111 protein-coding genes and 1 tRNA gene (1 of these 112 running past the window's edge) are annotated in these 112,124 nt (G+C 65.8%); 55 read left to right on the forward strand and 57 right to left on the reverse strand.

All coding sequences use genetic code 11. The features are described 5' to 3' along the window. Window positions 1-104 precede the first annotated feature (104 nt). The 3 genes from E6C48_RS03335 to E6C48_RS03345 form a co-directional block, all read right to left on the reverse strand. Window positions 105-443, reverse strand: coding sequence for a DUF3800 domain-containing protein (locus tag E6C48_RS03335; RefSeq protein WP_168734435.1), 339 nt, complete (start codon window positions 441-443; stop codon window positions 105-107). 16 nt (window positions 444-459) lie between these two features. Beyond that, window positions 460-795, reverse strand: coding sequence for a hypothetical protein (locus E6C48_RS03340; protein WP_168734436.1), 336 nt, complete (start codon window positions 793-795; stop codon window positions 460-462). A 205-nt stretch (window positions 796-1,000) separates the two neighbouring features. Further along, window positions 1,001-1,330: a hypothetical protein gene (locus E6C48_RS03345; protein WP_136354030.1), complete on the reverse strand. Its 330-nt coding sequence runs from the start codon at window positions 1,328-1,330 to the stop codon at window positions 1,001-1,003. A gap of 243 nt (window positions 1,331-1,573) precedes the next feature. Between E6C48_RS03345 and E6C48_RS03350 the strand changes: the two genes are divergently transcribed. The 3 genes from E6C48_RS03350 to E6C48_RS03360 all read left to right on the forward strand — a co-directional run bounded on the left by E6C48_RS03350 (window position 1,574) and on the right by E6C48_RS03360 (window position 2,786). Further along, complete coding sequence (locus tag E6C48_RS03350) at window positions 1,574-1,873, forward strand: hypothetical protein (RefSeq protein ID WP_136354032.1); 300 nt, start codon at window positions 1,574-1,576, stop codon at window positions 1,871-1,873. A gap of 286 nt (window positions 1,874-2,159) precedes the next feature. After that, window positions 2,160-2,363 (forward strand): CsbD family protein, encoded by a 204-nt coding sequence (locus E6C48_RS03355; RefSeq protein ID WP_136354035.1) that lies wholly within the window; start codon window positions 2,160-2,162, stop codon window positions 2,361-2,363. A gap of 174 nt (window positions 2,364-2,537) precedes the next feature. Next, the gene (locus tag E6C48_RS03360; RefSeq protein WP_136354037.1) at window positions 2,538-2,786 is read left to right on the forward strand and encodes a DUF982 domain-containing protein; all 249 of its coding nucleotides are present in this window, start codon (window positions 2,538-2,540) and stop codon (window positions 2,784-2,786) included. 5 nt (window positions 2,787-2,791) lie between these two features. Here E6C48_RS03360 and E6C48_RS03365 read toward each other — a convergent pair whose 3' ends face one another. The 5 genes from E6C48_RS03365 to E6C48_RS03385 all read right to left on the reverse strand — a co-directional run bounded on the left by E6C48_RS03365 (window position 2,792) and on the right by E6C48_RS03385 (window position 6,086). After that, window positions 2,792-3,007 (reverse strand): hypothetical protein, encoded by a 216-nt coding sequence (locus tag E6C48_RS03365; RefSeq protein ID WP_136354039.1) that lies wholly within the window; start codon window positions 3,005-3,007, stop codon window positions 2,792-2,794. 215 nt (window positions 3,008-3,222) lie between these two features. Continuing rightward, entirely contained in the window at window positions 3,223-3,927 is a 705-nt protein-coding gene (locus E6C48_RS03370) for an SOS response-associated peptidase (RefSeq protein ID WP_136354041.1), read from the reverse strand. A gap of 9 nt (window positions 3,928-3,936) precedes the next feature. Beyond that, window positions 3,937-4,557: a hypothetical protein gene (locus E6C48_RS03375; RefSeq protein ID WP_136354043.1), complete on the reverse strand. Its 621-nt coding sequence runs from the start codon at window positions 4,555-4,557 to the stop codon at window positions 3,937-3,939. A gap of 12 nt (window positions 4,558-4,569) precedes the next feature. After that, a complete protein-coding gene (locus E6C48_RS03380; protein WP_230978657.1) occupies window positions 4,570-4,824 on the reverse strand; it encodes a hypothetical protein in 255 nt (84 codons plus the stop codon). Continuing rightward, the gene (locus E6C48_RS03385; RefSeq protein ID WP_136354045.1) at window positions 4,821-6,086 is read right to left on the reverse strand and encodes a Y-family DNA polymerase; all 1,266 of its coding nucleotides are present in this window, start codon (window positions 6,084-6,086) and stop codon (window positions 4,821-4,823) included. Before E6C48_RS03385 ends, E6C48_RS03380 begins: the two co-directional genes overlap by 4 nt. Window positions 6,087-6,424: 338 nt before the next feature. Here E6C48_RS03385 and E6C48_RS03390 point away from each other — a divergent pair, with 338 nt between their 5' ends. After that, complete coding sequence (locus E6C48_RS03390; RefSeq protein ID WP_136354047.1) at window positions 6,425-6,958, forward strand: hypothetical protein; 534 nt, start codon at window positions 6,425-6,427, stop codon at window positions 6,956-6,958. Between the two features lie 29 nt (window positions 6,959-6,987). Here E6C48_RS03390 and E6C48_RS03395 read toward each other — a convergent pair whose 3' ends face one another. From E6C48_RS03395 to E6C48_RS03410, 4 genes are all read right to left on the reverse strand, one after another. After that, a complete protein-coding gene (locus tag E6C48_RS03395; protein WP_168734437.1) occupies window positions 6,988-7,467 on the reverse strand; it encodes a DUF4411 family protein in 480 nt (159 codons plus the stop codon). A 9-nt stretch (window positions 7,468-7,476) separates the two neighbouring features. Further along, complete coding sequence (locus tag E6C48_RS03400; RefSeq protein ID WP_136354051.1) at window positions 7,477-8,724, reverse strand: XRE family transcriptional regulator; 1,248 nt, start codon at window positions 8,722-8,724, stop codon at window positions 7,477-7,479. A gap of 154 nt (window positions 8,725-8,878) precedes the next feature. Then, the gene (locus tag E6C48_RS03405) at window positions 8,879-9,571 is read right to left on the reverse strand and encodes a hypothetical protein (protein ID WP_136354054.1); all 693 of its coding nucleotides are present in this window, start codon (window positions 9,569-9,571) and stop codon (window positions 8,879-8,881) included. 190 nt (window positions 9,572-9,761) lie between these two features. After that, window positions 9,762-9,838, reverse strand: a tRNA-Arg gene (locus tag E6C48_RS03410). Window positions 9,839-10,128: 290 nt separating this feature from the next. Between E6C48_RS03410 and E6C48_RS03415 the strand changes: the two genes are divergently transcribed. Together E6C48_RS03415 and E6C48_RS03420 are read left to right on the forward strand one after the other, a co-directional pair. Beyond that, window positions 10,129-11,355, forward strand: a complete 1,227-nt coding sequence (locus tag E6C48_RS03415; protein ID WP_168734438.1) for a carboxylate--amine ligase — start codon at window positions 10,129-10,131, stop codon at window positions 11,353-11,355. 19 nt (window positions 11,356-11,374) lie between these two features. Then, complete coding sequence (locus tag E6C48_RS03420) at window positions 11,375-12,415, forward strand: polysaccharide deacetylase family protein (RefSeq protein WP_136354056.1); 1,041 nt, start codon at window positions 11,375-11,377, stop codon at window positions 12,413-12,415. A 4-nt stretch (window positions 12,416-12,419) separates the two neighbouring features. Here the strand turns inward: E6C48_RS03420 and E6C48_RS03425 are convergent, their stop codons facing one another. The 8 genes from E6C48_RS03425 to dnaK all read right to left on the reverse strand — a co-directional run bounded on the left by E6C48_RS03425 (window position 12,420) and on the right by dnaK (window position 20,678). After that, window positions 12,420-13,496: an acyltransferase family protein gene (locus E6C48_RS03425; protein WP_136354058.1), complete on the reverse strand. Its 1,077-nt coding sequence runs from the start codon at window positions 13,494-13,496 to the stop codon at window positions 12,420-12,422. A 169-nt stretch (window positions 13,497-13,665) separates the two neighbouring features. After that, entirely contained in the window at window positions 13,666-13,953 is a 288-nt protein-coding gene (locus E6C48_RS03430; RefSeq protein ID WP_136354060.1) for a DUF1330 domain-containing protein, read from the reverse strand. 32 nt (window positions 13,954-13,985) lie between these two features. Then, window positions 13,986-14,687, reverse strand: a complete 702-nt coding sequence (gene pyrF, locus E6C48_RS03435; protein WP_136354062.1) for an orotidine-5'-phosphate decarboxylase — start codon at window positions 14,685-14,687, stop codon at window positions 13,986-13,988. Next, the gene (locus E6C48_RS03440) at window positions 14,684-15,280 is read right to left on the reverse strand and encodes an NADPH-dependent FMN reductase (RefSeq protein WP_136354064.1); all 597 of its coding nucleotides are present in this window, start codon (window positions 15,278-15,280) and stop codon (window positions 14,684-14,686) included. Before E6C48_RS03440 ends, pyrF begins: the two co-directional genes overlap by 4 nt. Before the next feature lie 67 nt (window positions 15,281-15,347). Continuing rightward, window positions 15,348-15,956, reverse strand: a complete 609-nt coding sequence (pmtA, locus tag E6C48_RS03445; protein WP_136354066.1) for a phospholipid N-methyltransferase PmtA — start codon at window positions 15,954-15,956, stop codon at window positions 15,348-15,350. Window positions 15,957-16,123: 167 nt separating this feature from the next. Next, window positions 16,124-17,257 carry a molecular chaperone DnaJ gene (gene dnaJ / locus E6C48_RS03450; RefSeq protein ID WP_136354069.1) on the reverse strand — a complete coding sequence of 378 codons (1,134 nt, stop codon included), beginning with the start codon at window positions 17,255-17,257 and terminating at the stop codon, window positions 16,124-16,126. A gap of 174 nt (window positions 17,258-17,431) precedes the next feature. Then, the gene (locus E6C48_RS03455; protein ID WP_136354071.1) at window positions 17,432-18,526 is read right to left on the reverse strand and encodes an acyltransferase family protein; all 1,095 of its coding nucleotides are present in this window, start codon (window positions 18,524-18,526) and stop codon (window positions 17,432-17,434) included. Window positions 18,527-18,764: 238 nt separating this feature from the next. Then, window positions 18,765-20,678: a molecular chaperone DnaK gene (gene dnaK / locus E6C48_RS03460; protein ID WP_136354073.1), complete on the reverse strand. Its 1,914-nt coding sequence runs from the start codon at window positions 20,676-20,678 to the stop codon at window positions 18,765-18,767. 279 nt (window positions 20,679-20,957) lie between these two features. Between dnaK and E6C48_RS03465 the strand changes: the two genes are divergently transcribed. The 7 genes from E6C48_RS03465 (at window position 20,958) to E6C48_RS03495 (ending at window position 27,538) form a co-directional block, all read left to right on the forward strand. Continuing rightward, window positions 20,958-22,088: an NAD(P)/FAD-dependent oxidoreductase gene (locus tag E6C48_RS03465; protein ID WP_136354075.1), complete on the forward strand. Its 1,131-nt coding sequence runs from the start codon at window positions 20,958-20,960 to the stop codon at window positions 22,086-22,088. A gap of 149 nt (window positions 22,089-22,237) precedes the next feature. Further along, complete coding sequence (locus E6C48_RS03470) at window positions 22,238-23,509, forward strand: ABC transporter substrate-binding protein (protein WP_136354077.1); 1,272 nt, start codon at window positions 22,238-22,240, stop codon at window positions 23,507-23,509. Window positions 23,510-23,635: 126 nt separating this feature from the next. Then, window positions 23,636-24,508: a branched-chain amino acid ABC transporter permease gene (locus tag E6C48_RS03475; protein ID WP_136354079.1), complete on the forward strand. Its 873-nt coding sequence runs from the start codon at window positions 23,636-23,638 to the stop codon at window positions 24,506-24,508. Between the two features lies 1 nt (window position 24,509). Next, window positions 24,510-25,496: a branched-chain amino acid ABC transporter permease gene (locus E6C48_RS03480; RefSeq protein ID WP_136354081.1), complete on the forward strand. Its 987-nt coding sequence runs from the start codon at window positions 24,510-24,512 to the stop codon at window positions 25,494-25,496. Further along, the gene (locus E6C48_RS03485; RefSeq protein ID WP_136354083.1) at window positions 25,493-26,230 is read left to right on the forward strand and encodes an ABC transporter ATP-binding protein; all 738 of its coding nucleotides are present in this window, start codon (window positions 25,493-25,495) and stop codon (window positions 26,228-26,230) included. Before E6C48_RS03480 ends, E6C48_RS03485 begins: the two co-directional genes overlap by 4 nt. Continuing rightward, window positions 26,227-26,940 (forward strand): ABC transporter ATP-binding protein, encoded by a 714-nt coding sequence (locus E6C48_RS03490; RefSeq protein ID WP_136354086.1) that lies wholly within the window; start codon window positions 26,227-26,229, stop codon window positions 26,938-26,940. Before E6C48_RS03485 ends, E6C48_RS03490 begins: the two co-directional genes overlap by 4 nt. A 64-nt stretch (window positions 26,941-27,004) precedes the next feature. Further along, the gene (locus E6C48_RS03495; RefSeq protein ID WP_136354088.1) at window positions 27,005-27,538 is read left to right on the forward strand and encodes a peroxiredoxin family protein; all 534 of its coding nucleotides are present in this window, start codon (window positions 27,005-27,007) and stop codon (window positions 27,536-27,538) included. Between the two features lie 21 nt (window positions 27,539-27,559). On the opposite strand, the gene E6C48_RS03500 is transcribed toward E6C48_RS03495, so the two are convergent. Both E6C48_RS03500 and E6C48_RS03505 read right to left on the reverse strand, forming a co-directional pair. Continuing rightward, a complete protein-coding gene (locus E6C48_RS03500) occupies window positions 27,560-28,243 on the reverse strand; it encodes an MOSC domain-containing protein (RefSeq protein ID WP_136354090.1) in 684 nt (227 codons plus the stop codon). 80 nt (window positions 28,244-28,323) lie between these two features. Further along, window positions 28,324-28,761 carry an Lrp/AsnC family transcriptional regulator gene (locus E6C48_RS03505; RefSeq protein WP_168734439.1) on the reverse strand — a complete coding sequence of 146 codons (438 nt, stop codon included), beginning with the start codon at window positions 28,759-28,761 and terminating at the stop codon, window positions 28,324-28,326. A 138-nt stretch (window positions 28,762-28,899) separates the two neighbouring features. Between E6C48_RS03505 and E6C48_RS03510 the strand changes: the two genes are divergently transcribed. From E6C48_RS03510 to E6C48_RS03540, 7 genes are all read left to right on the forward strand, one after another. Beyond that, the gene (locus E6C48_RS03510) at window positions 28,900-31,953 is read left to right on the forward strand and encodes an aminotransferase class III-fold pyridoxal phosphate-dependent enzyme (RefSeq protein ID WP_136354094.1); all 3,054 of its coding nucleotides are present in this window, start codon (window positions 28,900-28,902) and stop codon (window positions 31,951-31,953) included. A gap of 125 nt (window positions 31,954-32,078) precedes the next feature. Further along, window positions 32,079-33,095 carry an amino acid ABC transporter substrate-binding protein gene (locus E6C48_RS03515; protein ID WP_136354096.1) on the forward strand — a complete coding sequence of 339 codons (1,017 nt, stop codon included), beginning with the start codon at window positions 32,079-32,081 and terminating at the stop codon, window positions 33,093-33,095. A 161-nt stretch (window positions 33,096-33,256) separates the two neighbouring features. Then, window positions 33,257-34,345 carry a LacI family DNA-binding transcriptional regulator gene (locus E6C48_RS03520; protein ID WP_136354098.1) on the forward strand — a complete coding sequence of 363 codons (1,089 nt, stop codon included), beginning with the start codon at window positions 33,257-33,259 and terminating at the stop codon, window positions 34,343-34,345. Window positions 34,346-34,361: 16 nt separating this feature from the next. Then, window positions 34,362-35,108, forward strand: a complete 747-nt coding sequence (locus tag E6C48_RS03525; RefSeq protein ID WP_136354100.1) for a transporter substrate-binding domain-containing protein — start codon at window positions 34,362-34,364, stop codon at window positions 35,106-35,108. Window positions 35,109-35,170: 62 nt separating this feature from the next. Beyond that, window positions 35,171-36,805 carry an amino acid ABC transporter permease gene (locus E6C48_RS03530; RefSeq protein WP_136354102.1) on the forward strand — a complete coding sequence of 545 codons (1,635 nt, stop codon included), beginning with the start codon at window positions 35,171-35,173 and terminating at the stop codon, window positions 36,803-36,805. After that, entirely contained in the window at window positions 36,786-38,198 is a 1,413-nt protein-coding gene (locus E6C48_RS03535) for a GH1 family beta-glucosidase (protein WP_136354104.1), read from the forward strand. Before E6C48_RS03530 ends, E6C48_RS03535 begins: the two co-directional genes overlap by 20 nt. Window positions 38,199-38,217: 19 nt before the next feature. Continuing rightward, window positions 38,218-38,886 carry an SDR family oxidoreductase gene (locus E6C48_RS03540; RefSeq protein ID WP_136354969.1) on the forward strand — a complete coding sequence of 223 codons (669 nt, stop codon included), beginning with the start codon at window positions 38,218-38,220 and terminating at the stop codon, window positions 38,884-38,886. A 6-nt stretch (window positions 38,887-38,892) separates the two neighbouring features. Here E6C48_RS03540 and E6C48_RS03545 read toward each other — a convergent pair whose 3' ends face one another. The 11 genes from E6C48_RS03545 to E6C48_RS03595 all read right to left on the reverse strand — a co-directional run bounded on the left by E6C48_RS03545 (window position 38,893) and on the right by E6C48_RS03595 (window position 50,781). Continuing rightward, on the reverse strand, window positions 38,893-39,567 hold the full coding sequence (locus E6C48_RS03545; protein ID WP_136354106.1) for an amino acid ABC transporter permease: 675 nt from the start codon (window positions 39,565-39,567) through the stop codon (window positions 38,893-38,895). A 202-nt stretch (window positions 39,568-39,769) separates the two neighbouring features. Next, the gene (locus E6C48_RS03550; protein WP_136354108.1) at window positions 39,770-40,564 is read right to left on the reverse strand and encodes an ABC transporter substrate-binding protein; all 795 of its coding nucleotides are present in this window, start codon (window positions 40,562-40,564) and stop codon (window positions 39,770-39,772) included. 65 nt (window positions 40,565-40,629) lie between these two features. Next, window positions 40,630-41,823: a pyridoxal phosphate-dependent aminotransferase gene (locus E6C48_RS03555; RefSeq protein WP_136354110.1), complete on the reverse strand. Its 1,194-nt coding sequence runs from the start codon at window positions 41,821-41,823 to the stop codon at window positions 40,630-40,632. A gap of 175 nt (window positions 41,824-41,998) precedes the next feature. Continuing rightward, entirely contained in the window at window positions 41,999-43,966 is a 1,968-nt protein-coding gene (locus tag E6C48_RS03560; RefSeq protein WP_136354112.1) for a 3-hydroxyacyl-CoA dehydrogenase NAD-binding domain-containing protein, read from the reverse strand. 4 nt (window positions 43,967-43,970) lie between these two features. Continuing rightward, window positions 43,971-44,366 (reverse strand): RidA family protein, encoded by a 396-nt coding sequence (locus E6C48_RS03565; protein ID WP_136354114.1) that lies wholly within the window; start codon window positions 44,364-44,366, stop codon window positions 43,971-43,973. A gap of 27 nt (window positions 44,367-44,393) precedes the next feature. Next, window positions 44,394-45,602 carry an acyl-CoA dehydrogenase family protein gene (locus E6C48_RS03570; RefSeq protein ID WP_136354116.1) on the reverse strand — a complete coding sequence of 403 codons (1,209 nt, stop codon included), beginning with the start codon at window positions 45,600-45,602 and terminating at the stop codon, window positions 44,394-44,396. Window positions 45,603-45,605: 3 nt separating this feature from the next. Then, window positions 45,606-46,448, reverse strand: coding sequence for an enoyl-CoA hydratase family protein (locus E6C48_RS03575; RefSeq protein WP_136354118.1), 843 nt, complete (start codon window positions 46,446-46,448; stop codon window positions 45,606-45,608). Window positions 46,449-46,499: 51 nt separating this feature from the next. Continuing rightward, complete coding sequence (locus tag E6C48_RS03580) at window positions 46,500-46,961, reverse strand: cupin domain-containing protein (protein ID WP_136354121.1); 462 nt, start codon at window positions 46,959-46,961, stop codon at window positions 46,500-46,502. 14 nt (window positions 46,962-46,975) lie between these two features. Next, complete coding sequence (locus E6C48_RS03585; RefSeq protein WP_136354123.1) at window positions 46,976-47,758, reverse strand: SDR family NAD(P)-dependent oxidoreductase; 783 nt, start codon at window positions 47,756-47,758, stop codon at window positions 46,976-46,978. Next, complete coding sequence (locus E6C48_RS03590) at window positions 47,755-50,091, reverse strand: bifunctional salicylyl-CoA 5-hydroxylase/oxidoreductase (RefSeq protein ID WP_136354126.1); 2,337 nt, start codon at window positions 50,089-50,091, stop codon at window positions 47,755-47,757. The genes E6C48_RS03585 and E6C48_RS03590 overlap by 4 nt, the downstream gene beginning before the upstream one ends. 156 nt (window positions 50,092-50,247) lie before the next feature. Further along, window positions 50,248-50,781 carry a MarR family winged helix-turn-helix transcriptional regulator gene (locus E6C48_RS03595; protein WP_230978660.1) on the reverse strand — a complete coding sequence of 178 codons (534 nt, stop codon included), beginning with the start codon at window positions 50,779-50,781 and terminating at the stop codon, window positions 50,248-50,250. A gap of 253 nt (window positions 50,782-51,034) precedes the next feature. Between E6C48_RS03595 and E6C48_RS03600 the strand changes: the two genes are divergently transcribed. From E6C48_RS03600 to E6C48_RS03620, 5 genes are all read left to right on the forward strand, one after another. After that, window positions 51,035-51,748, forward strand: a complete 714-nt coding sequence (locus tag E6C48_RS03600) for a GntR family transcriptional regulator (protein WP_168734440.1) — start codon at window positions 51,035-51,037, stop codon at window positions 51,746-51,748. Between the two features lies 1 nt (window position 51,749). Next, window positions 51,750-52,850 (forward strand): LLM class flavin-dependent oxidoreductase, encoded by a 1,101-nt coding sequence (locus tag E6C48_RS03605; protein WP_136354130.1) that lies wholly within the window; start codon window positions 51,750-51,752, stop codon window positions 52,848-52,850. A 1-nt stretch (window position 52,851) separates the two neighbouring features. Further along, window positions 52,852-53,805, forward strand: a complete 954-nt coding sequence (locus E6C48_RS03610) for a flavin reductase (RefSeq protein ID WP_136354132.1) — start codon at window positions 52,852-52,854, stop codon at window positions 53,803-53,805. Between the two features lie 182 nt (window positions 53,806-53,987). Further along, a complete protein-coding gene (locus E6C48_RS03615; protein ID WP_168734441.1) occupies window positions 53,988-54,710 on the forward strand; it encodes a GntR family transcriptional regulator in 723 nt (240 codons plus the stop codon). 23 nt (window positions 54,711-54,733) lie between these two features. Continuing rightward, window positions 54,734-55,498 (forward strand): HpcH/HpaI aldolase family protein, encoded by a 765-nt coding sequence (locus tag E6C48_RS03620; RefSeq protein ID WP_136354136.1) that lies wholly within the window; start codon window positions 54,734-54,736, stop codon window positions 55,496-55,498. Window positions 55,499-55,521: 23 nt separating this feature from the next. Here E6C48_RS03620 and E6C48_RS03625 read toward each other — a convergent pair whose 3' ends face one another. Genes E6C48_RS03625 through E6C48_RS03635 form a run of 3 tightly spaced genes read right to left on the reverse strand, consistent with a single transcriptional unit; the run spans window position 55,522 to window position 58,946 of the window. Further along, window positions 55,522-58,272 (reverse strand): sensor histidine kinase, encoded by a 2,751-nt coding sequence (locus E6C48_RS03625; RefSeq protein ID WP_136354138.1) that lies wholly within the window; start codon window positions 58,270-58,272, stop codon window positions 55,522-55,524. Next, window positions 58,269-58,469 carry a hypothetical protein gene (locus E6C48_RS03630; protein WP_206086432.1) on the reverse strand — a complete coding sequence of 67 codons (201 nt, stop codon included), beginning with the start codon at window positions 58,467-58,469 and terminating at the stop codon, window positions 58,269-58,271. Before E6C48_RS03630 ends, E6C48_RS03625 begins: the two co-directional genes overlap by 4 nt. A gap of 45 nt (window positions 58,470-58,514) precedes the next feature. After that, window positions 58,515-58,946, reverse strand: coding sequence for a response regulator transcription factor (locus E6C48_RS03635; RefSeq protein ID WP_136354142.1), 432 nt, complete (start codon window positions 58,944-58,946; stop codon window positions 58,515-58,517). Window positions 58,947-59,071: 125 nt separating this feature from the next. On the opposite strand from E6C48_RS03635, the gene E6C48_RS03640 reads away from it, so the two are divergent. The 6 genes from E6C48_RS03640 to E6C48_RS03665 all read left to right on the forward strand — a co-directional run bounded on the left by E6C48_RS03640 (window position 59,072) and on the right by E6C48_RS03665 (window position 65,348). After that, window positions 59,072-59,842: a response regulator transcription factor gene (locus E6C48_RS03640; protein ID WP_136354144.1), complete on the forward strand. Its 771-nt coding sequence runs from the start codon at window positions 59,072-59,074 to the stop codon at window positions 59,840-59,842. Beyond that, window positions 59,835-60,188 carry an Hpt domain-containing protein gene (locus E6C48_RS03645; RefSeq protein WP_168734442.1) on the forward strand — a complete coding sequence of 118 codons (354 nt, stop codon included), beginning with the start codon at window positions 59,835-59,837 and terminating at the stop codon, window positions 60,186-60,188. The genes E6C48_RS03640 and E6C48_RS03645 overlap by 8 nt, the downstream gene beginning before the upstream one ends. Window positions 60,189-60,396: 208 nt before the next feature. Continuing rightward, window positions 60,397-61,740 (forward strand): substrate-binding protein, encoded by a 1,344-nt coding sequence (locus tag E6C48_RS03650; protein ID WP_136354148.1) that lies wholly within the window; start codon window positions 60,397-60,399, stop codon window positions 61,738-61,740. 193 nt (window positions 61,741-61,933) lie between these two features. Continuing rightward, the gene (locus E6C48_RS03655; RefSeq protein ID WP_136354973.1) at window positions 61,934-62,809 is read left to right on the forward strand and encodes a branched-chain amino acid ABC transporter permease; all 876 of its coding nucleotides are present in this window, start codon (window positions 61,934-61,936) and stop codon (window positions 62,807-62,809) included. 11 nt (window positions 62,810-62,820) lie between these two features. Continuing rightward, window positions 62,821-64,653, forward strand: coding sequence for a branched-chain amino acid ABC transporter ATP-binding protein/permease (locus tag E6C48_RS03660; protein WP_136354150.1), 1,833 nt, complete (start codon window positions 62,821-62,823; stop codon window positions 64,651-64,653). Further along, window positions 64,650-65,348: an ABC transporter ATP-binding protein gene (locus tag E6C48_RS03665; protein ID WP_136354152.1), complete on the forward strand. Its 699-nt coding sequence runs from the start codon at window positions 64,650-64,652 to the stop codon at window positions 65,346-65,348. Before E6C48_RS03660 ends, E6C48_RS03665 begins: the two co-directional genes overlap by 4 nt. 27 nt (window positions 65,349-65,375) lie before the next feature. On the opposite strand, the gene E6C48_RS03670 is transcribed toward E6C48_RS03665, so the two are convergent. The 12 genes from E6C48_RS03670 to infC form a co-directional block, all read right to left on the reverse strand. Then, window positions 65,376-67,031: an FAD-binding dehydrogenase gene (locus tag E6C48_RS03670; protein ID WP_136354154.1), complete on the reverse strand. Its 1,656-nt coding sequence runs from the start codon at window positions 67,029-67,031 to the stop codon at window positions 65,376-65,378. Between the two features lie 31 nt (window positions 67,032-67,062). Then, window positions 67,063-68,064, reverse strand: a complete 1,002-nt coding sequence (locus E6C48_RS03675; protein WP_136354156.1) for a Gfo/Idh/MocA family protein — start codon at window positions 68,062-68,064, stop codon at window positions 67,063-67,065. 79 nt (window positions 68,065-68,143) lie between these two features. Then, the gene (locus E6C48_RS03680; protein WP_136354158.1) at window positions 68,144-68,719 is read right to left on the reverse strand and encodes a YceI family protein; all 576 of its coding nucleotides are present in this window, start codon (window positions 68,717-68,719) and stop codon (window positions 68,144-68,146) included. 70 nt (window positions 68,720-68,789) lie between these two features. Beyond that, a complete protein-coding gene (locus E6C48_RS03685) occupies window positions 68,790-69,371 on the reverse strand; it encodes a cytochrome b (RefSeq protein ID WP_136354160.1) in 582 nt (193 codons plus the stop codon). 196 nt (window positions 69,372-69,567) lie between these two features. Continuing rightward, entirely contained in the window at window positions 69,568-70,611 is a 1,044-nt protein-coding gene (locus E6C48_RS03690; RefSeq protein ID WP_136354162.1) for a Tim44 domain-containing protein, read from the reverse strand. Window positions 70,612-70,824: 213 nt separating this feature from the next. Then, a complete protein-coding gene (pheT, locus tag E6C48_RS03695) occupies window positions 70,825-73,236 on the reverse strand; it encodes a phenylalanine--tRNA ligase subunit beta (protein ID WP_136354164.1) in 2,412 nt (803 codons plus the stop codon). Continuing rightward, on the reverse strand, window positions 73,233-73,661 hold the full coding sequence (locus tag E6C48_RS03700) for a GFA family protein (protein WP_136354166.1): 429 nt from the start codon (window positions 73,659-73,661) through the stop codon (window positions 73,233-73,235). The genes pheT and E6C48_RS03700 overlap by 4 nt, the downstream gene beginning before the upstream one ends. A 36-nt stretch (window positions 73,662-73,697) precedes the next feature. Beyond that, on the reverse strand, window positions 73,698-74,780 hold the full coding sequence (pheS, locus tag E6C48_RS03705) for a phenylalanine--tRNA ligase subunit alpha (protein ID WP_136354168.1): 1,083 nt from the start codon (window positions 74,778-74,780) through the stop codon (window positions 73,698-73,700). Between the two features lie 212 nt (window positions 74,781-74,992). After that, window positions 74,993-75,394, reverse strand: a complete 402-nt coding sequence (gene rplT, locus E6C48_RS03710; protein ID WP_136354170.1) for a 50S ribosomal protein L20 — start codon at window positions 75,392-75,394, stop codon at window positions 74,993-74,995. 35 nt (window positions 75,395-75,429) lie between these two features. Then, entirely contained in the window at window positions 75,430-75,633 is a 204-nt protein-coding gene (gene rpmI / locus E6C48_RS03715; RefSeq protein WP_136354172.1) for a 50S ribosomal protein L35, read from the reverse strand. 189 nt (window positions 75,634-75,822) lie between these two features. Continuing rightward, entirely contained in the window at window positions 75,823-76,482 is a 660-nt protein-coding gene (locus E6C48_RS03720; RefSeq protein WP_407940942.1) for a methyltransferase family protein, read from the reverse strand. An 80-nt stretch (window positions 76,483-76,562) separates the two neighbouring features. Further along, entirely contained in the window at window positions 76,563-77,102 is a 540-nt protein-coding gene (infC, locus tag E6C48_RS03725; RefSeq protein WP_136354977.1) for a translation initiation factor IF-3, read from the reverse strand. Window positions 77,103-77,318: 216 nt separating this feature from the next. Here infC and E6C48_RS03730 point away from each other — a divergent pair, with 216 nt between their 5' ends. From E6C48_RS03730 to E6C48_RS03745, 4 genes are all read left to right on the forward strand, one after another. Continuing rightward, window positions 77,319-78,092: an alpha/beta hydrolase gene (locus E6C48_RS03730; RefSeq protein ID WP_136354174.1), complete on the forward strand. Its 774-nt coding sequence runs from the start codon at window positions 77,319-77,321 to the stop codon at window positions 78,090-78,092. A 1-nt stretch (window position 78,093) separates the two neighbouring features. Beyond that, window positions 78,094-79,236 carry a benzoate/H(+) symporter BenE family transporter gene (locus E6C48_RS03735; RefSeq protein WP_136354176.1) on the forward strand — a complete coding sequence of 381 codons (1,143 nt, stop codon included), beginning with the start codon at window positions 78,094-78,096 and terminating at the stop codon, window positions 79,234-79,236. Between the two features lie 116 nt (window positions 79,237-79,352). Further along, the gene (locus E6C48_RS03740; protein WP_136354178.1) at window positions 79,353-79,847 is read left to right on the forward strand and encodes a DUF2852 domain-containing protein; all 495 of its coding nucleotides are present in this window, start codon (window positions 79,353-79,355) and stop codon (window positions 79,845-79,847) included. Window positions 79,848-79,942: 95 nt separating this feature from the next. Then, a complete protein-coding gene (locus tag E6C48_RS03745) occupies window positions 79,943-80,701 on the forward strand; it encodes a M48 family metallopeptidase (protein ID WP_136354180.1) in 759 nt (252 codons plus the stop codon). A 155-nt stretch (window positions 80,702-80,856) separates the two neighbouring features. On the opposite strand, the gene E6C48_RS03750 is transcribed toward E6C48_RS03745, so the two are convergent. Continuing rightward, window positions 80,857-81,075, reverse strand: a complete 219-nt coding sequence (locus E6C48_RS03750; protein WP_136354182.1) for a hypothetical protein — start codon at window positions 81,073-81,075, stop codon at window positions 80,857-80,859. A 102-nt stretch (window positions 81,076-81,177) separates the two neighbouring features. Between E6C48_RS03750 and E6C48_RS03755 the strand changes: the two genes are divergently transcribed. From E6C48_RS03755 to E6C48_RS03775, 5 genes are all read left to right on the forward strand, one after another. Then, complete coding sequence (locus E6C48_RS03755) at window positions 81,178-81,852, forward strand: phosphoribosylanthranilate isomerase (protein ID WP_136354184.1); 675 nt, start codon at window positions 81,178-81,180, stop codon at window positions 81,850-81,852. Between the two features lie 85 nt (window positions 81,853-81,937). Further along, window positions 81,938-83,158: a tryptophan synthase subunit beta gene (gene trpB / locus E6C48_RS03760; protein WP_136354186.1), complete on the forward strand. Its 1,221-nt coding sequence runs from the start codon at window positions 81,938-81,940 to the stop codon at window positions 83,156-83,158. A gap of 29 nt (window positions 83,159-83,187) precedes the next feature. Further along, window positions 83,188-84,003: a tryptophan synthase subunit alpha gene (gene trpA, locus E6C48_RS03765; RefSeq protein ID WP_230978672.1), complete on the forward strand. Its 816-nt coding sequence runs from the start codon at window positions 83,188-83,190 to the stop codon at window positions 84,001-84,003. Between the two features lie 36 nt (window positions 84,004-84,039). Next, on the forward strand, window positions 84,040-84,966 hold the full coding sequence (gene accD / locus E6C48_RS03770; protein WP_136354190.1) for an acetyl-CoA carboxylase, carboxyltransferase subunit beta: 927 nt from the start codon (window positions 84,040-84,042) through the stop codon (window positions 84,964-84,966). 165 nt (window positions 84,967-85,131) lie between these two features. Continuing rightward, the gene (locus E6C48_RS03775; RefSeq protein WP_136354192.1) at window positions 85,132-86,463 is read left to right on the forward strand and encodes a bifunctional folylpolyglutamate synthase/dihydrofolate synthase; all 1,332 of its coding nucleotides are present in this window, start codon (window positions 85,132-85,134) and stop codon (window positions 86,461-86,463) included. Window positions 86,464-86,479: 16 nt separating this feature from the next. Here E6C48_RS03775 and E6C48_RS03780 read toward each other — a convergent pair whose 3' ends face one another. The 3 genes from E6C48_RS03780 to E6C48_RS03790 form a co-directional block, all read right to left on the reverse strand. Continuing rightward, window positions 86,480-87,247: a sulfite exporter TauE/SafE family protein gene (locus E6C48_RS03780; RefSeq protein WP_136354194.1), complete on the reverse strand. Its 768-nt coding sequence runs from the start codon at window positions 87,245-87,247 to the stop codon at window positions 86,480-86,482. 48 nt (window positions 87,248-87,295) lie between these two features. Then, entirely contained in the window at window positions 87,296-87,577 is a 282-nt protein-coding gene (locus tag E6C48_RS03785; protein ID WP_136354196.1) for a cupin domain-containing protein, read from the reverse strand. A gap of 140 nt (window positions 87,578-87,717) precedes the next feature. Further along, window positions 87,718-89,343 (reverse strand): phosphoenolpyruvate carboxykinase, encoded by a 1,626-nt coding sequence (locus E6C48_RS03790; protein WP_136354198.1) that lies wholly within the window; start codon window positions 89,341-89,343, stop codon window positions 87,718-87,720. A 348-nt stretch (window positions 89,344-89,691) separates the two neighbouring features. Here E6C48_RS03790 and E6C48_RS03795 point away from each other — a divergent pair, with 348 nt between their 5' ends. From E6C48_RS03795 to E6C48_RS03865, 15 genes are all read left to right on the forward strand, one after another. After that, on the forward strand, window positions 89,692-90,393 hold the full coding sequence (locus E6C48_RS03795) for a response regulator transcription factor (protein ID WP_136354200.1): 702 nt from the start codon (window positions 89,692-89,694) through the stop codon (window positions 90,391-90,393). An 80-nt stretch (window positions 90,394-90,473) separates the two neighbouring features. Next, window positions 90,474-92,252: a sensor histidine kinase gene (locus tag E6C48_RS03800; RefSeq protein ID WP_136354202.1), complete on the forward strand. Its 1,779-nt coding sequence runs from the start codon at window positions 90,474-90,476 to the stop codon at window positions 92,250-92,252. A 32-nt stretch (window positions 92,253-92,284) separates the two neighbouring features. Next, on the forward strand, window positions 92,285-92,734 hold the full coding sequence (locus E6C48_RS03805) for an HPr kinase/phosphorylase (RefSeq protein WP_136354204.1): 450 nt from the start codon (window positions 92,285-92,287) through the stop codon (window positions 92,732-92,734). A 163-nt stretch (window positions 92,735-92,897) separates the two neighbouring features. Next, a complete protein-coding gene (locus E6C48_RS03810) occupies window positions 92,898-93,299 on the forward strand; it encodes a PTS sugar transporter subunit IIA (RefSeq protein WP_136354206.1) in 402 nt (133 codons plus the stop codon). Further along, a complete protein-coding gene (locus tag E6C48_RS03815; protein WP_136354208.1) occupies window positions 93,296-93,586 on the forward strand; it encodes an HPr family phosphocarrier protein in 291 nt (96 codons plus the stop codon). Before E6C48_RS03810 ends, E6C48_RS03815 begins: the two co-directional genes overlap by 4 nt. 129 nt (window positions 93,587-93,715) lie before the next feature. Then, window positions 93,716-95,116 carry an adenosylhomocysteinase gene (gene ahcY, locus E6C48_RS03820; protein WP_136354210.1) on the forward strand — a complete coding sequence of 467 codons (1,401 nt, stop codon included), beginning with the start codon at window positions 93,716-93,718 and terminating at the stop codon, window positions 95,114-95,116. A gap of 292 nt (window positions 95,117-95,408) precedes the next feature. Beyond that, window positions 95,409-97,958 carry a sensor histidine kinase gene (locus tag E6C48_RS03825; protein WP_136354212.1) on the forward strand — a complete coding sequence of 850 codons (2,550 nt, stop codon included), beginning with the start codon at window positions 95,409-95,411 and terminating at the stop codon, window positions 97,956-97,958. A gap of 8 nt (window positions 97,959-97,966) precedes the next feature. Continuing rightward, window positions 97,967-99,475 carry a tRNA (adenosine(37)-N6)-threonylcarbamoyltransferase complex ATPase subunit type 1 TsaE gene (tsaE, locus tag E6C48_RS03830; RefSeq protein WP_136354214.1) on the forward strand — a complete coding sequence of 503 codons (1,509 nt, stop codon included), beginning with the start codon at window positions 97,967-97,969 and terminating at the stop codon, window positions 99,473-99,475. Between the two features lie 32 nt (window positions 99,476-99,507). Then, window positions 99,508-100,212 carry a nucleotidyltransferase family protein gene (locus tag E6C48_RS03835; RefSeq protein ID WP_136354978.1) on the forward strand — a complete coding sequence of 235 codons (705 nt, stop codon included), beginning with the start codon at window positions 99,508-99,510 and terminating at the stop codon, window positions 100,210-100,212. Further along, window positions 100,209-103,325, forward strand: a complete 3,117-nt coding sequence (addB, locus tag E6C48_RS03840; RefSeq protein WP_136354216.1) for a double-strand break repair protein AddB — start codon at window positions 100,209-100,211, stop codon at window positions 103,323-103,325. Before E6C48_RS03835 ends, addB begins: the two co-directional genes overlap by 4 nt. Next, on the forward strand, window positions 103,322-106,846 hold the full coding sequence (gene addA / locus E6C48_RS03845; RefSeq protein WP_136354218.1) for a double-strand break repair helicase AddA: 3,525 nt from the start codon (window positions 103,322-103,324) through the stop codon (window positions 106,844-106,846). The genes addB and addA overlap by 4 nt, the downstream gene beginning before the upstream one ends. A gap of 84 nt (window positions 106,847-106,930) precedes the next feature. Continuing rightward, the gene (gene trxA / locus E6C48_RS03850) at window positions 106,931-107,254 is read left to right on the forward strand and encodes a thioredoxin (RefSeq protein ID WP_136354220.1); all 324 of its coding nucleotides are present in this window, start codon (window positions 106,931-106,933) and stop codon (window positions 107,252-107,254) included. 79 nt (window positions 107,255-107,333) lie between these two features. After that, window positions 107,334-107,768, forward strand: a complete 435-nt coding sequence (gene arfB / locus E6C48_RS03855; RefSeq protein ID WP_136354223.1) for an alternative ribosome rescue aminoacyl-tRNA hydrolase ArfB — start codon at window positions 107,334-107,336, stop codon at window positions 107,766-107,768. Window positions 107,769-107,865: 97 nt separating this feature from the next. After that, window positions 107,866-108,333, forward strand: a complete 468-nt coding sequence (lysM, locus tag E6C48_RS03860) for a peptidoglycan-binding protein LysM (protein ID WP_136354225.1) — start codon at window positions 107,866-107,868, stop codon at window positions 108,331-108,333. A 96-nt stretch (window positions 108,334-108,429) separates the two neighbouring features. Further along, window positions 108,430-109,044 (forward strand): alpha-ketoglutarate-dependent dioxygenase AlkB family protein, encoded by a 615-nt coding sequence (locus tag E6C48_RS03865; RefSeq protein WP_136354227.1) that lies wholly within the window; start codon window positions 108,430-108,432, stop codon window positions 109,042-109,044. A gap of 15 nt (window positions 109,045-109,059) precedes the next feature. Here E6C48_RS03865 and coaA read toward each other — a convergent pair whose 3' ends face one another. From coaA to hisA, 5 genes are all read right to left on the reverse strand, one after another. Further along, window positions 109,060-110,019, reverse strand: a complete 960-nt coding sequence (gene coaA, locus E6C48_RS03870) for a type I pantothenate kinase (protein WP_136354229.1) — start codon at window positions 110,017-110,019, stop codon at window positions 109,060-109,062. Between the two features lie 31 nt (window positions 110,020-110,050). After that, on the reverse strand, window positions 110,051-110,371 hold the full coding sequence (locus E6C48_RS03875; RefSeq protein WP_136354231.1) for a phosphoribosyl-ATP diphosphatase: 321 nt from the start codon (window positions 110,369-110,371) through the stop codon (window positions 110,051-110,053). Between the two features lie 9 nt (window positions 110,372-110,380). Continuing rightward, window positions 110,381-111,175 (reverse strand): imidazole glycerol phosphate synthase subunit HisF, encoded by a 795-nt coding sequence (gene hisF / locus E6C48_RS03880; protein WP_168734443.1) that lies wholly within the window; start codon window positions 111,173-111,175, stop codon window positions 110,381-110,383. Between the two features lie 103 nt (window positions 111,176-111,278). Continuing rightward, entirely contained in the window at window positions 111,279-112,115 is an 837-nt protein-coding gene (locus E6C48_RS03885; RefSeq protein WP_136354236.1) for an arginase family protein, read from the reverse strand. Further along, on the reverse strand, window positions 112,112-112,124 hold the final stretch of the coding sequence (gene hisA / locus E6C48_RS03890; protein WP_136354238.1) for a 1-(5-phosphoribosyl)-5-[(5-phosphoribosylamino)methylideneamino]imidazole-4-carboxamide isomerase. The gene runs 734 nt beyond the window's last position; 13 of the gene's 747 nt are visible here — the last part of the coding sequence; the start codon falls outside the window, past its right edge; the stop codon is at window positions 112,112-112,114. Before hisA ends, E6C48_RS03885 begins: the two co-directional genes overlap by 4 nt.

A 112,124-nucleotide genomic window follows, 5' to 3' on the forward strand; every position in this document is an offset into this window, starting at 1 on the left:
CAGCACAGGCCGCAACGAGCAAGAAGGAGAAAGCCGCCCCTTGACCAAAACCTAAGACCCAAACCATACATGAAGGCGGGTCACTTCTCGGCGAAAATCCCGGGTCAGCTCTCAGCGGAAATCAACATGATCGCCGTAAGCTGGTTGAGAAAATCGCCTTTAAGGGCCTTGCTTTTCAGGAAGCCGAACGGCGGCAAATCCTTCCTGATTTCTCTTTCATGCAACACGCAAGTGTCGTGTCCGAACCAGCCAAGCTTGAACTCTTGCACCCGCGGGCAGATGATGTTCACATAATCGGCTTTCCGAAAAACGCAGAATGCCAGTACAAATACGGGGTATTCTGGATTGACAACTTCGAGGTTGTGGTCCCCGCTTTCGTCCACGAAAACGATGTAGTCGCCGTACTCAACACCCTGCACTTCGCTACCCGCTATCTCACTCACCCTTCGCCCGCCTTTCTCATTCGTTGTTGGCCGGCAGGCAATAGTAATTCGATTGAGGGTATTTCCGCTCATAAAGGTCGGCAAGGTCTTGGCAGAATTCAAGATCCCCCATGAGGCCGAACACAAGCGCCACTCGATCGGCCGCGCCAAAGAAATTGGTCTTCGTCAGCCAATAGTCGGGCGTCTCGCCGAGCTTCTTCTTTTTCACCAGATCGGTAAGCGTATCAAGCTGGTCTTGATAGGTGGCGTTGCCTGTCCAAGACCGGACGTCCCGCATCGGGTGCCCGAAAATGGCCCATGCGCCAGCGGCAACCAGAATTATCAGGCCAATGCCCGGCCCCTCATCCCTCACGCGAAACCCTCCCCAAAGCACTGCACCTTGGCGCCGGCCTAGCTGGCGCGTCAATATCGTTCCGCCGAGTACCGATGCCAAACTTGGTAATCACACCTGAAGGCGGTTTGCGGATCACGCGGCCGCCGCAGGGTTCGGGATCGAGGCAGGAATTCTTCGAGCGCGAGATTGCGCAGTAACGATCCGGCAGCGACAGCCGCAGAATTCAGCGTTTGCTGCGATAGTAGGGCCGAACGTTCACACCGTCGCTTCGCGTGTACCCGCTGACGTAGTGGGTGCGGGGCAGATTGGTGATCGTGCTGATCGCCCCATAACCAATCGCGGAGCCGCGATATCCGTCGGACTTCTCTTGACGTTTGGCTTCTTCGGCGAGGCGGCCCGCCTGCCCTTCCCAAAACAGGCCGCCATCGATCCGGTTGTTGACGCCATCACCGTAATAGATGATCGACGGCCATTTTTCTTTCGTTGTACCGTCGGCCAGGGCAGGCCCGGAAAGCGTGAAAATAGCCGTCGCGATTATTACCAGGATGCGCATGATCGATCTCCCCGCCTGGTTACGAAAGATAGCGGCACCGGGTCAGCGTCCGGTAAAGTCGGCCCGTAAAATTATAGCGATCGTCGAAAACGAGAACGCCGGCCGCAAGACGCTGTTGGCAGCCGCTGCCGGAGCCGCTGGGGCATCATATTATTCGATGACCCGCCGGCCTTCGCCGTAACACTGGTAGCAATTTATTGGTTCTGGAAACGAGGCTGAAACGCGGCCCTGCTATTCAAGGACATGGCGACGAACGACAAATACACGTCGAATTGGCGGGGCGCGCGTCGTTATCAGTTCGATGAAGAAGCGCGATTGAAGCGGGCAGCCATAGCGTCCGGCGCCCAACCTGCCCAGGTCGAAGTGTGGCCCATTGACACGAACCGGGACCGAGGCGTCATCGGGCTCGACATGGGGGGCAAGATCACCAGCGGCAAGACGAAGGACGCAGGCATGCTGTTCCTGTGGGCTATACCTGCAGCTCTCGGCGCCGTTCTTCTCGCTGTGGTCGCCTTCGCGATCACAGGCGATCTTGCTCAGTAGGGAACGAATCCCCGCGCCTGTAGTTTTGCCTCGCTCCTAAGCATCTCCCATTGGCAGCCTCGGAGCAAAGCCCGTCCGGAAATCACTGCCCCGGGCGGGCTTTTTCTCTTTGGGAACAAATCTTCGATCTGATGGTTGTTGGCTTGCTCCCGTGCCAGCCTCCCCTTCGCAGCATTGGAGCAAGGCTCGCCCTCCGGACACCTTGGGCGAGCCTTTTGTTTTGGAGAACCAAAACCGCCGTCCAACGTTGTCTCAGCAGGCGATCCCCGCCTTATGGAGAAAAACCATGGACTGGAACCGCGTCGAAGGAAACTGGAAGCAGATCAAGGGCAAAGTAAAAGAGCAGTGGGGCAAACTTACCGATGACGATCTTGACCAGATCGCCGGCAAGCGCGACCAGTTGGAGGGCAAGATTCAGGAGCGGTATGGCATCGAGAAGGACCGGGTGCGGTCCGATGTTGACGACTGGTATGGCCGCCAAAGCTGGTAGCGTTCTGCCACACATATACGCCCGGGCCGGCGAACCAGAGCGGGCTTTTCTTTTCTGGAACCAACCGCCGAATCGTTAGTTTCTTTTTCCTAGTCAGCCTCAGCTGGCAGTCCTGGGCAGGCCCGTCCGGTTCCGCGAGAGACCGGGCGGGCTCGTTCTGTGTGAGTAGGTGCCATGCGTGACGTTCCTTTCGAGAAGCCTCTGACCATAGAGACGGCCCGCGTCGGCCGCTACCTCACCATCACTCGCGTGGGCCAGGCCGCAGACTTCCTGATGAATCAGTGGCCCGGCAAGGAGGGCTCAAAGCACCGTAAGGCCCTTCGGGCGGTGCTGGACGTGCTCGAGCAGGGAAGGGATGCGTCGATCGCCCGCGCCGCGCTCATAGCCGCGGCGGAAGACGCCGACGTTTTCGTGCTGGAATAGATGGATCAGGCCGGGTCTTCCGCCGGATCGGGATCAAGATCATAGGCAAGGCGCTGCGCCACTATGATCACGTCTATGGCGCGATAAGCTTCACTTGCTGTCCATCCTGCATTTTCAGCGCGATCGACCAGGTCTCGGACAGCGAGGTCCAAGGCTTCCTGGCAGTCGATGTTACGGTCTGGGTAGCGGCCTTCGTGGCGGGGGCGCGGAATCTTGTCCATCCGCCTCAATGCGCGGCGGGACCTTTGGTTGCTGCAGATAGCGCTCGCCGTCGCCACGATGCTCGCCGCAGAACCAATGAACTATCTCATCCTTCCGGCGTTCGAAGTCCCATCCTGCCCATTTCGTGCAGCCATCATGATCGCAGCGATGTTCGTAAATCCCGCTCGGCGCCGTTGATAGGGCGACGCCTCAGGGAGCTTGATTGGTTCGTCGCTCACAGTGGGTTCTCGAATTCGATCGGCTCGATGAAGTGCGGCGCGTCATTGCGCTGCTTGTCCTTAACGGAGGCGTTCACGTCGCGGCACACGCGGTGGAACTGCAACTGGTCATCGATATCGTGCGACAGCACTTCCGGCAGGTCGCTGGTCGGCGTCTCGGGGTTAAGCCAAGCATCGTAGTAGGCCGGAGCGAGGATGACCGGTTGCCGGTCGTGTAACTCCTTCATGACCGCACCGGCCGGTTCCGTGATGATCGTGCAGCTCGTCACGTCGAGCTTGTCGTTGTGCGCCCACAGACCGGCGAACGAAAACGGCAGGTGGCCGGGCTGGAAGATGTGCCAGGGATCGCGGCCCTTGTCCGCGGGGCTGATCGTCCATTCGTAGAAGCCGTCGGCCGGGATCAGGCAGCGCTTCGACTTGAATGCGTCCTTGAACGCGCCCGACGTCGCCACAGTCTCGATCCGGGCGTTGAACATCGCCGCCTTCGGCATTTCCTTGGCCCACCACGGCACCAGCCACCAGCGACCCTCGCGAAGCTTGTGGTTGCCGTCGTCGTTCCAGGTGATGAAGTCCACCGTCTGCGTCGGCGCGATGTTATAGCGGGCCTCGGTATTGCGCCCGGAGCCTTCCGCGGGAGCCGTCAGCCGATAGAGCCGGTGGATTTCGGACCAGGACAGGTATCGGGTGTAGCGGCCGCACATGGCCCTAGCCTAGACATACGCCTCGGCCATGTCATCACCGGTCCAACACGACGGCACCCAGGCAATCAGGTCGAAATGCTCGTCGGTGTCCCATCGCACCCAATCGGGATTTTCACCGCTTTCCAGTTCTTCGGCGCTCCGCCAGCGCACATGCGCGAAATGACCGGCTCGATCCTTGCCTACAAACCATGATCCGTCCTGCGGAGCGGTAAAAGGCAACCCAGGCGCCGCGGCTGAACGGAACTCAACCTCGGGCGGGTTTTCCTTGCGGAAACGTTCCCGCGCGAGATGGCTGGCTTCGCTCTCGTCGTAGAAACCGGGCACCCGACGTCGGGAAAACTCCGCTTCGAAGGCCGTTCGATCCTTCTTCCAATACAGCTCGACGAGTGGATTAAGCCGCTCATGCACGACGTCCATCTCGTCAGCCGTAAGGCTTGCGGCGCCGCTCCTGCTCAATTTCAACGCGATACGATCCTCGGGCCGATCTTCGATCATCCGCCCAGCTTCGATCAGTTCGACCGCCATGCCGACGACCGGGGCGTAGGCGTCTTCAAGCTCGTCGTAGTCTTTTTCGTAGTCAAATTCTGTATTGTCGTCGTCGTTGGCGCCGCGATGCGTCCTTGTTGTCATCGTCGTCTCCTTTCAGGCCAGCCCGCCCACGAATGCACTGGTATCGCCTCTCGGTGCCATCGCGAGCCTGACGGCGCCGCGGCAACCGCGCGCCCGGCAGGCCGCCTCCTTCTCTACCTCATCGAGATATAGGAACTCGCGTTCCGGCGACGAGCAGATCGCCGCGCGCGTCAGATAGTGGACATGACCGCAGCTCTTGCAAGTCATCTCCAGCTTGTCGCGGGCGTCCAGGTCGCGCACCTGCACGTTCTCTTTCCAGGTGCTCACCAGAAGTCCTCCGCCGTCGGGATGCGCGTGTAGCTGATCTTGCCGCCCACATGGCCACCGGCGGGTGGCTTCCATGGGCCAAGGCTCATCACGGTGCGGCCATAGCGGGCGTTCAGGCCGTCGATCGCCGTCGACACGCTCTCCCATTTCTGCCGGGTGCGATCGTCGTTGATCAGCATGTCGAGCTGACGCTGGTCGGCGAGGCTGAGTTCGCACAGCGTCACGCCGACGCGGAAGACCTGCGTGCCGTTCGAATGCTTGCGGCGGACCCGTTCCCACAGCCGGGCGAGGCCGGCGAGCACGGCCTGGTCGTCGTTGACGATCGGCAGCTTCAGTTGGTCGCTCCATTCGCCGCCGCGCAGCGCCAGCCACAGCATCAGCCCGTTGCAGTAGTATCCGGCCCGCCGCAGCCGCCGCGCCGCCTTGATCAGAAGAAGGCGGCATATCTCATAGGCGGCAGGCAGTGTGCGACTCTCTGGCGGCAGCACGCGGCCATGACCGAACATGCCGCGTTCCGACGGCTGTGCCTGGATGTCGTAGCCGTGCAGGGCGTACCAGAGCCGCTCGCCGTTGACGTTGCCCCACAGCTTGCGCATGTGCTTCGGCTGCAGGGCGTAGAGATCGGCCATGCTGTAGACGCCGGCGCGCGCCAGGCGCTGTTCCATCCTGCCGCCGACACCGGGCACGTCCGACAACGGCAGCACGATCAGCGGCGCCGGCAGGTCTTCCGGGCGCCAGATCATCAGTCCGTCGCCGTATCGTTCCTCGGTGCGCTTCCCCGCCTTGCAGGCCATCTTGGCGAGCTGCCGGTTGGCGGCGAAGCCGATGGAGCAGGTGACGTATGGGCCGACATTGCGCGCGATGGTCGACTTCAACCGCACGCCGAGCCCGACAGGATCCTCTCGGCCGCTTTCGTCGAGCCAGCAGGTCAGTTCGTCGATGCTCTTCACGGCGTCGATCGGGATGACGCTCTCGATCTCGGCCAGCAGCGTGTTGTGGGCGCGGCGGTAGAGGTCCGGCTTCTGCGGGACCAGGACGATGTCGGGGCACCGTTCGCGCGCCTCGGACACGTTCATGACGTTCTTGACGCCGAACAGCTTCGCCTCCCGCGAGCAGGCGATGACGCAGGTTCGGTCGGTGCCTTCGAAGGGAACGACACCGACCGGCCGGCCCCGAAGGCGCCGATCGGCCTGCTGTTCGACGCTCGCGAAGAAGCCGTCGAAATCGAGGTAGAGCCGTTCGATCGTGTCAGGCTTCCGCAAGGCAAAGCTCCGCCGTCGCCCGGCAAAGCCGCGCCAACGGTTATTAATGCTGGATTTCGCACGCCACCGACCGGCTGGCGTGTTCTCAGAATGTTCTCATCCTGACAGTCTGTCAAGCGGAAAGGAATGTGTTCCTAGCCGAGAAAGAAGCGAAACCCGCCGGTGACGGCGTAGAACACCATGAAAGCGACTACGGCGGCGAGCAGGATCATTGAGGGGCGCATCAAAGCATCGCCAGCACGAGCGCACCGCCAATGCCGAAGCAGACCGCGAAGACGAGCAGAAAGACGAGCTTATCGAGCATTTGTTGACATACCTCGGAATGCTATCCCGTTGGAATGCTCGCTGGTTTGGAGTATCCATTCGGCATGGGGGCGTTAATCGATCACATCAAATCGGAATGGTCCGTCTTAAAAGGCGCGCCGATGGCCTTCATCATTGTGTTGGTCTTTGCCGTCTGTCTCGGCTTCACAGGCGGTATGATGTGGCGCGGACAAGAGGTGGCAAACGCCGAAAGCAAGGCAAGCGCTGTGGAAGCCGAGCTCCACTATTCGGATCGGCAATTGCAGGACATTAAGGAGCGCCTCAAACAAGCGCCACCGTCGTCAGTTGATATTATAGGCGGACAAAAAGGGCCGGACGCTCCAAAGGCGAAGCAGCTTAAAGACATATTTTCAGATAGTGGATGGCAGGTAGATACGGGCTCCCCGACGGAGGGCGACCTGCACAATCTCACTCTTCGCACCAAAGATGAAACGTCGGCATCGGCAGTTGCAGGCGCGTTGAAGAATGCGGGCGTGGATTTTAAAGCGATAAAGGCGCCCTCTGCTACGAACACCACGGACTTTGTTCTGGGTGCGAACGGGAGTTAGCTCGCGAAACGTAGTTCGGGAGGCAGCGGCTAAATGCGGAAATCGGCTTCCTCGTAAAAGCCAAACGCCGTGAGCCAGCGCACGCCCATAGTGTCGCAGACATTAGGCACTTTTCGGTTCTGACGCTGCTTGGCCGGGGCCGAGATTTCCTTTGTCACGATCGTCCGGCCGGGTGCCGCGAGGCCATAAGCAACAAGGAACGGATCGCGCCCGATCTTCGCCAGTTCTGTGTCGGTCAGATCGGGTGCGTAGCCGTTCTCGACCACTTTCCGGACCAACGCGACGTCGGCGGCTTCTTCAAGGCGGAGCGCGCTCTTTACGTCTTTGTCTTTCAGCCATTCCGATACGGCGTCCCGTCCGGCCGTGATCTCGTCGGCGATCTCATTGGGGATTTTCACGATCCCGGCATTACCCTTGTCGACCAACCAGTTCCAGAACTGGGGTATGCGTTTGATAGGATAGTAGTCGGCGTTGGCTCGGATCAAGGTGTTGGCGTCAAGCAAGTACATCAGGACAGATCACCGCCCCCTGGCCGGGCGTGCGCCGCCGAGCCCCGGAACGCCAGCCAGCAGTCCCTCTACGGAGCCGGGACGAACGCCGAAGACTTTGGCGGCCGTGGTATGAGTGACGGCATCCGCGCGCAGGTTCCGGCCGACAAAATTGATCAGCGCGTCGCCCAGCCGATGCCGGCGGACAACATAGAAGTTTGGGCCAGTGTCCTGGTCCTTTGCCTTTTCCTTGTCGCGCTGGCGATTCAAACGCCATTGTTCCGTGAGGATGTGGTGTGCTTCACGGTAGGCATTCGTATCCGCTTTGCCCGTCCGCCATAGCCGGTAAGCGGCCATCGTCGTGCTGACCTTCCAAACCTCTGCCAGCGCGCCGGCGAGCGTGAGCACTTCGTTTGCGGTGTGCACCGGCTGGATGTGCGTGAGGGCGTCCGTCGGCAGCAGAACTTCGCCGGCCACGTCGTTGCAGAAGCGCTCAACGCGGGCGGTGGGCGTATTCGGCGGAACGGTTGTCGGCGCACCGCTGACACCCGTGCTTCCGACGAACACATGCACTAGTTCGTGGATCAGGGTGAAGGACCAGGCAGCTTTTGCGTCCTGATCATTGATCACGATCAGGGGTGCAAGTCGATCCGCCACCGCGAAGCCACGGAAAACGGAAGGCGGGATGGCTGTACGGTAGTTGCCCAGGTCGCCCAACAGAATCACGAAAACCCCGAGTGCTTCGACGCGGCGCCGTAAGTCAGCAAATAGATCTCCGGGCTTGGAAGCGCGCTTCCTGATCCCGTTATCGTCGACCAGGCCGAGGGCGTTCCGGATGCGGTTCGCAGCAGCCGGGATGGGCACGGTGATTTCAAGAGAACCGACGAAGATGCGGGCTTCGGCGTCCTCGTCGTCCGCCATCATGTCTTGCAAGATCGCATGGCGCGCCCGCACATCGCGAACCAGCGCGTCCAGGCGCGCCGCCTCGTCGGGCGCAACCAGTTCGGCAGTCGTCCGGAAATCCTCTCCCCGATCGGCGCGCCGCGGCGGCTCGCTCATATAAAGGGAAAGGAGGGGGCGGTAGTAAGCGGCTGCCATTTTATTGAGCTGCGCCGGCGTGGGCGCGCGTTCGCCACGTTCGATCGCTTCCAACTTCTCGGCCGCCGTGGCTTTCTGGGTATCGGACAGACCTATCCTCTGCGCGGCGTCTTCGTAAGACAGCCCCGCTGTGGTGCGCGCCCATTCGAGGACGGCCGGATTGATGTCACTGACCAGCATATTAACCTACTTGCCGAACCCGCGTCGGTCAGAACGCATATGGGCCACGATAGTCACACTTTCGAGCAGAAGGGTGAACCCATTGTCAACAGGATCGCCAGTTCGTCACGCGGAACATCGCCAATGCGGCGCGGTAGCGCAGGCGGGGTAAATCCTAGCAACCGGAAAGATTGTCCCAACAGCTTGAATTCGGCATCGTCCGCCAATGACCTCTAACAAGCGTCCCGTCGGATCGCACGTAGCTGCCGACGGATGTCTGTTCAGGATTTACGCCGCCGCCAGCCGCTGCTGCCGCCCCGACGCCGAGCGCGAGAACAGCGACGATCGCCGCGGATTGTTTCCGCTCGATTTGCGCTTGACCTTCCGCTGCACCCTTGGCCGCAGCCGCAGCAAGAAGCCTTTCCATGTACTCGGGAACCTCTAGGTGCGTGCCGTCGCGTAGCGTCATTAACGGTTTGCCCTTCGCCCCAAAAGAATTCAGGCAGTCGGAAAATTGGGCGCCCAAGTTGCGCGCGAAAGCCGGCAATTCGTAAGCTCGCCGACGTGACCCCGTAGCGCGATATTCTGCGGTTGCCAGGCTGATCCCGCGGGTAAGCCCGTTTGCGTACCCCTTATCGCATACCGGGGCGAAGGCGGCGTAAGCTTGCTGCTCCTCACGCTCTAACGCCTTGCCGCTAAGACCCCGCGCGTCTTTGAGTTCAAAGAAGGTTCCAAGTCGCGCAGACGCGAGGTCATTGAACGCAGCGGTAGTTTTGGTTACCTGTTGTTCTGTTGCAGGGGTGGCGCACGCCGCTACTGTGATTGTCGCGCATAGAAGGCCGACAGCCGCAAAACGCTCTCTGTGCATCAAAAGCTCCCCCGGTCTGTAGATTGGCGGAAGTCAGCCAACCGGGCAAGCTGATTTGCCGGCGTTCGACCGCCCGCGCGAAGAGGCCTGTTGACCGCCTCAAAAATAGCGCTGTGTGGGATTAAACTGTGGGATATTCGCCGAAGGAAAGGCTACCCCTTCGTAACTATCTGTATTTTCTTGATTATTGTGGCGCACCCGACAGGATTCGAACCTGTGACCTCTGCCTTCGGAGGGCAGCGCTCTATCCAGCTGAGCTACGGGTGCTCCGGAAACTGCAACCCAGTCCCGGCACGGCCGGCGAACCGGTCGGCTCCGGCTTCTTAGCGGAAGGCAGGCCGCGCTTCAATGCGGAAATGGAATGCCATCGCCGGCGCCGGTCGTGATCTGGAGATCGGCCGTCCGGGCGACGATTTGACGGCTTTGACAAGCCTGCCGCGGCCGCCGCCGGAGCAGTTTGTTAACCGGCCGCGTCTAAGCTATGCCGCAACACTTCAATCGGCCTGCCAATGGCGCACTTTGCTCTCGACGATGAGTGCCGGTTGCCGGAGCCGACAATGTCCGACACCTCCCATCCCGGATTGGACGACTGCGGTGCCGGCAAGGCACCCGGCTCCAACGCGCCGGGCGTCGTCGTGCTCGGCGGCGCGCACGGCACGCTGGCGCTGGCGCGCAGCCTCGGCGGCAGGGGCATAAGGATACATCTCGTTTCCAACGACACGCCGTTGCCAGGCTGGTCGCGCCGTGTCGACGGCAGCAGCGAGTGGGGCGGACCGGATTCCGGCGGCGCCGCGGATTTCCTGCTCGACCTCGCCGCCACGCAAAATTTGCGCGGCGCGCTGCTGGTACCCGGCGGCGATGCCGAAGTGCGCTTCGTCTCGCAATCGATCGCCGCGCTGTCCGGCGCCTTCCAGGTCGTGCTGCCGCCGTGGGAGCGGCTCAAATGGGCATGCGAGAAACCTTTGCTCTATCGCCGTGCGGAGGAACTCGGCCTCGACGTCCCGAAAACCTACCGCTTCACCTCGCTCGACGAGGCCGCCGGTGCCGACATCCACTTTCCGGTGGTGCTGAAGCCCAACATGGGCGGCGGCGACAACCGCTTCGCGCGCGCCAAGGTGGTACGCGCCGACGATCACGACGCCTTCGTCTCGGCATACAGGGACGCCGTCGGCCAGGTCGGCCTCGACAACGTCGTCGTCCAGCAGCTCATTCCCGGCGGCGGCGAAAGCCAGTTCTCCTACGCCGCGCTGTGGTGGCAGGGGCGGCCGCTGGCCGAGTTCACGGCGCGCCGCGCCCGGCAATATCCGGTCGACTTCGGCTACACCTCCACCTTCGTCCAGGTGGCCGAGGCGCCCGAGGTGGAGGCAGTTGCCCGGCGGCTGCTCACCTCGATCGGCTATCACGGCCTGGTCGAGATCGAGTTCAAGCGCGACGGCCGCGACGGCACGTTCAAGCTTCTCGACGTCAACCCGCGGCCATGGTCCTGGTTCGGCCTGGCCGCCGCCGCCGGCATCGATCTCGGCGCCATGCTGTGGCAGAGCGCCAACGGCCTGCCGGTGGAGCAAGCGCGGGTGCGTACCGGCACTGCCTGGATGTATCTGGCGCGCGATATGGTGTCGGCTGCCACGCTGGTCGGCCGCGGCACGCTGAAGCCGATGGACTATCTGCGCTCCTTCGGCGCCGTGCGCGCCTGGGCGACATTTGCCGCAAGCGACCCCATGCCCGGGCTGATCGACCTGCCGCTCACCGGCTGGCGCGTGCTGACGCGCCGCATCCTGCGCTGACCGGCGAAAGGCTTGCCGCATGAGCGCCGCGAAACGCCTCCTCAAGCGCGCCGCCATCCGGTGGGGGCTGGAGGTCGTCGCGCTGAGCCGCGGCTGGCGTTTGTGGCCGGCGGCCGGCGGGCGTGGCGTCGTCTTCACCTTGCACCATGTGCGGCCGACCGCGCCCAAGGCGCACGATCCCAACGCCCTGCTTTCGGTGACGCCGGAGTTCCTCGACCTTGCTATCCGCGCCGCACTGGAATGCGGCCTGACGCCGGTGGCGCTGGAAGACCTGCCGGTCTTGCTCGCCGATCCGGCGGACCGGCGCCGCTTCGTCTGCTTCACACTCGACGACGGCTATCGCGACAATGCCGACCATGCCGCACCGGTGTTCCGCCGCCATGGCGTGCCCTACACGATCTTCATCACCAAGGGCTTCGTCGAGCGCACCCGCTCGCTGTGGTGGGAGACGGCGGAGGCATTGACCGAAGCCGCCGACCGGCTGGAGTTCGATTTCGGCGGCGGTGTCGAGACGTTGCCGATGGCGACGCCGGCTGAGAAGCAGGTCGCTTTCGATCGTGTCGGCGATTTCATCCAGAGTGGCGACGAAGATATCGCCGTCGCCCGGCTCGACGAGGCGGCAAGGGCGCATGGCATCGACCCGCTCGGCATCACGGACCGGTTGCTGATGGATGACGCCGAACTGGCGGCTTTGGCCGCTGCGGATCCGCTTGCCCGTTTCGGCGCGCATACGCTCACCCATGTCGCGCTGCGCCGCGTCGACGAGATGCGGCTGCGGGCCGAGATCGAAAGTTCGGTCGATGCCGTCGCGGCCTATGTCGGGCGCCGGCCAACGGCCTTCGCCTATCCCTATGGTTTCCCGGCGGCGGTCGGCGCGCGCGAATTCCGCGCGGCTGCGAATGCCGGCCTTGCCATCGCCGTGACGACGCAGCCCGGCGTGCTCGGCTCATGGAGCGTGCAGCAGGCTACGGCGGTGGGGCGCGTCTCGCTCAACGGTCTTTATCAGGAAAAGCGCTATGTGAAGGCGCTTCTCTCGGGTATTCCCTTTCGGTTCATGTAGGACCTCAGGCCGGCCGCCGGCGCGCCGCCACCGGCAGCTTCAGCCGACGCGACATGGCGACGATGGCACGGCGCGCCGGCGGCTCGACCAGCGTGGCGATCAGCCAGGCGGCGAACAAAAGGGCCGCGATCAGCAGGCCGACGACCAGCCAGCGGTTGCCCGGCGTGGCGAAGCGGGTGAACACGGCATAGCCGATGTGCTGGTGCAGCAGGTAGAGCGGATAGGTCAGCGCGCCAAGGCCGTAGGCCAGCGCAGGGCGGATCGGCAGCGCCGGCAAAAGCGCCGCGAGCGTGACGGCGCCTGTCGCCACGATGCCGGTAAGGCCGACGCCCCAGAAAGCGCGATGAACGCCGTATTGCTCGACCATGCGCGGCTCGACCACATAGGTCGAGGCCATCGCCCACAGGAGCGCCAGCGCCAGAAGGCCCGCCGCCTTCCCGTCGAAACGCTGGCGGGCATGGAAGAGGATGAGGCCGAAGGCGAAGAAGCCGGAATATTCGGTGATGAACAGTTTCGTCACCGCGCCGGAATGGAGAAAGAATTCGTTGCCGGCCGAAATCGCCAGCCAGACGAGCACGGCGATGCGCCAGCCGTTGCGGAACCAGCCGGCGGCGAGCAGCAGGAACACCCAGCCGTAGAAGATGATCTCGTAGGCGATGGTCCAGTAGGCACCGTCCATGAAGGGTTGGCCAGCCAGCCGCGAGATCATGATGAACTGCGCCAGCCATTGTGGCAGCGTCGGGTCCGGGATGCCGGGCACCGGCCATGCAAGCAGCACCAGCGCCGTCACGGTGGCTGAGACGACGAAGGTCGGCCACAGCCGCGCGAAACGCCCGACGGCGAAATCGAAGGCCGAACGGTCCTGCGCCGACAGTGCGATGACGTAGCCGGAGATGACGAAGAAGACCATCAGGCCGGTGTCGAACCATATCGCCACCGGCGCGAGTTCCGGAAAGCCGACGCCGCCGCCCTCGCCGGAAATCGCCATGCGGAAACCGTAGTGGAAGGCAAGCACGGTGAGCGCCGAGACGAGCCGCAGGAGGTCGAGGTTGTAAAGGCGCGGTGCGGTGGTGCGTTGCATGGACGGCGCTCGCTCGGGCTGCACATGCCGGCGAGGCCGGCAGGCTCGCTTGAGCAAACACCGATCCGCTTAAGATTCCTTGAGCGGCGGCGCGAAACTTGTCGGCACTATGGTGCTTCTTCCCGCAAGCCCGGATGGAAAACCGGGGCCCGCTTTTGCCGAAATTGCCCTAGGCGCCTTCGACCAGCACGATCTCGCCGTCGGCAACTTGCTGGCGGATGGCGGCGGCGCGCTGGTACTCCGGCGAATGGTAGCAGTCGTGCGCCACCTTCAGCGATTCGAACTCGATGATGACGTTGCGGCCGCGGCCGGGACCTTCCGCCTTCTCGTGCTCACCGCCGCGCGCGAGGAATTTGGCACCGTATTTGTCGAAGGCGATCTTGGAGGCGGCGACATAGTCCTTGTAGCGCTCCGCGTCGCGCACATCGACGCGGGCGATCCAGTATCCCTTCGGCATTCTCTTTCTCCTGCTGGTCGGCGCCCACCCGTTCAGGCCGAACGCATCTCGGTGAGAATAGCGTGCGCCGCCGCCCGCCTGTCAACCGCGCCGACGATCGGCCGTCCGACGACGAGGTGGCTGGAGCCGTTGCGGATCGCCTGTGCGGGGGTCACCACGCGCCGCTGGTCGCCGTGCGCGGCACCGGCCGGGCGGATGCCGGGCGTCACCACGGCCATGTCGGGTCCGACGATGCGGCGCACCGCCGCCGCCTCCTCGGCCGAGCAGACGATGCCGCCCATGCCGGCCGCCAGCGCCTGTTCGGCGCGGCGCAGCACCAGCGTGTGCGGATCGTATTCGTAGCCTGCGTCGATGACGTCGCGCTCGTCCATGGAGGTGAGCACGGTGACGGCAAGCAGCGTCAGCCCGCTGCCCTTGGCCGCCTCGACCGCCGCCTTCATCGCCTTGGGATAGGCATGGATGGTCAGCATCGTCATGCCCATCCTGACGATGTTCTCGACGCCTTTCGCCACCGTGTTGTCGATGTCGAGCAGCTTCATGTCGAGGAAGACCTTCTTGTCGTCGTCGCTCGCCAGTTCGCGGGCGAAATCGAGCCCGCCGGCAAAGGCGAGCTGATAGCCGATCTTGTAGAAGGAGACGGCGTCGCCGAGGTCGCGCACCACTGTCTCGGCCTCCTTGACCGAGGGCACGTCGAGCCCGACGATCAGGCGCTCGCGCATGGTGTCCGTATTCATGCCCCGATCCTCATCGAGGCTTGGCGCGCGGCTTGCGTCAGCGTGTGGCATAGGACCTCCATCGATTTCTGCAGTCGTCCGTCGCGGAAATTGCCGGCCTCGTCGAAGGCCGACGCGCCTTCCGGCACCGAGCATTCCGGCGACACCACCTCCATCTGGCAGCGTACCAGCACCGCGCGCAGGTGGTTCGCGGCGCGGATGCCGGCGAAATGGCCGGCGGAGGATGAGCACAGGCCCGCCGGTTTGCCTGCCAGCGGCCGCAGCACCCTGCCGTTGTCGTGGCGCGCCCGGCTCACCCAGTCGATCGTGTTTTTCAGCAGCGGCGGAATGGAGCCGTTGTATTCGGGCGAGGCGATCAGCACGGCGTCATGGGCGGCGATCTGGCGGGCGAGCTTCATGGCGTTGTCGGGAATGCCGTTCTCTTTCTCCAGGTCCTCGTCCATGATCGGCAGCGGGTAGTCGGCCAGCGACAGACGGGTGACTTCCGCGCCTTCCAATGCCAGCGCCTTCTGCGCCACGTCGGCGGTCCTGCCGCTGAACGCGCCGGTGCGGATCGAGCCGGCGAAGACGAGGATTTTGGGGATGACGGGCACGGCGGCTCCTCGGTTGCAGCCTCTATAGGCCAAGCCGCCGTCAAATCAAGCCGGTGCGGAGGCCGTCTCAACCATGCTTGCGCCGCCGGTAGATCCACAGCTGCGTCGGCGGGATGTTGCGGACGACGAAGTGGAAATGCTCGACCGTGTAGTCGCCGCGGCCGGGCGGGATCGGCGACAGCGGGCCATAGGTGAGCTGGACGATCGGCCGGCCGGCCGGAATGCGGTCGAGCAGGCTTTCGACATAGGCAACGCGTTGCGCCACCGGAAAATTGAGCAGCGGCACGCCGGACACGACCGAATCGAAGGTCTGGTCGCGATGGTCTCCGAGCGCCGCCGAAAGATTGAAGGCATCGCCCTCGATGACGTTGACGCCGGGATAGAGTCGGCGGAGATGGCGTACGAACTCGGGCGAATATTCCAGCGCGTAGAGGTTTTCCGGTTTCACGCCGCGCGCCAGGATGGCGCGGGTGATGACGCCGGTGCCCGGTCCGACCTCCAGCACCGGCAGGCCTGAGCCGGGATCGACGATCGATGCCATCTTGCGCGCGGTTATGGAGCTTGTCGGCACGATCGAGCCGACGGTCTTCGGCCTGTCGATCCAACCTTTGAAGAACTGCAATTCGTCGTCGAACTTCTCGGCCAGGGTTCGCTTCAAACTGTGGCTGCGTGCCATCAATGCCTCTCCTGATGCGCCCCTCGCGCTACTTAACAGCTAACCCAGCGTCAGCAAGGAGCGAAGCTAAAAAAGGTCGTGGACAAGATAGTTTTTGTCGTTTCGATATTTGGATGGCACATGTCTTAGCCATGAAGCAGCGGCCATGTTCGGAAGGCGGGCGGGCGTCAGTGCTCGCCGAATGACTCGAAGAAATCCTTCATGCGGCTGAAGAATCCACTCGATTGCGGTGAATTTTCCTTCGAGGAGAGCTGTTCGAATTCCTCCAGCAACTCGCGCTGGCGCCGCGTCAGGTTCTGGGGTGTCTCGACCGCGGTCTGGATATAGAGGTCGCCCATCTGCGGCTGGCGCAACACCGGCATGCCCTTGCCCTTGAGCCGGAACTGGCGGCCGTTCTGGGTGCCTTCCGGCACCTTCACGCGCGTCTGCGTGCCGTCCAGCGTCGCCACTTCGAAGGAGCCGCCGAGCGCGGCCGTCGTCATCGAGATCGGCACCTTGCAGTAAAGGTCGGCTCCGTCGCGCTGGAAGAATTCGTGCGGTTTGACGGCGAGGAAGATGTAGAGGTCGCCCGCAGGCCCGCCGCGCAGGCCCGCTTCGCCTTCGCCGGTCAGGCGGATGCGGGTGCCGTCCTCGATGCCGGCCGGGATGTTGACGGAAAGCGAACGCTCTTCGGTGACGCGGCCCTGGCCGGCGCATTTCGGGCAGGGGTCCTTGATGGTGGTGCCGCGCCCCTGGCATTGCGGGCAGGTGCGCTCGATGGAGAAGAAGCCTTGCGCGGCGCGCACCTTGCCGTGGCCGCCGCACATGGTGCAGGTGACGGGCTGGGTGCCGGGCTTGGCGCCGGAACCGGAACATTCGGTGCAGGAGACGGAGGCCGGGACGCGGATCTGTGCGGTCTTACCGGCGAAGGCTTCCTCCAGCGAGATTTCCATGTTGTAGCGCAGGTCGGCGCCGCGTTCGCGCCCGCCCGAGGTGCGGCGACGACCGCCGCCGCCCATCATCTCGCCGAAAATGTCCTCAAAGATGTCGGCGAAGCCGCCGGCCGCGAAACCGTGCGCGGCGCCGTTCATGCCGCCGTTCTCGAAGGCGGCGTGGCCGAAGCGGTCGTAAGCGGCACGCTTCTGCGGGTCCTTCAGGGTTTCGTAGGCCTCGTTGATTTCCTTGAACTTGTGCTCGCAGGCATGGTCGCCGGGATTGCGATCGGGATGGAACTGCATGGCGAGCTTTCGGAACGCTGCCTTGAGTTCCTTTTCGTCGGCGCCTTTCTGGACGCCGAGCGTTTCGTAGAAGTCAGCCTTCATGATTTCCCGTCGCTCTGTCTGTTCACGGCCCCGTTGTCGAGCTTGTCGGGTCGGGCCGCAATGGCGGTCCGACGTGGCCTCGATTTAGTAAGCCGGAAGCCGCAATGCCATAGTTTGCCGGGCAGTGCAGCGATTTTTTCGGTCGGGTGGCAATCGTACCGCGGTCGCTAGGGCTCAGGTGACGCGCGAAAACTTGCGGACGGGCGCGGCGAGGGCCATGAACAGGTCGTTCAGCCGCTTCGCTACTGGCGTCTCGAAGAAACGTGCAGACAGCACAGCCAGAACGAGCGTGACGGACAGCGGAGCCAACCAGAAGGCATAGAAGCTGATGAACCCGGTCGGCTCGACCAGCCGGCGCCAGACGATGCCCAACAGCAGCGAAGCGACAACCGGATGGATGAGATAGATGCTGAAGGAGGCATTGGCGAGCTGATCGAAAGGCTTCAAAAGCCGGGTCGCATCGGGATTGTTGCGTTCGGCGAGGGCCGCCAGGAAGATCGAGGCGGCGAGCAGGGCGAAGGCCGGATAGCCGCCAAGCCCGTTCCACATCAAAAGCAGAGTCATTGCGAAGAGCAGCCAGCCGGGACATGTGCTGGCCAGCCGCCAGCGGCTGTCCCGCACCAGCATCGCCACCAATGCGCCGATAGCGAAGTCGGCGAAAGCCCGGTAGGCGCCCCAGGTGTCGGCGACCATCCAATTGTCGAACGGCATGACGCCGGCGACGGTTGCCGTCTCCAGCGCCGCGCAGGAGACGAGGACAAGACCAGCCAACCCGGCGGTGCCGAAACGGCGATGGATCAGCACCGCCGCTGGTAGAGTGAGATAGCAGAACCACTCGGCCGACAGCGTCCAGCCGACATAGTTGAAGGTCAATGCGTCGGTGAAGCCCCAGCCCTGCACGAGCAGGATGTTGGCCGGCAGCGCCGACCAGTCGTAGCGGCCCGCCGCGCTCGAGCCGATCCAGCCGAGATGCACGGCGATGCCGACGATGACGAAATAGGCGAGCGTGGCGAAATAGAGCGGATAGAAGCGGGCGAGGCGGCGCACGATGAAGCGGGCGTAGGCGCCGCGCTCGGCCAGCAGCCTGTCGGCGTAACGTAGCATGATGAGGAAGCCCGAGATCATCATGAACATGTCGAGCAGCGGCATCAGCGCCCGCATGCGGTGCGCGGCGTCCAGCCCGCTCGCCGGGCCATAGACCAGATAATGAAAAATCATAACCAGCAGCGCCGCCAAGAGCCGCCAGAACCCCAGAATGCGAAAATACACGCGCCCCGCTCCTCCCTTAGCTGAGACCCAAGCCTAGCATCGGGGGAGCCGGGTTGTGCCAGAAACCAATCGTTAGGCTTAACGCCGGGGGAGAGAGGCCGGCAGTCCATCGCGGTCGGTCGGACCTCGGCCAAAACGGTCGATATTGCATCGAAGAACGTTTCCTTCATCGGCTCAACGGCATGAAAAAGCCCGGCACAGGGCCGGGCTTTTCCGATTTCAGCTGGTACCGATGGGATCAGGCAGACTTCTTCTTGTCGTCGTCGTCGAGTTCCTCGAAGTCGGCGTCGACGACGTCCGGATCCTTGGCGGCGTCCGCTGCCGCGTCGCTCTCGGCAGCTTCCTTCTGCGAGGCCTCGTACATCGCCTGGCCAAGCTTCATCGAGGCTTCCGCCAGCGCCTGGCTCTTGGCCTCGATTTCGGCCGCATCGTCGCCCTCGGCGGCCGTCTTCAGGGCTGCGATGGCATCGGAGATCGCCGTGCGCTCGGCCTCGGAGACCTTGTCGCCATAGTCCTTCAGCGACTTCTCGGCCGAATGGACGAGAGCCTCGGCCTGGTTGCGAGCCTCGACCAGCGCCTTGCGCTGCTTGTCGGCCTCGGCATTGGCCTCGGCGTCCTTGACCATCTTCTCGATGTCGGCGTCGGAGAGGCCGCCGGAGGCCTGGATGCGGATCTGCTGCTCCTTGCCGGTGCCCTTGTCCTTGGCCGAGACGTTGACGATGCCGTTGGCGTCGATGTCGAAGGTGACTTCGATCTGCGGTACGCCGCGCGGCGCCGGCGGCAGGCCGACGAGATCGAACTGGCCGAGCATCTTGTTGTCGGCCGCCATCTCGCGCTCGCCCTGGAAGACGCGGATAGTCACCGCGCTCTGCGAATCCTCGGCCGTCGAGAACACCTGGCTCTTCTTGGTCGGGATCGTCGTGTTGCGCTCGATGAGGCGCGTGAACACGCCACCCAGCGTCTCGATGCCGAGCGACAGCGGAGTGACGTCGAGCAGGAGCACGTCCTTGACGTCGCCCTGCAGCACGCCGGCCTGGATGGCCGCGCCCAGCGCCACCACCTCGTCGGGGTTGACGCCCTTGTGCGGCTCCTTGCCGAAGAACTGCTTGACGACTTCCTGGACCTTCGGCATGCGGGTCATGCCGCCGACCAGCACCACTTCGTCGATCTGGCCCGCCTGCAGGCCGGCATCCTTGAGCGCCGCCTTGCAGGGCGCGATGGTGCGCTGGACGAGGTCGTCCACCAGGCTCTCGAACTTGGCGCGGGTGAGCTTCATCGTCAGGTGCTTCGGCCCGGAAGCGTCAGCGGTGATGAAGGGCAGGTTGATTTCGGTCTGCGCCGAGGACGACAGCTCGATCTTGGCCTTTTCGGCGGCCTCCTTGAGGCGCTGCAGGGCCAGCTTGTCGTTCTTCAGGTCGATGCCCTGTTCCTTCTTGAACTCGGCCGCCAGATACTCGACCAGCCGCATGTCGAAGTCCTCGCCGCCGAGGAAGGTGTCGCCGTTGGTCGACTTCACCTCGAACACGCCGTCGCCGATCTCCAGCACGGAAATATCGAAGGTGCCGCCGCCGAGGTCGTAGACGGCGATGGTCTTGCCGTCCTTCTTGTCGAGGCCGTAGGCCAGCGCGGCAGCGGTCGGCTCGTTGATGATGCGCAGCACTTCCAGGCCGGCGATTTTGCCGGCATCCTTGGTGGCCTGGCGCTGGGCGTCGTTGAAATAGGCCGGGACGGTGATGACGGCCTTCTCGACCTTCTCGCCGAGATAGGCCTCAGCCGTCTCCTTCATCTTCTGCAGGATCATCGCCGAGATCTGGGAGGGCGACTGCTTCTTGCCGCCGGCTTCCACCCAGGCATCGCCGTTGTCGCCCTTGACGATGTGGTAGGGGACGAGACCCTTGTCCTTGTCGGTGACCGGATCGTCGAAGCGGCGACCGATCAGGCGCTTGACCGCGAAGACGGTGTTTTCGGGGTTGGTGACCGCCTGGCGCTTGGCCGGCTGGCCGACGAGTCGCTCACCGTCAGCGGTGAAGGCGACGATCGAAGGCGTGGTGCGCGCGCCTTCCGCATTCTCGATGACCTTGGCGTCCTTGCCGTCCATGACGGCGACGCAGGAATTGGTCGTTCCCAGATCGATGCCGATTACTTTTGCCATTTTGTCGTTCTCTCCTTCAAGCAGGCTTTCGTGGACCCTGTCAGGCGTTCCCGGGAAAGCCCCTGTTCACAAGAATTCCGCCGCAAGCCGCGGTCCGCGCAGCTTGGACGGTTGTGCGGCGTATATAAGAACAGGCCCCTTGCTGCGCAAGCATATGTGGAGGCATTTGCAGGGCTGCGCTGGCATTACCCGATCCGCCCGGTTGGTCGCTTCAACAGCGGTGCGTTTTCCCCCTAGGCTGGAGCCGAGAAGCCCCTTTCCAGCAATCCCGAGGCCATCATGTCTTCCACACGGATCATTGTCATAGGAGGTGGCGTGGCGGGCCTCACCGCCGCTCTTGCCTTGCAGGAATGGGCTTCGGTGACGGTGATCGAGCGCGAAAGCCAGCTCGGCTACCACGCTTCCGGTCGTTCGGCGGCGCTGTTTTCCGAATCCTACGGGAATGCGATGGTGCGGGCGCTGTCGCGGGCGAGCCGCGAGGCCCTGGAGGCGGGCGGCTATTTCGAGCACAAGCGTGCCGCGTTGCATTTCGGTGGGCCGGACGACGGCGAAGCCATCGACCGTTTCGCCCTGGAAGCGCAGGCTCTTTTGCCGACCATCCGGCGCCTCTCCGCCGCTGAGGTCGGAAAACTCGTTCCCGTCTTCAGTGACGGCATGACGTGCGGCGGGGTCTACGAGCCCGACGCGATGGACATCGACACCGGCAAGATCGTCCAGGAGAGCGCCTCGGCCTTCCGCGCGCTGGGCGGGCAGATCCGCACCGGCGAGGAGGTCGTGCGGATCGAGCCGGATGGCGAAGGCTTGCGCGTCGAGACGACCGCCGGCGTCTACGAGACCGACACGGTGGTGAACGCCGCCGGTGCCTGGGCGGATGTGGTCGCGGAACGGGCAGGGCTGACCGGCATCGGCCTGGCGCCGAAGCGGCGCACCGCCTTTATCTTCGACGCGCCGGGCCATGACGTGCGCAACTGGCCACTGGTGGTGGACATCCATGAACGCTTCTATTTCAAGCCGGATGCCGGCCGTCTCATCGGCTCGCTCGCCGACGAGACCGACTCGCCGCCCTGCGACGCGTATCCCGAGGACATCGACGTCGCCATCGCCGTCGACCGCATCGAGCGGGCGACGGGCCTGAGCATCGGCAGGCCGCAAAGCCCCTGGGCCGGGTTGCGGACCTTCGCCCCGGACCGCACTCCCGTCACCGGCGCCGATCCGCGCCTGCCCCGTTTCTTCTGGCTGGCCGGGCAGGGCGGTTATGGTTTCCAGGTCTCCTTTGCGCTGGCGCGGCTCGCCTCGGCGCTGCTTCGCGACGGTGCCGTTCCCGGCGACCTTGCAGCATTCGGTGTCGAGCGCGAGGCGTTGGCGCCCGACCGCTTCATCTCCGCGGAAGGTGGCAGGCAGGCCGGCTGAAGCGGCGGACAGCTTATTCCCTGCGCGCGCTTCGCTGACTGTTGCAGGCACCGGCGGACAAGACTGCTTGTCTGCACACCCTGCTTGTGATCGTATGTCAGACAAAAGTTTCGGATAAACCGCGACACCGCAAAGGGAGGATTTGCGCCATGGCCTCATTCAACCGTTCTTTTTCGCGCCGCCGGTTCTTGGGCGGCAGCGCGCTCGCCGTCACGGCCGGCGCGCTCGGCATGCCCTTCGTGCGAACGGCACGAGCGCAGGCGGCGACCTTCAAGGCCGGCGTCATCACCTCGCTGTCGGGCGAGAACATCCTTGGCGGCAACCTGACCAAGCAGGGCTACGACCTGTGGGCCGAGGCGATCAACGCCAAGGGTGGCGTCGAGGTCGCCGGCGAGAAGTTCAAGGTGGACATGTTCTACGGCGACGACCAATCCAATCCGGCGACCGGTGCCGACGCCGCCGAGCGGCTGATCGTCCAGAACGAGGTCGACGTGCTGTTCGGCCCCTATACAAGCGGCTCGACCATCGCGGTGCAGCCGATCTGCCAGAAATACCAGGTGCCGATGATCTCCGGCTCGGCGGAATCGCCGAACGTCTGGAAGGCGAAGCCCGAGTTCAACTTCGGCATCATCCCTTCCGTGGACACGACCTCCGGCCTGTCGCTGGGCGTGCTGGCCAAGACGTCCAACCCTGGAGCCAAGACTGTTGCGGTGATCAGCGTCAACGAGCCGTTTTCCAAGGAAACCGGCGAGGGCTTCCGTGACGGCGTCAAGGCGGCGGGGCTGGAACTGGTCGCGTATGAACTGGTGCCGCCGGAAGGCGACCTTACCCCGGTCATCTCCAAGATCGCCGCGCTGAAGCCCGATGTCGTCGCGGTCGGCGGGCATGAGGAAATCCTGATCAACGTGGTCAAGACCTCGAAGTCGCTGAACTACCGGCCGAAGGCGCTGATCATGCACTACGGCATCACCAACCCGGCCTTCGCCCAGGCGCTCGGCGCCGACGCGGACGGCGTCACGGGCGTGGTGGTCTGGCTCCCGACCGTGACCTACAAGGACGACGTCTTCGGCACCGCCAAGGAATTCTCCGAGATGGCGACGAAGAAGCTCGGCGGCGAACCCGACTATACGGCGGCCGGCTGCGCGGCCAGCGGCCTGGTGCTCGGCGATGCGTTGAAACGGCTCGGCAAGAAGCCGGCGCTGACGCCGGAGGACCGCGTCGCGCTGAAGGATGCCATTGCCGAAACCGATATCCAGACCTTCTACGGCCCGATCAAGTTCGAGAAGGACGGCCCGCATTATCACGACAACGTCCAGCCTGTGCCGGTGCTGGTACAGATCCAGGGCGGCAAGGTCGTCGCCGTGGGTCCGAAGGAGGCCGCGGCCGCCGACTACATCTATCCGCTGCCGGCCTGGAAATAGCATCTCCACGGCGGTGCGTGCGAGACCGCGCGCCGCCGGACCCTCGCGGATGCGGGCCGGCCGCACGGTCGCCGTGTCCAGACGGGAAGACCTTCCCGCCACCCACACGGACGGACGGCTCCTGCCTTGGATCTTTTCCTCCAGACCCTGCTGAACGGCCTGCTGATCGGCGGCGTCATCGCCACCTTCACCATCGCCTTCCAGCTCACCTTCGGCGTGCTGCACGTCATCGACTTCGCCGTCGGTGGCTGGGTCGTGCTGGGCGGCTATCTCGGCTACTACGTCACCGCCCTGTTGGGGTTGGACGGCTTCGTTGCCATCCCTCTGGCCTTCGTGCTGTTCGGCGCGCTCGGCTACCTGATCGGCCCGGTCCTCTACAACGTCCGCAACAGCCGCACCGCGCGGCCGGAACTGATGGCGCTGGCGCTCACTTTCGGCCTGTTCACGCTGCTGCGCGGCGGCATGCTGACGGCCTGGGGCTTCAACACCCGCAACGTCACGTCCATGCTCAGCGGCGAGAGCCTTGCGGTGGGCCCGGTTATCGTGCCGCTGATCCGCGTCGCGGCGGCGGTCTTCGCGGTGGCCATCGCCGGCGGCCTGTTCCTCTTCCTCTACCGCACCCGCTATGGGCTGGCGATCCGCGCCACTGCCGAGAACCGCCACAACGCAGCCCTCATGGGCGTCAACATCCGCCGTCTCAGCGCCAACGTCTACGGCCTCTATGCCGGCATCACCGCCATGGCCGGCGTGCTGATGGGCGCCATCTATTCCGTCAACCCCGAAGTCGGCCTGCGCTACACGCTGTTCGCCTTCTTCGTCGCCGTGCTGGCCGGGCTGGGTTCGGTCGGCGGCGCGGTGGTGGCCGCCCTTATGCTCGGCGTCATCGAGGCCTTCGTGTCGACCTATGTCGGCTCCAGCTATTCGCTGCTCGCCATCTTCGCCACGCTGTTCGTGGTCCTCCTGGCGTCCCCGAAGGGAATCTTGCGGAGGGGCCTCTGACATGGCCGCGCAACCCATGAAATCGCGCTGGCCCGGCCTCCTGCTGCTCGCCGTCATTCTCGTCGTGCTGGCGCTGATGCCGCTGCTGGTCAACAATTACTGGCTGCGCGTGGCCACCGGCGCGCTGATGTGGGCGGGGCTGGCCTGCTCGTGGAACATGCTGGGCGGCTATGCCGGCTACATCAATTTCGGCCACTCCGCCTTCTTCGGCCTCGGCGCCTATGTGACGGCCTTCCTGATGAACGACCCGTTCGGCCTGCCCTTCCTTGCCACCATTCCGGCCGGCATGATGGTGACGGCCGTGTTCGCCGTCATCATCGGCGCGCCGACGCTGCGCCTGCGCGGCGCCTATTTCGCCATCGCCACTTGGGCCTTCGCGGAAGTGCTGATCCAGTTCGCTTCGGCGATGGATTTCACCGGCGGCATCGGCGGCATCGGCCTGCCGCCCTATCTCAATGAGCGCTTCTTCTACTACGCGATGTTCGGTACAGCAGCACTCACCTATCTCGTCGCCTGGGCGCTCTTCGAGCGCTCGCGCTTCGGTCTGAAGGTCAAGGCGCTGCGCGATCACGAACCGGCCGCCGAGGCGATGGGCATCAACACGGCGCTGGTCAAGCTACAAACCTTCGTGCTCAGCGCCGTCACCGCCTCCGTCTTCGGCGCGATTTTCGCCTACTGGGTCACCTTCATCAATCCGAAGTCGGTGTTCGGCGGCGACATCACCGACCAGATGGTGGTGATGGTGCTGCTCGGCGGGCTGGGCACACTGTGGGGGCCGGCCATCGGCGGCGTGACGCTGTTCGTCGTCAACCGGCTGATATGGATGCACTGGGGCGACACCGCCTTCTACATCGCCATCCTCGGCGCCGCCATCGTCCTGGTGGTGTTGTTCCTGCCCAACGGCATCGCCGGCCTGTTTGTCCGGCGCAAGGCGAACGCGCTCGAAAAAGTGGCGGAAAAGCTCATTGGCGGGGGAGGAGAGCGATGACCGCCTCGGCACAGGCTTCCGCGGAGCCGATCCTGCTGGTGCGCGGACTCTACAAGCATTTCGGCGGCATCAAGGCCACCAACGGCGTCGACCTTGCGGTCGGCCGGCAGGAGATCGCCGGATTGATCGGCCCCAACGGTTGCGGCAAGTCGACTTTGTTCAGCCTCGTTTCCGGCACGGTGGCGCCCGACAAGGGCGAAATCCGCTTCGACGGCCGCGCCATTGCCGGCATGAGCGCGCATCGCATCGCCCGGCTGGGGCTTGCCCGCACCTTCCAGATTCCCGCCCTGTTCGACAATATGAGCGTGACGGAAAACCTGCTGGCAGCAGCAGCCGAAGGGCATTGGCCAGGCGCGCAGGAGCGCGCGGCCGCCACGCTTGCGCTGCTGGAACTGGGGCATGTCGCCGACAACCGCGCCTCCGATCTTTCCGGCGGGCAGCAGAAGCTGCTGGAATTTGGCCGCGCCGTCATGCGGCAGGCCTCGCTCATCCTGCTCGACGAGGTGACGGCCGGCGTGCATCCCAACATCCGCAAGATCATCTTGGAGGCCATCGCCAGCCTGCGCGAACGCGGCGTCTCCTTCCTCGTCATCGAGCACGACATGGAGATGGTGCGCAGCGTCTGCGACCGCATCATTGTCATGGATTCCGGCCGTGTCGTCACCAGCGGCGCCTTCGAGGACATCGTGCGGAACTCGGAAGTCATGCAGACCTATCTGGGGCGGCCGCAATGAGCAGGCTGGCCGCCGAAAACGTCGTCACCGGCTACGGCAAGCAGGAGATCGTCCACGGCGTCTCGCTGAGTGCAGAAGCGGGGCAGATCACCTGCATCTTCGGGCCGAATGGCTGCGGCAAGTCCACACTGCTCAAGGCCATCGCCGGCGCCCTGCCGGTATGGGGCGGCAGCGCACGTCTCGACGACACAGTGCTCTCCAACCTGCCGGTGCACGAAGTGGTGCGGCAAGGACTGGTGCTGATGCCGCAGGGCGGCGGCGTCTTCCCGCGCCTGACGGTGATGGAAAACCTGCGTATGGGTGGCTACGCCATTGCCGACAAGCGACTGGTGGAGTCTCGCATCGAGGCGCTGATCGAGCAATATCCCTCGCTGGCGCGTCGGCGCAGGACGGCGGCCGGCGCGCTGTCCGGCGGCGAACAGGCGATGCTGTCGCTGGCGCGCGCGCTGGTTTCCGAACCGCGCTTCATCCTGCTCGACGAACCGTCGGCAGGCCTGTCGCCGGCGATGGTGATCGAGACGCTGGAGCGCATCACCACGTTAACCGAGCAGGGCATCGGCATCCTGATGGTGGAGCAGAACATCCGCGAGGCGATGCCCATCGCCGACAGGCTCTATATCCTCGCCGCCGGCGAAAAGCGCTTCGAGGGCTCGCCGGGCGATGTGCGTGACGACCGCCAGATCATGGACATCTATATGGGCGGCGCCTGAAGGCGATGCTTGACGGCGATGCTGCGAAGCATAGCCTCGGAGCTTCCCGATCGATGAGTCCGCCATGATGGAAAACTATCCGCCCCCGCTTGCCGTTAGCCGCTGGTTCAACACGCCCGCACCCTTGGTTCTGGAGGAGCTGAAGGGCCGAGTCGTCGTCCTGCATGCCTTCCAGATGCTTTGTCCGGGCTGCGTTTCCCATGGCACGCCGCAGGCCGAGCGGCTCCATCGCATGTTCGATGCGAAGGACGTCACCGTCATCGGCCTGCATACCGTCTTCGAGCACCACGCGGCGATGACGCCGGTGGCGCTGGAAGCTTTCATCCACGAATACCGTCTGACCTTTCCCATCGGTGTCGACGAAGCCGGCACCGACGGCCCGATCCCTGTGACGATGGCGCGCTATTCCATGCGCGGCACGCCGACAACGATTGTCATCGACCGCGCCGGGCGGCTGCGCAAGCACCAGTTCGGTCAGGTCGACGATCTTTCGCTCGGCGTAGCTATCGGCGCGCTGCTGGCGGAGGCGCCGCCGGATATGGCGGCGGAGAGTGCGTCCGCCGGATGCGACGAAACGGGTTGCACCGTTCCGAACTGACGAAGCGGTGGGTCGCGGCGGTCAGTCGGTGCCTTGCAGGCGCCGCGTCCAGTTCTCGACCGTGCGGGTTTCGAGACGCTTGCGGGCATAGCCGCGCCAGCCGTCAGGCAAGTGAGCAAGCCCAGCCATTTCGGCCAGAGCATCGAGGTTCATCGTGTCGACATAGAGGACGCGCCACGTCCGCCGGATCGTCCAGTCCGGCGAGACGCGATCCACGAGGCGCATCTCGTCTCCGGCCTCGACGAAGCCTTCCTCGATCACGCGGTAATACCAGCCGGTGAAGCCGGTCCTCTGCACTTGCGACGACATGTCGGCGACGTCGAAACGGGCATTCAGCTTCCAGCACGGCTGGCGGCCCTGGCTGACCTGGATCATCGCGCCGCCAAGGCGGAAGATGTCGCCGATGGCCGTATTGTCCTCCGTCATGCCGCGCGTCGACAGGTTCTCGCCGAACGCGCCCGGTCTTTGGAGGACTTCGCGGTCCCCGAGCGCATCGATCCAGTATGCGTAGTGATCGAAGGCATAATGGTGCAGCGCCTTGTCCGACCCGCCATGGTGCTTGCGGTCGCCCTGAACGTCGCCCGCCAGCCCTTCGCGGCCGACGAACAGGCGCCCGGCGACGGCCTGCTTGCCGATGCCGCTTGGAACACCGCGAGGGCCGAGCGGCGCGACGCTGCCGGTCAGGATCTGGTCGACGATGGTCATGGATACGTTCCATCCCGGTTCGCCCGAAAAATCAACCGGGCACGCCGGGCCGGCGGTTGCGCCACCCCCCTGTCCGAGCCTCAACCGGACCGCTCTATGTCGCGCCGAAGTACGATCAGCGTCGTCAGATCCTGCACTTCCGCCGTTTCCGCGATCGCGTCGCGCAACCCGTTCAGCCGGTCGATCGAAGCGACTTCCACCTCGACCACGAGGTCGAGCTGGCCGCTGACGGAGGAGACGCGGCGCACCTCGGCATAGCCGGCCAGCCTGTCGAGAATGCCCATGGAAGGCGTGCGCGCCAGCGTCACCAGAAGGAAGGCGCGAATGACGTCGGCCTCCATCTGGCCGATGTCGGCGCGGTAGCCGCGGATGACGCCGCTGCGTTCCATCTGCGCCACCCGCTCGCTGGCAGCGGAGCGCGACAGACCGACCCTGGCGGCCAGCGTCTTCATCGGCACGCGCGCTTCCTTCGACAGGATGGAGAGAATTTCGCGGTCCTTCGCGTCGGGCTGCTTCACGGTGGGCTCCTTTGCCCTGCCGGCAATATGCCGGTCTATGTCGTCAGTCTGTCGGCCTCGCCGGCACCTTGCCGGATGCCTGCTTTGCATGACCGTGCAAAACTATCCACCATAAAATCCCGCACCGAAGCGCCTTCCATGACCGATCTCGACCACCCGGCTCCCGATTTTCCGCTCGAACAGGCGGCAGCGCTGGCACGCGAGCATTTCGGTGTCGACGGCGAGCTTTCCCGTCTCGACAGCGAACGCGACCAGAATTTCCGTCTCGTTTCCGCCTCCGGCGACTGGACGTTCAAGATCGTCAACGCCAGCGAACCGGCGCTGGAGAGCGAGTTCCAGGCCGCGCTTTTCGACCATCTCGGCGCCGTCGCGCCCGAGCTTGCCCTGCCGCGCCTGCGCAAGACCGTATCGGGTTCCACGCTGGCGACCGCCGAGGGTGTTTCCGGCGTGCGTCATGCGCTGCGCATGGTGTCGTGGCTGCCGGGCAAGCCGTTGGCCGAGAGCGCGCGCACGACTGAAGTGCTGCATTCGCTCGGCCGGATTATGGGGCGTATGGACCGCGCCTTGCAGGGTTTTATCCATCCCGGCGCGCTGCGGGTATTCGACTGGGATATCCGCCGCGCCGGCGAATCCCGCTCGTGCCTGCACCACATCGCCGACGATGCCGACCGGGCGCTGGTGACGCGTTTCCTCGACCGCTTCGACGCGCATGTGGCGCCGCGCCTGCCGGCGCTGCGCGCGCAGGTGATCCACAACGACGCCAACGACTGGAACGTGCTGGTCGATCCCGACCGGCCGGATGCAGTCGCCGGCGTTATCGACTTCGGCGACGCGCTGCACACCGTCCTCATAGCCGAGGTCGCGGTGGCCTGCGCCTATTCTATCCTCGACCAGGCTGACCCGATCGGCGCGGCGGCCGGCATAGCGGCCGGCTTCCATGCCGAATATCCGCTGCGCGAAGAGGAACTCGATCTCCTGTTCGACCTGATCGCGGCGCGCCTGGTCATTTCCGTCACCCTGTCCGCCCAGCGCAAGCAGCGCACCGGCGACAATCCCTATCTGGCGATCAGCGAGGCGCCGGCCTGGCGGCTCTTGCGCCGGCTCGACGCGATGAAGCCGCGCTTCGCCACCGCCATCCTGCGCCATGCCTGCGGCTTCGACGCGGCACCCGGCGCGAGTGCGGTATCGGGCTGGATCGCGCGTAGTGCGAAAACCTTCGCGCCGATCCTCAAGCCGCATCCGGCGACACTGACCAAGGCGCTGGTTCCCTATGGCGACGCCGCCAATCAGATGACCGTCGCTTCCGCCGCCGCCGATCCCGATACGGCTTCGGCGTGGTGGGATGCCTACGCGGCCGAGCATGGCGTCACGCTCGGCATCGGGCCGTGGGGCGAGGCGCGCACCGTCTATTCCGGCGACATGTTCCGCTCGCGCCTCATCGAAGGTGAACGGCGCGACCGCCATCTCGGCCTCGACCTGTTCATGCCGGCCGGCACGAAGCTCTACACGCCGTTGGCCGCGACGGTGAAAAGCGTCGAGATCGAGGAAGACCCGCTCGGTTACGGCGGCCTCGTCGCGCTGCTGCACGAGCCGCAAGGCTGTCCGCCCTTCGTTACGCTGTGGGGCCATCTCGCCCATGAAGTCGTTACGCGGCTGAAGCCCGGAGACAGGCTGGAAGCCGGCGCGCTGATCGCCGAGATGGGCGCAAATGCCGAAAACGGCGGCTGGGCGCCGCATCTGCACTTCCAGATTTCCGTCGATCCGGACATGGCGGCGCGCGACATTCTCGGCGTTGGCGAAGCTCGCTATCTCGACGTCTGGCAAAACCTCTTCCCGAATGCCGCGACCTTGGCTGGCATTCCGCCCGAAGCTTTCACGCAGACGGGCTTGAGCCGGGCGGAGATCGTCGCCGAACGCAAGGCAAAGCTGCTGCCCAACCTGTCGATATCCTATTCCGAGCCGATCAAGTTCGTGCGCGGCGAGGGGGTGTGGCTGATCGACGACCGGGGCCGTGCCTATCTCGACTGCTTCAACAATGTCTGCCACGTCGGCCACGCGCACCCGCATGTGGTCGAGGCCATCGCCACCCAGGCGGCCAAGCTCAACACCAACACGCGCTACCTGCACGACAACATCGTCGCCTACAGCGAGCGGCTGACGGCAACCCTTCCGCCGGAACTCTGCGTCGCCGCCTTCGCCTGTTCCGGCAGCGAGGCCAACAGCCTGATGCTGCGCATGGCGCGCACCCATACGGGGCGTGAAGAGGCCATCGTGCTCGACTGGGCCTATCACGGTACCACGCAGGAACTCATCGACCTCAGCCCCTATAAATACAAGCGCAAGGGCGGTAAGGGCCGCAAACCGCACGTCTTCGAGGCCGTCATCCCCGACAGCTACCGCGCACCCGATGACTGGCCGGTGGAAGAGCACGCAAAGCGCTTCGCCGCGAGCGTCGCCGAGCAGATCGAGGCGATGCGGAAAGAGGGCGGCGCGCCGGCTTTCTTCCTCGCCGAATCCATTCCCAGCGTCGCCGGTCAGGTGTTTTTGCCGGAAGGTTACCTGAAAGAGGTCTACGCCATGGTGCGCGCCGCCGGCGGCATCTGTGTCGCCGACGAGGTGCAGGTCGGCTTCGGCCGTGTCGGCAGCCACTGGTGGGCGTTCGAGACGCAAGGCGTGGTGCCCGACATCGTCACCATGGGCAAGCCGATCGGCAACGCGCATCCGATGGCGGCGCTGGTCACGACGCGCGAGGTGGCTACCTCCTTCAACAACGGCATGGAATATTTCAATACCTTCGGCGGCAATCCGGTGTCCTGCGCCGCCGGCCTCGCCGTGCTCGACGTGATCGAGCAGGGTGATCTGCGCCGCAACGCGTCCGAGATCGGCGCCTATCTGGTCGAGCGCTTCCGCGCCATGCAGGAGCGACATGAATCGATCGGCGACGTGCGCGGCATGGGCCTGTTCCTCGGCATCGAACTGGTCGAAGACCGCCGCACGAAAGTGCCGGCGACCGCACTGGCGAAGAAGATCTGTGACGGCGTGCGTCGGCGCGGCGCGCTAATGGGAACCGAGGGACCGCACGACAACGTGCTCAAGATGCGCCCGCCGATGATTTTCACGCGCGCCGACGCCGACCTTCTGGTCGCGCTCCTGGAGGAGACGTTCGAGGCGGTGGAAGCCGGCGGGCAGTAACAGCTTTCGCGTCGGCACGGTGCCGCCGCGGCACATCAGAGTGACACGGTTCAAAAAATGCTTCCGGCGCCCGCGCGCCGGTCGTGGGCGGGGTTTTGCTTTTTTCCAACCAAGGGAGGAATCTTATGAAACGGGAAATTCTTGCAGCGCTGGTTCTGGCCGGCTCTGCTTTCGTCGCGTCTGCGGCCGCCGCCGATACGCTGGACGATGTCAAGGCGCGCGGTTCGGTGCGTTGCGGCGTCAGCGAGGGCGTCGCCGGCTTCTCGGCGCCGGACGCCGCGGGCAAATGGGTCGGCTTCGACGTCGATTTCTGCCGCGCGGTGTCGGCAGCCGTCTTCGGCGATCCGGAAAAGGTGAGCTATGTGCCGCTCTCCACCAAGGACCGCTTCACCGCCTTGCAGTCGAGCGAGGTCGATCTTCTGTCGCGCCAGACCACCTGGTCGCTGTCGCGCGATTCCGGCATGGGCATCCATTTCGTCGGCACCGCATATTACGACGGACAGGGCTTCATGATCCCGAAGAAGCTCGGCGTCGACAGCGCGCTGAAGCTCTCCGGCGCGACCGTCTGCACCGAGCAAGGCACCACGACCGAGCAGAACCTGACCGACTATTTCCACGCCAACAAGATGGAATACCAGCCGGTGGTGATCGATTCCGCCGACGGCGTCATCAAGGCCTTCGAGACGGGCCGTTGCGACGTCTATTCGACCGACGCCTCGGCGCTCTATGCGCAGCGTCTCAAGCTGGCCGATCCGAACGGCTTCATGGTGCTGCCGGAGATCATCTCCAAGGAGCCGCTGGGCCCAGCCGTGCGCCAGGGCGACGACAAGTGGTTCAACGTCGTGCGCTGGACGCTGTTCTCGCTGATCGAGGCTGAGGAACTTGGCATCACCAAGCAGAACGCCGAGGCCAGCCTGAAATCGGCCAATCCGGTGGTGACGCGCTTCCTCGGCGTCGAGGGCGACAACGGCCAGCAGCTCGGTCTCGATCCCCGTTTCGCCTATGCGATCGTCTCCGCCGTCGGCAATTACGGCGAGATCTTCGAGCGCAATCTCGGCGCTTCGAGCGAACTCAAGATCGAGCGTGGCCTGAACGCGCTGTGGAACAAGGGCGGCCTGATGTACGCCCCGCCCTCGCGCTGAGGCATCTGGCTTCAGGAAGTTGGACTGTGTCGGACGACGGTGCCACGGCATCGTCGTCCAAGTTCGTTTTGCGTTTCAAAATAAAAACGTTTTTATTTTCCTTGAAATCGTTTTTATCGGCTGATAGCGTCACGACTAAAGGAGTGAGCGGGGCGGCAATCATGGCCGAGGGCAGGTCCACATCCGGTCGGTCGTCGCCGACGATCAAGACGCTCGCGGCGCATACCGGCTATTCGATCGCGACGATTTCCAAGGCGCTGCGCGGCTCGCCCGTCGTCACCGACGCCACGCGCGAGGCGATCCTCTCCGCCGCCCGCGAACTGGGCTACCAGGCCAACGCCCGCGGCATGGCATTGCGCACCGGCAAGACCTACCAGGCGGCCGTGCTGATGCCGATCACCTCGGCGGCCGGCTACGAATGGGACGGTGTCGAGTATACGCAGATCCTCAGCGGCATCTCCCAGGCGCTGGACGGCAGCGACTATCAGCTTGCCGTGCATGGCTATCGTAGCTTTGACGATGCCTGCGCCGTCGCCCGCCGCATCGCCGGCCAGCGGCTTGCCGACGGCTTGATCTTCTCCGGCGTGCTTGCCGACGACGAGCGCATCGCCATGCTGGTCGAGGCCGACTTCCCCTTCGTGTCGCTCGGCCGTTGCCGCCAGCCGCTCGTCTACGCCCATGTCGACGTCGACAACGAATGGGCGTCGCATGCGGCGACCGCGCGGCTAATCGCCGGCGGCCATCGCCGCATCGGCCTCATCAATGCCGCGCCGCGCCTGTCCTACGCACTGGACAGGATCGACGGCTTTTGCCGCGCCTTTCGCGAGGCCGGGCTGGAACCGTCGCTGGATCTCGTGAAGGGCGGAGACCTCACCGCGCGCTTCGGCCGCGACAGCACGCTGGCGCTGTTCAAGGGCTCGGTGCCGCCGACGGCGCTGGTCTGCGTCAATGAGGCCACCACGCTGGGCGTGCTTTCGGCGCTCGGCAGCATCGGCCTTCGCGTCGGCGAGGACGTCGACGTGATCGCCTATGACGACATCAACGTCAGCGCCTATTTCAACCCGCCCGTCACCACCTTCTATCAGCCGATCGAATTGCTCGGCCGCCGGCTGGGCGAGTTCCTTTTGCTGCGCATGGCCGGCGAGGATCCCGCCGGACTGAGAGAAGTCTTCCGGCCGGAAATGATCGGCCGGCAGCCGGACGATCTGGGCGGCCGCCTGAGCCGTCGCAGACCCACCCTGGAATCTTGAAAACGGAGGAAACGAGATGAAGAAAATCCTGATTGGCTTCGCACTAGCGCTTATGACGTCGGGCGCGGCGCACGCCGCCGACCTCGGCGGTAAACTGCTGAAGGTGGGCTCCGACACCACCTCGCCGCCGATGGAAAGCGTCGATACGGCGACCGGCCAGATCGTCGGCTTCGACGTCGACGTGGTCAACGCCATCTGCGCCAAGATCAACTGCAAGGCAGAGTTCGTCACCACCGGCTGGGACGGCATCTTCGCAGCCCTCGACCAGGGCAGCTTCGACCTCGTCGCTTCCGGCGTCTCCATCACCGACGAGCGCAAGAAGGCGATGGATTTCTCCGAGCCCTACATCGTCAACAGCCAGGCCATCCTGATGCGTGTCGAGGACGAAGGCCTGACCGCCGACGACTTCAAGACCAAGGGCAAGAAGCTGTCGGCCCAGGCCAACACCACCGACGCGCAGGTCGCCGAAGGCATCGTCGGCAAGGACAACGTCATCGCCTATGACAGCTTCGCCGCCTCGCTCATCGCGTTGAAGAACAAGGACGTCGACGGCGTCGTCATCAACGGCGCCAACGCGGCCGCCTACGAGAAGGAGTTCGCCGGCGAGCTGGTGGTGCCGATCCGCAACCTGCAGTCCGATCCGCTCGGCCTCGTCTTTCGCAAGGGCGATGAGAATGTCGCCGCCTTCAATGAGGGCATCGAAGCGATCAAGGCCGACGGCAGCCTCGACGCGCTGATCCAGAAGTACTGGGGCGCCAAGTAATTTGGCCATCGGCTCCGGCGTCGCAAGGCGCCGGAGCCGTTTCTCGCGGAGGGCGGATTGAGATGCGGTTTCTGATGCGCCTGCGGCCGAGCAACCTGATCATCCTCGCCGCCCTGCCGTTCATCGTCTACCTGTTCGCCTCGTCGGGCGACTACCAGCGCTCGCTGCGCGCCATCATCGGCATCGAGCATGGGTCCTCGGCCTTCGTACCCGGCTTCCTGTTGCTTACGCTGGCGTTCGCGGCCGGGCTTGGCGTCGTCCTGTTTTCACGCGCGGCGGCGCGACGGCCTCGCCTTGCGATGACCTGCGGCGCGCTTAATCTGATCGCCGCCATCGCGGTTGCCGCAACCGGCGTCGTCCGTCCCTACGCCGCCTCCATCGTCGCCAACGCGGTCGATCCCTTCACCTCCAGGCTTGTCGTGCAGGGCGTGACGCCACGCAAGCTGACCGACGCCGCCGAAGCGATGGTGAACGGATACGCCTCTGCACTGTTCTTGGCCTATCTGGCGGTGACGGTTGCCGCGCTTGTGCTGTTCTTCTTCACCGGCGGCCGCGCGGCCAAAGCCGGGCGCGTGATCCTGCTCGCGGTCAACGGCATCGGCCTCGTCAGCATCCTCTTCATCGCGCCGATGGCGTTTGCCGCCGGCGTTGCCACCACCATCCGCGCCGCGGTCGCGGCCTACATTCTCGCCGCGCTGCTCGGCCTCGTCTGGGTCGGCCTGCTCAAGCTCGATTACAGCCGGCGCGCCCATTTCACCTTCATCGCCATCGCCGCGCTGCTCGCCGTTGCTGCGGCGTGGTTCTTGCTGCAACCGCGCGACGACTACGCGCTGGTCGGCAGCCTAGGCGGCAAGGTCGGCGTCGTGGCCGGCACGCCGTCCGGCATGATCGGCGCCGTCCGCTACGGCCAGTTTCCCGGTGCGCCGGAAGACGAAGTGCCGCTGCGCACCTTCAAGGGGCCGATGGATGCCGTCGCCGCGCTGGCGAAAAAGGCCGATGTCAGCGCCGCCCTGTTGCCCGTTGCCGCCGCGCCCGCCGATCTGCCGGTGCTGTGGAAGACCTCGGCGCTCAACGACCGAGACAAGGCTTCCGGCATCACGCTGGCGGTGCTTGCCATCGTCATTGGCCTGCTCACCTTCGGCGGCCATATCCATCGCCGCCATCCGCTCTCCATCGGCTCGGAATTCATCGTCGATACCATCCGCGGCATCCCCATGCTGGTCATCGTGCTCTATGTCGGCCTGCCGCTGGCCGGTGCGCTGAAGGACGCCACGCAGGGCGTGTTCGACCCGCCGAACCTGGCGCGCGGCATCGCCGCCATGGCGCTCGCCTACTCGGCCTATCTGGCCGAAATCTTCCGCTCCGGCATCAACGCCATCCCGCGCGGCCAGATCGAGGCGGCGCGCAGCCTCGGCTTGAACGGCTGGCAGACGGCGCGTCTCGTCATCCTGCCGCAGGCCTTCCGCATCATCATCCCGCCGCTCGGCAACGAGCTGATCGCCATTCTCAAGGACACCTCGCTGTTGTCGATCCTGTCGATCCGCGACATCACCCAGCGCATGCGCGAGTTCCAGTCGGCGAGCTTCCTGCCCTTCGCGCCCTACAATTCCGCCGCCATCTTCTACATCCTGCTGACGCTCGCGGCGGCCAGCCTGGTCAGCACAGTCGAGAGAAAATATGACATCAAGCATCGATAACAGACGCGCCCTCAAGGCGCGCGCGGCCTCGCTCGTCCTGCCGAAGGGCTTCGTCTTCGGCGCGGCCACCGCTGCCTACCAGATCGAGGGCGCACCGGCCGAGGACGGCAAGGGCGAAAGCATCTGGGACCGCTTCTGCAAGGTGCCGGGCGTCATCATCGACGGCTCCAGCGGCGCCATCGCCTGCGACAGCTACCACCGCTGGAAGGACGATATTGCGATACTGAAAGAGTTGGACCTTTCGGCCTACCGCTTCTCCTTCGCCTGGACGCGGCTGATGCCTGAGGGGCGCGGCGCGGTGAACGCCAGGGGCGTCGCCTTCTACGACCGGCTGATCGACGACCTGCTGGCGGCCGGCATCGAGCCCTATGCGACGCTCTATCACTGGGACCTGCCGCAGGCGTTGCAGGACGAAGGCGGCTGGTACAACCGCGCCACCGCCGACGCGCTGGCCGACTATGCGGCGCTCGCCGCGCGCAGCTTCGGCGACCGCGTCAAGAAGTGGACCACGCTCAACGAGCCGTGGACCTTCTGCTGGTCCGGCCACGCCTCGGGCGAGGATGCGCCGGGCCTGCGCGACGGCACCAGGGGCGGCGTGACGGCCAGCCACCACGCGCTGCTCGGCCACGGCAAGGCGGTGCCGGCGATCCGTGCCGAGGTGCCGGACGCCTCGGTCGGCATCGTCTTCGACCTCAACGTCGCCGAGCCGGCCAGCGCCGACCCGCGCGACGCGGCGGCGGCCCGGCGCTTCGACGGCGCGCAAAACCGTTGGTTCCTCGACGCCGTCTTCAAGGGCTTTTATCCGCAGGACATGCTGGCGCTGTACGGCGACCTGCTGCCGGAAATCCGTGCCGACGACAATGCGATCATCGCCGCGCCCGTCGATTATCTCGGCGTCAACATCTACCGCCGCTCGGTCATTGCCGAGGGCACGGAGCTGGCGCCGCTGAACTACCGCCGCGTGCAGCCGGAAGGTCTCTACTCCGCCGTCGGCTACGAAATCTGGCCGCGCTGCATGTACGACGTCCTGCGCTACGTGAACGACAATTACGGCCCAAAGGAAATCTACATTTCCGAGAACGGCGTCGCCACGCGGCCGGAGACGGTCGATGCCGACGGCCACGTCTGGGACGAGCTGCGCGCCGCCTATTATGTCGATCACCTGACGGAAGTGGCGAAAGCCGCCGACGAAGGCGTGCCGGTGCGCGGTTATTTCGCCTGGACGCTGATGGACAATTTCGAATGGGCCTATGGCTACACCACGCCCTTCGGCATCACTCATGTCGACTACGAGACGCAGAAGCGCACGGTAAAATTCTCGGGCGAGATCTACGCCGCGATCGCCCGGCAGGAAGCTGCCGACAGGCCACGGAGCGTAGCGGGTGGCCGCTGAGGCAGAACAACCCGGCACGGTGCTCGTCACCGGCGCCGGGCGCGGCCTCGGCCGCGAACTGGTCAGGCAGTATGCGACCGACGGCTGGCGAGTGATCGGCTGCGGCCGCAGCCCGCCGGCAGGCGGCTTCGAGCCGGGCGTCGAGTTCCAGCCGCTCGATGTCGCCGATCCGGAGTCTGTTTCGGCGCTGGCGGCGCGGCTCGCCGGCCGGCCGCTGGACGTGCTCGTCAACAACGCCGCCGTGCGCAGCCCCGCCGCCGGGCTACAGGCCCTCAAGGCGGATGAGTTCCTCGCCGTGTTGCGCGTCAATACGCTGGGACCGGTGCTGGTGACACGCGCCTTGCTGGCGAACCTGCGGCTCGGCCGCGATCCCGTCGTCGCCAATATCGGCTCTCGCGCCGGCTCGATGGCGGAGGGGCTGCTCGACGACGATGACGACGACTACGCCTATCGCTGCTCCAAGGCCGCGCTCAACATGGCGACGGTCCAACTCGCCCGCGACCTCGAACCGGACGGCATTGCCGTGTTGTCGCTGCATCCGGGCTGGGTGAAGACCGACATGGGCGGCGAGGAGGCGGTGTTGCCGGCGGCGGACAGCGCCCGTGCTCTGCGCGCCATCATTGCCACGGCGACGCCGGCGCTCAGCGGTTTGTTCCTGGCCTTCGATGGCCGGCGGGTCGGCTGGTAGGCCGCTTCAACCCTTCATCTGCTGCTTGCTGCGGTTTTCGAGATAGCCGACGAGGCGCACCAGCGGCCAAAGGAAGGCGAGGTAGATGATCGCCGCGCCGATCAGCGGCGTCGGGTTGGCCATCAGCGCCTGCGCGTCCGTCGCCTGCTTGAGCAGGTCGGGCATGGCGACGACCGAGGCGAGCGCAGTGTCCTTGAAGACCGATACGCAATTGCTGGTCAGCGGTGCGGTGGTGACGCGCAGCGCCTGCGGCAGGATGACCTTGCGCATCGACAGCCAGAACGACAGGCCGAGCGCCGCCGCACTTTCGAACTGCCCCCTCGGGATGCTCTCGATGCCGGCGCGGCAGACTTCCGCCGTGAAGGCGGCGAACACCATCGACAGCGCGATGGTGGCCGAGGCGAAGGCCGACAGGCGGATGCCGACGAAAGGCAGAGCGTAATAGATCAGGATCAGCACCACCAGGATCGGCAGCGCCCGGAAGATATCGACATAGAGGATCGCCGCCGTCCTGAGCGGGCGTGGTGCGTAGAGGCGGGCAAGGCAGACCAGCAGGCCGGCGATGCTGCCGATGACGATGGAAGCGCAGCCGAGCAGCAGCGTGTTCGCCAGGCCGCGCAGCAGGATCGGGAAGGCCCGCACAAGCACCGGCCAATTGAAGAAGGTGTCGATCAATTCCATGGCCGATCCCTCAGCATGTTCGATTTCGAGGCTGCTTAGATCGTTGTGCGTCCATTCGCACGCACGAAGGACGATCTAATCATTGATAGGGCACCGGAATTACCGAAAACCGGATTCCACTTTTCGGTCCGATGCTCTGACGAATGCAGCCATGCATGAAATCATGCATGGCTGCACCGAAGCCCGCTTCCGTCAAGTCGGGTTACTGCGCTTGCGGAATGGGCAGCACCTTGTTGATGGACGAGTCGGCGGCGGCGTCCGCACCCAGCCATTTCTTGTGCAGCGCCGCCATCGTCCCATCCTTCTTGATGGCGCTGATGGCGTCGTTGACACGCTCCAGAAGCGGCGAGCCCTTCTTCATCATGATGGCGAACTTGTCGCCGGTCGGGATCGCCTCGACCACCTTCATGCCCTTCATCTTGGTGAAGGCGAACTGGAAGCCGGCGATGTCGCCGATGGCGCCGTCGAGACGGGCCGACTGCACGTCGAGCAGCAGGTTCTGCTGGGTATCGTAGCCGCGGTATTCGCCGATGCCGTACTTTTCCGTATTGGCCTTGATCCAGGCCTCGCCGACGGAAGCCGAGATGGCGCCGATGGTCTTGCCCTTCATGTCGGCAAGACCCGTCAGCTTGGTGTCGTCGCCGGCGATCAGCGCGATATCGCTGTCGTAGTAGCCTTGCGTGAAGGACTGGTTCTGCAGGCGGTCGTTGGTGATCGAGATGGACGAGATCGCCATGTCGATGCGGCCTGAGGCCGTGGCGGCGAACAGCGCCTGGAAGCCGAGATCCTGGATCTGGATTTCGGCGCCGAGCCGCTTGCCGATCTCGTTGACGAGGTCGACCTCGAAGCCTTCGAAGGTGCCGCTCTCGGTCTTGTTCTCCCATGGCGGGTTGGCGGGGTAGGCGCCGACGGTCAGCGTTTCGGCTTGCGCCGTCCCTATGCCGCCCAGGGCCATCATGACGGCGGCGAAGCCGCCCAGCAATTGACGACGATACATTCCTGATCTCCTCCCGTTGATCGTGCCCGTACCGCTGGTGTCACGGCCGGGTGTTCCTCTCTTCCCTATCTGAGTGCTGCGACCATGCGTTCCAGCGCCTGTCCGAGCTCCTTCTCGTTGCGCATCACGCACATGCGCAGGAACGCCTTCGATGCGTCGCCGAACAGGTGGCCCGGCGCCAGGCCGACGCGCGCTTCCTCCAGGATGCGGGTGCAGGCGGCGTTGGCGTCCGATTCTCCCTGCAGGGCGAAGAAGGCATACATGCCGCCCTTCGGCTTCGGCGGCAGCACAACGCGGTTGAGCGGCCCCAGCGCTTCATAGGCCATGTCGAGCCCCCGGCGCGCGCGCTCGCGGATTTCCGACACCAGCCCTTCGCCCTTGCGGATCGCCGTCTCGGCGCCGGCCTGCACGAAGGCGGCGGTGCCGCTGTTGGCGTATTGGGTCATGGCGCCCATATGGTCGGCCAGGGCCGTCGGATGCGTCAGCCAGCCGATCCGCCAGCCGGTCATCGCCCAGGACTTGGAGAAACTGTTGATGGTCATGACGCGGTCGTCGTCCTCCGCGATCTGCATCATCGACGGCGCCACGTCGCCGTCGAAATAGAGCCGGCCGTAAACCTCGTCGGAGATGATCCAGATGCCGCGCTCGCGGCTGAAGTCGAGCAGCGCCCGCATCTCCTCGATGCTCGCCGTCCAGCCGGTCGGGTTGCACGGCGTCGACAGGAAGATCGCGCGGGTGCGCGCGTCGCAGCGGGCATAGAGCGCCTCGAGGTCCAGCTTCCAGTCGCCGTCGAATTTCAGCGCCACCGGCCGCGGCTCGCCGCCGATCATGTGGATGGCGTTATGGATGTTGGGCCACTGGGGCTCGACATAGACCACGTTGGTGCCGACATCGACCAGCATTTCCAGCGCCAGATAAAGTGCCTGCATGCCGCCGGGCGCGACCGTCGAGCGGTTGATCGCGATCGGGCGGCCGTGGATGCGCGACTGGTATTCCGACAGCGCCGCGTTCAGTCCGTCGGCGCCGCGCATGTTCGGCACATAGAACGTCTGGCCGGCGTCCAATGCCGCCTTGGCGGCGTCGCGGATGAAGGTCGGCGTGACCATGTCGCCCTCGCCGTACCACAGCGGGATGACGTCGCCCAATGCCCTGGCGCGCACCGCCAGCTTGGCGATGTTTTCCGTCCTCAAATCCTGGATCTGCGCGCGGATGCCCGTCAGCGCCGACCTGGTTTCGTGGTTTGCCGGAAAGCCGTTCATTCCCGTCTCCGCCTGCGGCCCGATAGGTGGCCGCTATTGAGCATATGATCAAAAATTCAACCACAGAACAGTATACTGTTCAAGCCTGAAACTTTGTTCAAGCTTGGTTCGACAGTCGCATTTCCCGGAAAAACCGCAATCAGACAGCAGCGATCCGGCAAAATCAGTATACAGTTTACGACGGCGAGGCGGAAGCGAACATCGGGCCGCCCTTGTAGGCCGGGAAACCATAGCCGTTGATCATCACGAGGTCGATGTCGGAGGCGCGTGCCGCGATGCCTTCGGCCAGCAGGGCACTTCCTTCGTCGGCCATGGCCTTCAGCAGGCGGGCGACGATCTCCTCGGACGAGAACCGGCGCGGCACGATTCCCTTGGCGGCGCGGGCGGTCTCGATCAGCGCGGTCACTTGCGGGTCGACGGCACGATGGCCGCTCGAATAGTCGTACCAGCCGCGCCCGCTCTTGCGGCCGAAGCGACCGGCCTCGCACAGCCGGTCGGGAATTTCGACATAGCGTTCCTTCGGGTCGCGCATCGCCGCCTGCCGCTTGCGTTTTGCCCAGGCGATCTCCAGTCCGGCCATGTCGTTGACGGTGAAGATGCCCATCGGGAAACCCCAGGCTTCCAGCGCCGCGTCGACCTCCTGCGGTTCCGCCCCGTCCTCGACCATGAACTCCGCCTCGCGGCGATAGGCCGAATAGATGCGGTTGCCGATGAAGCCCTCGGTGACGCCGCAAACGATCGGCAGCTTGCCGAGCTTCTTCGCGAAGGCCAGCGCAGTCGCCAGCACGTCCGGCGCGGTGGCCTTGCAGTCCACCACTTCGGTGAGCCGCATGATGTTGGCCGGCGAGAAGAAATGCAGGCCGACGACGCGCTCGGGATGCGCCGTCGTGGCCGCGATCTCGTCCGGATTGAGGTAGCTGGTGTTGGTGGCGAGGATGGCGTCCGCCCTGACGATGCCGTCGAGTTTGCGGAACAGGTCGGTCTTCACCGTCAGGTCGTCGAACACCGCCTCGATGACGAGATCGGCCGGGGTCAGTTCGGCGGCGTCGGCAACGACCGTCAGCCGGGCGAGGCTTTCGTCGCGCGACGCGGCGGACAGACGGCCGGATTCCACCGCCTTGTCGAGCATGCCGGCGATGCGATTGCGGCCGGCGGCGGCGGCTTCCGCCGTCTGCTCGACGCCGACGACGCGATAGCCGGCTGTTAGCGTGGCGACCGCGATGCCGGCGCCCATCAGGCCGGTGCCGACGATGCCGACGATCTTCACCTCGCGTGGCGCCACGCCTTCGAGCTTGTCCAGCTTGCCGGCGGCGCGTTCGGCGAAGAAGACGTGGCGAAGTGCGGCTGCCTCACGTGAATCGCGCAGCCGGATGAACGTCGCGCGCTCCTCGGCAAGGCCGCCCTTGAGGCTCATCTCGGCCGCGGCCCTGACGAGGCGCACCGCTTCGCCCGGGGACGCCTGGCCGCGGGCCTTCGACAGGACCTTTTTCGTGGCGGCCTCGACGATTGCGACGTCCGCCACCGGGACGGTGAGGGCACCGGTGCGCCGCAGCGGCGTGCCGGCGACGGCGCGGGCAAGCTGCGCCGCCTCGGCAACGGGGTCGGCGGCGATCTTGTCGGCGAGGCCGAGCCGGGCGGCTTCCTCCGGTTTGACGCTGCGGCCCGTGCCGGTCATGTCGATCGCTGCCGGGATGCCGACAAGGCGCGGCAGGCGCTGTGTGCCGCCGGCGCCCGGCACGATGCCGAGCTTCACCTCCGGCAGGCCGAAGCTCGCTTTTTCACCGGGAATGCGGCCATGGCAAGCCAGCGCGACCTCGCAGCCGCCGCCGAGCGCTGCGCCGTTGACGGCGGCGATCACCGGCTTCGGAAAATTCTCGATACGGTCGAGAACGTCGGGCAAGTGGGGTTCGACCGGCGGCTTGCCGAATTCGCGGATGTCGGCGCCGCCGATGAAGATGCGGCCGGCGCCGGTGACGGCCACGCCGACGATATCGGCACTCGCTTCCGCATGATCCAGTGCGGCCATCAAGCCGTCGCGAACATCCGCCGAGAGCGCGTTGACGGGGGGATTGTCGATCGTCACGACGAGCACGCCGTCGCGAACGTCACCTGTCACCGTTTCCGAGAACCGTGCTGCAGCCATGGTGTCAGCCTGGCACTACAGCGGTGGCCTGGATTTCGATCTTGGCGCGGTCTTCGATCAGCGCCACCACCTGCACGGCGGCCATGGCCGGGAAATGCCGGCCGATCGTGTCGCGATAGGCTTGGCCGATGCCGCGCAGGTTGGCTGTGTATTCTTTCTTGTCGGTGAAATACCAGGTCATGGAAGTGATATGATGCGGCTCGGCGCCACCGGCCTTCAGCACCGCGACGATATTCTCCAGCGTCTGTCGCACCTGGCCGACGAAGTCGTCCGTTTCGAACTGGCACTGGCCGTTCCAGCCGATCTGGCCACCGACGAAGATCGTGCGCCCGGTTGCCGCGACACCGTTGGCGTAGCCGATCGGCTTGGCCCAGCCTTCGGGTTGCAGGAATTCAAGCATCGGTCGTCTCCAGGCTGATACGGACTGTCATGTTCCCTCTCCCTGTTTCGCCGCCTTCATCAGTTCGCGGCCGATGATCAGCTTCTGAACCTCGGTGGCGCCCTCGTAGATGCGCAACGCCCGGATCTCGCGATAGAGTTTTTCGGTGATCTCGCCGACGCGCACGCCGCGCCCGCCGAACATCTGCACCGCCTGGTCGATGACCCACTGTGCGTTCTCGGTCGCCGTCAGCTTGGCCATTGCGGCCTCGCGGGTGATCGGCAATTTCTGCACGTCGCGCCGCCAGGCGACGCGGGCGATGAGCAGGGCGGCCGCATCTATTGCGGTGGCCATGTCGCCCAGCGTGCTTTGCGCCGTCGGCAGGTCGGCCAGCGTGGCGCCGAACATTTTTCGCGAGCGGGCGTGCGCGACCGCTTCGTCCAGCGCGCGACGGGCGAAGCCGAGCGCCGCCGCCGCAACCGACGGGCGGAAGATGTCCAGCGTGCGCATGGCGATCTTGAAGCCTTCGCCCGGTGTCCCGAGAAGCTGCGAGGCCGGAATGCGGCAATTGTCGAAGCGGATACGCGTCAGCGGATGCGGCGCGATCGTCTCGATGCGCTCGGCAATGGAAAAACCCGGCGTGTCGGCGAAGACAACGAAGGCGGAAATGCCGCGCGTGCCCGGCGCCTCGCCCGTGCGGGCGAAGACCGTATAGACGTCGGCGATGCCGCCGTTGGAGATGAAGATTTTTTCGCCGTCGAGCACGTAGGCGTCGCCGTCGCGGCGCGCGGCGGTGCTCATGGCGGCCACGTCGGAACCGGCCTCCGGCTCGGTCAGCGCGAAGGCCGAGATCAGCTCGCCGGCAGCGATCTTCGGCAGGATGCGATGTTTCAATTCCTCCGAGCCGGACAGGCTGATGGCGCCGGTACCCAGCCCCTGCATGGCGAAGGCGAAGTCGGCCAGCCCGTCGGCATAGGCCAGCGTCTCGCGCGTCAGGCAGAGCGCGCGGCTGTCGATGACTTCGGAAGCGCCGCCATAGGCGGCCGGCACGCAGGCCTTCAGAAAGCCGCCAGCGCCAAGCGCCTTCACCAGTTTCTTGCAAGCGCCGTCGGCGTCGGCATGGTCGATGCTGCCCAGCCCGCCCTTGGCGATGAAGGCGTCCAAGTCGGCCGCCAGAGCCCGGTGGCGATCCCCGAAAAACGGCCAGTCGAGAGCATCGCGGCTCCGCGGTCCGGCGGTCGCGGCATGTCCAGCCATGGCTCAGTTCCCCTCGAAGGCGGGCTTCGCCTTGGCGGCGAAAGCCTCGAAGGCGCGGCGGAAGTCGCCGGTGGCCATGCAGATCGCCTGCGCCTGCGCTTCCGATTCGATGAGCTGGTCGATGCCCATCGCCCATTCCTGGTCGAGCATCTTCTTGGTCATGGCATGGGCGAACCACGGGCCGTCGGTAAGCATGCGGGCGAATTTCTGCGCGGCGGGCAGCAGCGCGTCGCGCTCATGCAGGGCGTTGTGGAAGCCCCAGGCAAGGCCTTCCTGCGCACTCATCACCCGGCCGGTGAACAGAAGTTCGGCGGCGCGGCCCTGGCCGATGATGCGCGGAAGGATGCCGCAGGCGCCCATGTCGGCGCCGGCAAGCCCGACCCGGGTGAACAGGAAGGCGGTCTTCGCCTCCGGCGTGGCGAGGCGGTGATCGGAAGCCATGGCGATGATGGCGCCGGCGCCGACGCAGATGCCGTCGATCGCCGAGATGATCGGCTGCGGGCAGGCCCGCATCTGCCGCACAAGGTCGCCGGTCAGCCGGGTGAAATCGATCAGGTCCGGCATCGTCATCTTGGTCAGCGGCTCGATGATCTCGAACACGTCGCCGCCGGAGCAGAAATTGCCGCCGGCGCCGGTTATCACGATGGCGCGCACGTCGCTCGCCCTATGCAGCGAACGGAACAGGTTGCCCAGTTCCTCGTAGCTCTCGAAGGTCAGCGGGTTCTTCTTCTCTGGCCGGTCGAGCGTGATGGTGGCCACGCGCCCGTCTTCGTCCGTCTCGAAGCGGAAATGTTTCGGCGCGTAATCCTTGAACGGATGGCGCTTGGCCTGCATCGGATTGGTCATTCGCGCGGAATCCCTTGTCGTGGCGGCAGCCGGTCGCCGGCCGCGCCTGTTTCAGTCGTTTGCTGAAGGCGGCAGGAAGTCGACGTCGTGAGCGGCCGAGAGCCGCACCACTTCCTCGACGTCGGTCAGGTTGTGCAGTCCTTCGAAAAGGGCCTTGAGCCTGCCGGCCGGCGCGACCCAGAACAGCGCCTTCACCGGCCTGTCGGACTTGTTGAAATAGCCGTGCGGAATGCCGCGCGGCATGCGCACCAGGTCGCCGGCCCTGGCGGTGAACCATTGGCCGTCGAGTTTCAATTCCAACTGCCCTTCCTGCACGAGGATGAATTCGTCCTGTGTCGGATGGATGTGGACGGGCACGAACTGGCCCGGCTCGCTGTTGGTTTCAAAGGCAAAGGCGGAGTCCGAAACCGCCTTGGGGAAATAGCGCTGCCCGAGAATGTTCCATTCCGTACCTTCGAAGCCGGCGCCGTTCTGCGTGATGCCTTTTTCCAATTCGCCTTTTTGTCCAGCCATGGCGTCCTCCCGTTTCAGCCTGCCATCACTTCACCACCGGCCACCACGATCGCCTGGCCGGTTATCGCACCTGCTCCCTCCGAAGCGAGCCAGAGCACCGTGTCGGCCACTTCCTTGGGGCTGACGAGGCGGCCCTGCGGGTTGGCCTTGGCAAGTGCGGCGCGCGCCTCGTCGGCGCCGCGACCGGTCTTGGCGGTAATGGTTTCCACCGCGCCGTCGAGCAGCGGCGTGTCGGTGAAACCGGGGCAGACGGCGTTGACGGTGATGTCCGTGCGCGCCAGCTCCAGTGCCAGCGCCCGCGTGAGGCCGACGACGCCGTGCTTGGAGGCGCAGTAGGCGGAGACATAGGCATAGCCGGTCAGGCCGGCGGTGCTGGCGACGTTTACGATGCGGCCCCTGCCGGCGCGGCGCACCGAGGCGAGCGCCGCCTGCGTGACCAGATAGGTGCCGGTGAGGTTGATGCCGATCACCCGGTTCCAGAAGGCCGGATCGGTTTTCTCGAATGGCGCGGACGGCGCCTCGCCGGCGGAGTTCACCAGCACGGCGATGTCGCCGAAACGGTCGATAGCCTTGGCGACGCCGGTCTCCACCGAGGCGGCATCGGTCACGTCGAAGCCGGCGAGAACGATCGCCTTGCCGCCCGCGGCCTCGATTTCTGCGCGCACGGCTTCCAGCGGCGCGGCGCGGCGGCCGGCCAGGCTGACGGCGTGGCCGCGCCCAGCCAGCGAAAGCGCGATCGCCCGGCCGATACCGCTGCCGGCACCGGTGACGAGTGCGTGGCGCGCCTTCCCGCTCATGCCTTGCCCGCCGGTGGAGCGGCTGCAACCGCAGCGGCGCGAGCCAACCCTGTCTCGTATTGCACGCGGCCCTGGTAGTACTGCTTCGGCCAGACCTGTCCGGCATAGCCGACCTTCGCCGCCTCATGCAGCACGAAGGCCGGGTCGGCCAGATGCGGGCGGGCGATGGCGCAGAGATCGGCGCGGCCGGCGGCGATGACCGAATTGGCGTGGTCGGCCTCGGAGATGGCGCCGACGGCGATGGTCGGCACCTGGATTTCGTTGCGGATCTTGTCGGAGAACGGCGTCTGCCACATGCGGCCGTAGACCGGATGCTCGTCCTTCACCACCTGCCCGGCCGAGCAGTCGATGAGGTCGGCGCCCGCCTCCTTGAACATCTGCGCGAAGACCGCCGCGTCCTCCGGCGTGTTGCCGCCCTCGTGCCAGTCGTTGGTGGAGAGCCTCACCGAGATCGGCTTGTCGGCCGGCCACACGGCGCGGATGGCACGGAACACTTCCAGCGGATAGCGGGCGCGGTTCTCGTGGCTGCCGCCATATTCGTCGTCGCGCGTGTTGGTCAGCGGCGACAAAAAGGCGGACAGAAGGTAGCCGTGCGCGCAATGCAGTTCGAGTATGTCGAAGCCGACCTCGTCGGACCACTTGGCGGCGCGCACGAAATCCGCGGTGATGCGGTCCATGTCCTCGCGTGACGCTGCGCGCGGCACGACCGAATGCGGCAGATAGGGGATGGCCGAGGCCGAGACGAGTGGCCAGCCGCCGTGCTCGACCGGCTGGTCGGTGCCTTCCCAGGCCACTTTGGTGGCGCCCTTGCGGCCGGCATGGCCGAGCTGCATGCCGATCTTCGCCGGCGTCTTCTCGTGCACGAAAGCGACCATGCGGCGGAAGGCTTCCTTCTGCTCCTCGTTCCACAGGCCGAGACAGCCCGGTGTGATGCGGGCATCCGGGGACACGCAGGTCATTTCCGGGAAGACCAGTGCGGCGCCGCCCATGGCGCGGGCGCCGATATGGACGAGATGGAAATCGTCCGGCACGCCGTCGGTCGCCGAATACATCGCCATCGGCGACATGACGATGCGGTTGGCGAGCTTCAGGCCGCGGACCGTATACGGTGTGAACATCGGCGGCACCGGATGACCGTTCGGCGAGGCGGGGGCACCGGCGCGCTCCGCGAACCAGCGCTCGTAACCCTCCAGCCAGACGGGATCGCGCAGGCGCAGATTCTCGTGGCTGATGCGCTGCGAGCGCGTCAGCATGGAATACATGAACTGCTCCGGTTCCAGCGTGTCGGCATAGCGGTGTCCGACCACCTCGAACCATTCCATGGCGTTGCGCGCCGCGTTCTGGATGCGGGCGACGTCGACGCGGCGCACTTCTTCGTAAGCCTCCAACACCGCCGGGATGTTTTCGCGCCCGTGGCCGATCCGATTGAACTGGTTGGTCAGCTCGATCGCATCGTCGATGGCGAGCTTGGTGCCCGAGCCGATGGCGAAATGCGCGGTATGGGCGCTATCGCCCATCAACACGACATGGCTGTTGCCGTTGAAATGGCTCCATTTCTCGCAGATCAGCCGGCCGAAATTCAGCCAGGCCGAGCCGCGCAGATGGCGCGCATTGCTCATCAGCGAATGGCCGTCGAGGGTATCGGCGAACAGCTTTTCGCAGAACGCGATGGACTGGTCCTGGTCCATCTTGTCGATGCCGTGCGCCTTGAACACTTCGTCGGTGGTCTCGACGATGAAGGTCGAGGTCTTGTCGTCGAAGCGGTAGATGTGCGCCTGGAACCAGCCGTGCTCGGTCCGCTGGAAGTCGAAGGTGAAGGCGTCGAAGCGCTTCTCGGTGCCGAGCCAGATGAAGCGGTTCGGCCGCACCAGCATGTCGGGCTTGAAGATCTCGGCGTATTTCGCCCGCGTGCGGGAATTGACCCCGTCCGAGGAGATGATGAGGTCGGCCTCGGGGAATTCGCCGTCGTCCTGCACCTCGCGCTCGAACACTAGCTCGACGCCGAGTTCGAGGCAGCGCTCCTGCAGGATGTTGAGCATCTTCTTGCGGCCGATGCCGACGAAGCCGTGGCCGGTGGTGCGGATCTTGCGGCCCTTGAAGATCAGCTCGATGTCGTCCCAGTGGTTGAAGGCGTCCTCGATGGTCGCCGCCGTTTCCGGGTCCCACTGGCGCATCGACTGCATGGTGGCGTCCGAGAACACCACGCCCCAGCCGAAGGTGTCGAAAGGCCGGTTGCGCTCCACCACGGTGACGTGATGGGCCGGGTTCTGCTTCTTCATCAGCAGGGCGAAGTAGAGACCTGCCGGCCCGCCACCGATGCAGACAATGCGCATGCCGTCCTCCGTATCGCACCTTCGTGGACGGCTTGTCGCCCGCCCCTGTCGTCGCAGAATGGCCCCGTTCCAAAAAAACTTCAAGCTTAAAGTTATTTGCGGCGGGAATCTTTGCGGATGGCCTGTCGCAGGAAGAAGGAGGAGCGTCCGGTGCGGTCAGCCGTTCTTGCCGAGGGCGGCGACGATCGAATGTTTCAGCTCACCGAGCTGGTCGAGCAGCGCCAGTTCATCTTTCGCCGTCACCTTGCCGAACAGCTCCGATATCCATTCTGCATGGGCATCGGCCATCTTCTTGAAGGCCGCGCGGCCGAACGGCGTCAGCGCGATGATCTGCACGCGCCGGTCGGCGGGCGAGGTGGTGCGGCTGATATGGCCGCTTTCGACGAGGCGCTCGACCAGCGCGGTGATGTTGCCGGGCGAGACCATCATGCGCTTCGAAAGCTCGCCCAGCACCATGCCGTTCCTGGCGCGCTCCAGCTGCGCCATTAGGTCGAAGCGGGGCAGGGTTGAATCGAATTCCTCGCGCAGCCGCCGCCTGATCTCCGTTTCGACCAGCGTCGAGCAGGTGAGAAGGCGCAGCCACAGCCTGAGTTCCGTGCCGTGGTCGTGTGGCGCTTCCAGCACCTTGGTCTCGCCGTCCAGCCATGTCGGGGCGGCGGTGCCTCGTTCGTCTGTCTTCGGTTCGCTCAAATCCCGATCCTTGGCCCAACGGGGTCGATTCTCGGCGCTTGTTGTAGTGCCGTTTGACCGGCAGGGGCAAGCGCGCAGCATATCGCCCAGCCGCATCGGTTCGCCTTGCCGATTTTCGTTGAACGGCCCGTTCTCCCGGCCGGCCCGGTGTCAATCCTGGGAGCGGGGCCTGGGAGCGGGGCGCTTGACGCTATAATGTTTCAAACATAAACTGTATACTGTCGACGTAGCTGGTATGCGCCGGGAGGAGGCAATGGGCGGACTTGTCTTCGACGCGCTGCACCGTGCGCCGCCCCTTGCCGAGCAGGTTTACGGCATGGTCCGGCATCGCGTCAGGTCCGGCACGCTGCAGCCGGGCGAGCGCTTGGCCGACGGTCCGCTTGCCAGGACACTCGGCGTATCGCGAAGCCCCGTGCGCGAGGCGCTGGCGCGGCTGGTCGCCGAGGGGCTGCTGGAAAGCGGCGACGGCGGCGTACAGGTTCCGGTGCCGACCGTTACCGCCATGGAAGAGATCTGCGACATCCGCAGGCTGATCGAACCGCCTGCGGCGCAGCGCGCCGCCCGCCGCATGAACGAACCGGCGCGGTGCGCCCTGGAAGCAGCGGTCGAGGCCGCCCGGCTGGCCGACGCTGCCGGCGACGTGGCAGGCTTCCTTGAGGCGAATTACGTCTTCCGCTCGGTCTGGGTCGGACGTCTCGACAATCGCCGCCTGCGCGAGACGATCTTCCGCTTCGACGATCAGGCCGGCGCCGTGCGCCGCATGACGCTTGCCCTTCCCGTCGCACGCAAGGAGGCTTTGGCGATGCTCGAAGAGGGGCTGCGGGCTTTCCGCGAGGCGGACGGTGCGGCAGCCGAACGTTTCGCGCGGCGCTTCATCGACGGTGCGGGACACCATTTTCGTCAAATTGCTGCCGCCGGCAATTCCGGTCAACCGGCCGTCCAGCACGGCCCACTCCAAGGGGTTTGAAATGACTTCTGTCGTCGCGCATCCGATGCACGGACCCAACAAGTTCAAGATCGGCGTCTTTTCGCTGAACGCCGATGGCGGGCTGACGCTGACCACGGTGCCCGAGCGCTGGCCGGCGCTGTGGAACGAGATCGTCGACGTGGCCCGCATGGCCGACGAGGCGGGCCTGGAGTTCATCCTGCCGATCGCCCGCTGGAAGGGTTTCGGCGGCGAGATGAACAGCCGCGAATGGTCCTACGAAACGCTGACCTTCGCCGCCGCCCTTGCCGGCGTGACGAAACGCATCGCGCTGTTTTCCACCGTCCATGTGCCGATGATCAGCCCGATCTTCGTCGCCAAGGCGCTGTCGACCATCGACCATGCCTCGAACGGCCGGGCCGGCCTGAACGTGGTCTGCGGCTGGAACCCGGACGAGTTCGCCATGTTCGGCCTGGAACTGATCAAGGACCGCTACGAGCAGGGGCTCGAATGGTTCGACGTCATCAGCAAGATCTACACCGCGACCGAGCCGTTCGACTTCGACGGCCGCTTCTACAAGCTGAAAGGCGTTTCGGGCCTGCCGCGCCCGCTGCAGCAGCCGCGCCCGGTCATCCTCAACGCCGCCTTCTCGCCGCCCGGCCGCGACTTCGCCGCCAAGGCCGCCGACTATCTGTTCACCACCTTCGTCGAGATCGAGGGCGGCCGCGAGCCGATCGAGGATATCCGCAAGCGCGCCGCCGAACAGGGGCGCGACGTCGGCGTCTACACCACCTGCCATGTCGTGTGCCGTCCGAGCCAGGCCGAGGCAGAGGATTATTACGAGCTCTACGCTCAGACCATGGCCGACCATGTCAGCGTCGACCGCTACATGGGAGCGAAGGAGAAGTTCTCCTCCTCGCACGAGGCGGACGCCTACCGCCTGCATCGCAAGCGTTTCGCCGGCGGCGGCGGCACCTATCCGCTGATCGGCACGCCGCGCCATATCGCCGACGAGATGATCCGCATGAGCGAGGTGGGCTTTGCCGGCACCACCGTTTCCTTCGTCAATTTCAAGAACGAGCTGCCCTATTTCATCGAAAACGTGCTGCCGCTGCTCCGCGAAGCCGGCCTCAGGGTGGCCTGACATGACGGCAGCGGACGACACCTCGCTGCTGCACGGAGGCGATCCCTCGGCGGACCTGTCCTCCTTCCGCCAGGCGCTCGGGCAATTCGCCACGGGGGTGACAGTGGTTGCGGCCGATGGCGAAACAGGTCCCTTCGCCGTCACCGCCAACTCGTTCCAGTCCGTCTCGCTGGAGCCGCCGCTCGTCCTGTGGTCGCTCAGGCGCCAGTCCAGCAAGATCGCGTCCTTTCTCCAGGCCGACCATTTCGCCGTCAACGTGCTGGCGGCGAGCCAGACAGAGCTTGCCGGCCACTTCGCCCGCTCGGGTGGCGACAAGTTCGCCGCTTGCGAGTGGACGCGAGGACTCCATGGCGTCCCGCTGCTTGCCGGTGTCGCGGCGCATTTCGAATGCGCCAAGGTGGCTGAGCATGATGGCGGCGACCATGTCGTCTTCATTGGCAAGGTCGAGCGCTACGCCTGCTTCGACCGCAGCGGACTGATCTTCGCGCAGGGCCGCTATGCGCTTGCCATCAGTCATCCAGGCCGCCCGTCCGATCTGCAGATCGACGGCCATCCGCGCGACGACTTCTTCCTGCCGTTGCTGGCCAGGGCCTATGCCTATCTCGCCGGCGCCTTTTCCGAGCACCACAGCGCCGAGGGCGTCACCACCGCCGAGTCACGCGTGCTCGCTTTTCTGGCGACCGGGTCGGGTGCATCGGCCGAGGCGATAGCCGCGCGCACCTTCCTTGGTGAGAACACCGTGCAGGACGCGCTGGCCAAGCTGATCGCCGGCGGCCATGTCGCGCCGCGCCCGCCGGGCGCCCTCGTCATCACCGAGAGCGGGCTTGCCCTGCTCGGCCGCATCACCGCCCGCGCGCGCGCCTTCGAAGCCGAGAAGCTGGCCGACTTGCCGCCCGAGGATGTGGCGGCGACCCGCCGCGTCCTGCGCGAGCTTGCCGCGCGCGGCGGTGGCTGACGATCCAGTCCATCGAATCTGTATACGGATATAAGGAAGAGAGATCGCCGCTTTCCTTGATTTTGCCAGCAGGACCGCCGAAATTTTAGCCGCCTCGTGCGAATCCTGTATGGATGCGCTATTGGTCCTTGGATGCGAGACCTAATTTCGTATACTGAAGTCAGATTTATATGGGCTGGACGATGAGAACCGATTCGACCCTTTCCCCCACCGTGGACCGCTCGGAAAGCCTGCGCCACCAGATCTACAACGACCTGCGCGAGAAGCTCAGGCACGGCCAGATCGGTCCCGACGACCGGCTGATCGACGTCAAGATCGCCAAGTCGCTCGGCATATCGCGCATGCCGGTGCGCGAGGCGCTGCTGCAACTCATCAGCGAGGGCCATCTGGTCGGCACCACGCGCGGCTTCGCCATCCCGCAACTGACCCCTCAGGACATCCGCGACATCTTCGAAGTCCGCAAGCTGCTGGAGCCGCGGGCAGCCGCCAGTGCCGCGCGCGACATCGATGCCGAGGGTCTGGCTGCGCTGCGCGAGGCGCTTGATCGCGCCGTCGCCGCCGTCGCCAACAGCGACGTCGAGGAACTGGTTGCCGCCAACGTCGTCTTTCGCCGGACCTGGCTCGACGCCAACCGCAACAGGCGGCTGGCCGAGACGATCTCGCGCTTCGCCGACCAGGCCCACATCGTGCGCGACGAGACGCTCATGGATGCGGACACGCGCGTGATCGTCCGCGACGGGCTGGCCGGCCTCTACGATGCCTTTAGCCGGCGCGACGCGCTTGCCGCGCAGGATCGCATGGCTGCCTTCATCGGCGAGGCCGAGAAAAGCTATTTCCACAGCCTGGAAGCCAAGGTGGGGGATAGCGGGGCGGGCGATGACGAAGCCGGCTCCGGAAAATCGTAGATGAACGAGGAAAGAACTCCCCGATGATGAAACTGGATGGCCCATTCCTGCGCGAGCGCCTGCGCGAGGGCGGCGGGCTGGGTGTCTTCTGGTCTGTCCTCGGCTCGTCGGCGCTGGTCGAGGTGGCGGTCGAGGCCGCGCCCGATGCCGTCGTCCTCGACGCCCAGCACGGATTGTGGAGCCGCCAGGCGATCGAGCATGTCGTCGGCACGGTCGGCTGGAAGAAGCCCGTGCTGGTGCGCACGGTGGATGGCACGTCGCGGTCGCTGGGCGAAGCGCTCGACGCCGGCGCCGAAGGCGTCATCGCGCCGCTGGTCGAAACCGCCGGGCAGGCGGCGGCGATCGTGGCGGCGGCCCGCTTTCCGCCCGAGGGCGAGCGCTCGGGCGGCGGCGTGCGGCCGCTGAAGGGGAATTTCTCGGCTTACTATGAACAGGCCCGCAGCCGCACCGTCGTCGGCGTCATGATCGAGACGGTACGCGGGCTGGAGAACGCTGCCGAGATCGCCGCCGTGCCCGGACTGGATTTCGTCCTCGTGGGCACCGGCGACCTTGCGCTCTCGCTCGGCATTGCGCCTTCCGATCCGAAGCATGAGGCGGCCTGCCGTGCCGTCTTCGACGCCTGCAGGAAGGCGGCGACGCCCTGCGCGATCTTCACGCCGAATGCGACGGAGGCGGCGCGCCGCGTGACGCAAGGCTATGCGCTGACCGTCGCCGCCAACGACATCGACCTCGTCGGCGCCGGCTTGTCCGCCGCGATGGCCCGGTTCCGCGAGCCACGGTCCGCCTGATGCTGCTGCGTGTTTGACCGGGATCAGCCAGCAGGAACCCGAACGCGCCCGGCAGCCGTCGCCTTGGTGTGGGCGGCCTTCAGCCGGACCTTGAAGACGGCGCCGCCGTCGCGGCCACCCTCCACCCAGATGCGGCCGCCATGCTGCGCCACGATGCGCTGCGAGATGGCGAGGCCGAGGCCGGCGCCCTGCGGCTTGTCGCTCATCGTGTCGCCGAGCTGGCGGAAGCGCTCGAACACCACCTCCCGGTCCTCCGTGCGGATACCGGGCCCGTTGTCGGTCACCGAGAGCTCCAGGTGCTCGCCGGCCCGCCGCAGCGCGAGCAGCGCCTTGCCGCGACCGGGCGGCGAGAATTTGGCGGCGTTGCCGAGCAGGTTGATGACCACTTGTACCAGCCGGTCGTGGTCGCCGACGACGAAAGCGGGATCGGCGTCGATCTTGATGGCGAGCCTGACGCGGCTTTGGGCGAAGACCTGTTGCATGGAGGCGGCGGATTCACGCACCACGGCGGCCAGGTCGACGGAGGCCTTGTCGGCCGGCATCGATCCTGTCGCCTCGATCTTCGATAGGTCGAGCAACTGGTTGATCAGCCGCGTCAGCCGCTCGGATTCGGTGACGACGATGCGCAGGAAATCCAGCCGCTCGTCCGTCGGCAGGTCCGGATTGTCGCGCAGGATCTCCGAGAAGGCGCGGATCGACGCCAGGGGCGTCCTCAGTTCGTGATTGACGGTGACGACGAAGTCGTCCTTGAGCCGGTCGAGCACCTGCAGCCGCGCGTTGGCGGCCTTCAGTTCCGTCGTCGCCGCCTCCAGCGCCTGCGATTTCTCCTCCAGCTGCCGGTTGGCCTCGATGACGCGCGACGTCTCGTCGAGGATGCGCATCATCTCGTCGACGCCGAGCGATTCCTCCTCGACGATGGAGCCGACCAGCACGCGCGCCGAAGCCGCGCCGATCACGCCGGCCAGCAGCCTTTCGTAGAACAGCACAGTTTCGGCGTCCGCCTGCACGGCGGTCGCCGGGTCGACGCCGCGCGTGCGGGCGAAGCTGGCGTAGGCGGCCACCGCCTTCTCGCGGCCGAGAAAGCGCGCGGTCAGCGACATCAGGTCGGGGACCAGCGCCGTGCGCCGCCAGAAGCGGGCTTCCTCGTCGGGATCGGCGACGCCGAGGAACATCGCCGCACGCGCCCGCTCGACCGGGCTCTGGCGCACGAACAGCGAGACGAAAAAGAAGGCGCCGATATTGGCGAGCATCGTCCAGAAGGTGCTGTGCGTCACCGGGTCCAGTCCCTCCAGCCCGAACAGCGCATAGGGCTTCAGCAATTCGATGCCGAACAGGCCGTGGGCGATGAATTCCTCGCCCAGTGCGCCCGAGCGCGAAAAGGAGGGGATGAGCAGCGTATAGAACCAGACGAGGAAGCCGGTGGTGATGCCGGCGAAGGCGCCGGCCTTGGAGGCGCCGCGCCAGAAAAGGCCGCCGAGGATGGCCGGGGCGAACTGCGCCACCGCCACGAACGACATCAGCCCGATCGAGACGAGGGCGAAGGGCGCGCTGTCGTGGCGCATGTAGAAATACCCCAGCGCCATCACCACGACCATCACCAGGCGCCGCACCCACAAAAGAAGCCGCGTCAGGTCCGGCTTGTTTTCCAGCCCGAGCGAGCGGATGCGCAGCAGCGCCGGCATCACCACGTCGTTGCACACCATCAGGCTGAGCGCCGTCGTCTCCACCACCACCATCGAGGCCGAGGCCGACAAGCCGCCGAGGAAGGCGATCAGCGCCAGTTCCGGATGGCCTGCCGCCAGCGGCAGCGACAGCACCAGGTTGTCGGGGTCGGTGTCGACCGGCAGCATGATGCGCCCGGCGATGGCGATCGGCAGGACGAACAGGTTAATCGCCAGCAGGTAGAGCGGGAACAGCCACAGGGCCCGGTCGAGATGGCGTTCGTCGGTGTTTTCGACCACCATGACCTGGAACTGGCGCGGCAGGCAGAAGATCGCCGCGAAAGCCAGAAACGTCATGGCGATCCAGTTGTAGCCGTAGTTGGCGGGAGCCTCCTGGAAGACGGCTTGGATGTCGGGAATGGTCGCGGCCTGCGAGAACAGGTCGCCGAAGCCGTTGAACAGGCCGTAGCCGACGAACAGGCCGATGGCGGTGAGGCAGACCAGCTTGAGCAGCGATTCCAGCGCCACGGCCACGACCATGCCGGGATGATGCTCGTCGGGGCTGATGGAGCGGCTACCGAACAGCATGGCGAAGATCGTCAGCACCACCGCCGCCCACAGGGCGCCGTCCGTCAGCATCGGCTCGCTCGCCGGCTGCGCCGGGCCGAAGCCGGCGCTCAGCGCCGAAAATCCGACGGAGATGGATTTGAGCTGCAGTGCGATATAGGGCACCAGTCCGATCACGGTGATGATGGTGACCAGGGCCGCCAGGCCACCGCTCTTGCCGAAGCGGGCGCCGATCAGGTCGGCGATGGAGGTGATGCGGTTGGCGTGGCTGATGCGCAGCATCCGGCGGATCATGATCGGGCCGAGGCAGAAGGCCAGCGTCGGTCCCAGATAGATCGGCAGGAAATCGAGCCCGGTCTGCGAAGCCTTGCCGACGCCGCCGTTGAAGGTCCAGGAACTGCAATAGACCGCCAGCGACAGCGTGTAGACGATGCTCGATCCGGTCAGCCGCGAAACGCGGCCCGAGCCGCGCTCCACCAGCCAGGCCACGGCGAACAGCAGCAAAAGGTAGGCGACGGCGACCGCGACGAGGATCGACTGGCTCATCGCGAGGCACTGTCCTTGTCGCGCTCGTTTGCCTGGCCGGGGCTGCCTTCGCTGATCAGGCCGATGACGGCGATGAGCAGGCCCCACACGCCGAAGAGATAGAGGTAGAGCGCCGGCCAGCCGAACAGCGTGCCGCCGACGAGATTCAGGATGGGGGGATTGAGCAGGATCGTGCCGGCTGCGAACAAACCCACCATGCGGTCCCGTCTTGCCGTTCGACGCAGCATCGGTCCGGGTGCTCCCTAGGGATTGGCGATGCCGGCGGCCGCGCGCGCTGCGTGCTGGCGGGTCGCCGGCCGCTCCTGCCCGCACGCCAGCACGGCCCGCACGCAGGCGACGACTTCGGCAATCGCGAAGGGCTTGGAGATGTAGGCGTCGGCGCCGAGGTCCATGCCGACACGCTGGTCGGCCTCGCCACCCTTGGCCGTGAGCATGACGATGCGGATGCCGTCGTAGCGCCGGTCGGCGCGCAGCTTGCGACAGATTTCGTAGCCATTGCCCTTCGGCATCATCAGGTCGAGCAGTATGACGTCGGGACGTTCGCCTTCGATTGCGGCCAGCGCCTGCTCGCCGTCGGCCGCTGTGCGCACGTTGTGACCCTCGCGCTGCATCAGGAAACGCAGCGCACGCGATATGCTCGCATCGTCGTCGGCAATCAGCACCGAAGCCGCCATGTTTCCTCCTCCCGCGGGAGATTTCTCCCTTGTTGGACCGCCGGCGCGGCCAGGTAAGATTTGTAGACCTCTTGTTTTTGGCTCACAAGCCTCACACAATCACCGTCAGCAAAGGGGCTGACGGCATGGCAAACAGCGCAGCGGTCGCGGATCCGGCCGAAGGCGCCGCTTTCGGCGACGGCTTTGCCTTGGCCGCCGCCCAGGCGCGTATTCTTGTCGTCGAGGACGATCGCGACGTCGCCGGCCTTGTCGGGCGCGAACTGCGCGCTCTCGGCCTCACCGTCGACGTCATCGGCTTCGCTGAGGACGCGTTGCTCGCCGCCCGCGACACCGACTATGCGCTGATGGTCGTCGACCTCGGCCTGCCGGACCGCGACGGGCTCGACCTTGTGCGCGAGATGCGCAAGCGCGCCATCGCCACACCGATCCTGATGATGACGGCGCGCAGCAAGGTCGAGGACAAGGTCAGCGGGTTGGCCAGCGGCGCCGACGACTATCTGGTGAAGCCCTTCGCGGTTCCGGAACTGAGGGCGCGCGTCACGGCGCTGCTGCGCCGCCCCTCCCCGCTGAAGGACAGCCGGCTTACCGTCGCCAACATCGTCGTCGATCGCGATGCGCTGGAGGCCGTCGTCGACGGCGCCAGCGTGCCGCTGACGCGCAAGCAGTTCCAGCTGCTCGAGCTTCTCGCCCGCCGCAAGAACCACATGACGCCGAAGCGGATGATCGAGGAGGCGCTTTACGGCTACAACGACGAGGTGTCCGGCAACGCCATTGAGGCGCATGTCTACAAGCTGCGCCAGACCTTGCGCGCCGCCGGCGCCGAGGCCGAGGTCGAGACGCGCCGGGGTATCGGCTATCGGCTGGTCGAGCGTCATCGCGCGGCCGCCCATGGCTGACGGACCGAGCGCGGCCGATCTTGCCTTACTCGATCCTGACGGCACGTTCGCGCTCCGGCTGGCCGAGGATCGCGCTACCCTCGCCAGGCTCGCAGGCGTTCTCGATGCGATGGAAACGGCGGGCGGGCAGCCCGACTGCCTCGCGGCCATCGAACTCGTCGCGCACCGCCTTGCCGGCGCTGCAGGCACGTTCGGCCATGCGGCGGTCAGTTCCGCTGCGCTCGATCTGGAAGACCAAGTCATCGCCTTGCGCAAGGGCGCCGACAATCGGCCGGCCGTGGCAGGTGGACTGGCCACACTTGTCGGCGCGCTCGATAACGCCATCGGTGCGGGACAGGGCAATTAAAAAATCAGTTTCAGATCAGCTTGACGTCAGGTTTTGCTCAGCTTGCTGCCGTTTACTGCAAACCGGATTCGGTGGAGGAGCTGAGCCGGCAGTGTTTTCGCGTTGGGCGCGCCGTGCGTCCGGGCGCGACTATGGCCGGGCGAATCGTCCTTCCCTGACAATCCCGGGTGTCGGCTGTGTGCCGGTCTGAAAAAAGGGAGGAGAATATATGTCTCGTAATCTGAAAAGCGGCTGGACGCGCCGCGAGGCGCTGAGGGCGAGCGCAGGCTTTGCCGGCGCAGCGATGCTGCCAGTCATGCCGACCGTGGTCTGGGCCGACGACAAGCCGGCGATCGGTACCTGGCCGGCGGGCAGCGAGGGCGATACGGTCAACGTCGCGGCGGCCGTGCCGCTGACGGGCAGCTATGCGGTGCAGGGTGCTGACGAACTCAAGGGCTGGGAACTGGCCGTCGAGCATATCAACACCGGCCACGAACTGATGAAGGCGATCGCGCCGAAGGTCGACAAGGGCCTGCTCGGCAAGCAGGTCAAGCTGCTCTCGGCCGACTCGGCCGCCAAGCCCAACAACGCGGTGCAGTCCGAGCAGACCTTCATCAACGACAACAAGATCGTCATGATGACCGGCTCGACCTCCTCGGCCGTCGCCGTCGCGCTCAACAAGTTCGCGCAGCGCGAGAAGATTCTCTATCTGGCCGGCATTTCCGGTTCCAACGACACCACCGGCAAGGACTGCGTGCGCTACGGCTTCCGCCAGAACTTCTTCGGCCAGACCGCCGCCGCCGCGATCGGCCCGGTGCTGCTCAAGCAGTTCGGTAAGGGCAAGAAGGCGGCGTTCATGACGCCGGACTACACCTACGGCCACACGGTGACCAAGTCGGTCAACGACTACCTGACCGCCAACGGCGGCTGGGAGATGGTCACCAACCAGGTGTCGCCGCTCGGCACCCAGGACTACAGCCAGTATCTCACCAACATCGCCAATTCCGGCGCCGAGTTCCTCATCAACGTCAACTGGGGCCGCGACGCGGTGCTGTCGACGCAGCAGGCCAAGCAGTTCGGCCTCCTGCCCAAGATGACGCTGGTCATCCCCTACCAGATTCCGTTCCTGGCCAAGGAAGTGGGACCGGACATCACCGAGGGCGTGTTCGCGGCGACCGATTTCTGGTGGACGCAGGAAGACCAGTATCCGCTGGCAAAGCAGTTCGTCGAAGCCTTCCAGGCCAAGTACGGCTACCGGCCGGAATGGGGCGCCGAGAACAGCTATGTCAGCTTCGCCCACTGGGCGCGCATGGTCTCCGAAGCGGGCAGCTTCTATCCGCCGGACGTCATCAAGCAGTACGAGAAGGGCGAGACGATTCCCTCGCTGCTCGGCGATGTCCACTACCGGCCCGAAGACCACCAGTGCATCCGCCCGGTCGTCATCGTCCGCGGCAAGGCCAAGAAGGACATGAAGAACGACGAGGATTTCTGGGAGGTTCTCGAAGTCGTTCCCGGCGAGGGCCTGATGCAGAAGCCCGACGAGTTCGGTTGCCAGCTCGGCGACTACACCTGATCGTCGAAACGTGCCTTCTCCGCGGCCAGCCGCGGAGAAGGGTCTTCCAGGGTCGCGGCCGGCGCGTGGACGCAGTGCCTCCGCCTCGTCACGGCTCGTCATAGTAAAGTCGCCGGATCGCCGGCCGCCCGCCACACCGGCGGGCGTGCCGGCATCCGACAGGATCATCATCAATCTTGGAACGGGCAGCGGCGTGATCAACTGGGCCAACTTCATATCGCAATGCTTCAACGGGCTGGTGACCGGCGCGCTTCTGGCCCTGATCTCTTCCGGCCTGACGATCATCTACGGTACGCTCGGCGTGCTGAACCTCGCCCATGGCGCGATGTTCATGCTGGGCGGCTATGCCGGCTGGGTGACCTACACCTACACGGATTCCTTCCTCGCCGCGGTCGTCGCGGGATCGCTGTTCGTCATGCTGGTGGGCGTGGTGATGGAACGGCTCGTCATCCGCCATTTCTATACGCGGCCGCATGAGGATCAGCTTCTCGTTACCTTCGGTCTCGGCATCGTCTTCGTCGAGACGGTGCGCTTTTTCTTCGGCAGCCTGTCGCAGACAGTACCGCCGCCCGGCCCGCTGGTCGGCATCACCGACCTCGGCTTCATGATCTATCCCACCTACCGCCTGGCCCTGCTCGGCATCGTCGCGGTGGCGCTGCTGACGCTCTATTTCGTGCTCTACAGGACGCGCATCGGCATGATCGTGCGCGCCGGCATCGAAGACTCGGTGATGGTCGATTCGCTCGGCATCAACGTCTACAAGGTGTTCATGCTGGTGTTCGGCATCGGCGCCATGGCGGCCGGCTTCGCCGGCATCGTCAACGCGCCGGTGGTGTCGATCGCACCCGACGTCGGCGAGGCGATCCTGGTGCAGACTTTCGTCGTCGTCGTCATCGGTGGTGTCGGTTCCTTCCCAGGCGCCGTCATCGGCGGCCTCATCGCCGGCGAGATCATCTCCATCACCACGATGTTCAACCCGGCCTATTCCCAGATCATGCTGTTCGTGGCGATGACGCTGGTGCTGGTGCTTCGCCCGCACGGGCTGCTCGGCCAGGCCGGCCGCGAGTAAGGGCGTTCCCCATGCAGATCAAACGCCCCTACCTCGTCGAACTCTTCACCGCGCTGGCGCTGCTCCTGGCGCCGTTCGTGCTGCCCCATCTCGGCTTCTCGCCCTCGACCATCAACCGCATCCTTATCTGGGGTCTGTTCGGCCTCGGCTTCGATATCCTGTTCGGCTATACCGGGTTGCTCTCCTTCGGCCAGTCGGCCTTCTACGGCACCGGCGGCATGTTCGCCGCCTACCTTCTGACCGAGGCCGGCTTCCCCTATGTCATGCTCTCCATCGTCATCGGCGCGGTCGTGGCGGGTGTCGTCGGCTATCTGGTCGGCCTGATCGCGCTCAAGCGCACGGGCATCTATTTCGCCATGATCACTGTGGCGATCGCGGAGGTCTTCTTCTTCGCCGAATTCAACCCGTTGTCGGCCTATACCGGCGGCGAGAACGGCCTGCCCGGCGTGCCGACGCCGGTGTTCAATCTCGGCTTCACGGTGCTGAAGTTCGATACCGACTGGACGATGTATACGTTCCTGGCGTTCTGGTACTTCGTCGGCATCGTCATTGCGTTGCGCATCGTGCGCTCGCCGGTCGGCGCGATCCTCTCGGCGATCCGCGACAACCCGCTGCGCGCCAGCGCGCTCGGCCACAACATCCACGGCTACAAGCTGACCGCCTTCGTCGTGGCGGCGATCTATGCCGGCTTCGCCGGCGGCCTGCTCGCCACGATGCAGGGTTTCATGCCGCCGGACGCCTTCATGTTCGATACGTCGGGCCAGTTGGTCATGCAGACGGCCATCGGTGGCGCCGGCACGCTGTTCGGGCCGCTGATCGGCGCGACCGTGTGGCTCTACCTTAGCGACTTCTTCCAGAACGTGCTGCATCTCGGCCCGACCTGGAAGCTGGTGCTCGGCATCGTCTTCGTGCTTCTGGTCGTGTTCCTGCGGCGCGGTATCGTCGGCGCCATCGACGATCTCTACCGGATGGCGAGAAGCGATAGGAAGAATACCGCCGAGCCGGTGGCGGCTTCGAGCGAGGCCAAGGCTGCGGCGGTCGAGGCCATGCCGGCGCGCCGCCGCGACGGCGCCCAGACCTCGGGGCCGATCCTGCAGGCGACCGGGCTTACCAAGCGCTATGGCGGCCTTGCCGCCAACAGCGACATCGACTTTTCCGTCGACCATGGCGAGATGCGCGGCATCATCGGCCCGAACGGCGCGGGAAAAAGCACCTTCTTCAAGATGCTCACCTGCGAGGTCGAGCCGAGCGCCGGCAAGATCGTCTTCGAGGGCCGCGACATCACCGGCATGGGCGTGACCGACGTCTGCCAGCTCGGCCTGACCAAGAGCTACCAGATCAACCAGCTGTTCGACCGGTTGACGGTACGGCGCAATCTCATGATCGCGGCGCTTGGCGAAACGCGCGGAAAGTTCAAGCTGGACCTGTTCAAGTCCATCCGCAGCGTTCCGGGGCTGGAGGATCAGGTCGAGCGCACCGCGGCACTCGTCAACCTCACCGCCCGTCTCGACACGCCGGTCTCGGAACTGGCCTATGGCGAGAAGCGGCGGCTGGAGATCGGCCTGGCGCTGGCGACATCGCCCAGCCTTCTCCTGCTCGACGAACCGCTGGCCGGCATGAGCCCGAGCGAGCGTGTCGAGACGGTAGCGCTGCTCAAGTCGATCGCCCGTGGCCGCACCATGATCATCATCGATCACGACATGGATTCCCTGTTCGAACTGGTGGGCAAGGTGACGGTGTTGCAGGAAGGCAGGGTACTGGTCGAAGGCACGCCGGCCGAGATCAAGACCAACGCGAAGGTGCAGGAAGCCTATCTCGGCGGCGTGCATGGAGAAGTGGCATGAGCCTGCTCGAAGTCAGCGGACTGAACAGCTACTACGGCGACAGCCACATCCTGTTCGACGTCCGCCTCAAGGTCGAGAAGAACGAGGTCGTGGCCCTGCTCGGCCGCAACGGCGCGGGAAAGAGTACGACGCTGAAGAGCCTGATGGGCGTCGTCACGCCGAAGACGGGGTCCGTCAAGCTCGACGGCGAGGAGCTCGCCGGCAAGAAGGCGCACTCGATCGCCCGGCGCGGCATGCAGCTCGTGCACGAGAACCGGCGCATCTTCGGCAGCCTGAACGTCGAGGAAAACATCATCATCGCCGGCCTGACGGCGCAGAACAAATGGCCGCTGGAACGCATCTACACCATGTTCCCGCGGCTGAAGGAGCGGCGGAGCAGCCGCGGCACCGACCTGTCCGGCGGCGAGCAGCAGATGCTGGCGATCGCCCGCGCGCTGGTGCGCGATCCGAAGATCGTGCTATTGGACGAGCCCTTCGAGGGCCTTGCGCCGGTCATTGTGCACGATCTGGTGCGCGCCTGCCGCGAGCTTGCCGATGCCGGCCAGACGATCGTGCTGGTGGAGCAGAACCTCGCCGCCACGCTGGCGCTTGCGAGCCGCGTCTACATCATCAACAACGGCCATATCGCGCATGAAGGGCCGGCGGCCGACTTGAAGAAACAGCCGGAACTGCTGCAGCGCTATCTCGGCGTCTGAACTCCGACGCTCGCGAAAAAGGTCCAGTCAAACCGCCTTTGCCGCGGCGCGGCCGGCCGCGCGCCCGGAAAAGATGCAGCCGCCGAGGAAGGTGCCTTCCAGCGCCGCGTAACCGTGCATGCCGCCACCGCCGAAACCGGCCGCCTCGCCTGCTGCATAAAGGCCGGGCACCGGCTCGCCGGCTGTTCCCAGAACGCGGCTGTCGAGATCGGTCTCCAGCCCGCCCAGCGTCTTGCGGGTGAGGATGTTCAGGCGAACCGCGATCAGGGGGCCGTTGGCCGGGTCGAGGATCCTGTGCGGCTTCGCCGTGCGGATCAGCCGGTCGCCGAGATAGTTTCGCGCCCCGCGCAGGGCGATGACCTGCGCGTCCTTGGAAAACGGATTGTCGAGTTGCAGGTCGCGGGTACGGATTTCGCGCTCGACCTGCGCGACGTCGAGCAGCGGCGCCCCGCCGGTCAGCGCGTTCATGCGCTCTACGAGCCTGGCCAGATCGCGCTCGATGATGAAATCCTCGCCCTTCTCCATGAAAGCCCTGACAGGCCGCGGAATGCCGGAGGTTGCGCGGCCAAGCACCTGTCGCCAGTTTTTCCCCGTCAGGTCGGGGTTCTGCTCCGAGCCGGAAAGCGCGAATTCCTTGCGGATGATCTTTTCTGTCAAGATGAACCAGGAATGGTCATGGCCGGTACCGCGCAGATGCGCCAGCGTCGCCAGCGTGTCGAAGCCCGGATAGAGCGGCGGCGGCAGGCGCTTTCCGGTGGCGTCGAGCCAGATCGAGGACGGGCCGGGCAGGATGCGGATAGCGTGGTCGCTCCACACCGGCGCCCAGTTCCTGATGCCTTCGACATAGTGCCACATACGGTCGCGGTTGATCAGCCGCCCGCCGGCCGCCTCGGCGATCGCCAGCATGCGGCCGTCGACATGGTCCGGCACGCCGGTGATCATGTGCTGCGGCGGCGCGCCCAGCCGCGCCGGCCAGTTCTGCCGCACCAGGTCATGATTGGCGCCGATGCCGCCGGAAGAAACGATGACGGCGGCTGCAGCGAGTTCGAAATCGCTGGCAACCGTGCGCGAACTCTTCTCGCCGCGCGCGACCCCGCTCTCCTCCAGCACCGCACCGCGCAAGCCTGTCACCGCGCCGTTGGTGGTGACAATCTCGTCGACCCGGTGGCGGAAGCGGAAGGCTAACAGGCCGCGTTTCTCGGCTTCCCGCGCCCGCTCGACGAACGGCTCCAGCACGCCCGGCCCGGTGCCCCAGACGATGTGGAAGCGCGGCACTGAATTGCCGTGGCCCGACGCATTGCCGCCGCCGCGCTCGGCCCAGCCGACGACGGGAAAGAACTTCATCCCGCGCTCGGTCAGCCAGGCACGTTTCTCGCCGGCCGCGAAGGCGACATAGGCCTCGGCCCACTTGCGCGGCCAGAAATCCTCCGGCCGGTCGAAGGCGGCGGTGCCCAGCCAGTCGCTCCAGGCGAGGTCATAGGAATCGTGGATGCGCATGCGCCGCTGCTCCGGCGAGTCGATCAGCAACAGGCCGCCGAACGACCAGAAGGCCTGCCCGCCCAGCGACTGTTCCGGCTCCTGGTCGAGGACGACGACCTTCTTGCCGGCGTCGGTCAGTTCGCAGGCCGCGACGAGGCCGGCCAGGCCTGCGCCGACGATGAGGACGTCAGCGTCGGCGGTCATGACGACAGTCGCTCCTCCAGGGTCAATCCCCTCACACCGTTTCCCATCCGTCCTTCTTGCCGGCGCGAAAGATGGCGTCGATGACCTTCTGGTTGAGGATCGATTCCTCCAGCGTGAACACCCGCTCCTTGCCTTCCCCTTTTTCCCCGCTTTGCGCCGCGCGCGCAAACGTCTCGACTTCGAGACGGTACTGCTGCGTGCCGGGAAAGCGGAAGACCTGCGCTTCCGTATGTTTCCGGTTGTGCAGTTCGACGCGGTGATGGTCGTAGAGCCCGGCATTGAACGGCGAGGCGATCTCGATGAAGCCCTCGTCGCCGTGAAAGACCATGGCCTGCCGCGCCGCCATCTGGGTGGAGACATAGAAGGACAGCTCGAAGCCGCCGAAATCGGCACGCACTGAGGAATAGACGTCGGTGCCGAAGCTGGCGTCGCGTTCGACGGTGGCCTGCACGCGCAGGGGCTCCTTGTCGGTGACGAAGCGCGCCGCGACCACCGGATAGACACCGATGTCGGGCAGCGCGCCGCCGCCGAGGTCGAGCCGGTTGCGCATGTTGGACGGATCGACGTTGTAGTAGCTGAAGGCGCCTTGCGCATGCCGCAGCCGGCCGATGGCGCCCGCCTGCACCAGTTCGCGCACCTTCATCCACTGCGGGTGGTAGATGACCATGAAGGCCTCGCACACCAGCACCTTGTTTGCGTCGCGCAGCGCGATCAGCGGCTCTATGGCCGTCGCATCCAGCGCCAGCGGCTTCTCCACCAGCACATGCTTGCCGGCTTCGATCGCCTTTGCCGTCCATTCGACATGCTGTGCTGTCGGCAGCGGGATATAGACGCCGTCCACTTCCCGTGAGGCCAGCAGTTCGTCGTAGGAGCCGAAGGCATGGGGCGCGCCGAAACGGTCAGCCAGCGCGCGCGCCTTGCCGGGATCGCGGCTGGCAACCGCAGCAAGGACGCCGTTTTCCGCATCGGCGATGGCCGGCAGGACCTGCTCTCGCCCGATCTTGGCCGTCGACAGAACACCCCAGCGGAACATCTTTCCTCTCCTGCGCATCGCCTTCGGGCAAGGTGTGCCCGAAAACGACGCCCATGCCAATGGCCGGGAGGACGAGGGATCAGCCGCGTCGGCCGATCAGTGTCATGTCGAAGTCGACGACGTTGGAGTAGATCGGCGTGCCGACATCCATGCCGTAGCGCGAGCGTAGCACCTTGCCGGTGACGTGGAAAGCGACGGTGCCGCGCTTCAGGCTGTCCAGCCTGGCGGTGAATACCTCGGGCGACGACTTGCCGCGCGCGGTCAGCCGCCCGGCGATGACGGCGGTGGTGTCGCCGGTGCGTTTCACGCTGGTGGAACGGAAGACGATCTGCGGCGCATTTGCGCTGTCGAAGACCGCGTCGGAGCGCAGGAAGGCGTCGATGCGGCCCTGGCCGGTGCCGACACTGTCAGGGAAGATGGTGATCTCGACGCTGGAGCGGCCGACATCGGCGCCGTCGATGCGAATCGTGCCGGAGAAACGGCCGAAAGCGCCGCTCAACCCGCCGCCGCCCAGCTTGGCGATGGAGAAGCGGATCGACGAGCCGCCGGTACCGATGCTGTAGCGGCCGGCGGCATCGCCGAGCGAGACATCGGCCGAGGCCGTGGAAACGGGAAGCGAGAGCGCGGCAAGCAACGCCAGCATACGGACGGACATGGTTGCGGTCCTTGGGCAAGGCCGCTCGACGTGGCTGGCCTTCCTGACACGAACGAACTACGGAGCGGGTCTATTCCCGGGGTTCGTCACCGGACGGTGGCGCGATCATGCGCTGAAAGACGCTGTCGCGGAGCAGGAAACGGTGGCGCAGTGCGGCAAGGATGTGCAGCGCTGCCAGCGCGATGCCAACCCAGGCGAGCCATTCATGCGCGACGGACCAGAACGCCTCGGCCGCGTCGGAAGCGCCGAGCGGCAGGTTCGGCATGACGAAGAGGTCGAACGGCACGCTCGGCACCTCCAGCACCGACACCGACACCAGCGCCCACCCGCTGAGTGGGACGATGAGTTGCACCACGTAGAGCAGGGCATGCACCAGCGGCGCCGCCCGCCGTTCGAGCGGCGCAACCGTTTCCGGCAGCGTCGGCCGGACATTGCCGAGCCGCCAGCCGATCCGGACAAGCACCAGCCCGAGCAGCAGGAAGCCGAAGGATTTGTGCCACTGGATCAGTTCGAAGGCCGTGCGTTGGCTGGAGATGCGCACCATTGCGAGCCCCAGCGCGAACTGGCCGATGAACAGCACGGCAATCAGCCAGTGCAGCAGGATCGCGATCCAGCCGTAGTGGGTGGGGGTATTGCGGAACAGGAGCGCCACAGGTGGGAAACGCCGTCGCAGCAGTGTTTCTTCCCGTCCGCCCAGGCTCGCCTACTCACGGCAGGGCCTTGATCCGGCCAGTTTTTGACGCGTCCGAGTTACTCCTCGAGCGGCAGGCCGGAATGGCGCAGGGCAATTCGGGCCTGCCGGTAATCCGGTTCGCTCGACCATCCGACGAAAACGGCATCCGCCCCGCCTATGCGCCGGGCTGGTCCGTTTCCTGGATGGCGGAGAGCTTCCACTCCTTGCCGTCGCGGCGTACGAAGGTCCACAATTCCGTCGTCTCGCTCGGCGCCGTTTCGTCGCCTTCCAGCACCTTGCCGGTGGCTCGGTCGCGCATCAGGTCGACCGATTCGTAGCGGAAGGCCGCCGTGGCATAGTCCTCGCCGTCTTCTCGCCAGGCTTCGGCGATATCGGCTTGCAGCAACCTCACGCCGGTGACGTCGTTGCGCATCCCGCTCTTGGCGTTATCCGCGAGTTCCTCGGAGAAGAAGGAGACCATTTCGGGCGTGCACAGACGCCGCAGCGCCGTGTGGTCCTCTTCCGCGAAGGCTGCCTGCACCTTGCCTAGCAGGCGCTCGAACGTGTCGAGGTCGGCCTGGCCGAGTTCGATATCCTGTGAGGATGCCGGGGCGGCACCGCCGAAGCCGGGGATGGCGAACGATCCGGCGCGACCGCTGGCATGTCCGGGCCGGCTTGCCGACCTTTCGCCGGCCTGCTCGCGGGCATGCGCGTTCCGCCCGAGAATATCGGCGCTGCCACTGCCGGGCTCCTGCTGCCCGAAACCGGGGCCGCCGGCCGTCGCCGGAGTGGAACGCGAACGGAAAAAGCGCAGCGCCAGCATGACGACGAGACCGACCAGAAGAAGCTGGATGAGGAAGCCGAGCATGCCGGCCATGCCGCCGAAACCGTAGCCGAGCAGCATGCCAAGAAGCCCGCCGATCAGCATGCCGCGCATCAACGAGCCGCCCAGGCCGCCGAACAGGCCGGGCCGTTGTTGTGTTGCGCCCGGCTGCTGGCGGGTAGCGGCGTTGGGTGCGGTCGTCGGGCTCATCGAGCGCTCGACAGGCCGCGCGGCGTTCGGTGCCGTGGGTGTCGCCGGCGCTTGCTGGAAGGTGCGTGAGCCGCGGCTGCCGAAGCTGCCGCCGCGACGCGCTTCGGCGAAGTCCGTCGATACCATTGTGAAGGCGACCATCAGGGCACCCAGCAGGGTGAATGCGCGCGATTTTCCAGAGAGCATCGGATCCTTTCCTCCAATGACCCGCTCCGGAATGGTGCGCAAGCGGGCCCGATCAAAGCGGTCCGACATCACGAACGCTTGGTGGCGCGTACGTCAGAGGGGCCCGGCCCGCACGCGCAATGTATGAAGTGTTCGCCGCGCCCGCAAGCGGCGAACAAGGTCAGGACCGAAATGTCGCAGAATCCTGCACGCGTCGTCCCTTTGGGAGGAAGGTTACGCCCGTAGCACGCCGCCGGTCTGCTTGGCGACGTTGTCGACGATCTTCTTCGCCAGCGCCTCGAAATCCTCGTCGGTCAGCGTGCGCTCGAGCGGCTGGATCGACACCTCGATGGCGATCGATTTCTTGTCCGGGCCGAGTGCGGCGCCCTGGAAGACGTCGAAGACGTTGACCCCCGTCACCAGCTTCCTGTCGGCCGCGGCTGCTGCCTTGCTCAGCGCGCCGGCCTCGACCGTGCGGTCGACCACGAAGGCGAAGTCGCGCTTGACCGCCTGGAAGGCGGACAGGTCGAGCCTCGGCTTGGTCTTGGTCGGCTTGGCCTTCGGTTCGGGAATGGCGTCGACATAGACCTCGAAGCCGCAGAGCGGGCCGGCGACGTCCAGAGCTTCCAGCGTCTTCGGATGGAACTCGCCGAAGTGGCCGAGCACGACCTTCGGCCCGAGCTTGATCAGGCCCGAACGGCCGGGATGATACCAGTCCGGCGCGCCGGGCTCGATCTGCAACCGGTCCACCGGCGCGCCGCAAGCTTCCAGCGCCGCGATGGCGTCTGCCTTGGCGTCGAATACGCCGACGGGAGCCGCGTTGCCGTCCCAATGGCGGCCGGCGCCGGTCAGACCGGCGGTGCCGCGCCGAACGCCGGCGGCAACGCGCCGCTGACCTTTGGGCGTGTCGCTTTCATAGGTGCCCGAAACTTCGAACAGCGCTACGTCGCCATAGCCGCGGTCGGCGTTGCGCTGCGCGGCGGCGATCAGGCCGGGCAGCAGCGAAGGCCGCATGTCCGACATATCGGCGGCGATCGGATTGGCGAGCTTCAGCGCCGGCTGGCCGCCGCCGAACAGCTCGGCGTGCCTGGCCGGGATGAACGACCATGTGACGGCCTCCATCATGCCGCGCACGGCGAGCGCGCGTTTGGCGGCGCGGCTGCGCACCTGCAACGTGGTCAGGATCTTTCCATTGACGGCATCGTGACCGGCGAGCGGACGCGGATGGATCTCGTCCACGCCGTGGATGCGCATCACCTCCTCCACGAGGTCGGCCTTGCCGTCGACGTCCGGCCGCCAACTCGGCACGGTGACGTCCACCACCGCCTTGCCGTCGTCCTTCGGCTCGAAGCCGAGGCGCTTGAGGATATCGAGGCTTTCGGCACGCGGCACGTCGAGCCCGGTCAGGCGTTTCACCTCGGCCAGCGGGAAGGAAACCACCTTGCGCTTGATTTCCGTCCGTCCGGCGGTGAACACCTCCGACGGCTGGCCGCCGCAAAGCTCCATCACCATGCGGGTGGCAAGCTCGATGCCCGGCCGGTTGAAGGCCGGGTCGATGCCGCGCTCGTTGCGGTAGCGGGCATCGGTGACGATGCCGAGCGAGCGGCCGGTGCGGGCGATGTTGAGCGGTTCCCATACCGCCGCCTCGATCAGCACGTCGGTCGTCGTCTCGTCGCAGCCGGAATGCTCGCCGCCCATCACGCCGGCGATGGACTCCACGCCGTTATCATCGGCGATGATGCACATGGCGGGCGTCAGCCTGTAGGTGCGGCCGTCGAGCGCCAGCACCTCCTCGCCCGCTTTCGCGCGCCGCACGACGAGGTTGCCTGCGACCTTCTTGGCGTCGAACACATGCAGCGGCCGGCCGCGGTCGAAGGTGATGTAGTTGGTCATGTCGACCAGCGCGTTGATGGGGCGCAGGCCGATGGCGATCAACCGCTGCTGCATCCACTTTGGCGACGGCCCGTTCTTCACGCCGCGTACGAGCCTGAGCGCGAAGGTGTGGCAGAGCTCCGGCGCTTCGATGATGACCTCGACCGGGCAGGCGCCCTTGCCAGGAACGGATTCGATAGGCGCGGTCTTGAGCGTGCCGAGGCCGGAGGCGGCGAGATCGCGGGCGATGCCGTGCACGCCGGTGGCGTCCGGTCGGTTCGGCGTCAGGTTGATCTCGATCACCGGGTCGTCGAGATGGGCATAGGCGGCGAAGCTGGTGCCGACCGGCGCATCGGCGGGCAGGTCGATGATGCCGTTGTGCTCGTCGGAGATTTCGAGCTCGCGCTCCGAGCACATCATGCCGTGGCTTTCCACGCCCCTGATCTTGCCGACCGAGAGCGTGACGTCGATGCCGGGCACGTAGGTGCCGGGCGCGGCGAAGGCGCCGATCAGGCCCGCGCGGGCATTCGGAGCCCCGCACACCACCTGCACCGGTGCGCCGCCATTGCCGATGTCCACTGTCAGAACGCGCAGCTTGTCGGCGTCGGGATGCTTCTCGGCCGTGAGCACCTTGGCGATGACGAAAGGCTTCAGCGCCGCCTTGTCGTCGACATGTTCGACCTCGAGTCCGATCGACGTCAGCCGCTCGACGATCTCGGCCAGTGTGGCGTCGGTTTCAAGATGATCCTTGAGCCAGGAAAGGGTGAACTTCATTCTTCTGTTCCGTCGGGTCTGGGGACGCTGCCTTTCAGGTGTCGGGGCAGGCCGTCCGGCATGTGGACAAAGGGAAGCTGCTCGCGCACATGGGCGTGGTGCGTGGGCTTGAAATAGGCTGGCTGGTCGAAGGCGCCGAGCATGAAGTAGACGTCGTCCGGCAGGCGGCTGTCGACATAGGCGATCGGCGAGCCGCAGGTGCCGCAGAAGGAGCGCGCCACCGGGCCGTTCTCGAAGCTCTTCAGCGTCTTGCCGTCGAGCGCCACTTCACCGGTCTTGAAGCCGACGAAGGCCGAGACGGGCGCTCCGCTCGCCTTGCGGCAGTCGCCGCAATGGCAATAGCTGATGTGGTGCGGCTCGGCGCTCGCCTCGAAGCGTACGGCACCGCAGCGGCAGCCGCCGGCGTGGAGAGTGGGTGCATTCATGTCTTAAGCTTTCTCGTTCAGCCCCCGCTGCCCTACCTACGAACTCAGCCCTCCGAACAGCGTCGGCATGTCGAGCGGACGGAAGCCGTAATGCGCCAGCCAGCGCACGTCGGCGTCGAAGAAGGGACGCAGGTCCGGCATGCCGTATTTCAGCATGGCGATGCGGTCGATGCCCATGCCCCAGGCGAAGCCCTGGTATTCGTCCGGGTCGAGACCGCCGGCACGCAGCACGTTGGGATGCACCATGCCGCAGCCGAGGATTTCCATCCAGTCGCTGCCCTCGCCGAAACGCACTTCGCCCGGCCGCGAGCGGTCGCACTGGATGTCGACTTCCAGCGACGGTTCCGTGAAGGGGAAGAAGGACGGGCGGAAGCGCATCTTCACCTGGCTGACCTCGAAGAAGGCCTTGCAGAACTCCTCCAGCACCCACTTCATGTTGGCGACGTTGGCGGTCCGGTCCACCACAAGCCCCTCCACCTGGTGGAACATCGGCGAATGGGTGGCGTCCGAGTCCTGCCGGTAGGTCTTGCCGGGGATGACGATGCGGATCGGTGGGCTCGAGGCTTCCATGGTACGGATCTGCACGGGCGAGGTGTGCGTGCGCAGCACCTTGCGCTCGCCGGTCTCGTCCGGCTGGAAGAAGAAGGTGTCGTGCATTTCGCGCGCCGGGTGCCCTTCCGGGAAATTCAGCGCGGTGAAGTTGTAGTAGTCGGTCTCGATGTCGGGCCCCTCGGCGATGGCGAAGCCGAGGTCGCCGAAGATGGCTGTGATCTCGTCGATCACCTGGCTGATCGGATGGATGCGGCCCCGCTCGGCCGGCGAGGCGCGCACCGGCAGCGTGACGTCCACGGTTTCGGCCGCCAGCCTTGCGGTGATGGCCGCGTCCTTCAGTTCAGTCTTGCGGGCGGCAAGCGCCTCGGTGACGCGCGTCTTCAGCCCGTTGATCGCCGGCCCCTGCGTCTGGCGCTGCTCCGGCGTCATCGCGCCCAGCGTCTTCAGGAGCTCCGAGACGGAGCCCTTCTTGCCGAGGGCTGCGACGCGCACCGCCTCGATCGCCGCCTCGTCGCCGCTCGCGGCGATGTCGGCGAGGATGGAAGATTCGAGTGTACCGGTATCCATGTGTAAGCCCGTCTCGTTGTCTTGTTTGTGCGTCCTTCGAGGCTCGCTCCGCTCGGACCTCAGGATGAGGGAGGTTTGCGCCGGCTTCCCTCATCCTGAGGTGCGAGCAGAGCGAGCCTCGAAGGACGCACTGCCAAAGAAAAACCCGCGCCAGCCCAGCCGGCGCGGGTTTCCCAAATCAGATTTTCGAATGCTTGGGAAGTGCGGCGGCCTTAGGCGACTGCGCTTTCAAAAGCGTTCGGCGTGGTGTCCTTCAGGTATTCGAGCGCGGTCTTGGCCTTGGCGACCAGCGCGGCAAAGGCCTGCGGCTCGTGGATGGCCATGTCCGACAGGACCTTGCGGTCGATCTCGATGCCGGCCTTGTTGAGGCCGTCGATGAAGCGGGCATAAGTCAGGCCGTGCTCGCGCACGGCGGCGTTGATGCGCTGCACCCACAGCGCGCGGAAGTTGCGCTTGCGCGCCTTGCGGTCGCGGTAGGCGTACTGCAGCGACTTCTCCACCGCCTGCTTGGCGATGCGGATGGTGTTCTTGCGGCGGCCGTAAAAACCCTTGGCGGCTTTCAGGACCTTCTTGTGCTTGGCGTGGGCGGTAACGCCTCTCTTGACGCGTGCCATGTCGTGATCTCCTTAGATTCGGTGCGCAGCCGGGCTCAGAGGCCGTTCGGCAGGAAGTTCTTGATGACCTTCTTGCCGTCGGGTTCGGCCAGGACCATCGTGCCGCGGGCATCGCGGATGAACTTGTTGGTGCGCTTGATCATGCCATGGCGCTTGCCGGCGGCGGCGGACAGAACCTTGCCGGTCGCCGTGATCTTGAACCGCTTCTTGGCGGCCGATTTGGTCTTCATCTTGGGCATTTTGCTTTTCCTTCTTGGTGGGCACCATTGCCCTTGTTTCGCTCCGGATGACCAAAGTCCGGAAAGCATGAAAGTCCGCCACGGCATGCCCTGCCGGGCGGCTTTTCTGTAGGAACGCGGCCGTATACTGCAAAGTGGGCCGGCGCGCAACACCCGGCTCTGCGGCGCGGCGTCGCCGCCGGTGTTTGTTCAGGGCAAGCGGAACAGCACCGGCAGCCAACCCGAAACCTGTGCGGCGTCGATCATCTCGAAGAAGGGCAGGGCGACCAGGAAGACGAGCCCGTCGAGCAGGGTGGTGAGCAGAAGCCTCGGCTTGAAAGAGCCGGTATTGCCTTCCTGATAGAGGGACAGATCGGGGAAGAAGCGCGGAACGCGCTTCAGGTAGGCCTCGTAGGGCGCTCCCATCGCCTTTTTCAGGAAACGCTCCTCACGCAGGATGACGATATGAAAGGCCGCGGCGCAGATCAGGCCGAAGCCGATCATCGCCGTGAACGATCCGATCTGTGCGCCAACGCCGGCCGCCGCCACGCTGGAAAACAGGTAGAGCGGATTGCGGGTGATCGAATAGGGGCCGTCGGCGACCACTTCCTCCGACTTGCGGCCGCCGATGTAGAGCGTCGACCACAGGCGCCCGGCGATGCCGAGAAAGATCAGCAGCACGCCGAACATCTCGATGGCCTCGTGTATGGTCGTCTCGGGCGGGAACAGCGACTGGCCGAACAGGAGTATGGCGAACAGGCTCACCAGCAGCGCCGCCAGCATCAGCCGGCGCAGGGATTGATATCGGCTGAGTGCGCCGCGCTCCCGCCCGTTGACCATCTTGTTGTCCAAAGAAGTGTCGGTAGTCATGAAACGGCTGCCCCCAAAGATACGCCCTGCTGCATGAAACGGGCGCCCCGCCCAAGAGCGCCCGGTCCGTCGGTCGTCGCTCAGCCGCGCGGTGCCAGCACCATCATCATCTGGCGGCCTTCGAGCTTCGGCTCGGCCTCCACCTTGGCGATCGTGGCGACTTCCTCGCGCACCTTGTTCAGGAGCTGCATGCCGAGCTCCATATGCGCCATCTCGCGTCCGCGGAAACGCAGGGTGAGCTTGACCTTGTCGCCTTCCTCGAAGAAGCGGCGCACCGCTTTCATCTTCACGTCATAGTCGTGCGTGTCGATGTTCGGGCGCATCTTGATCTCCTTGATCTCGATGACCTTCTGATTCTTGCGCGCCTCGGCCGCCTTCTTCTGGTTGGCGTATTTCAGCTTGCCGAGGTCGAGAATCTTGACGACCGGCGGCTGTGCGTTGGGGGAAATCTCGACGAGGTCGAGGCCTGCCTCTTCGGCGGCCAGCAACGCATCGTTGATGGAAACATCGCCGCGGTTGTTGCCGTCGGCATCGATAAGCTGGACCCGTGGAACCCGGATATCCATGTTCGAGCGCGGGCCGTCCTTGGTGGGCGCCGCTGCTTTGAAAGGTCTGCGAATGGTCGTGATCTCCTCGATCCGTTTCGGTTCATGGTTTGCAAGACGCGCCAATGTGGGAAGCGCAAGCGCGGTGTCAATAGCACAGGCCGCACAATAAATCACCCGTTTCGGTGCCGCATCTGCGCCAAAGAAGAAGCCGGTGCAGCGCTTCCCGCCTGCCGCCTGCTGTGCCACAAGGCGGGTCCTTGCAGGAACACCCGCGCAGGAATACTCGCCATGACGCCGACCGCCGCCCCCGAATTCCTCGATGTCGACGAAACTCCCATCGCCTTTCGCCACCAGCCGGGTGCAGCGCCCGGCGTGGTGTGGCTCGGCGGCTACAAGTCGGACATGCTGGGCACGAAGGCGGAAACGCTGGCCGCGTGGGCGAAGCGGCAGGGTCGCGCCTTCCTGCGCCATGACTATTCCGGCCATGGCGAATCCGGCGGCGCCTTCGCCGACGGCACGATCAGCCGATGGCTCGCACAGAGCCTCGCCGTGTTCGACCGGTTCACCGAGGGCCGACAGATTCTCGTCGGTTCTTCCATGGGCGCCTGGATCGCGCTGCGCATGGCGCAGGAATTGCGCAAGGCGGGTGCGGATCGCGTTGCCGGGCTGGTGCTGCTGGCGCCGGCGCCGGACTTCACCGCCGAGCTGGTCGAGCCGCAACTGACCGACGGGCAGAAGAAGGCGCTGGCCGAGAACGGCTATTTCGAGGAGCCGTCGGAGTATTCGGACGAACCCTACATTTATACGCGCGCGCTGATCGAGGACGGCAGAGCGAACCTCGTCATGACCGGGCCGATCGACACGCATTGCCCGGTGCACATCCTGCAAGGGTTGGCCGACCACGATGTGCCACCTGCCCATGCGCTGAAACTCGCCAGCCTGCTGCCGGCCGACGACGTGACGCTGTCGCTGATCCCCGAAGGCGACCACCGCCTGTCGCGCCCGCAGGACCTCGACATGCTGGTCGGCGCTGTCGAGGCGATGGTGGAAAGAGCGGCCTGACATGCGCGTCTCCATTCCAACATCCGCCTTCGTCGCGGCGATCGTCGGTTTCGGCGGCACGCTGGCCATCATCATCGCCGCCGCCGCCGCTGTAGGCGCCACCCAGGTCGAGACGGCAAGCTGGGTCACCGCCATCTGCCTCGCCATGGCGGTGGAAACAGGCTGGCTGTCCTGGCGCACGAAGATGCCAGTCATCACCGCCTGGTCGACGCCGGGCGCGGCACTGATCGCCGCTTCCTCCGGCTTCACCATGCCCGAGGCCGTCGGCGCCTTCATCGTCACCGGCGTGCTGCTTGTCGCCACCGGGCTGTTCCGGCCGCTGACGCGGCTGATCGCGAAGATACCCGGTTCGGTCGCCTCAGGCATGCTGGCCGGCATCGTCGTCACCTTCGCCATGAATGCGGCCAAGACCGTGCCCGTCGACCCGTGGCTGATCCTGCCGCTGGTCGCCGCCTTCTTCCTCGTCAGGCTGTGGAACCCGTCGCTGTCGGTGCTGGTGGTGCTGGTCGGCGGCGTGCTGGCCGTCCTTCTCACCGGCCGCGTCGGCGGCCTGCCGGCGCCCGAGCTTTCGACGCTGACATGGATCTGGCCGCAGTTCACGGTGTCGGCGATCGTTGGCCTGGCACTGCCGCTCTATCTCGTCACCATGGCCTCGCAGAACCTGTCCGGCCTGGCGGTGCTGCGCGCCGACGGGTACGAGCCGCCGCCCGGTCCGCTGATCGGCGTCACCGGGCTGGTGTCGGTGCTGACCGCGCCCTTCGGCGCCTCGACCACCAACCTGGCGGCGATCTCGGCCGCCATCTGCACCGGGCCGGACGTCCACCCCGATCCGACCGAGCGTTGGAAGACCGGGCCGTTCTATGCGCTCGCCTATCTCGTCTTCGCCGCCTTCGGCGCCTCGCTGGTGGCGATCTTCGCGGTCCTGCCGCAAAGCCTGATCGTCTTGGTGGCGGGACTGGCGCTGCTCGGCTCGCTCGCCAACGCGCTTGCCATCGCGCTGCGCGACGAGGCCGGCCGCATGGCGGCGACCGTGACGTTTGCCGTCACGGCTTCGGGCCTCGCGCTGTTCGGCATCGGCTCGGCCTTCTGGGGTCTTGTCGCCGGCCTTGCCGTCGTCGGCCTCGACCGCCTCAAAAAGAAGTAACCGCCACAAAGGCTTGTCCGGTTTTGACCGGCCGCGTCTTGAATCGCCGTTTTTCCTTTCCCATTTCGAAATGAAGCAGCCCGGTTGGCTGCCTCGAACGGAAGGAACGGGAGAAAATGAACGCATCTGCTTTGATCCGCCCGGCATGGACGCCGGCGACCATTGCGCTGATGGTGATCGGTTTCGTCGTGTTCTGGCCGCTGGGCCTGGCCATGCTCGCCTACATCATCTGGGGCGACCGGCTTGACGGCTTCAAGCGCGACGTCAACCGCGCCACCGACGGCGTTTTCGCCGGTTGCCGACGCGGTGCCGACCGCGCGCAGCGCTGGGGCCACGGTGCCCGCACCGGCAACGTCGCCTTCGACGATTGGCGCGACAAGGAACTGGAGCGCCTGGCCGAGGAACGTCGCAAGCTGGACGAAATGCTGAGCGAATTCGACGAGTACGCCCGCGAACTGCGCCGTGCCAAGGACCAGGAAGAGTTCGACCGCTTCATGGCCAACCGCAACCGGCACACCGCGCCGACGACCACGGCCAAGCCTGCCTCGGACAAGCCCTCGAAGGGCAAGGACAAGGGAGCCGGTCAGGGCACCAACCTGCTCGACGACTGAGCGGTCCTACAGGAAATGCGAACGAACGGCGCCGCTACAACGGCGCCGTTTCTTTTTTGTTCTGTCCCGAACCTCGAATCACTTATCGTCGCGCCATGTCCCTCGGCTTCTTCCGTTCCCTGACGAAACCGTCACCGCGCCCCGTCGAGGAACGGGAGCATCAGGTCGCCGGCCGCACGTTGCCGCTGCGCATCGTTGAGAACGAGCGGGCGCGACGCCTGACGCTGCGCATCGACGCCGGCGGGCAGGGCCTGCGCATCACCGTGCCGCCGGGGCTCAGGCACGGCGAGGTGGAAAAATTCCTCGACCGGCATCGCGGCTGGCTGGAACAGCGATTGGCCAAGGTGCCAGACCGGCCGCAGGTGCGCCCCGGCATCCGCATTCCCGTGCGTGGCGTGCCGCATATGATCGTGCACGAACCCGGAAAGCGCGGCACGGTCGAGGTTTCGAGGGATGAGACGGGGCCGGTGCTGATCGTCCACGGCGACCGGCTGCACTTGCCGCGCCGCATCGCAGATTTCCTTAAGCGCGAGGCCAAGCGCGAGATCGAGACGCTGGTGGACAAACACACCGAGGCCGTCGGCCGCAAGGCCAAGGCGATCCGCTTCAAGGATACGTCGAGCCGATGGGGCTCATGCACCTCGGACGGCAGCCTGTCGTTCTCGTGGCGCATCATGATGGCGCCGCCGCCGGTGATAAACTACCTCGTCGCGCACGAGGTAGCGCATCTGAAGGAAATGAACCACGGGCCGAAATTCTGGAAGCTGTGCGGGGAACTCTGCCCGGAAACGGATCGCTGCAAGGCGTGGCTGAAAAGAAACGGCGGCGCTTTGCAGGCGATCGCGTTCGAGTGAGGGGGTAGGAAATAGATGGTGCGTCCTTCGAGGCTCGCTCCGCTCGCACCTCAGGATGAGGGAGGTTGTGAACAAACGCTGGTCACAGAGTTCACATCAGACGGTCCTCATCCTGAGGTGCGAGCGGAGCGAGCCTCGAAGGACGCACGGTTGGCTCAATCGTCATTCGCCGCGTTCAGCTCTTCCGGCCTCAGTCCCTCGTCCTCATGGCGCGGCCATGGCAGGAAGCTCGGATCGAAGCGGTCATTCTCGAAATAGGCGAGCGCGCGCTGCGCTTCCGCGCCGTCGTAGGAGGCCTGTTCCACGAGGTGCGCGATCACGGCGTGCGCCTGCGCAAGCTTCGCTTTCAGGTCTGCGGCTCTCTCGTTCGCCATGATGCGCTCCGTTGCTCGTTACGGTGAACCTAGCGCGTTGGCACCGTCCTGCAACCGACGCTTTTTCTCGACTCTGGCCATTATTCATGCCAATCCGCCGTCATGACGACCGACCGCAAACCGCTCGACATCAAGATATGCGGCCTGAAGACCGACGTGGCGCTGGAGGCCGCGCTTGCCGGCGGCGCCAGCCATGTCGGTTTCATCTTCTTTCCCAAGAGCCCCCGCAACATCGAGCCGGATGCTGCCGGACGTCTGCGGCAGGCCGCGCGTGGCAAGGCCTCGGCCGTCGCCGTGACCGTCGATGCCGACGACGCCTTGCTCGACCGCATCGTTGCCGTCATGGCGCCCGACATGCTGCAGCTTCACGGCAGCGAGACGCCGGTGCGCGCGGCTGAAATCAGGGCGCGCTACGGCCTCCCGGTCGTCAAGGCGGTCTCCGTGCGCACGGCGTCAAACCTCGCGGCCATCGAGCCTTATCGCGGTATCGTTGACCGCTTCCTGTTCGATGCCAAGCCGCCGAAAGGCTCGGAGCTTCCCGGCGGCAACGGCGTGTCGTTCGACTGGTCGCTGCTTGCCCGTATCCCTGCCGGTACGGATTATTTCCTTTCCGGCGGCCTCAATGCCGGCAACATCGGCGAGGCGCTGCGTGTTGCCGCTCCGCCGGCCATCGATATATCCTCGGGCGTGGAAAGTGCGCCCGGCGTCAAGGACCCGGCGCTGATCGAGGCGTTTTTCCGCGCCGTGAAGGACTCCGCCAAGCATCGCGCCGCTTGACAGGCACCCTCAAAGCATGGCCGGAGAGAAGGCGAGGCGACCTGCCCGGAAAGGCGGGGCGCAGGCCAATGACAGGAGATCGGCGATGAACAAGCCGGCTTTGCCCAATTCCTTCCGCACCGGCCCCAACGAGCAGGGCATGTTCGGCATCTTCGGCGGCCGCTTCGTGGCCGAGACGCTGATGCCGCTCATCCTCGATCTGGAAAAGGAATGGGAAGCGGCCAAGAACGATCCGGCCTTCAAGGCGGAACTGACCGCGCTTTCCACCTTCTACGCCGGCCGGCCGTCGAAACTCTATTTCGCCGAGGGGCTGACCAAGCATCTTGGCGGTGCCAAGGTCTATTTCAAGCGCGAGGACCTGAACCACACCGGTTCGCACAAGATCAACAACTGCCTCGGCCAGATCCTGCTCGCCAAGCGCATGGGCAAGAAGCGCATCATCGCCGAGACCGGCGCCGGCCAGCACGGCGTCGCTTCCGCCACCGTCTCGGCACGCTTCGGCTATCCCTGCGTGGTCTATATGGGCGCCACCGACGTGGAGCGGCAGAAGCCGAACGTCTTCCGCATGAAGCTGCTCGGCGCCGAGGTCCGCCCCGTCAGCGCCGGCCATGGCACGCTGAAGGACGCCATGAACGAGGCTCTTCGCGACTGGGTCACCAATGTCGAGGACACCTACTACCTGATCGGCACCGCCGCCGGTCCGCATCCCTATCCGGAGATGGTGCGCGACTTCCAGTCGGTGATCGGCGCCGAAGCGCGCGCGCAGATTCTTGAGCAGGAAGGCCGACTGCCCGACGTCATCATCGCCGCCGTCGGCGGCGGCTCCAACGCCATCGGCCTGTTCCACCCCTTCCTCGATGATAAAGACGTAAAGATCGTCGGCGTCGAGGCCGGCGGGCGCGGACTGGACGGCATAGAGCACTGCGCCTCGATGAATGCCGGCCGACCGGGCGTGCTGCACGGCAACCGCACCTACCTCCTGCAGAACGGCGACGGCCAGATCCTCGACGGTCATTCGATCTCGGCCGGGCTGGATTATCCCGGCGTCGGTCCAGAACATAGCTGGCTGCGCGACTCCGGCCGGGTCGACTATGTGCCGATCCTAGACGACGAGGCGCTGGAAGCTTTCCAGCTCTGCACCAAGGTGGAAGGCATCATCCCGGCGCTGGAATCGGCGCACGCCATCGCCCAGGCGATGAAGATCGCGCCGTCGATGGGCAAGGACGAGATCGTCATCGTCAACCTCTCCGGCCGCGGCGACAAGGACGTGCACACCGTTGCCGGCATGATGGGCATGGAGATTTGATCGTGACGGATACCCGCATCGACCGCCGCATGGCGAAACTGAAGGCCGAGGGTCGGCCGGCGCTCGTCACCTATTTCATGGGCGGCGACCCCGACTACGCCACCTCGCTGTCGATCATGAAGGCGCTGCCGAAGGCGGGCGCCGACATTATCGAACTCGGCATGCCCTTCTCCGATCCGATGGCCGACGGCCCGGCGATCCAGGCCGCCGGCCTGCGCGCGCTGAAGGGTGGCCAGACGCTGGTCAAGACGCTGGCCATGGCAGCCGACTTCCGCAAGGGCGACGACGACACGCCGATCGTTTTGATGGGCTATTACAACCCGATCTACAATCACGGCGTCGAACGTTTCCTCGCCGACGCCAAGGCCGCCGGCGTCGACGGGTTGATCGTCGTCGACCTGCCGCCGGAGATGGACGAGGAACTCTGCATTCCCGCACTCAAGGCCGGCATCAACTTCATCCGTCTCGCCACGCCGACGACGGACGACAAGCGCCTGCCCAAGGTCCTGCAGAACACCTCCGGCTTCGTCTATTACGTCTCGATGACCGGCATCACCGGCTCGGCGCTGGCCGACACCGCCAAGGTGGGTGAGGCGGTCAGGCGCATCAAGGCGCATACGATGCTGCCGGTCTGCGTCGGCTTCGGCGTCAAGACGGCCGAGCAGGCGCGGCTCATCGGCGCTTCGGCCGACGGCGTCGTCGTCGGCACGGCGATCGTCAACGCGGTCGCCAGCGTGCTGGGACCGAAGGGCGAAAAGGTCGCCGACCCGGCCGAGGCCGTCGCCACGCTGGTCGGCGGACTGGCGCAGGGCGTGCGGCAGGCCCGCCTTGCTGCCGCCGAATAGTTTTCCTACCTCCCTGCGAAAGACAGGAGTTCAGCCATGAACTGGATCACCAATTTCGTCCGCCCGCGCATCAATTCCATGCTCGGCCGGCGCGACGTGCCGGAGAACCTGTGGGTGAAGGACCCCGAATCCGGCGAGATGGTCTTTCACAAGGACCTGGAGGAGAACCAGTTCGTCATCCCGTCCTCGGGCCATCACATGAAGATTTCGGCGAAGGAGCGGCTGAAATTCTTCTTCGACGACGGCAAGTACGAGGTCATCGAGAACCCCAAGGTGGCGCAGGACCCGCTGAAGTTCCGCGACGAGAAGCGCTACACCGACCGCCTCAAGGAGGCCAAGGCCAAGACCAGTCTCGAGGACGCCATCCTCAACGCCACCGGCGCGATCGACGGCCTGCCGGTCGTCGTCACCGTGCAGGACTTCGCTTTCATGGGCGGCTCGCTCGGCATGGCGGCCGGCGAGGCGATCGTCCATGCCTTCGAGACGGCGGTGAAGCGCAAGCGGCCGCTGATCCTGTTCGCCGCCTCCGGCGGCGCGCGCATGCAGGAAGGCATCCTGTCCCTCATGCAGCTGCCGCGCACAACGGTCGCCGTCGACCGGCTGAAGGAGGCCGGCCTGCCCTACATCGTCGTGCTCACCAACCCGACCACCGGCGGCGTCACCGCTTCCTATGCCATGCTGGGCGACGTCCACATCGCCGAGCCGGGCGCGCTGATCGGCTTTGCCGGCCCGCGCGTCATCGAGCAGACCATTCGCGAGAAGCTGCCGGACGGCTTCCAGCGCGCCGAGTACCTGATGGAGCACGGCATGGTCGACATGGTCGTCTCGCGGCTGGAGATGAAGAAGACGGTCGCCAACCTGCTCAAGCTCCTGATGAAGGTGCCGGTCGAGGAAAAGCCGGCGGAACCCGAAATCCTGCCGCCTGCGGTGACCAGGCCGGAAGCGCCGCGTCCTCCGGCCTGATTGGGACACGGCCTGCCGCAACGGCGACGTCGCGCCGTCCCGGTCACGCTTAAAGCGTGTCACGATCTTCCGGATTCGCTCCGCAAGCCCTAGATTTGATTTACGCCCGTCTTCGCCCCGAAACCGGTTCTCGCTTTCGGAAGGCAGGTGTTTAGGAAACATTCCATGACCACCCTTTCCGCCGACCGCGAAATCGAGCGCCTGATGGCGCTGCACCCGAAGGGGTTCGACCTGTCGCTGGAGCGGGTTTCGCGCCTGCTCGACAGGCTCGGCAATCCGCAGGACAGGATGCCCCCGGTCATCCACATCGCCGGCACCAACGGCAAGGGTTCCTGCGCCGCCTTCTCGCGCGCGCTGCTGGAGGCGGCTGGTTACAGAGTCCATGTCCACACCTCGCCGCATCTCGTCCATTGGCACGAGCGCTATCGGCTGGCCGCGCCCGGCGGCGGCCGGCTGGTCGAGGACCATATCTTCGCCGAGGCCATCCACCGCGTCGCCGAGGCCAATGCCGGCCAGATGATCACCGTCTTCGAGATCCTGACCGCCGTCGGCTTCGTCCTGTTCTCCGAGCATCCGGCGGATGCCGTGATCATGGAGGTGGGCCTGGGCGGCCGTTTCGATGCCACCAACGTCATCAGGCGGCCGGCCGTCTCCGTCGTCATGCCAATCTCGCTCGACCACGAAGCCTATCTCGGCGACCGCGTCGAACTGATCGCGGCGGAGAAGGCCGGCATTCTCAAGCGCGGCTGTCCGGCCGTCATCGGCCAGCAGGAGTTCGACGCCGCCCGCGACGTGCTCGTCGAAACCGCCGAGCGGCTTGGCTGCCCGCTGTCCGTCTACGGCCAGGATTTCCTCGCCCATGGCGAGAACGGCCGCATGGTCTACCAGGACGAGGACGGGCTGATGGATCTGTCGCCGCCGCGCCTGCCCGGCCGGCACCAGTTCGCCAATGCGGCGGCGGCCATCGCGGCCGTCAAGGCGGCCGGCTTCGACATTGGCCAAGGCACCGCCGACCGGGCGATGACGACGGTCGCCTGGCCGGGCCGCATGCAGCGGCTCACGCAAGGACGGCTCGTCGATCTCGCGCCCGCGGGTGCCGATATCTGGCTCGACGGCGGCCACAATCCGGGTGCCGGCATGGTGGTGGCCGAGGCGCTGGCCGAGCAGGAGGAAAAGAACCCACGGCCGCTCTACATGATCGCCGGCATGATCAACACCAAGGATCAGGCCGGCTATTTCGCCGCGTTCAAGGGGCTGGTTCGGCACGTCTACACCGTACCCGTGTCGATGAGCGAATCCAGTGTGCCGAACGACGAACTGGCGGTGCGTGCCGCCGAGGCCGGGCTGTCGGCCGAGCCGGTCAGCTCGGTGGCGGCCGCGCTCATGCTGCTCACCGATACGCTGGGCGAGGACGAGGTGCCGCCGCGCATCCTGATCGGCGGTTCGCTCTATCTCGCCGGCGCGGTATTGGCCGAGAACGGTACGCCGCCGGTCTAAGATCGGAAATCGTTTCTCAGACGCCGAGCAGGCGAAGCGCCGCCGGCAGGGCCAGCGAGACGCCGGACAGGAACAGCAGCACGAAGACGACGACCTTCAACGCTGCCGCCGACAGCGGCGGCGGCCAGCGGCGCGCGGCATAGGTCATGCCCATGACGACCGGCACGGCCGCCACGCCGGCCAGCGTCGAGGGCGGCGGGATGTTGCCGCTCAGCGCCACCAGCGACAGGCGCACCACTTGCGCCGCCCCGAAGGCGGCGACGAGCGTCTCGCGGATCTTGGCGGTCGGCATCGGCTGACGATAGAAGTGGTAGACGAGCGGCGGCCCGCCGGTCGAGAACAGTCCACCCATGACGCCCGATATGATGCCGAAGCCGACGAAGCTGGCGTCCGACGATTGCCGTGGCAGCGCCTTGCGCTGCACCGCCAGTTGCAGGCTGGAGGCCATGATGATGATGCCGAGCACGACTTTGAGCGCGTCGGCGCGGGTATCGGCCAGCCACTCCAGCAGGAAATAGCCGATGACCAGCGTCGGCAGGCTGGCGGACAGGACAAGGCGCAGCAGGTGCCGGGCGACGTGGTGCCGGCCGCCGTGGAGCATCATCTGCGTGGCGTTGACCAATGTCAGCAGGCCCACCATGGCGGCGGCATCGGGAAGCGGCAGCAGGCCGACCAGCGCGATCAGCCCCATCATGACGAGGCCGAAGGCGAAGCCGGTGATGGTCTGAACATAGGCGGCGACACCGGCAATGAACAGAAAGGCAGCCAGGGCGCCGAGGCTCATCGCGCCTCACCGCCGTGGCAAACGCCGGAATGCGGCATGGGGCAGGCTCTACTTCAGTTCGATCTCGATGAAGGCGTATTCGCCGTCGGTGGCGTTGATGACGTCGTGCTCGACGCCTTCGTTGCGGAAATACGGCACGCCGCCCTTCATGTCGAAGACGTTCTCGCCGTCTTTGCCGACGATTTTCAGCTTGCCGTCCATCAGCGGCACCACGACATAGTCGTGGCCGTGGCGATGCCAGCCGGTGCTGGCGCCGGGCGCGAAGCGCCACTCGGTGACGACGACACGGTCGTTGTCGACGAAGACTGTCGCTTTGGCTTCTGTCGTCATGGCGGCGCTCCTTTGGGATGAACAAAGACGACTGCTCGAGCCGTCGTCAGGACCACGGGCCAGGTTTCGATCCCGCCAGCAGGCATTCGCCAAACAAAAGGCCCGGTCGAAACCGGGCCGCAGGTGCGCATGCGCAGCGTCTATTCGGCTGCTTCCTGCGAGCGCGGAGCGGCGCCAAGCACATTGGCGTCGACATGGCTTTCGAACTTGCCGAAATTGTCGATGAACATGCCGACCAGTTTCCTGGCCTGACGGTCATAGGCGGCCTTGTCGGCCCAGGTCGCCCTTGGGTCTAGAAGTTTGGGGTCGAGAATGGCGGCTTCGACGCCGGGAACGGCAACCGGCACCTCGAAGCCGAAATTCGCGTCGGTGCGGAACTCGGCCTGGTTGAGCGAGCCGTCGAGGGCTGCCGAAAGCAGGGCGCGCGTCGCCTTGATCGGCATGCGGCGGCCGGTTCCGTAGGCGCCGCCGGTCCAGCCGGTGTTGACCAGCCAGCAGGAAACGCCGTGACGGGCGATCAGGTCGCGCAGCAGGTTGCCGTATTCGGATGGATGCCGCGGCATGAAGGGGGCGCCGAAGCAGGTGGAGAAGGTCGCCTCCGGCTCGGTGACGCCCTTTTCGGTGCCGGCCACCTTGGCGGTGTAGCCGGAGAGGAAGTGATACATGGCCTGCGCCGGCGTCAGCCTGGCGATCGGCGGCATGACGCCGAAGGCATCCGCGGTCAGCATGATGACCGCCTTCGGATGACCGGTACGGCCGGTGGCGCTCGCATTGGCGATGAAGTTGAGCGGATAGGCGCAGCGCGTATTCTCGGTCTTCGAGCCGTCGTTGAAATCCGGCACGCCGTCCTCGTCGAGTACGACGTTCTCCAAGACCGTGCCGAAGCGGCGCGTGGTGGAGAAGATTTCCGGCTCCGCCTCGGCCGAAAGCCGGATGGTCTTGGCATAGCAGCCGCCTTCGAAATTGAAGATGCCGTGCGGCCCCCAGCCGTGCTCGTCGTCGCCGATCAGCGTCCGCGACGGGTCGGCCGACAGCGTCGTCTTGCCGGTGCCCGACAGGCCGAAGAATACAGCCGAGTCGCCGTCCGGCCCTTCGTTGGCCGAGCAGTGCATCGGCATGACGCCCCGTTCGGGCAATTGATAGTTGAGCGCAGTGAAGACCGACTTCTTCATCTCGCCGGCATAGGAGGTGCCGCCGATCAGCACGATCATGCGGGTGAGGTCGAGGGCGATCACCGTTTCCGAGCGCGTGCCGTGGCGGGCCGGATCGGCCCTGAAGGACGGCAGGTCGATGATCGTCATCTTCGGTACGAAGGACCGCAGCGCGGCCTTGTCCGGCCGGATCAGCAAGTTGCGGATGAACAGCGAGTGCCAGGCCAGTTCGTTGACGACGCGCACCGGCAGGGCAAGCTCCGCATCGGCGCCGCCGACGAGATCCTGTACGTAAAGGTCCTTGTCCGCCGCATGGGCGAGGAAATCGGCCAGCAAAAGGTCGAATTGCTTCGGCGCCATCGCCTTGTTGGCGTCCCACCACACATGCGGCTCGGTCCTGGCGTCGCGCACGACGAACTTGTCCTTCGCCGAACGGCCGGTGTGCTGACCGGTCTCGGCCATCAGCGCGCCATGTGCCGTCAGCTTCGCCTCGCCGCGGCGGATGGCGTCCTCATAGAGTGCCGCCGGCCCGAAATTGTAGTGCACAGTGCCTGTCGTTTTCAGGCCGATCGCGTCGAGCCCGCAGTCCGGATTGCGTTTGCCGAGTTCCGACATGGACTATCCTTGTTGTTCTAGCCGCATTGAACCGGCAGCAGCCGGACGGTCGGCTACACGCCGCCATTATCTGCTCAAAATCAGAAAAGATGAGTGATATCAAATCATTAATCGATTTAAAAAATTTGAAAGTTGTTTAAATCGTTTAGATGTGCAAAAATTTTTCGAGGTTACCCAAAGGATCGGCACGCATACGGCGTCCAATCCATGTGCGGGGTCGAGTGTGGACTCGTGCCAGGCGCCGCTATAGGAGGGCGGACGGCATGCCACATTTTGTACCCAATTTGTCCTGCAATAGCCCCTTCTCGAAGCACGAAGGGGATACCCGCTATGAGGGAGCCGCTGGAAATGGCAACAATCGCGCTTGTCGATGACGACCGCAACATCCTGACGTCGGTTTCGATCGCCCTGGAGTCGGAAGGCTACCGGGTGGAAACCTACACCGACGGCGCCTCGGCGCTGGAGGGGCTGGGGGCACGGCCGCCGAACCTCGCCATCCTCGACATCAAGATGCCGCGCATGGACGGCATGGAACTTCTGCGCCGGCTGCGCCAGAAGACCGACCTGCCGGTCATCTTCCTGACCTCGAAGGACGACGAGATCGATGAGCTGTTCGGCCTCAAGATGGGCGCCGACGACTTCATCAAGAAGCCGTTCTCGCAGCGCCTCCTGGTCGAGCGCGTGCGCGCCGTGCTGCGCCGGGCCTCGGCCCGCGACGCGGCTGCCAAGCAGCCCAGCCAGGCCAGCCGCTCGCTGGAACGCGGCCAACTCGTCATGGACCAGGAGCGCCACACCTGCACCTGGAAGGGCGAGCCGGTGACGCTGACGGTGACCGAGTTCCTGATCCTGCATTCGCTGGCGCAGCGCCCCGGCGTGGTGAAAAGCCGTGATGCGCTGATGGATTCGGCCTATGATGAGCAGGTCTATGTCGACGACCGCACCATCGATAGCCACATCAAGCGGCTGCGCAAGAAGTTCAAGGCCGTCGACGACGACTTCGAGATGATCGAGACGCTTTACGGGGTCGGCTACCGGTTCCGCGAAGCGTAAAGCAATTCCAGGAAAAATGAGAACCGGTTTTCCGTTCGGAGTTGCGGGAAGACACAGGACCAACCGGCGGACCGTTTTCGATGGCAGTAGACGTTGAACGCAGCAGACCGGCGGCCGCCAAGCGGGCGTCACGGTCGCCTGCGCTCCTGTCCAAGATAACGGTACCGCTGCGCCGCTTCCTCGGCCATCACATCTTCTCCAGCCTCACCCGGCGCATCCTCTTCCTCAACCTCGCCGGGCTGGCGGTGCTGGTCATCGGCATCCTCTATCTCAACACCTTCCGCGACGGACTGATCGACGCCCGCGTCGAAAGCCTGATGACGCAAGGCGAGATCATCGCCGGCGCCATCGCCGCCTCGGCGACGGTGGAAACGGATTCCATTTCGATCGATCCGGAGAAACTGCTCGAACTGCAGGCCGGCGAAAGCACCGGCCCCTCGAGCGATCAGCTCGACAATCTCGATTTCCCGATCAACCCCGAGCGTGTCGCGCCCGTGCTCAGGCGGCTGATCTCGCCGACGCGGACGCGCGCGCGCATCTACGACCGCGACACCAACCTGTTGCTCGATTCGCGCCATCTCTATTCGCGCGGCCAGATCCTGCGCTACGATGTGCCGCCGATCGAGGAGGAGGAGCCGGGACTGGTCGAGCGCGTCGAGAAGTTCATCTTCAGCTTCTTCCGCAATTCCGACCTGCCGATCTACAGGGAGCAGCCGGGCGGCAACGGCGCCGCCTATCCCGAGGTCATCAAGGCGCTGACCGGCAGCCCTTCGACCATCGTGCGCATCTCCGAAAAGGGCGAGCAGATCGTCTCGGTGGCGGTGCCGATCCAGCGTTTCCGCGCGGTTCTCGGCGTACTCCTGCTTTCCACCGAGGGCGGCGACATCGACAAGATCGTCGCCGCCGAGCGCAAGGCGATCCTGCGCGTCTTCGGCATCGCAGCCCTCGTCACCGCCATCCTGTCGCTGCTTCTGGCCTCCACCATCGCCACGCCGCTGAGGCGGCTTTCGGCGGCGGCGGTGCGCGTGCGTCGTGGCGTGAAGAACCGCGAGGAGATCCCCGACTTCTCCGACCGCCAGGACGAGATCGGCAACCTGTCGCTGGCCGTGCGCGACATGACCAATGCGCTCTATGCTCGCATCGAGGCGATCGAAAGTTTCGCAGCAGATGTCAGCCATGAACTGAAGAACCCGCTGACCTCGCTGCGCAGCGCCGTCGAGACGCTGCCGCTGGCCAAGAACGAGACGTCGCGCAGCCGCCTGATGGAGGTCATCCAGCACGATGTCAGGCGGCTCGACCGCCTCATCACCGACATTTCCGATGCCTCGCGTCTCGACGCCGAACTGGCGCGGGAAGATGCCGGCAAGGTGGACCTGAAAAAGTTCATCACCGACCTCGTCTCCGTCTCCAGCGAGGTCTCGCACCACAAGAAGGCAGTCCAACTGGAATTCAAGGTGGCCAAGCTGCCGCAGGGCGTGAAGGGTTACCAGGTGGTCGGCCACGACCTCAGGCTCGGCCAAGTCATCACCAACCTGATCGAAAATGCGCGCTCCTTCGTGCCGGACGAACATGGCCACATCACCATCTCGCTCGAGCGCTCGGGCAAGTTCAACATCGTCACCGTCGACGATAACGGGCCAGGTATCCGCGCCGAGAAGATCGACCGTATCTTCGAGCGCTTCTACACCGACCGCCCGGCCAGCGAGGCGTTCGGCCAAAACTCCGGTCTCGGCCTGTCCATCAGCCGCCAGATCGTCGAAGCGCATGGCGGCACGCTGACGGCGGAGAACATTCCCGGCACCAAGCCGGGTGAGATCAAGGGCGCGCGCTTCGTCGTCGCCCTGCCGGCGGACGGCTAAGATTTGCATGGTCCCGGGCAGGTTCTGAGCCGATGAGCGGTTTGCCCAATATCCATGGCACCGCCCTCGTGCTGGGCGATCGCGGCATCCTCGTCATCGGGCCGTCGGGCGCCGGCAAGACGACGCTGGCGCTCGCCCTGGTCGGGCATTTTTGCGCGCATGGGCGTTTCGCCAGGCTGGCCGGCGACGATCAGGTCCTCGTCGAGGCACGCGGCGGTCGTCTGCTCGCCCGGGCACCCGCCGCCATTGCCGGCCTCGTCGAAGTGCCGGGCATAGGGCCGCGGCCGGTTCCGACCGAACAGGCTGTGGTGATCGATCTCGTCCTGCGCCTCGTCGCCGAAGATGCTACAGCACGCCTGCAGGACAACGCGACCGAGACGATTGCCGGCTGCGTCCTGCCCCGTTTCGATCTCGCCCGGCGCAACGTTCCGGCCGCCTTGCCGCTGGTCGCGGCGCTGCTCGGGCTTCCACCTTTCGCCTAAGGAACAGGCAGTTCCATGCTGCAATGCGTCAAAATGGCCGGAAATGGCGCTTTTTGGGGCTTGCCAACGCCTCCCGCGTCGACAAGATAGCGCTCCCGCCGCCAGCATGGACGGCAAGCATAAGATGCGCCCGTGAAGGGCCCATGACGGGAGCCGCCGAAGAATGATCGGACTCGTGCTTGTGACGCACGGTCATCTGGCCACCGAGTTCCGCCACGCGGTGGAACACGTGGTCGGCCCGCAGGAAAATTTCGAGACGGTCGCGATCGGCGCCGACGACGATATGGAACAGCGGCGCCGCGACATCGTCGAGGCCGTCGCCCGCGTCGATACCGGTGCCGGCGTCATCGTGCTCACCGACATGTTCGGCGGCACGCCCTCCAACCTCGCCATCTCGGTGATGGAAGCGGGGCGGACCGAAGTCATCGCCGGCATGAACCTGCCCATGCTGATCAAGCTCTCCAGCGTGCGCAAGACCGACAACATGGCCGTCGCACTGGAAGAGGCGCAGGCCGCCGGCCGCAAATACATCAACGTCGCCAGCCAACTGCTTGCCAGCAAATGAGCGAAACCTCCGACGCACCCGTCATCCGCGAATTCCTCATCGTCAACCAGCGCGGCCTGCATGCCCGCGCCTCGGCCAAGTTTGTGCAGGTCGCCGGCAGCTTCGAGGCGACCATCGAGGTGGAGAAGGACGGGGCGAGAGTCGGCGGCACCTCGATCATGGGGCTGATGATGCTGGCCGCCAGTCCCGGCTGTTCGATCCGCATCGTCGCCAGCGGCCCGCAGGCGGAGGAAGCCGTCACGGCGCTCGGCGAACTCATCGCCCAGCGTTTCGGCGAGGAGATCTGATCGCATCGATATGCAGGCATAAAGATTTCTTTATGTGCCATTGTCGATAGCGGTCGTTTCTGCTAGTCAGGCTGCCGATCGCGCCCGCTTCGCCGGCGCTTGAACAACGCATATCACCGGAGAACCGCCATGACGGATCGCAAGGATTACGTGGTCGCCGACATTTCGCTCGCCGACTGGGGCCGTAAGGAAATCGAGATCGCCGAGACGGAAATGCCGGGCCTGATGGCCGCGCGCGAGGAATTCGGGCAGGCCAAGCCACTGAAGGGCGCGCGCATCACCGGCTCGCTGCACATGACCATCCAGACCGCGGTGCTGATCGAGACGCTGAAGGCGCTCGGCGCCGAGCTGCGCTGGGCCTCGTGCAACATCTTCTCCACGCAGGACCATGCCGCGGCGGCGATCGCCGCCTCCGGCATTCCGGTCTTCGCCGTCAAGGGCGAAAGCCTCGAGGACTACTGGACCTATACCGACCAGATCTTCCAGTGGACCGACGGCGGCCTTTCCAACATGATCCTCGACGATGGCGGCGACGCCACCATGTACATCCTGCTCGGCGCCCGCGCCGAAGCCGGCGAGGACGTGCTGTCGAAGCCGGGCAGCGAGGAAGAGGAAATCCTGTTCGCGCAGATCAGGAAGCGCATGGCGGCTTCCCCCGGCTGGTTCACCAGGCAGCGCGAAGCGATCCGCGGCGTCACCGAGGAAACCACCACCGGCGTCAACCGCCTCTACCAGCTCCAGAAGAAGGGCTTGCTGCCCTTCCCGGCGATCAACGTCAACGATAGCGTCACCAAGTCGAAGTTCGACAACAAGTACGGCTGCAAGGAATCGCTGGTCGACGGTATCCGCCGTGGCACCGACGTGATGATGGCCGGCAAGGTCGCCATCGTCGCCGGCTACGGCGACGTCGGCAAGGGCTCGGCCGCCTCGCTGAAGGGTGCAGGCGCGCGTGTGAAGGTCACCGAGGCCGATCCGATCTGCGCCTTGCAGGCGGCGATGGACGGCTTCGAGGTCGTCACCATGGACGACGCCATCGGCACCGCCGACATCGTCATCACCGCCACCGGCAACAAGGACGTGCTGACGCTCGACCACATGCGCAAGCTGAAGGACATGGCGATCGTCGGCAACATCGGCCACTTCGACAACGAGATCGAGGTCGCATCGCTGCGCAACCTGAAGTGGACCAACGTCAAGCCGCAGGTCGACATGATCGCCTTCCCGGACGGCAAGCGCATGATCCTGCTTTCCGAGGGGCGCCTGCTCAATCTCGGCAACGCCACCGGTCATCCGAGCTTCGTCATGTCAGCGTCCTTCACCAACCAGGTGCTGGCGCAGATCGAGCTCTACACCAAGCCCGGCCAGTACAAGAACGAGGTCTATGTGCTGCCCAAGCACCTCGACGAGAAGGTGGCCAAGCTGCATCTCGACAAGCTCGGCGCCAGGCTGACCGAACTGTCGAACGAGCAGGCCGCCTATATCGGCGTGACGCCGAAGGGTCCGTTCAAGCCGGAACACTACCGCTATTAATCATAGCATTAGTTACCACAAGATATTGAAGCCGGGCGATTGACATTTCGCCCGGCTTCTTTTTTGCGCGCGCCGCTGCTTCACGCCGATTCGGCAAGAGGCTATTGTGGGGTGATTCGCGAAGCTTCCGGCTCGCGCATGGCTTCGGGCCGAGGAGGTCCGGTCGGGCGGCCATGAGCGGCCTTCCACGGTATCGGAGCGTACTTTGCGTGTCCGCGAGGGCGCGTCCACACCGATTCCGGAAGCGAGCGATGATCGGGCGGTCTTGTTCAGGCGGCGGAGAGGATCGGACATGCCGGGGGAAGACCCGCATCGCGCGGGAAAGGCCGCTAGGAGCGGCCAGCAGGATTCGACGGGCAGCATGCCCGGTATTTGCGCGGGGACCGGACCGGGCCGCGCCCGGCGGGCGCTGCTCCTGGCGGGCTCCGCACTGGCCGGCCTGTTCGCCCCGGTCGCCGCCTTTGCCCAGGCCACCCCTGCCCCCCCACCGATCAGCACGGTCGAGGTCATCCAGCTCGCCGTACTGGCCGGCGTCATGGGCGCGGCGTTGCTTCTGGCCATCATAACGATCCGCGAGCGCGCCAGGACCGCGGCCGAGAACGTCACGCTCAGGGCACGGATCGCCGACGTCAATGCCGCCCTGCAGCGGAGTGAAGCGCTGCTCAACCTGCGTGACCAGCGCGTCGTCATCTGGTCCGGCGACGACAGGCGACCGGAACTGGCCGGCGCCTTGCCGCTGGAAAGCGGCGCCCCGGAAGACCGGTCGGCCTTCCTCGCCTTCGGCCGCTGGATGATGCCGCGCTCGGCGGCCGCGCTCGAACATGCCGTCACGGCGCTGCGCGAGAAGGGAACGGCTTTCGACCTCGTCATCGAATCGCAGAGCGGCCAGCCGCTCGAGGTGCAAGGCCGCAAGAGTGCTGCCCATGTCATCGTGCGTTTCGTCTCGCTGTCGGAGGCGCAGCGCGGGCACGCCCGGCTGAAACTCGAGAACCGGCAGCTCGCGGCCGAGCACGACACCGTCTTCGGCCTGCTCGACGCCTTGAAGATGCCGGTCTGGATCCGGGCCGCCGACGGCGCGCTGAAATGGGCGAACCGGGCCTATGCCGTCGCCGTCGAGGCAGCCAACGGCGCAGCCGCCGTACGCGACGGCAAGGAATTTCTCGGCAGCCAGGCGCGCACGGCAATCGCCGAGGCGCATACGGCGCGGCCGGTCTTCGAGCAGACGCTGTCGACGGTGATCGGCGGCGACCGGCATATGTTCGCCGTCACCGATTTCGCCGCGGCGGACGGTTCCGCCGGGCTCGCCAGCGACGTCAGTGCGATCGAGCAGGTGCGCGCCGAATACGAGCGTACGGTGCGCAGTCATGCCGACACGCTCGACCAGCTCAACACGGCCGTCGCCATCTTCGATGCCGACCAGAAGCTGCGCTTCTTCAACCAGGCCTTCCAGAAACTGTGGGAGCTGGACAGCGCCTTCCTCGGCAGCGACCCCGACAACGCGCTGGTGCTCGACAGGCTTCGCACCGAAGGCAAGATCGCCGAGCAGCCCGAATGGCGGCGCTGGAAGGAAGGGCTTCTGTCCGCCTATCGCGCCGTCGAATCGCAGGAGCACTGGTGGCACCTGCCGGACGGCAAGACCATCCGCGTGCTGGCCAACCCGCAGCCGAAGGGCGGCGTCACCTGGGTGTTCGAGAACCTGACCGAGAAGATCGACCTCGAAAGCCGCTACCAGACGGCGGTGCGCGTGCAGGGCGAGACGCTGGACAACCTCGCTGAGGGCGTGGCCGTGTTCGGCCCGGACGGGCGGCTGCGCCTGTCCAACCCTGCCTTCACCACCCTGTGGGGCCTGAATGCCGATGCGGTCAAGCCGGGCGTACACGTCTCCGCGATCCGCACCATCGCCGACAGGCGCGCCAAGGACAGCCCATGGGCGGCGTTCGTCGCCACCGTCACCGGTTTCGACGAGGAACGCCGCGACCGTCACGGCCAGGTCGAATTGACCGACGGCAGCGTGCTCAGGCATGCCGCGATCCACCTGCCGAACGGCCAGGTGATGATGACCTTCGTCGACGTCACCGACAGCGTCAACGTCGAGCGGGCGCTGAAGGACAAGAACGAGGCGCTGCTGAAGGCCGACCAGCTGAAGAACGAGTTCGTGCAGCATGTCTCCTACGAGCTGCGCTCGCCGCTGACCAACATCATCGGCTTCACCGAGCTGATGGCGCTGCCGGCCACCGGGCCGCTGACCGGCAAGCAGCGCGAATATCTCGAGCACATCGGCTCGTCGTCGTCAGTGCTGCTTACCATCGTCAACGACATTCTGGATCTCGCCACCGTCGATGCCGGCATCATGCAGCTCGACATTTCCGAGGTCGAGGTCGGCCGCACCATCGCCGCCGCCGCCGAACTGGTCGCCGATCGGCTGGAGGAGCACGGTATCGGGCTCGAGGTCGATGCCGCCGGCGCCCCGCGCAGCTTCCACGGCGACGAAATCCGCGTGCGCCAGATCCTCTACAACCTGCTCTCCAACGCCGCCAGCTATGCGCCGGAGCGCAGCACCGTCCGACTCACCTGCCGCGGCGTTGCCGAGGGCATCGAATTCGCCGTCCACGACGACGGCCCCGGCATGGCGCCGGACGTGCTGGAAATGGTCTTCAGACGCTTCGAGTCGCGCGCCAACGGCGGCCGCCGGCGCGGCGCCGGCCTCGGCCTGTCGATCGTCAAGAGCTTCGTCGAACTGCATGGCGGCACGGTGCGCATCGACACCGGTGAGGCGCGCGGCACGACGGTGATCTGCACCTTCCCGGACGCCCCCTCCGGCATCCGCGAAGCCGCCGAGTAGCACGCTGCATGGCCGGTCCGGCACTCGAACGGTTCCTGGCGGACGAGGCGGCGACGGCCCGCTTCGGCGAGGACCTCGCCATGGCGCTCCGCCCCGGCGACGTGCTCGCCCTGTCTGGCGATCTCGGCGCCGGCAAATCGACGCTGGCGCGGGCGTTGATCCGCGCTGTCGCCGACGATCCCGACCTCGACGTTCCCAGCCCCACCTTCACGCTGGTGCAGAGCTACGACGGTCGCCTGCCCATCCATCATTTCGACCTCTACCGACTGGCCGATGCCTCTGAACTGGACGAGCTCGGCTTCGACGAGGCGCTGGCGCACGGCGCGGCGCTGGTCGAGTGGCCGGAACGTGCGGCGGACCGCCTGCCGGCCGGCGCGGTCACGGTCGTCCTGGAGCATCAGGGAGACGGGCGGCTGGCGCACCTGTCCGGCGATGGCCCGGCCTTCCAGCGCATCGCGCGGTCGCTGGCGATGCGCGACTTCCTCGGCCGATCCGGCTGGGGCGATGCCACACGCCGCCATTTCGTCGGCGACGCCTCGGCGCGCTCCTATGAGATCGTCCGCTTGCCCGGTGCGGCGCCGCACGTGCTGATGAACTCGCCGCCGCTGGTGCTCGGCCCGCCTGTGCGCGACGGCAAGGCCTATGCCGAGATCGCCCATACATCGCGCACCGTCGCCGCCTTCGTCGCGATAGACCGGACGCTGGCCGCCGGCGGCGTGAGCGTTCCGGAAATCTTTTCGCAAGACCTCGACCAGGGCTTTCTGCTGACGGAGCATCTTGGCTCCGGTCCTTTCCTCGATGACGGCAGGCCGATGGCGGACCGCTATGTAGCCGCCGCCGAACTGCTCGCTTTCATGCATGGGCAATCGTGGCCATATCGGCCGGAAGCCGCACCCGGCATCGTTCATGAAGTGCCGCCCTTCGACCGCGCCGCGATGGCGATCGAAGCCGATCTTCTTGTCGACTGGTACGTCCCGGCCGTCACCGGCGCGCCGGCAAGCGGCGCCGTCCGCGATGGCTACCAGCGCGAATGGAACGCCTTGTTCGACCGCCTCGCCGAGGCTGAAACGACCCTGATGCTGCGTGATTTCCACTCGCCCAACATCGTCTGGCGGCCCGAGCGCAAGGGCCATGACCGGCTCGGCATCCTCGATTTCCAGGATGCGTTGGTCGGACCATGCGCCTACGATGTTGCTTCTCTCGCCATGGACGCACGCGTGACGGTTCCGTCGGAGATCGAAAAGGTGACTTACAATGCCTATGTCGCGGTGCGGCAGGCCGCCGGCGACTTCGACGCGGACGCCTTCGCCGAGGCCTATGCGATCATGGCGGCGCAGCGCAATTCCAAGATTCTTGGCATCTTCGTCAGGCTCGATCGCCGCGACGGCAAGCCAGCCTATCTGAAGCACCTGCCGCGTATCCGCGACTATCTGAGGCGCGCGTTGGCGCATCCCGCCCTTGCCGGGCTGAAGGCTTTCTACGAGAAGCACGGCATATTGGAGGAACGGACGCTGTGAGCGTGGACGCGACGAAAGCGCCGACGACCGCCATGGTGCTGGCCGCCGGGCTTGGCAAGCGGATGCGGCCGATCACCGACACGCTGCCGAAGCCGCTGATAAAGATCGCCGGCAAGACGCTGCTCGACCGGGGTCTGGACGCGCTCGCCGCCGTCGGCGTCGAAAAAGCGATCGTCAACGTCCATTACCTGCCGGACCAGATCGTTGCCCATGTCGCGGACCGCAAGGCTCCGCGTATCGTCATTTCCGACGAACGCGCCGGCCTGTTCGATTCCGCCGGCGGCATCGTCAAGGCCCTGCCGCTGATCGGCTCCAAACCGTTTTTCGTGCTCAATGCCGATACCTTCTGGATCGACGCAGGCGAAGCCAACCTTGCCCGCCTTGCCCTTGCATGGGACGCGGCGCGGATGGATATTCTTCTGATGCTTTCCGCGCTCGAAACCGCCACCGGCCACTCCGGCAGCACCGACTTTCTTCTGTCCGACGACGGGCGCCTCTCGCGTTCGCGCGGCGATCCCGCCGGCGTGATCTATGCCGGTGCGGCCATCGTCAATCCGCGTATCTTCGAAGGCGCAGCGGCCGGGCCGGCATCGCTCAACCGCTATTTCGATGCCGCGATCGCCACCGGCAGGCTGCACGGCATGGTCATGCACGGGCGCTGGATCACCGTCGGCACGCCCGACGCCATCGTACCAGCCGAAGCCGCCGTCGCCGAGGCGCTCGCCGCCGCGCCATGAGCGGCCGCGTTCTCTCCATACCTTCCGGCGCGCCGTTTCTCGAAACGCTGGCGCGCGCGCTGCTCGACGGCAGGCTGGTGCCCGGCTTCCGCTTCGACGGCGATCCGCTGGTGCTGGCCGACGCCACGATCTACGTGCCGACGCGCCGCGCGGCCCGCGCCCTGCGCGGCGTCTTCGCCGAGGTGCTGGGCGGTAAATCGGCCATCCTGCCGCTGATCCGGCCACTTGGCGAGTTCGACGAGGACGATGCCGCCTTCGACATGGAACCGCCCGAGGCAGCGGAGATCCCGCCGCCGATCGCCGCAACCGAGCGGCTGCTGCTGCTGGCGCCGCTGGTGCGGGCCTGGAAGCGGCGGCTGCCGGCCCATGTCGCCGCCCTGTTCGACGAGGAGGTGGTGGTGCCGGCCTCGGCAGCAGACGCCGTGTGGCTGGCGCGCGACCTGTGCGCCCTGATGGACGAGATCGAGACGGAGGGCGCCGACTGGGCCAAGCTCGCCGGGTTGGTCGAGGGCAACCTCGCCGGCTGGTGGCAGGTGACGCTGGATTTCCTGAAAATCGTCACCGAGAACTGGCCTGCGCTGCTGGCCGAGCGCGGCCGCTCCGATCCGGCGGCCCGCCGCAGCGCACTGATCCGGCTGGAGGCGGCGCGGCTGAAGCGCAACCCACCCGCCGGGCCGGTGATCGCCGCCGGCTCGACCGGCTCGATCCCCGCCACCGCCGAGCTTCTGGCGACGATCGCTTCGCTGCCCAACGGCGCGGTCGTGCTGCCGGGGCTGGACGCTGCGATGGACGCCGTCTCCTTCGCCGCCATCACCCGGCCCGGCGCCGCCCCCGCCCTGCTCGGCCATCCGCAATACGGGCTGGCCAAACTGATCGGCAAACTCGGTGTCACGCGCGACGAAGTCGGCCCGTTGGGCACGGTGGAGGCTCCGCTCGTCCTGCGTGCCGCACTGGTGGGCGAAGCGCTGCGGCCGGCCGAGACGACCGAACTGTGGAGCGAGACGCGCGGCCGCTTCTCCATCGCAGAGGCCGACCACGCGCTCTCCGATGTGACTTTGGTCGAAGCGGCCAACGAGCGCGAGGAAGCCGCTGCCATCGCGCTGGCGCTCCGGCAGGCGGTGATGGAACCGGGCCATCGCGCGGCTCTTGTCACTGGCGACCGAGCGCTCGCCCGCCGCGTGTCGGCCGAACTGAAGCGCTTCGGCGTGATTGCCGACGATTCCGGCGGTACGCCGCTTGCCGGCACGCCGCCGGCGACGTTGCTTTCGCTTGCGCTGGAAGCGGCGTTGCGGCCCGGCGATCCAGTGGCGATTCTTGCGCTCCTCAAGCACCCGTTGCTGGCGCTCGAGTTGGAGCGCCCCGCCGTGCGCCATGCCGCCGAAACCGTCGAGCTTGTCGCGCTGCGCGGCGGCACCGGCCGGCCGGATATCGCCACGCTGCCGGCACTGTTTACGACACGGCTGGAGCGTCTCGCGAACGAGCCACGCCAGCCCTTCTGGCTGGAGCGCCTGTCGGCGCGTGCCGTCGAGCAGGCCGAGGCCATGCTGGAGCGGCTGGCGGCGGCGCTGGAGCCGCTGACCGCCCTGCGCGGCGCGGCCGAACTGGACATCCGCGCGCTGGTCCATGCCTCCGCCACGGCACTGGAGGCGTTGGGGCGCGGCGCCGACGGCACGCTGGCGCGGTTTTATGGCGGCGACGCCGGCGAGCGACTGGCCGAGCTGTTGCGCGGGCTGATCGCCGCGCAGGCCTCCTTCACCCTTGCCGCCGGCGAAGCGCCGGACGTCATGGCCGCGCTGATGGCGACCGAAACCGTGAAGCCGGGGCGCGGCGCCGACAAGGCCATCGCCATCTGGGGTGCCTTGGAAGCGCGGTTGCAGCATGTCGATACGCTGGTTATCGGCGCGCTGAACGAGGGCGTGTGGCCGCGCCGCCCCGAAGGCGACCGCTTCATGTCGCGGCTGATGAAGACGGGCATCGAACTGGAGCCGCCGGAACGCCGCATCGGCCTTGCCGCGCACGACTTCCAGATGGCGATGGGGGCGCAAAACGTCGTGTTGGCGCGCGCCGCGCGCTCGGGCGACGCGCCGGCCGTGCCGTCGCGCTGGCTGCAACGGCTGCTCACCTTCACCGGGCCGGAGCAGGCCAGGGCGCTGCGCGCCCGTGGCGAAGAACTGCTTTCATGGGCACGCGCGCTGGACGACGCGCCGCGGCAGGATTTCGCGCCGCGACCCGCGCCGAAGCCGCCGCTCACCGTGCGGCCAACGCATTTCTCGGTGACCGAGATCGAGACGCTGCGGCGCGATCCCTATGCGATCTATGCAAGGCGCATCCTCGGACTTGCCGCCCTCGATCCGGCGATCCGTGATCCGGGCGCGGCCGAGCGCGGCACGCTGTTCCACGCCATCCTGCACCGGTTTGCGCGCGATTGCGCCGATCCGGCGTCGCCCGATGCGCTGGAGGCGCTGCGAGCCGCCGGCCGTGCCTGCTTTGCCGAGGCAGCGCTGCCGCACGACGTCGAAGCGGTGTGGTGGCCGCGTTTCGCAGCCCTTGCCGAAAACATCGTCGAATGGGAGCGCGGCCGGGCGCTGAACGTCGCGCGCCGCCATGCCGAGGAGCGTGCCGGCAAGACGGTGGTCGGTGAAACGGGCGTCACGCTCTCGGGCTATGCCGACCGCGTCGATCTTCTGGCCGGCGGCATGGCCGACATCCTCGACTACAAGACCGGCTCCTATCCCTCCAAGGGCCAGGCATATACGCTGCTGTCGCCGCAGCTCGCGCTGGAAGGCGCGCTGCTGAAGCGCGGTGCCTTCGCCGCGCTCGGCGCCCGAGAGCCGGCCGATCTCGCTTTCGTGCGGCTCAAGGCGAACGGCGAGGTGGTGCAGGAATCCATCCTCGAATACAACCGCCAGCCGCGCAGCGCCGCCGACCTTTCCGAGGAAGCCTGGGCGCGGCTGGAAAAGCTGCTCATCCACTATCAGAGCCCGGCGACGGGCTACCTGTCGCGGGCGCTGCCGTTCCGCGAAGGCGAGCCCGGCGGCGACTACGACCATCTCGCCCGCGTGCTGGAATGGTCGGCCGGCGGCGAGGGTGACGAAGGAGGCGGCGAAGAATGAAACGCCGCTACCCCATACCGACCGAAACCGCCCGCAATCAGGCGCAGGCTGCCGATCCCGCCACCTCGGCCTGGGTGTCGGCCAATGCCGGCTCGGGCAAGACGCATGTGCTGGCGCAACGCGTCATCCGCCTTCTGCTTGCCGGCACGGATCCCTCGCGGATTCTTTGCCTCACCTATACGCGCGCGGCCGCCGCCAACATGGCGAACCGGGTCTTTTCCACCCTGTCGGAATGGACGGCACTGCCCGACGCGGAGCTGGCGGAACGCATTTCGGCGCTGGAGGGCCGGCAACCCGGCGCGGCCACCATGCGCCGGGCGCGACGGCTGTTCGCCGAGGCGCTGGAGACGCCGGGCGGGCTGAAGATCCAGACCATCCACGCCTTCTGCGAATGGGTGCTGCATCAGTTCCCGCTGGAAGCCAACATCGCCGCGCATTTCGAGATGCTCGACCCGCAGATGGAGGCTGCCCTTTTTGCCGCGACCCGTCGCGACATGATCTCGGGCGCGGGAGCCGCCGACGGCGGCGAGCTGGCGCAAGCCTTCGCCACGGTGCTGGAGCGCGGTGGCGAAGCGGGGCTGGACGCGCTGCTTGCCGAGATCGTGCGCAAGCGCGACGGCTTGCGCGCCTTCATCTCCCAGATCGGCGGCGACGGCAGCGGTTTTTCAGCGCTGTTCGATGCCTTCGGATTCGTACCGGGTGAAACGCTCGCCGCGATAGCGGCTGGGCTCTGGCCGCTGCCGGGGTTTGCGCCGGCCTATCTGGAAACGCTGGCGCTGGCCTGCCGTCAACTGGGCGCCGCCCGCACGCAGGACAGCCTCGTCACGGATGCCCAAACCGCCTTCGCCGAGGCCGACCCGCTGCGTCGGCTCGGCCTGCTGGCGAAAGCGTTTCTCGGCGGCAAGGGTGAGCCCTACAAGCCAGGCTGGCTGTTCGGCAAGCCGCTGCTTGGTGAGATGCCGGACCTGCCCGAGCGCTATCTGGAGGCGGCCGAGGCGATCATGGCGACCGCCGACCGGGTGGCGCTGCTTTCCATGCTGGAGGGCACGCGCGGGGCGCTCACCGTTGCCGACTGGCTGATCGCCCGCTACGAGCAGGTCAAGCGCGGCCGCGGCTTCCTCGATTTCAACGATCTGATTACCCGCACCGTCGGCCTGCTCGCCCGCGCCGACGCTGGGCCGTGGGTGCAATACAAGCTCGACCAGGGCATCGACCACATCCTGCTCGACGAGGCGCAGGACACCAGTCCCGACCAGTGGGAGGTCGTCAAGCGGCTGGCCGGCGACTTCTTCGCCGGCATGGGCGCGCGCGACGGCGTTCCCCGCACCATCTTCGCCGTCGGCGACGAGAAACAGTCGATCTATTCCTTCCAGGGCGCGGCGCCGGATTCCTTTCACGAGAGCCGCACGCTTTTCGCGACCGGCGCGCGCGGCGGCGGAGCCGCCTTCGCCGACCTGAAGCTCACCTGGTCGTTCCGCTCCACCGGCGACGTGTTGGCGGCGGTCGATCGCGTCTTCGCCGATCCGGCGGTACGGCGCGGCATCAGCCACGATCCCGATCCGCTCGACCACAAGCCGATCCGCAACGATGCGCCCGGCTATGTCGAGGTCTGGCCCTCGCTCGGCGCCGAACAGGTGGAGGAGCCGGACGACTGGACGCTGCCGGTCAACCACGCGAGCGCACCCGCCGTGCGGCTGGCCGAGACGATCGCCGCCACCATCCGCCACTGGCTGCGCACGGGCGAAGTCATCGAGGGCAAGGGGCGCAGGCTGCGCGCCGGTGACGTGGTGGTGCTGGTCAGGAAGCGCGACCGTTTCGTCCATGCGCTGGCGAAAAGCCTCAAGGAAAAGAACATCCCCGTCGCCGGTGCCGACCGGCTGTCGCTGCCCGCTCATATCGCGGTGCAGGACCTGATCGCGCTCGGTCGTTTCCTGTTGCAGCCGCATGACGACCTGTCGCTGGCGGCTGTTCTGCGCTCGCCGGTCTTCGACCTGTCCGAAGAAGTGCTGTTCGATCTCGCCAACGGGCGGGAGCGCGGTGTCTCGCTGATCGATTCGCTCAGGGCGAAGGCGGGTTCCGACGCGGCGCTCGCTGCCGTCGCCGTCCAGCTCGAAGGTTGGGCCAACGAGGCGGCGTTTCGGCCGGTGTTCGAGTTCTACGCCGGCCTCTTGGCGCGCGACGGTGTGCGCCGCAGGATGATCGCGCGGTTGGGGCCGGAAGCCGGCGACATCCTCGACGAATTCCTCAACTTCGCGCTGGCCGAGGAGCGCACCGGCCTGCCGGGGCTGGACGCCTTCCTGTCGACGCTGGAGAACGCCGGCCCGGAGATCAAGCGCGAGATGGACCAGACGCGCGACGAGGTGCGCATCATGACCGTGCATGCCGCCAAGGGGCTGGAGGCGCCGGTGGTGTTCCTGGTCGATAGCGGTGCGGCGCCGTTCAGCGACCAGCACTTGCCGCGCCTGATGCCCTTCGACGCGCCCGCAGGCGCACAGTGGCGGGGCAAGGGCTATCTGTGGCGCTCGGCCTCCGATGTCGCCAACGGGTTTTCGCGCGGCGCGGCGGAACGGGCAAGGCAGCTGGCCGACGACGAATACCGCCGCCTGCTCTATGTCGGCATGACGCGCGCCGAGGATCGGCTGATCGTCGCCGGTTACCACGGCAAGCGCAAACCTTCCGACGCGACATGGCACGCGCTGGTTTGGCGGGCACTGGTCGACGCGCCGGAAACCGGGGAATTGCCGCACCCGGTGACCGGCGAGCCGGTGCATCGCTTCCGCGCCACTTCCCTGCCGGCGCTGACAGGCGAAGCGGACGAAGCCGACGAAGCGCCGAAAGATTTCGGCCCGATGCCGGCCGACTTCTTCACGCCTTTGCGCGAACTCGAAGACCTGCCGAAACCGTTGTCTCCGTCCGGCGCCTCGGCGCTGGTCGAGGCGGAAAAAGAACCCGTGGCCGACCCGCGTTCGCCGGTGCTGGACGCCGAGGCCGAGCCGGGTTTCGCCGTGCAGCGCGGGCTGGCCGTTCACAAGCTTTTGCAGATGCTGCCCGGCCTTGCCGACGACGCACGCGTGGATGCCGCCCGGCGCTATCTGGAGCGTGCCGGCGCCGGCTGGCCGGAGATCGAGCGCGACAGGGCGCTGGCTGCCGTCGAGGCGATCCTGGCGGACCAGCGCTTCGCACCGCTGTTTGCGCCCGGCTCGCGTGCCGAAGTCTCGATCGTCGGCACGATCGACCTGAAAGGCCAGTCGCGCGCGGTCGCAGGCAAGATCGATCGGCTTGCTGTGACCGGCACCGACGTCCTGATCGTCGATTTCAAGACCAACCGTCCGGCGCCGGCGTCGCTGGCAGCCGTGCCGCCCGCATACGTCCTCCAGCTTGCGCTCTACAGGGCACTGCTGAAACCGCTCTATCCGGGCAAGGCGGTGCGCGCTGCATTGCTGTTCACCGAGGCGCCCGGCCTGATCGAGCTGCCGGAAGAGGCGATGGATGCCGCGCTTGCCCGACTCACCGGGTCGTGACACAAGACCTGCTCGGATTTGCTTGAAGAACGGCACCGCAACCACCACATCTGGCAGAACTGTCCAACCCGAAAGGATTCTTTCATGGCCACCGTCAAGGTCGATAACAGCAACTTCCGCACCGATGTGCTCGAGGCCAAGGAGCCCGTCGTGGTCGATTTCTGGGCTGAGTGGTGCGGTCCCTGCAAGATGATCGGCCCGTCGCTGGAAGAGATCGCCACCGAGCTCAGCGGCAAGGTCAAGGTCGCCAAGCTGAACATCGACGAGAATCCGGAACTCGCCGCGCAGTTCGGCGTGCGCTCCATCCCGACGCTGATGATTTTCAAGGGCGGTGAAGTGGCCGACATCAAGGTGGGGGCGGCGCCCAAGACCGCGCTGTCGCACTGGATCGGCGGCGCCGTCGCCTGAACCGCCGCCTGCTTTTTTGAAAGGCCCGGCCGCTGCGCCGGGCCTTTTCTTTTGCCCGCCGTCGGGTCATGACTGCGCCATGAGTGGCGACGACATCATCATCTCGGCGGAAGCGGTCATCCGGCCGGACGACCTGACAGAAAGCTTCGTGCGCGCCTCCGGGCCGGGCGGCCAGAACGTCAACAAGGTGGCGACGGCCGTGCAGCTGCGCTTCGACGCGGCGAACGCGCCCGGCCTGTCCGAACGGGTCAGGGCGCGCGTCATCCGGCTGGCCGGCCAGCGTGCCACCAAGGACGGCGTCGTCGTCATCGAGGCCGACCGTTTCCGCACGCAGGAGCGTAACCGCGCCGACGCCCGCGAACGATTGACGGCGCTGGTCGCCCGCGCCGCCGAGCCGCCACCGCCACCGCGCAAGAAGACGAAGCCGTCCAGGGGCGCGGTGGAGCGTCGGCTGAAGGAAAAGGCCGGCCGCTCGAACGTCAAGAAGCTGCGCGGCAGGGTGGAGAGAGACTGACGCAACGGCAGGGCGAAGCCGCTTTCAATTCCAGCGTGCAGATGCCAAAATCGTCGCCGGAGCGGGCATTGAAGCAGGAATTGCGCAGGAGGCGTGCATGGGACTTTTTGATTTCGTCAAAGGCGTCGGCGAGAAGCTCGGCTTCGGCGATGATGACGACGACGCGGCGAAAGCCGAGGCACTCAAGAAGGAGCTGGATTCCCATAAGCTCGGTACCGACGCCGTACAGGTCGAGGTCAAGGGCGATACGGCGGTCCTCAAGGGCGACGTCAAGGACCAGTCGATCTTCGAGAAGGCGGTGATCGCCGTCGGCAATACGCTCGGCGTCTCCAAGGTGCAGGCTGATGAGTTGAAGGTCGGCGACGCGGCCGCGCCGGCCAAGGCGCCGGTATTCTACACCGTCAAGAAGGGCGACAACCTGTGGAAGATCGCGGAGGCTGAGTACGGCAAGGGCAAGGGCGCCAAGAACACGCTGATCTTCGAGGCCAACAAGCCGATGCTCAAGCATCCCGACAAGATCTACCCCGGCCAGGTGCTGCGCATTCCCGAGCTTCCCGCCGCCTGAAGGCATCGATCGCTTGCAGAAATGGAACGGCGGCTTTCGGGTCGCCGTTTTCCGTTGAAAGGAGCAGAAAGGGCCGATCCTGCAGGAATATCCGCCATGACCGCACCGCCTGAAGGCTTTCGCCACCTCCCCGGCCATTTTCCGCCGGACGCGCAGGCCTCCCTGCTGGAGGCCGTCCGCGCCGTGGTGGCTCGGGCGCCGCTTTACGTGCCGACGCTGCCGCGCAGCGGCAAGGAGATGAGCGTGCGCATGACCAATTGCGGTGCGCTCGGCTGGGTCACCGACGCCGCGCGCGGCTATCGCTATCAGGCGACGCATCCCGTCACCGGCGAGCCATGGCCGTCGATCCCCGGCATTCTGCTCGATCTGTGGGCGGAGGTTTCGGGCTATCCACACCCGCCCGAGGCCTGCCTGATCAATTTCTATTCGGCGACGGCGAAGATGGGCCAGCACCAGGACCGCGACGAAACGGATTTCGCAGCCCCTGTCGTCTCCGTGTCGCTGGGCGACGATTGCCTCTTCCGCATCGGTGGCACGAAACGCACGGACTCCACCGTCTCGCTCCGGCTTCGCTCGGGCGACGTGGCGGTGCTCGGCGGGGAAAGCCGGCTGGCCTTCCACGGCGTCGACCGCATCTATCCCGACACCTCGACGCTGCTGAAGAACGGCGGCCGCATCAACCTGACGCTCCGGCGCGTGACAAAACCCTGAAACGCGAACCGAAGCCTACAGCTTGCGCAGCGCCACTTCCTCGACCAGATGGTCGGCGCCCTTGCGCAGGATGAGGTCGGCGCGCGGCCGCGTCGGCAAAATGTTCTCGCGCAGGTTCTTCAGGTTGATGTTGGTCCACAGCCCTTCGGCGATGGCGCGCGCAGCACTTTCGGAAAGCTGCGAATAGCGGTGGAAGAAGGATTCCGGGTTGCGGAAGGCCGTTTCGCGCAGCCGCATGAAGCGGGAAATGTACCAGTCGTGGATCAGCTTCTCGTCGGCATCGATATAGATGGAGAAGTCGAAGAAATCCGACAGGAACGGCACGAACTTGCCGTCGGCCGGCAGTTTGCCGGGCAGGAGCACGTTGATGCCCTCGAAGATCAGGATATCGGGGCGGTCGATGGTGGCGAACGATCCCGGCAGGACGTCGTAGGTGAGGTGCGAATAGAGCGGTGCCTGAACGTCGCGCTGGCCGGACTTGATGCCGGAGAGGAAGCGCAGCAGCGCGCCGATATCGTAGCTTTCGGGAAAGCCCTTGCGCTCCATCAGGTTTTCGCGCCGCAGCACCTCGTTGGGCAACAGGAAGCCGTCGGTGGTGACCAGGTCGACCTTCGGGCTGGAGGGCCAGCGCGCCAGAAGTTCCTTCAGCACGCGTGCGGTGGTCGATTTGCCGACAGCGACGGAGCCGGCGACGCCGATGATGTAGGGCGTCTTGACCACGCTCTGCTTGTTGAAGAACAGCTGCCGCTGGCGAAACAGCAGCTGGCTCGCCTCGACATGCGCCGACAACAGCCGCGACATGGACAGATAGATGCGCTTGACCTCTTCGAGGTCGACCGGGTCGTTCAGCGAGCGCAGGCGGTCGATCTCGTCCTCGCTCAGCGTCAGCGGCGTATCGGCGCGGAATGCGGCCCATTCGCGCGCCGAAAAGAAAAGATAGGGAGAATACTTCTCGGTGGGTGCAAGCTGATCCAACAGGGTCCCCTTCTTTCCTGCCGAGGCGGCTTCAATCCTTGCGCGAAGCCTTTTCCGCCAAGCCGGAACGGCCGGTGCGGCGCTCCAGTTCGGTCAGCACGTCGTCCAGCTTGACACCAGCTATGCCAAGCACCACCAGCCAATGATAAAGGAGATCGGCGCTTTCCGAAACGACGCCTTTGGTATCGCCCCTCACGGCGGCGATCACCGTCTCGACCGCCTCCTCGCCGAGCTTCTGGGCGGCCTTGTCGATACCTTTGGAAAAGAGCTTCGCCGTCCATGAGTCGGGATCGCCCGAGCGGGCGCGCTCGGCGATGGTCTTTTCCAGGTCGGACAGCGTAAAACCGGTCATGACGGCGGTTTACGGCGCGGCGGCGGCCGAGTCGAGTCGCATCGGCAGGCCGGCATCCGCCATATGCCGCTTGGCCTGCATGACCGTATAGGTGCCGAAGTGGAAGATCGAGGCGGCCAGCACCGCTGCCGCATGGCCGTCGCGGATGCCCGCCACCAGATCGTCCAGCGTGCCGACGCCGCCCGAAGCGATGACCGGAACATGCACGGCATCCGCCACCGCGCGGGTCAGCTGAATGTCGTAGCCCGCCTTGGTGCCGTCGCGGTCCATCGAGGTGAGCAGGATCTCGCCGGCGCCGAGGTTGACGACATGCTGAGCGAAGGCGACCGCGTCGATGCCGGTCCTCTCGCGCCCGCCATGGGTGAAGATTTCCCAGCGATCCGACTCGCCGGCACCGGACACCTTCTTGGCGTCGATGGCGACGACGATGCATTGGTCGCCGAACTTGTCGGCCGCTTCCGCCACGAAGTCCGGGTTCTTCACCGCCGCCGTGTTGATCGACACCTTGTCGGCGCCGGCCAGCAGCAGCCGGCGGATGTCGCTCACCTGGCGCACCCCTCCGCCCACCGTCAGCGGCATGAAGCACTGCTCGGCGGTGCGGGCGATCACGTCGAAGATCGTCTCGCGATTGTCGGACGAGGCGGTGATGTCGAGGAAGCAGAGCTCGTCGGCACCGGCCGCGTCATAAGCCCTGGCCGCCTCCACCGGGTCGCCGGCATCGACCAGGTCGACGAAGTTGACGCCCTTGACGACGCGGCCGCCCTTGACGTCGAGGCAGGGGATGACACGGGCCTTGAGGGTCACAGGGCGGCCTCTTTTTTCGTTTGCGTGTCCTCGCCGCTGCGCGGCTGCGGGCATCGCCGGCCGCCTTTGACGTAGAGGCAGGGAATGACGCGGGCCTTGAGCATCAGATGCGTTCCATCGCGGCGAGAAAATCGACCAGGAGCCGCCCGACCACCGGCGGCACCTCGCCCTTGGCGTCGAAGGCTGGATCGTAGGCGGTGATCGTCACGCCGGTCACCGGGACTGCGCGCGCCAGCGCCGAGACGGCCTGGCGCACGTCCTGCGGGGAAGGGCCGCCCGGTGCGGCATAGCGGTTGGCCTGCAACGTGTCCGAATTGTGCACGTCGAGGTCGATATGAAGATGGGTGCGTTCCGCGCCGGCCGCTTTCAGCCTTTCCGCCTTTTCCGGCAGGTCGGCGCAGCTGGCGCGGATGACCGGCAGGTCCTCCAGCAGCTTCTTTTCGGTCGTGTCGAGATCGCGCGCGCCGACCAGCATGCAGCGCCACGGGTCGATGGCGCTGAAGCCCGGAATGGCGTTGGCGATGGTTCGCCAGCACAGGCCGAGCACCGTCGCCAGCGCCATGCCGTCGAGGAAGCCGGTGGCCGAGGTTTCCGGCGTGTTGATGTCGCCGTGCTGGTCGAACCAGACGATGGAATCGGAGCCTTCGCCGGCGATCGCTCCGGCCGCCGTCAGGCAGTTGCCGGCGAGCACGATGGGGAACCGCCCTTCCGCCCGCGCAATGCCGATGGCGCGCGAGACGGCGTCGCAGACGGCGAAGCCGGCGGTGATCTCGCGCAGGTCCTCGTCTTCTATTTTGTCGATCTCGATCACCTCGGCCTCGTGGCCGTGCAGCGCCAGCTCGTCCACCAGCCCGCCGGTGATGATGGCGTCCGGCCCCTGTCCGAAGCCGGCATGGTAGTGGCCGCTGTCATAGGGCGCGAGGATGAGAGCAAGCTTCATCGGCTGACC

This window comes from Ollibium composti, assembly GCF_004801285.1.
GTDB lineage: Bacteria > Pseudomonadota > Alphaproteobacteria > Rhizobiales > Rhizobiaceae > Mesorhizobium > Mesorhizobium composti.

Bases quoted from the DNA above. Each gene is read 5' to 3' on its own strand.
- dnaK (WP_136354073.1), bottom strand. From the start codon at position 20,678: ATGGCAAAAGTAATCGGCATCGATCTGGGAACGACCAATTCCTGCGTC.
- dnaJ (WP_136354069.1), bottom strand. From the start codon at position 17,257: ATGAAGGCTGACTTCTACGAAACGCTCGGCGTCCAGAAAGGCGCCGAC.
- accD (WP_136354190.1), top strand. From the start codon at position 84,040: ATGAACTGGATCACCAATTTCGTCCGCCCGCGCATCAATTCCATGCTC.
- E6C48_RS03665 (WP_136354152.1), top strand. From the start codon at position 64,650: ATGAGCCTGCTCGAAGTCAGCGGACTGAACAGCTACTACGGCGACAGC.
- E6C48_RS03415 (WP_168734438.1), top strand. From the start codon at position 10,129: ATGTCCGACACCTCCCATCCCGGATTGGACGACTGCGGTGCCGGCAAG.
- lysM (WP_136354225.1), top strand. From the start codon at position 107,866: ATGGGACTTTTTGATTTCGTCAAAGGCGTCGGCGAGAAGCTCGGCTTC.
- E6C48_RS03345 (WP_136354030.1), bottom strand. From the start codon at position 1,330: ATGCGCATCCTGGTAATAATCGCGACGGCTATTTTCACGCTTTCCGGG.
- ahcY (WP_136354210.1), top strand. From the start codon at position 93,716: ATGACGGATCGCAAGGATTACGTGGTCGCCGACATTTCGCTCGCCGAC.
- arfB (WP_136354223.1), top strand. From the start codon at position 107,334: ATGAGTGGCGACGACATCATCATCTCGGCGGAAGCGGTCATCCGGCCG.
- E6C48_RS03375 (WP_136354043.1), bottom strand. From the start codon at position 4,557: ATGACAACAAGGACGCATCGCGGCGCCAACGACGACGACAATACAGAA.
- E6C48_RS03495 (WP_136354088.1), top strand. From the start codon at position 27,005: ATGATGGAAAACTATCCGCCCCCGCTTGCCGTTAGCCGCTGGTTCAAC.
- E6C48_RS03525 (WP_136354100.1), top strand. From the start codon at position 34,362: ATGAAGAAAATCCTGATTGGCTTCGCACTAGCGCTTATGACGTCGGGC.
- E6C48_RS03730 (WP_136354174.1), top strand. From the start codon at position 77,319: ATGACGCCGACCGCCGCCCCCGAATTCCTCGATGTCGACGAAACTCCC.
- E6C48_RS03755 (WP_136354184.1), top strand. From the start codon at position 81,178: ATGACGACCGACCGCAAACCGCTCGACATCAAGATATGCGGCCTGAAG.
- E6C48_RS03355 (WP_136354035.1), top strand. From the start codon at position 2,160: ATGGACTGGAACCGCGTCGAAGGAAACTGGAAGCAGATCAAGGGCAAA.
- E6C48_RS03535 (WP_136354104.1), top strand. From the start codon at position 36,786: ATGACATCAAGCATCGATAACAGACGCGCCCTCAAGGCGCGCGCGGCC.
- E6C48_RS03555 (WP_136354110.1), bottom strand. From the start codon at position 41,823: ATGAACGGCTTTCCGGCAAACCACGAAACCAGGTCGGCGCTGACGGGC.
- E6C48_RS03815 (WP_136354208.1), top strand. From the start codon at position 93,296: ATGAGCGAAACCTCCGACGCACCCGTCATCCGCGAATTCCTCATCGTC.
- E6C48_RS03835 (WP_136354978.1), top strand. From the start codon at position 99,508: ATGGTGCTGGCCGCCGGGCTTGGCAAGCGGATGCGGCCGATCACCGAC.
- pyrF (WP_136354062.1), bottom strand. From the start codon at position 14,687: ATGAATACGGACACCATGCGCGAGCGCCTGATCGTCGGGCTCGACGTG.
- rplT (WP_136354170.1), bottom strand. From the start codon at position 75,394: ATGGCACGCGTCAAGAGAGGCGTTACCGCCCACGCCAAGCACAAGAAG.
- E6C48_RS03645 (WP_168734442.1), top strand. From the start codon at position 59,835: ATGGCTGACGGACCGAGCGCGGCCGATCTTGCCTTACTCGATCCTGAC.
- E6C48_RS03795 (WP_136354200.1), top strand. From the start codon at position 89,692: ATGGCAACAATCGCGCTTGTCGATGACGACCGCAACATCCTGACGTCG.
- E6C48_RS03615 (WP_168734441.1), top strand. From the start codon at position 53,988: ATGAGAACCGATTCGACCCTTTCCCCCACCGTGGACCGCTCGGAAAGC.
- E6C48_RS03675 (WP_136354156.1), bottom strand. From the start codon at position 68,064: ATGTTCCGCTGGGGTGTTCTGTCGACGGCCAAGATCGGGCGAGAGCAG.
- addB (WP_136354216.1), top strand. From the start codon at position 100,209: ATGAGCGGCCGCGTTCTCTCCATACCTTCCGGCGCGCCGTTTCTCGAA.
- E6C48_RS03520 (WP_136354098.1), top strand. From the start codon at position 33,257: ATGGCCGAGGGCAGGTCCACATCCGGTCGGTCGTCGCCGACGATCAAG.
- pheS (WP_136354168.1), bottom strand. From the start codon at position 74,780: ATGGATACCGGTACACTCGAATCTTCCATCCTCGCCGACATCGCCGCG.
- E6C48_RS03395 (WP_168734437.1), bottom strand. From the start codon at position 7,467: ATGTACTTGCTTGACGCCAACACCTTGATCCGAGCCAACGCCGACTAC.
- E6C48_RS03430 (WP_136354060.1), bottom strand. From the start codon at position 13,953: ATGCCGAAGGGATACTGGATCGCCCGCGTCGATGTGCGCGACGCGGAG.
- E6C48_RS03640 (WP_136354144.1), top strand. From the start codon at position 59,072: ATGGCAAACAGCGCAGCGGTCGCGGATCCGGCCGAAGGCGCCGCTTTC.
- E6C48_RS03390 (WP_136354047.1), top strand. From the start codon at position 6,425: ATGCTCGCTGGTTTGGAGTATCCATTCGGCATGGGGGCGTTAATCGAT.
- E6C48_RS03785 (WP_136354196.1), bottom strand. From the start codon at position 87,577: ATGACGACAGAAGCCAAAGCGACAGTCTTCGTCGACAACGACCGTGTC.
- E6C48_RS03775 (WP_136354192.1), top strand. From the start codon at position 85,132: ATGACCACCCTTTCCGCCGACCGCGAAATCGAGCGCCTGATGGCGCTG.
- rpmI (WP_136354172.1), bottom strand. From the start codon at position 75,633: ATGCCCAAGATGAAGACCAAATCGGCCGCCAAGAAGCGGTTCAAGATC.
- E6C48_RS03700 (WP_136354166.1), bottom strand. From the start codon at position 73,661: ATGAATGCACCCACTCTCCACGCCGGCGGCTGCCGCTGCGGTGCCGTA.
- E6C48_RS03590 (WP_136354126.1), bottom strand. From the start codon at position 50,091: ATGCGCATTGTCTGCATCGGTGGCGGGCCGGCAGGTCTCTACTTCGCC.
- E6C48_RS03670 (WP_136354154.1), bottom strand. From the start codon at position 67,031: ATGACCGCCGACGCTGACGTCCTCATCGTCGGCGCAGGCCTGGCCGGC.
- E6C48_RS03560 (WP_136354112.1), bottom strand. From the start codon at position 43,966: ATGGCTGCAGCACGGTTCTCGGAAACGGTGACAGGTGACGTTCGCGAC.
- trpB (WP_136354186.1), top strand. From the start codon at position 81,938: ATGAACAAGCCGGCTTTGCCCAATTCCTTCCGCACCGGCCCCAACGAG.
- trxA (WP_136354220.1), top strand. From the start codon at position 106,931: ATGGCCACCGTCAAGGTCGATAACAGCAACTTCCGCACCGATGTGCTC.
- E6C48_RS03405 (WP_136354054.1), bottom strand. From the start codon at position 9,571: ATGCACAGAGAGCGTTTTGCGGCTGTCGGCCTTCTATGCGCGACAATC.
- E6C48_RS03500 (WP_136354090.1), bottom strand. From the start codon at position 28,243: ATGACCATCGTCGACCAGATCCTGACCGGCAGCGTCGCGCCGCTCGGC.
- E6C48_RS03570 (WP_136354116.1), bottom strand. From the start codon at position 45,602: ATGGCTGGACATGCCGCGACCGCCGGACCGCGGAGCCGCGATGCTCTC.
- E6C48_RS03480 (WP_136354081.1), top strand. From the start codon at position 24,510: ATGGCCGCGCAACCCATGAAATCGCGCTGGCCCGGCCTCCTGCTGCTC.
- E6C48_RS03425 (WP_136354058.1), bottom strand. From the start codon at position 13,496: ATGCAACGCACCACCGCACCGCGCCTTTACAACCTCGACCTCCTGCGG.
- E6C48_RS03580 (WP_136354121.1), bottom strand. From the start codon at position 46,961: ATGGCTGGACAAAAAGGCGAATTGGAAAAAGGCATCACGCAGAACGGC.
- E6C48_RS03350 (WP_136354032.1), top strand. From the start codon at position 1,574: ATGGCGACGAACGACAAATACACGTCGAATTGGCGGGGCGCGCGTCGT.
- E6C48_RS03800 (WP_136354202.1), top strand. From the start codon at position 90,474: ATGGCAGTAGACGTTGAACGCAGCAGACCGGCGGCCGCCAAGCGGGCG.
- E6C48_RS03790 (WP_136354198.1), bottom strand. From the start codon at position 89,343: ATGTCGGAACTCGGCAAACGCAATCCGGACTGCGGGCTCGACGCGATC.
- E6C48_RS03630 (WP_206086432.1), bottom strand. From the start codon at position 58,469: ATGGTGGGTTTGTTCGCAGCCGGCACGATCCTGCTCAATCCCCCCATC.
- E6C48_RS03600 (WP_168734440.1), top strand. From the start codon at position 51,035: ATGGGCGGACTTGTCTTCGACGCGCTGCACCGTGCGCCGCCCCTTGCC.
- E6C48_RS03610 (WP_136354132.1), top strand. From the start codon at position 52,852: ATGACGGCAGCGGACGACACCTCGCTGCTGCACGGAGGCGATCCCTCG.
- E6C48_RS03545 (WP_136354106.1), bottom strand. From the start codon at position 39,567: ATGGAATTGATCGACACCTTCTTCAATTGGCCGGTGCTTGTGCGGGCC.
- E6C48_RS03740 (WP_136354178.1), top strand. From the start codon at position 79,353: ATGAACGCATCTGCTTTGATCCGCCCGGCATGGACGCCGGCGACCATT.
- E6C48_RS03485 (WP_136354083.1), top strand. From the start codon at position 25,493: ATGACCGCCTCGGCACAGGCTTCCGCGGAGCCGATCCTGCTGGTGCGC.
- trpA (WP_230978672.1), top strand. From the start codon at position 83,188: ATGGCGAAACTGAAGGCCGAGGGTCGGCCGGCGCTCGTCACCTATTTC.
- E6C48_RS03550 (WP_136354108.1), bottom strand. From the start codon at position 40,564: ATGTATCGTCGTCAATTGCTGGGCGGCTTCGCCGCCGTCATGATGGCC.
- E6C48_RS03605 (WP_136354130.1), top strand. From the start codon at position 51,750: ATGACTTCTGTCGTCGCGCATCCGATGCACGGACCCAACAAGTTCAAG.
- E6C48_RS03565 (WP_136354114.1), bottom strand. From the start codon at position 44,366: ATGCTTGAATTCCTGCAACCCGAAGGCTGGGCCAAGCCGATCGGCTAC.
- E6C48_RS03625 (WP_136354138.1), bottom strand. From the start codon at position 58,272: ATGAGCCAGTCGATCCTCGTCGCGGTCGCCGTCGCCTACCTTTTGCTG.
- E6C48_RS03745 (WP_136354180.1), top strand. From the start codon at position 79,943: ATGTCCCTCGGCTTCTTCCGTTCCCTGACGAAACCGTCACCGCGCCCC.
- E6C48_RS03660 (WP_136354150.1), top strand. From the start codon at position 62,821: ATGCAGATCAAACGCCCCTACCTCGTCGAACTCTTCACCGCGCTGGCG.
- E6C48_RS03510 (WP_136354094.1), top strand. From the start codon at position 28,900: ATGACCGATCTCGACCACCCGGCTCCCGATTTTCCGCTCGAACAGGCG.
- E6C48_RS03515 (WP_136354096.1), top strand. From the start codon at position 32,079: ATGAAACGGGAAATTCTTGCAGCGCTGGTTCTGGCCGGCTCTGCTTTC.
- E6C48_RS03470 (WP_136354077.1), top strand. From the start codon at position 22,238: ATGGCCTCATTCAACCGTTCTTTTTCGCGCCGCCGGTTCTTGGGCGGC.
- tsaE (WP_136354214.1), top strand. From the start codon at position 97,967: ATGGCCGGTCCGGCACTCGAACGGTTCCTGGCGGACGAGGCGGCGACG.
- E6C48_RS03885 (WP_136354236.1), bottom strand. From the start codon at position 112,115: ATGAAGCTTGCTCTCATCCTCGCGCCCTATGACAGCGGCCACTACCAT.
- E6C48_RS03780 (WP_136354194.1), bottom strand. From the start codon at position 87,247: ATGAGCCTCGGCGCCCTGGCTGCCTTTCTGTTCATTGCCGGTGTCGCC.
- E6C48_RS03875 (WP_136354231.1), bottom strand. From the start codon at position 110,371: ATGACCGGTTTTACGCTGTCCGACCTGGAAAAGACCATCGCCGAGCGC.
- E6C48_RS03360 (WP_136354037.1), top strand. From the start codon at position 2,538: ATGCGTGACGTTCCTTTCGAGAAGCCTCTGACCATAGAGACGGCCCGC.
- E6C48_RS03420 (WP_136354056.1), top strand. From the start codon at position 11,375: ATGAGCGCCGCGAAACGCCTCCTCAAGCGCGCCGCCATCCGGTGGGGG.
- E6C48_RS03585 (WP_136354123.1), bottom strand. From the start codon at position 47,758: ATGAGCGGGAAGGCGCGCCACGCACTCGTCACCGGTGCCGGCAGCGGT.
- E6C48_RS03865 (WP_136354227.1), top strand. From the start codon at position 108,430: ATGACCGCACCGCCTGAAGGCTTTCGCCACCTCCCCGGCCATTTTCCG.
- E6C48_RS03690 (WP_136354162.1), bottom strand. From the start codon at position 70,611: ATGCTCTCTGGAAAATCGCGCGCATTCACCCTGCTGGGTGCCCTGATG.
- addA (WP_136354218.1), top strand. From the start codon at position 103,322: ATGAAACGCCGCTACCCCATACCGACCGAAACCGCCCGCAATCAGGCG.
- E6C48_RS03465 (WP_136354075.1), top strand. From the start codon at position 20,958: ATGTCTTCCACACGGATCATTGTCATAGGAGGTGGCGTGGCGGGCCTC.
- E6C48_RS03825 (WP_136354212.1), top strand. From the start codon at position 95,409: ATGCCGGGGGAAGACCCGCATCGCGCGGGAAAGGCCGCTAGGAGCGGC.
- E6C48_RS03620 (WP_136354136.1), top strand. From the start codon at position 54,734: ATGATGAAACTGGATGGCCCATTCCTGCGCGAGCGCCTGCGCGAGGGC.
- E6C48_RS03750 (WP_136354182.1), bottom strand. From the start codon at position 81,075: ATGGCGAACGAGAGAGCCGCAGACCTGAAAGCGAAGCTTGCGCAGGCG.
- E6C48_RS03735 (WP_136354176.1), top strand. From the start codon at position 78,094: ATGCGCGTCTCCATTCCAACATCCGCCTTCGTCGCGGCGATCGTCGGT.
- E6C48_RS03635 (WP_136354142.1), bottom strand. From the start codon at position 58,946: ATGGCGGCTTCGGTGCTGATTGCCGACGACGATGCGAGCATATCGCGT.
- E6C48_RS03720 (WP_407940942.1), bottom strand. From the start codon at position 76,482: ATGACTACCGACACTTCTTTGGACAACAAGATGGTCAACGGGCGGGAG.
- pmtA (WP_136354066.1), bottom strand. From the start codon at position 15,956: ATGGCACGCAGCCACAGTTTGAAGCGAACCCTGGCCGAGAAGTTCGAC.
- E6C48_RS03575 (WP_136354118.1), bottom strand. From the start codon at position 46,448: ATGACCAATCCGATGCAGGCCAAGCGCCATCCGTTCAAGGATTACGCG.
- E6C48_RS03805 (WP_136354204.1), top strand. From the start codon at position 92,285: ATGAGCGGTTTGCCCAATATCCATGGCACCGCCCTCGTGCTGGGCGAT.
- E6C48_RS03400 (WP_136354051.1), bottom strand. From the start codon at position 8,724: ATGCTGGTCAGTGACATCAATCCGGCCGTCCTCGAATGGGCGCGCACC.
- E6C48_RS03810 (WP_136354206.1), top strand. From the start codon at position 92,898: ATGATCGGACTCGTGCTTGTGACGCACGGTCATCTGGCCACCGAGTTC.
- E6C48_RS03490 (WP_136354086.1), top strand. From the start codon at position 26,227: ATGAGCAGGCTGGCCGCCGAAAACGTCGTCACCGGCTACGGCAAGCAG.
- E6C48_RS03650 (WP_136354148.1), top strand. From the start codon at position 60,397: ATGTCTCGTAATCTGAAAAGCGGCTGGACGCGCCGCGAGGCGCTGAGG.
- E6C48_RS03365 (WP_136354039.1), bottom strand. From the start codon at position 3,007: ATGGACAAGATTCCGCGCCCCCGCCACGAAGGCCGCTACCCAGACCGT.
- pheT (WP_136354164.1), bottom strand. From the start codon at position 73,236: ATGAAGTTCACCCTTTCCTGGCTCAAGGATCATCTTGAAACCGACGCC.
- E6C48_RS03370 (WP_136354041.1), bottom strand. From the start codon at position 3,927: ATGTGCGGCCGCTACACCCGATACCTGTCCTGGTCCGAAATCCACCGG.
- E6C48_RS03680 (WP_136354158.1), bottom strand. From the start codon at position 68,719: ATGTCCGTCCGTATGCTGGCGTTGCTTGCCGCGCTCTCGCTTCCCGTT.
- E6C48_RS03530 (WP_136354102.1), top strand. From the start codon at position 35,171: ATGCGGTTTCTGATGCGCCTGCGGCCGAGCAACCTGATCATCCTCGCC.